Origin of the sequence: Streptomyces sp. 15-116A (genome assembly GCF_025290915.1) — a bacterium.
Taxonomy (GTDB): domain Bacteria; phylum Actinomycetota; class Actinomycetes; order Streptomycetales; family Streptomycetaceae; genus Streptomyces.
On sequence record NZ_JAOCQE010000001.1, the window covers coordinates 1 to 115,343 of the forward strand.

92 protein-coding genes and 16 pseudogenes (1 of these 108 running past the window's edge) are annotated in these 115,343 nt (G+C 68.2%); 43 read left to right on the forward strand and 65 right to left on the reverse strand.

Annotated features, from left to right (window positions below; translation table 11 throughout):
- A pseudogene (locus tag N4P33_RS00005) lies at positions 1–298 on the reverse strand (MFS transporter); the annotation flags it as partial.
- A 7-nt stretch (positions 299–305) separates the two neighbouring features.
- Positions 306–431, reverse strand: a pseudogene (locus N4P33_RS00010) (glyoxalase/bleomycin resistance/dioxygenase family protein); the annotation flags it as partial.
- Between the two features lie 53 nt (positions 432–484).
- Between N4P33_RS00010 and N4P33_RS00015 the strand changes: the two are divergent.
- The 3 genes and pseudogenes from N4P33_RS00015 (at position 485) to N4P33_RS00025 (ending at position 3,350) form a co-directional block, all read left to right on the forward strand.
- Positions 485–820, forward strand: coding sequence for a helix-turn-helix transcriptional regulator (locus N4P33_RS00015; protein ID WP_061441645.1), 336 nt, complete (start codon positions 485–487; stop codon positions 818–820).
- On the forward strand, positions 820–1,545 hold the full coding sequence (locus tag N4P33_RS00020; RefSeq protein WP_061441646.1) for a cation diffusion facilitator family transporter: 726 nt from the start codon (positions 820–822) through the stop codon (positions 1,543–1,545). The genes N4P33_RS00015 and N4P33_RS00020 overlap by 1 nt, the downstream gene beginning before the upstream one ends.
- 306 nt (positions 1,546–1,851) lie before the next feature.
- Positions 1,852–3,350 (forward strand): annotated as a pseudogene (locus N4P33_RS00025) (DHA2 family efflux MFS transporter permease subunit).
- A gap of 196 nt (positions 3,351–3,546) precedes the next feature.
- On the opposite strand, the gene N4P33_RS00030 reads toward N4P33_RS00025, so the two are convergent.
- The 5 genes from N4P33_RS00030 to N4P33_RS00050 form a co-directional block, all read right to left on the reverse strand.
- Positions 3,547–4,083: a DUF4240 domain-containing protein gene (locus tag N4P33_RS00030; protein WP_061446800.1), complete on the reverse strand. Its 537-nt coding sequence runs from the start codon at positions 4,081–4,083 to the stop codon at positions 3,547–3,549.
- A gap of 79 nt (positions 4,084–4,162) precedes the next feature.
- Positions 4,163–5,635: a hypothetical protein gene (locus tag N4P33_RS00035; RefSeq protein WP_260824138.1), complete on the reverse strand. Its 1,473-nt coding sequence runs from the start codon at positions 5,633–5,635 to the stop codon at positions 4,163–4,165.
- Positions 5,632–5,958, reverse strand: coding sequence for a helix-turn-helix transcriptional regulator (locus N4P33_RS00040; RefSeq protein ID WP_061441649.1), 327 nt, complete (start codon positions 5,956–5,958; stop codon positions 5,632–5,634). Before N4P33_RS00040 ends, N4P33_RS00035 begins: the two co-directional genes overlap by 4 nt.
- Positions 5,958–7,076 carry a site-specific integrase gene (locus N4P33_RS00045; protein ID WP_061441650.1) on the reverse strand — a complete coding sequence of 373 codons (1,119 nt, stop codon included), beginning with the start codon at positions 7,074–7,076 and terminating at the stop codon, positions 5,958–5,960. The genes N4P33_RS00040 and N4P33_RS00045 overlap by 1 nt, the downstream gene beginning before the upstream one ends.
- 307 nt (positions 7,077–7,383) lie before the next feature.
- Positions 7,384–7,707, reverse strand: coding sequence for a hypothetical protein (locus tag N4P33_RS00050; protein WP_228126030.1), 324 nt, complete (start codon positions 7,705–7,707; stop codon positions 7,384–7,386).
- A gap of 110 nt (positions 7,708–7,817) precedes the next feature.
- Between N4P33_RS00050 and N4P33_RS00055 the strand changes: the two genes are divergently transcribed.
- Entirely contained in the window at positions 7,818–8,135 is a 318-nt protein-coding gene (locus N4P33_RS00055; RefSeq protein ID WP_061446802.1) for a hypothetical protein, read from the forward strand.
- Here the strand turns inward: N4P33_RS00055 and N4P33_RS00060 are convergent.
- From N4P33_RS00060 to N4P33_RS00120, 13 genes and pseudogenes are all read right to left on the reverse strand, one after another.
- Complete coding sequence (locus N4P33_RS00060) at positions 8,051–8,590, reverse strand: methyltransferase (protein ID WP_309475073.1); 540 nt, start codon at positions 8,588–8,590, stop codon at positions 8,051–8,053. The genes N4P33_RS00055 and N4P33_RS00060 overlap by 85 nt on opposite strands.
- A gap of 27 nt (positions 8,591–8,617) precedes the next feature.
- The gene (locus tag N4P33_RS00065; protein WP_228126032.1) at positions 8,618–8,863 is read right to left on the reverse strand and encodes a hypothetical protein; all 246 of its coding nucleotides are present in this window, start codon (positions 8,861–8,863) and stop codon (positions 8,618–8,620) included.
- Positions 8,860–9,594, reverse strand: a complete 735-nt coding sequence (locus N4P33_RS00070; RefSeq protein ID WP_061441651.1) for a cation transporter — start codon at positions 9,592–9,594, stop codon at positions 8,860–8,862. Before N4P33_RS00070 ends, N4P33_RS00065 begins: the two co-directional genes overlap by 4 nt.
- Positions 9,594–9,928: pseudogene (locus N4P33_RS00075) on the reverse strand (ArsR/SmtB family transcription factor). The gene N4P33_RS00070 and the pseudogene N4P33_RS00075 overlap by 1 nt, the downstream one beginning before the upstream one ends.
- Before the next feature lie 100 nt (positions 9,929–10,028).
- On the reverse strand, positions 10,029–10,688 hold the full coding sequence (locus N4P33_RS00080) for an SCO family protein (RefSeq protein WP_061441652.1): 660 nt from the start codon (positions 10,686–10,688) through the stop codon (positions 10,029–10,031).
- Between the two features lie 7 nt (positions 10,689–10,695).
- A complete protein-coding gene (locus N4P33_RS00085; protein WP_228126033.1) occupies positions 10,696–11,085 on the reverse strand; it encodes a metalloregulator ArsR/SmtB family transcription factor in 390 nt (129 codons plus the stop codon).
- 45 nt (positions 11,086–11,130) lie between these two features.
- Positions 11,131–11,883: a cytochrome c biogenesis CcdA family protein gene (locus tag N4P33_RS00090; RefSeq protein ID WP_061441653.1), complete on the reverse strand. Its 753-nt coding sequence runs from the start codon at positions 11,881–11,883 to the stop codon at positions 11,131–11,133.
- Between the two features lie 5 nt (positions 11,884–11,888).
- A complete protein-coding gene (locus N4P33_RS00095; protein ID WP_107071648.1) occupies positions 11,889–12,494 on the reverse strand; it encodes a TlpA disulfide reductase family protein in 606 nt (201 codons plus the stop codon).
- Positions 12,495–12,542: 48 nt separating this feature from the next.
- The gene (locus N4P33_RS00100; protein ID WP_078884537.1) at positions 12,543–13,187 is read right to left on the reverse strand and encodes a vitamin K epoxide reductase family protein; all 645 of its coding nucleotides are present in this window, start codon (positions 13,185–13,187) and stop codon (positions 12,543–12,545) included.
- Positions 13,184–13,852: a thioredoxin domain-containing protein gene (locus N4P33_RS00105; protein WP_061441654.1), complete on the reverse strand. Its 669-nt coding sequence runs from the start codon at positions 13,850–13,852 to the stop codon at positions 13,184–13,186. Before N4P33_RS00105 ends, N4P33_RS00100 begins: the two co-directional genes overlap by 4 nt.
- A gap of 134 nt (positions 13,853–13,986) precedes the next feature.
- Positions 13,987–14,487 (reverse strand): signal peptidase II, encoded by a 501-nt coding sequence (locus N4P33_RS00110; protein WP_061441655.1) that lies wholly within the window; start codon positions 14,485–14,487, stop codon positions 13,987–13,989.
- The gene (locus tag N4P33_RS00115; RefSeq protein WP_061441656.1) at positions 14,484–15,197 is read right to left on the reverse strand and encodes a cation transporter; all 714 of its coding nucleotides are present in this window, start codon (positions 15,195–15,197) and stop codon (positions 14,484–14,486) included. Before N4P33_RS00115 ends, N4P33_RS00110 begins: the two co-directional genes overlap by 4 nt.
- The gene (locus tag N4P33_RS00120) at positions 15,194–15,571 is read right to left on the reverse strand and encodes a helix-turn-helix transcriptional regulator (RefSeq protein ID WP_061441657.1); all 378 of its coding nucleotides are present in this window, start codon (positions 15,569–15,571) and stop codon (positions 15,194–15,196) included. Before N4P33_RS00120 ends, N4P33_RS00115 begins: the two co-directional genes overlap by 4 nt.
- Before the next feature lie 227 nt (positions 15,572–15,798).
- On the opposite strand from N4P33_RS00120, the gene N4P33_RS00125 reads away from it, so the two are divergent.
- From N4P33_RS00125 to N4P33_RS00175, 11 genes are all read left to right on the forward strand, one after another.
- Positions 15,799–16,491 carry a response regulator transcription factor gene (locus N4P33_RS00125; RefSeq protein WP_061441658.1) on the forward strand — a complete coding sequence of 231 codons (693 nt, stop codon included), beginning with the start codon at positions 15,799–15,801 and terminating at the stop codon, positions 16,489–16,491.
- Positions 16,492–16,557: 66 nt separating this feature from the next.
- A complete protein-coding gene (locus tag N4P33_RS00130; RefSeq protein WP_147286339.1) occupies positions 16,558–17,952 on the forward strand; it encodes a HAMP domain-containing sensor histidine kinase in 1,395 nt (464 codons plus the stop codon).
- A 188-nt stretch (positions 17,953–18,140) separates the two neighbouring features.
- Positions 18,141–20,402, forward strand: a complete 2,262-nt coding sequence (locus N4P33_RS00135; protein WP_181849655.1) for an MMPL family transporter — start codon at positions 18,141–18,143, stop codon at positions 20,400–20,402.
- Between the two features lie 432 nt (positions 20,403–20,834).
- Positions 20,835–21,968, forward strand: a complete 1,134-nt coding sequence (locus N4P33_RS00140) for an acyl-CoA dehydrogenase family protein (protein WP_061441661.1) — start codon at positions 20,835–20,837, stop codon at positions 21,966–21,968.
- Positions 21,969–22,146: 178 nt separating this feature from the next.
- Positions 22,147–23,223: an SDR family oxidoreductase gene (locus N4P33_RS00145; protein ID WP_061441662.1), complete on the forward strand. Its 1,077-nt coding sequence runs from the start codon at positions 22,147–22,149 to the stop codon at positions 23,221–23,223.
- On the forward strand, positions 23,220–24,506 hold the full coding sequence (locus N4P33_RS00150) for an aspartate aminotransferase family protein (RefSeq protein WP_061441663.1): 1,287 nt from the start codon (positions 23,220–23,222) through the stop codon (positions 24,504–24,506). The genes N4P33_RS00145 and N4P33_RS00150 overlap by 4 nt, the downstream gene beginning before the upstream one ends.
- Before the next feature lies 1 nt (position 24,507).
- Positions 24,508–25,002, forward strand: a complete 495-nt coding sequence (locus N4P33_RS00155; protein WP_061441664.1) for a type II toxin-antitoxin system RatA family toxin — start codon at positions 24,508–24,510, stop codon at positions 25,000–25,002.
- Positions 24,999–25,529, forward strand: a complete 531-nt coding sequence (locus N4P33_RS00160; protein ID WP_199560844.1) for a flavin reductase family protein — start codon at positions 24,999–25,001, stop codon at positions 25,527–25,529. Before N4P33_RS00155 ends, N4P33_RS00160 begins: the two co-directional genes overlap by 4 nt.
- A gap of 30 nt (positions 25,530–25,559) precedes the next feature.
- A complete protein-coding gene (locus tag N4P33_RS00165) occupies positions 25,560–26,402 on the forward strand; it encodes an SDR family oxidoreductase (RefSeq protein ID WP_061441665.1) in 843 nt (280 codons plus the stop codon).
- Positions 26,399–27,058 carry a sterol desaturase family protein gene (locus N4P33_RS00170; RefSeq protein WP_061441666.1) on the forward strand — a complete coding sequence of 220 codons (660 nt, stop codon included), beginning with the start codon at positions 26,399–26,401 and terminating at the stop codon, positions 27,056–27,058. The genes N4P33_RS00165 and N4P33_RS00170 overlap by 4 nt, the downstream gene beginning before the upstream one ends.
- Before the next feature lie 193 nt (positions 27,059–27,251).
- On the forward strand, positions 27,252–28,472 hold the full coding sequence (locus tag N4P33_RS00175; protein WP_078884538.1) for a nitric oxide synthase oxygenase: 1,221 nt from the start codon (positions 27,252–27,254) through the stop codon (positions 28,470–28,472).
- A gap of 177 nt (positions 28,473–28,649) precedes the next feature.
- On the opposite strand, the gene N4P33_RS00180 is transcribed toward N4P33_RS00175, so the two are convergent.
- Both N4P33_RS00180 and N4P33_RS00185 read right to left on the reverse strand, forming a co-directional pair.
- Complete coding sequence (locus tag N4P33_RS00180; protein ID WP_153176674.1) at positions 28,650–28,817, reverse strand: hypothetical protein; 168 nt, start codon at positions 28,815–28,817, stop codon at positions 28,650–28,652.
- A gap of 320 nt (positions 28,818–29,137) precedes the next feature.
- Positions 29,138–29,374: pseudogene (locus N4P33_RS00185) on the reverse strand (TerD family protein); the annotation flags it as partial.
- Positions 29,375–29,518: 144 nt separating this feature from the next.
- Here N4P33_RS00185 and N4P33_RS00190 point away from each other — a divergent pair.
- From N4P33_RS00190 to N4P33_RS00205, 4 genes are all read left to right on the forward strand, one after another.
- A complete protein-coding gene (locus N4P33_RS00190; protein ID WP_061441667.1) occupies positions 29,519–30,238 on the forward strand; it encodes a hypothetical protein in 720 nt (239 codons plus the stop codon).
- The gene (locus tag N4P33_RS00195; protein WP_061441668.1) at positions 30,225–32,198 is read left to right on the forward strand and encodes a hypothetical protein; all 1,974 of its coding nucleotides are present in this window, start codon (positions 30,225–30,227) and stop codon (positions 32,196–32,198) included. Before N4P33_RS00190 ends, N4P33_RS00195 begins: the two co-directional genes overlap by 14 nt.
- Before the next feature lie 31 nt (positions 32,199–32,229).
- Complete coding sequence (locus N4P33_RS00200) at positions 32,230–34,302, forward strand: hypothetical protein (protein WP_260824139.1); 2,073 nt, start codon at positions 32,230–32,232, stop codon at positions 34,300–34,302.
- Positions 34,303–35,087: 785 nt separating this feature from the next.
- Complete coding sequence (locus N4P33_RS00205; protein WP_228126035.1) at positions 35,088–35,354, forward strand: hypothetical protein; 267 nt, start codon at positions 35,088–35,090, stop codon at positions 35,352–35,354.
- Positions 35,355–35,405: 51 nt separating this feature from the next.
- Here N4P33_RS00205 and N4P33_RS00210 read toward each other — a convergent pair whose 3' ends face one another.
- From N4P33_RS00210 to N4P33_RS00230, 5 genes are all read right to left on the reverse strand, one after another.
- A complete protein-coding gene (locus tag N4P33_RS00210; RefSeq protein ID WP_181849656.1) occupies positions 35,406–36,377 on the reverse strand; it encodes an arsenic resistance protein in 972 nt (323 codons plus the stop codon).
- A 137-nt stretch (positions 36,378–36,514) separates the two neighbouring features.
- The gene (locus N4P33_RS00215) at positions 36,515–36,826 is read right to left on the reverse strand and encodes a hypothetical protein (RefSeq protein ID WP_260824140.1); all 312 of its coding nucleotides are present in this window, start codon (positions 36,824–36,826) and stop codon (positions 36,515–36,517) included.
- Entirely contained in the window at positions 36,823–38,217 is a 1,395-nt protein-coding gene (locus N4P33_RS35470) for a heavy metal-responsive transcriptional regulator (protein WP_308291874.1), read from the reverse strand. The genes N4P33_RS00215 and N4P33_RS35470 overlap by 4 nt, the downstream gene beginning before the upstream one ends.
- A gap of 318 nt (positions 38,218–38,535) precedes the next feature.
- On the reverse strand, positions 38,536–39,783 hold the full coding sequence (locus N4P33_RS00225) for an MFS transporter (protein ID WP_061441672.1): 1,248 nt from the start codon (positions 39,781–39,783) through the stop codon (positions 38,536–38,538).
- Positions 39,780–40,919 (reverse strand): PLP-dependent cysteine synthase family protein, encoded by a 1,140-nt coding sequence (locus tag N4P33_RS00230; RefSeq protein WP_114532860.1) that lies wholly within the window; start codon positions 40,917–40,919, stop codon positions 39,780–39,782. The genes N4P33_RS00225 and N4P33_RS00230 overlap by 4 nt, the downstream gene beginning before the upstream one ends.
- A gap of 984 nt (positions 40,920–41,903) precedes the next feature.
- On the opposite strand from N4P33_RS00230, the gene N4P33_RS00235 reads away from it, so the two are divergent.
- Complete coding sequence (locus N4P33_RS00235; RefSeq protein ID WP_061441674.1) at positions 41,904–42,338, forward strand: hypothetical protein; 435 nt, start codon at positions 41,904–41,906, stop codon at positions 42,336–42,338.
- Between the two features lie 192 nt (positions 42,339–42,530).
- On the opposite strand, the gene N4P33_RS00240 is transcribed toward N4P33_RS00235, so the two are convergent.
- The 7 genes from N4P33_RS00240 to N4P33_RS00270 all read right to left on the reverse strand — a co-directional run bounded on the left by N4P33_RS00240 (position 42,531) and on the right by N4P33_RS00270 (position 49,150).
- Positions 42,531–43,271, reverse strand: a complete 741-nt coding sequence (locus N4P33_RS00240; RefSeq protein ID WP_061441675.1) for a DUF1775 domain-containing protein — start codon at positions 43,269–43,271, stop codon at positions 42,531–42,533.
- Positions 43,272–44,035: 764 nt separating this feature from the next.
- Positions 44,036–44,500, reverse strand: a complete 465-nt coding sequence (locus N4P33_RS00245; RefSeq protein WP_061446809.1) for a DUF3093 domain-containing protein — start codon at positions 44,498–44,500, stop codon at positions 44,036–44,038.
- A gap of 32 nt (positions 44,501–44,532) precedes the next feature.
- On the reverse strand, positions 44,533–45,057 hold the full coding sequence (locus N4P33_RS00250) for a carbonic anhydrase (protein WP_061441676.1): 525 nt from the start codon (positions 45,055–45,057) through the stop codon (positions 44,533–44,535).
- Between the two features lie 22 nt (positions 45,058–45,079).
- Complete coding sequence (locus N4P33_RS00255; protein ID WP_061441677.1) at positions 45,080–45,751, reverse strand: thioredoxin domain-containing protein; 672 nt, start codon at positions 45,749–45,751, stop codon at positions 45,080–45,082.
- The gene (locus N4P33_RS00260; RefSeq protein ID WP_136236442.1) at positions 45,748–47,790 is read right to left on the reverse strand and encodes a cytochrome c oxidase assembly protein; all 2,043 of its coding nucleotides are present in this window, start codon (positions 47,788–47,790) and stop codon (positions 45,748–45,750) included. The genes N4P33_RS00255 and N4P33_RS00260 overlap by 4 nt, the downstream gene beginning before the upstream one ends.
- A complete protein-coding gene (locus N4P33_RS00265; RefSeq protein WP_061441679.1) occupies positions 47,780–48,385 on the reverse strand; it encodes a copper resistance CopC family protein in 606 nt (201 codons plus the stop codon). The genes N4P33_RS00260 and N4P33_RS00265 overlap by 11 nt, the downstream gene beginning before the upstream one ends.
- Positions 48,386–48,472: 87 nt before the next feature.
- Positions 48,473–49,150, reverse strand: coding sequence for a hypothetical protein (locus N4P33_RS00270; protein ID WP_061441680.1), 678 nt, complete (start codon positions 49,148–49,150; stop codon positions 48,473–48,475).
- A 274-nt stretch (positions 49,151–49,424) separates the two neighbouring features.
- On the opposite strand from N4P33_RS00270, the gene N4P33_RS00275 reads away from it, so the two are divergent.
- Entirely contained in the window at positions 49,425–50,336 is a 912-nt protein-coding gene (locus N4P33_RS00275; protein WP_061441681.1) for a cation diffusion facilitator family transporter, read from the forward strand.
- 100 nt (positions 50,337–50,436) lie between these two features.
- Here N4P33_RS00275 and N4P33_RS00280 read toward each other — a convergent pair whose 3' ends face one another.
- Both N4P33_RS00280 and N4P33_RS00285 read right to left on the reverse strand, forming a co-directional pair.
- The gene (locus tag N4P33_RS00280; RefSeq protein WP_107071650.1) at positions 50,437–51,075 is read right to left on the reverse strand and encodes a DUF305 domain-containing protein; all 639 of its coding nucleotides are present in this window, start codon (positions 51,073–51,075) and stop codon (positions 50,437–50,439) included.
- Entirely contained in the window at positions 51,072–51,719 is a 648-nt protein-coding gene (locus tag N4P33_RS00285) for a DUF3105 domain-containing protein (protein WP_061441683.1), read from the reverse strand. The genes N4P33_RS00280 and N4P33_RS00285 overlap by 4 nt, the downstream gene beginning before the upstream one ends.
- Before the next feature lie 672 nt (positions 51,720–52,391).
- Between N4P33_RS00285 and N4P33_RS00290 the strand changes: the two genes are divergently transcribed.
- The 3 genes from N4P33_RS00290 to N4P33_RS00300 are packed head-to-tail and all read left to right on the forward strand — an operon-like array spanning position 52,392 to position 54,096.
- Positions 52,392–52,727, forward strand: a complete 336-nt coding sequence (locus tag N4P33_RS00290) for a helix-turn-helix transcriptional regulator (RefSeq protein WP_061441684.1) — start codon at positions 52,392–52,394, stop codon at positions 52,725–52,727.
- On the forward strand, positions 52,727–53,485 hold the full coding sequence (locus tag N4P33_RS00295) for a cation transporter (RefSeq protein WP_061441685.1): 759 nt from the start codon (positions 52,727–52,729) through the stop codon (positions 53,483–53,485). The genes N4P33_RS00290 and N4P33_RS00295 overlap by 1 nt, the downstream gene beginning before the upstream one ends.
- The gene (locus N4P33_RS00300) at positions 53,482–54,096 is read left to right on the forward strand and encodes an isoprenylcysteine carboxylmethyltransferase family protein (protein WP_061441686.1); all 615 of its coding nucleotides are present in this window, start codon (positions 53,482–53,484) and stop codon (positions 54,094–54,096) included. Before N4P33_RS00295 ends, N4P33_RS00300 begins: the two co-directional genes overlap by 4 nt.
- Before the next feature lie 41 nt (positions 54,097–54,137).
- Here the strand turns inward: N4P33_RS00300 and N4P33_RS00305 are convergent, their stop codons facing one another.
- The 3 genes from N4P33_RS00305 to N4P33_RS00315 are packed head-to-tail and all read right to left on the reverse strand — an operon-like array spanning position 54,138 to position 57,197.
- A complete protein-coding gene (locus N4P33_RS00305) occupies positions 54,138–55,346 on the reverse strand; it encodes an MFS transporter (protein ID WP_260824141.1) in 1,209 nt (402 codons plus the stop codon).
- Positions 55,347–55,353: 7 nt separating this feature from the next.
- On the reverse strand, positions 55,354–55,791 hold the full coding sequence (locus N4P33_RS00310) for an ArsI/CadI family heavy metal resistance metalloenzyme (RefSeq protein ID WP_061441688.1): 438 nt from the start codon (positions 55,789–55,791) through the stop codon (positions 55,354–55,356).
- A 29-nt stretch (positions 55,792–55,820) separates the two neighbouring features.
- Positions 55,821–57,197 carry an NAD(P)-binding domain-containing protein gene (locus tag N4P33_RS00315; protein ID WP_181849372.1) on the reverse strand — a complete coding sequence of 459 codons (1,377 nt, stop codon included), beginning with the start codon at positions 57,195–57,197 and terminating at the stop codon, positions 55,821–55,823.
- A 128-nt stretch (positions 57,198–57,325) separates the two neighbouring features.
- Between N4P33_RS00315 and N4P33_RS00320 the strand changes: the two genes are divergently transcribed.
- Both N4P33_RS00320 and N4P33_RS00325 read left to right on the forward strand, forming a co-directional pair.
- Positions 57,326–58,381 (forward strand): NAD(P)/FAD-dependent oxidoreductase, encoded by a 1,056-nt coding sequence (locus N4P33_RS00320; protein ID WP_061441689.1) that lies wholly within the window; start codon positions 57,326–57,328, stop codon positions 58,379–58,381.
- A 39-nt stretch (positions 58,382–58,420) separates the two neighbouring features.
- Positions 58,421–58,792, forward strand: coding sequence for a helix-turn-helix transcriptional regulator (locus N4P33_RS00325; protein WP_061441690.1), 372 nt, complete (start codon positions 58,421–58,423; stop codon positions 58,790–58,792).
- Positions 58,793–58,802: 10 nt separating this feature from the next.
- Here N4P33_RS00325 and N4P33_RS00330 read toward each other — a convergent pair whose 3' ends face one another.
- Genes N4P33_RS00330 through N4P33_RS00340 form a run of 4 tightly spaced genes read right to left on the reverse strand, consistent with a single transcriptional unit; the run spans position 58,803 to position 61,481 of the window.
- On the reverse strand, positions 58,803–59,867 hold the full coding sequence (locus N4P33_RS00330) for an ArsO family NAD(P)H-dependent flavin-containing monooxygenase (protein ID WP_061441691.1): 1,065 nt from the start codon (positions 59,865–59,867) through the stop codon (positions 58,803–58,805).
- Positions 59,864–60,067: a DUF2180 family protein gene (locus N4P33_RS35610; RefSeq protein ID WP_078884541.1), complete on the reverse strand. Its 204-nt coding sequence runs from the start codon at positions 60,065–60,067 to the stop codon at positions 59,864–59,866. Before N4P33_RS35610 ends, N4P33_RS00330 begins: the two co-directional genes overlap by 4 nt.
- Complete coding sequence (gene arsB / locus N4P33_RS00335; protein WP_061441692.1) at positions 60,067–61,176, reverse strand: ACR3 family arsenite efflux transporter; 1,110 nt, start codon at positions 61,174–61,176, stop codon at positions 60,067–60,069. Before arsB ends, N4P33_RS35610 begins: the two co-directional genes overlap by 1 nt.
- On the reverse strand, positions 61,173–61,481 hold the full coding sequence (locus N4P33_RS00340; RefSeq protein WP_061441693.1) for a helix-turn-helix transcriptional regulator: 309 nt from the start codon (positions 61,479–61,481) through the stop codon (positions 61,173–61,175). Before N4P33_RS00340 ends, arsB begins: the two co-directional genes overlap by 4 nt.
- A 92-nt stretch (positions 61,482–61,573) precedes the next feature.
- Between N4P33_RS00340 and N4P33_RS00345 the strand changes: the two genes are divergently transcribed.
- The 6 genes from N4P33_RS00345 (at position 61,574) to N4P33_RS00370 (ending at position 68,076) form a co-directional block, all read left to right on the forward strand.
- On the forward strand, positions 61,574–61,987 hold the full coding sequence (locus N4P33_RS00345; protein ID WP_061441694.1) for an arsenate reductase ArsC: 414 nt from the start codon (positions 61,574–61,576) through the stop codon (positions 61,985–61,987).
- Positions 61,984–62,964, forward strand: coding sequence for a thioredoxin-disulfide reductase (gene trxB, locus N4P33_RS00350; RefSeq protein WP_061441695.1), 981 nt, complete (start codon positions 61,984–61,986; stop codon positions 62,962–62,964). The genes N4P33_RS00345 and trxB overlap by 4 nt, the downstream gene beginning before the upstream one ends.
- A gap of 35 nt (positions 62,965–62,999) precedes the next feature.
- Complete coding sequence (gene trxA / locus N4P33_RS00355; protein ID WP_061441696.1) at positions 63,000–63,323, forward strand: thioredoxin; 324 nt, start codon at positions 63,000–63,002, stop codon at positions 63,321–63,323.
- A gap of 443 nt (positions 63,324–63,766) precedes the next feature.
- The gene (locus N4P33_RS00360; protein WP_061441697.1) at positions 63,767–64,750 is read left to right on the forward strand and encodes an AAA family ATPase; all 984 of its coding nucleotides are present in this window, start codon (positions 63,767–63,769) and stop codon (positions 64,748–64,750) included.
- Positions 64,743–67,391: a S8 family peptidase gene (locus N4P33_RS00365; RefSeq protein ID WP_078884542.1), complete on the forward strand. Its 2,649-nt coding sequence runs from the start codon at positions 64,743–64,745 to the stop codon at positions 67,389–67,391. The genes N4P33_RS00360 and N4P33_RS00365 overlap by 8 nt, the downstream gene beginning before the upstream one ends.
- A gap of 409 nt (positions 67,392–67,800) precedes the next feature.
- The gene (locus N4P33_RS00370; RefSeq protein ID WP_078884543.1) at positions 67,801–68,076 is read left to right on the forward strand and encodes a helix-turn-helix domain-containing protein; all 276 of its coding nucleotides are present in this window, start codon (positions 67,801–67,803) and stop codon (positions 68,074–68,076) included.
- A 170-nt stretch (positions 68,077–68,246) separates the two neighbouring features.
- Here the strand turns inward: N4P33_RS00370 and N4P33_RS35615 are convergent.
- The 3 genes and pseudogenes from N4P33_RS35615 to N4P33_RS00380 form a co-directional block, all read right to left on the reverse strand.
- Positions 68,247–68,363, reverse strand: a pseudogene (locus tag N4P33_RS35615) (3-oxoadipate enol-lactone hydrolase); the annotation flags it as partial.
- Positions 68,342–69,631 carry a tyrosine recombinase XerC gene (xerC, locus tag N4P33_RS00375; RefSeq protein WP_260824164.1) on the reverse strand — a complete coding sequence of 430 codons (1,290 nt, stop codon included), beginning with the start codon at positions 69,629–69,631 and terminating at the stop codon, positions 68,342–68,344. The gene xerC and the pseudogene N4P33_RS35615, both read right to left, overlap by 22 nt.
- A 100-nt stretch (positions 69,632–69,731) precedes the next feature.
- Positions 69,732–69,887, reverse strand: a pseudogene (locus tag N4P33_RS00380) (DNA-binding response regulator); the annotation flags it as partial.
- Here N4P33_RS00380 and N4P33_RS00385 point away from each other — a divergent pair.
- Positions 69,888–70,064 (forward strand): annotated as a pseudogene (locus N4P33_RS00385) (response regulator transcription factor); the annotation flags it as partial.
- A 13-nt stretch (positions 70,065–70,077) separates the two neighbouring features.
- On the opposite strand, the gene N4P33_RS35475 reads toward N4P33_RS00385, so the two are convergent.
- The 4 genes and pseudogenes from N4P33_RS35475 to N4P33_RS00400 all read right to left on the reverse strand — a co-directional run bounded on the left by N4P33_RS35475 (position 70,078) and on the right by N4P33_RS00400 (position 75,451).
- Positions 70,078–70,761 (reverse strand): transposase, encoded by a 684-nt coding sequence (locus N4P33_RS35475; protein ID WP_313904420.1) that lies wholly within the window; start codon positions 70,759–70,761, stop codon positions 70,078–70,080.
- 70 nt (positions 70,762–70,831) lie between these two features.
- Positions 70,832–71,308 (reverse strand): annotated as a pseudogene (locus tag N4P33_RS35480) (transposase); the annotation flags it as partial.
- Positions 71,309–71,723: 415 nt separating this feature from the next.
- Complete coding sequence (locus tag N4P33_RS00395) at positions 71,724–74,969, reverse strand: hypothetical protein (RefSeq protein WP_260824142.1); 3,246 nt, start codon at positions 74,967–74,969, stop codon at positions 71,724–71,726.
- 158 nt (positions 74,970–75,127) lie between these two features.
- The gene (locus N4P33_RS00400; RefSeq protein ID WP_260824143.1) at positions 75,128–75,451 is read right to left on the reverse strand and encodes a hypothetical protein; all 324 of its coding nucleotides are present in this window, start codon (positions 75,449–75,451) and stop codon (positions 75,128–75,130) included.
- A 159-nt stretch (positions 75,452–75,610) separates the two neighbouring features.
- Here N4P33_RS00400 and N4P33_RS00405 point away from each other — a divergent pair, with 159 nt between their 5' ends.
- Entirely contained in the window at positions 75,611–76,090 is a 480-nt protein-coding gene (locus N4P33_RS00405; RefSeq protein WP_260824144.1) for a helix-turn-helix domain-containing protein, read from the forward strand.
- Here the strand turns inward: N4P33_RS00405 and N4P33_RS00410 are convergent.
- Together N4P33_RS00410 and N4P33_RS00415 are read right to left on the reverse strand one after the other, a co-directional pair.
- Entirely contained in the window at positions 76,007–78,721 is a 2,715-nt protein-coding gene (locus N4P33_RS00410) for a hypothetical protein (RefSeq protein WP_260824145.1), read from the reverse strand. The genes N4P33_RS00405 and N4P33_RS00410 overlap by 84 nt on opposite strands.
- A gap of 492 nt (positions 78,722–79,213) precedes the next feature.
- Entirely contained in the window at positions 79,214–82,129 is a 2,916-nt protein-coding gene (locus tag N4P33_RS00415) for an NACHT domain-containing NTPase (protein WP_260824146.1), read from the reverse strand.
- 267 nt (positions 82,130–82,396) lie between these two features.
- Here N4P33_RS00415 and N4P33_RS00420 point away from each other — a divergent pair.
- A pseudogene (locus N4P33_RS00420) lies at positions 82,397–82,744 on the forward strand (transposase family protein); the annotation flags it as partial.
- 241 nt (positions 82,745–82,985) lie between these two features.
- Positions 82,986–83,294 (forward strand): annotated as a pseudogene (locus N4P33_RS00425) (transposase); the annotation flags it as partial.
- A 389-nt stretch (positions 83,295–83,683) separates the two neighbouring features.
- Here N4P33_RS00425 and N4P33_RS00430 read toward each other — a convergent pair.
- Together N4P33_RS00430 and N4P33_RS00440 are read right to left on the reverse strand one after the other, a co-directional pair.
- The gene (locus N4P33_RS00430; protein ID WP_260824147.1) at positions 83,684–85,597 is read right to left on the reverse strand and encodes a PQQ-binding-like beta-propeller repeat protein; all 1,914 of its coding nucleotides are present in this window, start codon (positions 85,595–85,597) and stop codon (positions 83,684–83,686) included.
- Positions 85,598–86,297: 700 nt separating this feature from the next.
- A pseudogene (locus N4P33_RS00440) lies at positions 86,298–86,846 on the reverse strand (hypothetical protein).
- Between the two features lie 93 nt (positions 86,847–86,939).
- Here N4P33_RS00440 and N4P33_RS00445 point away from each other — a divergent pair.
- A pseudogene (locus tag N4P33_RS00445) lies at positions 86,940–87,710 on the forward strand (transposase).
- 502 nt (positions 87,711–88,212) lie between these two features.
- Here N4P33_RS00445 and N4P33_RS00450 read toward each other — a convergent pair.
- The 5 genes and pseudogenes from N4P33_RS00450 to N4P33_RS35490 all read right to left on the reverse strand — a co-directional run bounded on the left by N4P33_RS00450 (position 88,213) and on the right by N4P33_RS35490 (position 92,084).
- On the reverse strand, positions 88,213–89,112 hold the full coding sequence (locus N4P33_RS00450; RefSeq protein WP_260824148.1) for a hypothetical protein: 900 nt from the start codon (positions 89,110–89,112) through the stop codon (positions 88,213–88,215).
- Positions 89,113–89,479: 367 nt separating this feature from the next.
- On the reverse strand, positions 89,480–90,307 hold the full coding sequence (locus tag N4P33_RS00455; RefSeq protein WP_260824149.1) for a hypothetical protein: 828 nt from the start codon (positions 90,305–90,307) through the stop codon (positions 89,480–89,482).
- Between the two features lie 99 nt (positions 90,308–90,406).
- Positions 90,407–91,084 (reverse strand): annotated as a pseudogene (locus N4P33_RS35620) (hypothetical protein); the annotation flags it as partial.
- The gene (locus tag N4P33_RS35485) at positions 91,012–91,497 is read right to left on the reverse strand and encodes a transposase (RefSeq protein WP_313904421.1); all 486 of its coding nucleotides are present in this window, start codon (positions 91,495–91,497) and stop codon (positions 91,012–91,014) included. The gene N4P33_RS35485 and the pseudogene N4P33_RS35620, both read right to left, overlap by 73 nt.
- Positions 91,476–92,084 carry a transposase gene (locus N4P33_RS35490; RefSeq protein WP_313904422.1) on the reverse strand — a complete coding sequence of 203 codons (609 nt, stop codon included), beginning with the start codon at positions 92,082–92,084 and terminating at the stop codon, positions 91,476–91,478. Before N4P33_RS35490 ends, N4P33_RS35485 begins: the two co-directional genes overlap by 22 nt.
- A gap of 500 nt (positions 92,085–92,584) precedes the next feature.
- Between N4P33_RS35490 and N4P33_RS00465 the strand changes: the two genes are divergently transcribed.
- The 4 genes from N4P33_RS00465 (at position 92,585) to N4P33_RS00480 (ending at position 106,649) form a co-directional block, all read left to right on the forward strand.
- On the forward strand, positions 92,585–97,588 hold the full coding sequence (locus N4P33_RS00465) for an ATP-binding protein (RefSeq protein WP_260824150.1): 5,004 nt from the start codon (positions 92,585–92,587) through the stop codon (positions 97,586–97,588).
- A 527-nt stretch (positions 97,589–98,115) separates the two neighbouring features.
- Positions 98,116–101,292: a hypothetical protein gene (locus N4P33_RS00470; RefSeq protein ID WP_260824151.1), complete on the forward strand. Its 3,177-nt coding sequence runs from the start codon at positions 98,116–98,118 to the stop codon at positions 101,290–101,292.
- Positions 101,293–101,433: 141 nt separating this feature from the next.
- Positions 101,434–101,805: a hypothetical protein gene (locus N4P33_RS00475; protein ID WP_260824152.1), complete on the forward strand. Its 372-nt coding sequence runs from the start codon at positions 101,434–101,436 to the stop codon at positions 101,803–101,805.
- A 521-nt stretch (positions 101,806–102,326) separates the two neighbouring features.
- Positions 102,327–106,649: an NACHT domain-containing protein gene (locus N4P33_RS00480; RefSeq protein WP_260824153.1), complete on the forward strand. Its 4,323-nt coding sequence runs from the start codon at positions 102,327–102,329 to the stop codon at positions 106,647–106,649.
- Between the two features lie 343 nt (positions 106,650–106,992).
- Here the strand turns inward: N4P33_RS00480 and N4P33_RS00485 are convergent.
- The 6 genes and pseudogenes from N4P33_RS00485 to N4P33_RS00505 form a co-directional block, all read right to left on the reverse strand.
- Positions 106,993–107,091: pseudogene (locus N4P33_RS00485) on the reverse strand (3-oxoadipate enol-lactone hydrolase); the annotation flags it as partial.
- A gap of 32 nt (positions 107,092–107,123) precedes the next feature.
- A complete protein-coding gene (locus N4P33_RS35495) occupies positions 107,124–107,396 on the reverse strand; it encodes a transposase (RefSeq protein ID WP_313904423.1) in 273 nt (90 codons plus the stop codon).
- Positions 107,397–107,418: 22 nt separating this feature from the next.
- Positions 107,419–108,129: pseudogene (locus N4P33_RS35625) on the reverse strand (transposase); the annotation flags it as partial.
- Between the two features lie 922 nt (positions 108,130–109,051).
- Entirely contained in the window at positions 109,052–110,230 is a 1,179-nt protein-coding gene (locus N4P33_RS00495) for a serine hydrolase (RefSeq protein WP_260824154.1), read from the reverse strand.
- A 140-nt stretch (positions 110,231–110,370) separates the two neighbouring features.
- Complete coding sequence (locus N4P33_RS00500; RefSeq protein ID WP_260824155.1) at positions 110,371–112,095, reverse strand: aldehyde dehydrogenase family protein; 1,725 nt, start codon at positions 112,093–112,095, stop codon at positions 110,371–110,373.
- A 26-nt stretch (positions 112,096–112,121) separates the two neighbouring features.
- A complete protein-coding gene (locus N4P33_RS00505) occupies positions 112,122–113,486 on the reverse strand; it encodes a flavin monoamine oxidase family protein (protein ID WP_313904424.1) in 1,365 nt (454 codons plus the stop codon).
- Positions 113,487–113,547: 61 nt separating this feature from the next.
- Here N4P33_RS00505 and N4P33_RS00510 point away from each other — a divergent pair, with 61 nt between their 5' ends.
- Both N4P33_RS00510 and N4P33_RS00515 read left to right on the forward strand, forming a co-directional pair.
- Positions 113,548–114,156, forward strand: coding sequence for a TetR/AcrR family transcriptional regulator (locus N4P33_RS00510; protein ID WP_260824156.1), 609 nt, complete (start codon positions 113,548–113,550; stop codon positions 114,154–114,156).
- A 1,045-nt stretch (positions 114,157–115,201) separates the two neighbouring features.
- On the forward strand, positions 115,202–115,343 hold the beginning of the coding sequence (locus tag N4P33_RS00515) for a TetR/AcrR family transcriptional regulator (RefSeq protein ID WP_260824157.1). It continues 482 nt past the right edge of the window; 142 of the gene's 624 nt are visible here — the first part of the coding sequence; its start codon is at positions 115,202–115,204; the stop codon falls past the right edge of the window.

Consider the following 115,343-nt stretch of genomic DNA (forward strand, 5'->3'; position numbering starts at 1 on the left):
GCGGTGACGCCGAGAATCGAGCCCACGGTCATGACCGTACGGGGACCACGGCGGTCGAGGATGCGGCCGACGGGTATGCCTGCGAGTGCAGAAACGATCAGTGCGGCTGAGAAGGCACCGGTGGTGGCGGTGGCCGACCAGCCGGTGTCGGCGGTGATCCGCGGGTTCAGGACGGGGAAGGCGTAGTAGACGATTCCCCAGCTGGTGTCTGGGTGGCGCACAGGGCGGGCAGGGCGGCGCGAGGCCGTGACCGGTCCCCTGTTCCGGTCACGGCCTCACTGGTGGGCAGGTGGGTCATCGGCGGATCAGCAGCATCCGGCGGCGTCAGGGCCGGCGCTCTGCTTGGTCAGGGTGTCGGCGTCTCCCTTGACCACGTAGACCTCCCAGGGCTCCTGGCCGGGGCCGTGGACCCAGACCTTGTCCTGCAAGGCACCCCATCTGTTCAGGCTTTCTTGAATTCAGGTTCCTGTGTATTGTCAGTGGCGTGCTGAATCTCGCCCAAGACATCAAGGTGCTGGCACGGTTCGGCCGTGCCCTGGCTGACCCGATCCGCTGCCGGCTGCTGCTCGCCCTGCGATCGGCTCCTGCTTACCCGTCCGACCTGGCGGATGCACTGGGTATTTCCCGGACCCGGCTTTCGAATCACCTGGCGTGTCTGCGCGATTGCGGGCTGGTCGTGGCGCTGCCCGAGGGCCGCCGCACGCGGTACGAGCTCGCCGACCCCCGCCTGGGGCATGCGCTGGACGACCTGCGCAGCGCTGTGGTGGCTGTCGCTGAGGATGGCTCGTGCCCGGATGCCGCAGAGAAGGGCTGCTGCTGATGGCGGCGGAGATCTCTCTCGGTCCGGCTCCGGCCCGCCGGGACGCCCTGGCACGGCGCATACGGTTCCTGGTCGCAGCGACGATCGCGTACAACGTGATCGAGGCGATCGTCGCCATCACAGCGGGATCGATCGCATCGTCCTCCGCTCTGGTCGGCTTCGGCCTGGACTCGGTGATCGAGGTGTCGTCGGCTGCCGCGGTCGCCTGGCAGTTTTCCGCTCGTGAGCACGACGTGCGCGAGGCACGGGAGAGGAGGGCACTGCGGATCATCGCAGTGTCGTTCTTCGCCCTGGCCGCCTTCGTATCGGTGGACGCGATCCGGTCCCTGGTCGGCAGCAGGGAAGCCGAGTCGTCACTGACCGGTATCGTGCTGGCCGCCGTGTCCCTGGCCGTCATGCCGTTCCTGTCCGCCGCACAGCGCCGAGCCGGCCGGGAACTCGGGTCGGCGTCGGCTGTCGCGGACTCCAAGCAGACGCTGCTGTGCACCTATCTGTCGGCGGTCCTGCTGGTGGGCCTGGTAGCCAACGCAGCGTTCGGCTGGCCCTGGGCGGACCCGATAGCGGCTCTGGTGATCGCGGGGGTCGCTGTCAAGGAAGGGCGGGAGGCGTGGCGAGGGGACGGTTGCTGTGCCCCGGACGGGCTGAGCACACTCAAGGCGGGCACTGACCCCGCCGAGCGGGCGGATACCTGCGGCTGCGCCCCGGGGTGCACCTGCTGCAACTGACCTGCTGTCCGATGGCTGGAGCACCCTGCCGTCGTACAACTTCACAAGGGGGAAGCGACTATCGGCCCCCTGAGCGCACGCACCAGCTCAGGGGGCTTGCTTCAGTGCGCCCAGAGCGCCGCGGGCCACCACGGTCCCTACCGATCAGTGGCAGTACGGCCGGACCGGCATCCGGCACCCATTCGACTTCTGTTTGCGCCCTGCTGAGGAGCATCCATGGCAATGCCCGGCATCACCGCAACTGATCCATCAGCACCGTTGGCACGCAGACGCTGGCTCGCGCTGGCCGCACCCGTCTTCGGTCTGATGATCGTCGGTCTGGACGCGACGATCCTCACGGTCGCGCTGCCGACACTGGCTACTGATCTCGAAGCGACGACCACCGAGTTGCAGTGGTTCACCGACGGATACACCCTTCCCTTCGCCGGTCTGCTCCTGCCGCTCGGCGTCCTGGGCGACCGGATCGGCCGACGCCTGGTGCTGATCGGTGGCCTGCTGCTGTTCGGCGTGGGCTCGGCGATGGTCATGGCGGTCGACAGCCCCGACGGGCTGATCGTCGCCCGTGTGGTCATGGGGGCGGGTGCCGCCGCCATCACCCCGCTGGCCCTCGGAATGGTTCCGTTGATGTCCCTCCCGAGGAGCGGTCGAAGGCGATGGCGATCGCCACCGGCGGGTTCGCCCTGGGCCTTCCGCTCGGTCCACTGGCCGGCGGATGGCTGCTGAGCAACTTCTGGTGGGGGTCGATCTTCCTCATCAGCATCCCGGTCGTGGTTCTGGCCGTCATCTGGATCATGCTGTTCGTCCCGGAGTCCCGTGACCCGCACGCGAAGCGTCTCGACCTCATCGGTGCTGCTCTGTCGCTCGTGGGTGTCTCGGCGTTCGTGTACGGCGTCATCGAGATCCCGAACGCCGGCTGGAGCGACCCCACGGTCCTGGTGACCATGGTGGGCGGCCTGGCTCTGCTGGGGTTGCTGCTGGTGTGGCTGCGCCGAGCTTCCAATCCACTGGTGGATCTCAGGTTCTTCCGCAACGCCCGCTTCACCTGGTCCAGCGTCGCGATCTCCTCAGTGATGCTCATCTTGTTCGGCGTGCTGTTCGTGGTACCGCAGTTCCTGCAGCAGGTGCAGGGCAAGGACGCCATGAACACCGGCCTGCACCTGCTGCCGATGATCGGCGCCCTGGTCATCGCTGCCGGCGTCGGCGGCCGACTGGTGGGCAAGATCGGGGCCAAGGTGATCGTCACTGCCGGCATGGTGCTGTGGATGGCCGGGCTGGGACTGCTGTCCACAGTGGATCCCGACACCGACTTCATGGTCACCGGGACGGCACTGGCCATCATGGGTCTGGCCCTGGGCTTCACCATGCCCACCACGTTGGACGCGATCCTCGGTTCCCTGCCGACCGACCAGGTGGGTGCCGGATCCGCGCTCGCCAACAGCATGCGGCAAATCGGTGCTTCGGTGGGTGTCGCCGTACTGGGGAGCGCGTTGAACTCCGCCTACCGCAACGGGGTCGACGATGACATTTCAGCCAGCCTGCCGCAGCAGGCACAGGAGGCGGTCAGGGACAACGTGGCCGGTGCACTCCAGGTCGCGGAGAAGCTCCCGGCCGCGCCCGCCGGCTCTCTCGCGGACTCCGCACGGGACGCCTTCGTGGCTGGCATGTCGACCGTGTCGCTAATCTGTGCCGGCCTCGCCGCCGTCACGGCGGTGGTGGTGGCCGTCCTGCTCCCGGCTCGCGACAGACAACCACTGGCGGCCGACGAGGCTGAAGAAGGGGCACAGGCCAAGATCGCCAGCCTGTAGAACTCCTGGCCCGGCCCGTGTCGGGAAGGCCAGGCCGGGCGCGGTAGCCGGCCTCGGGACTGGTAGGCCCACATGTTGAGGTGTCGCGTATGCGTCAGCCGAGACGTGCTCATGGGCTGATGAAGTGACAGGCAGTGACGCTCCGGGAGCTCGCTCTCCGCTGTTTGACTTTCTCTTGTGACTTGAGAGCTTCCGCTTACTCCAGATGGAGAGCTGCCAAGCGGGGCAGTCGACGAGTCATCTCGTCGTGGTCATCGAAATCGAAGTTCCAGGTGGGGTCCAGCTCCCGGTAGCGGATGGTGGGTGAGCTCGGGGGGAGCTGATCACCGGTCGCCGAGATGTGTGCGTTCCAGGCGATGCCCAGCATGTCCTCACCCTCCAGGTCGACGCCGTTGGCTGCGGAGGATTGAACGATGGGCAGTTCTGCCAGGGCATCGGGGTCAGCGACTACGCGCTCGAAGGTTTCACGGCCCTGCGCGATCAGCCAGCCGCGGAAGTAGTCGAAGCCGTCGTCTGAGCACCCACCGTTGACGATGTAAGCAGCGGCCCACAGAGGATTGGTGTAGGAGTCAACCATCAGGTCCCACAGAGCCTGCTCAGCTGCGACGATCTCCTCGACCGGTCGGAAGGCCAGCAGCGAGGTCGCCTCGCGAGCGACCGCTTCGCCGTCGTTCGGGTTGGATGCCTGATCGCGGGCTGCCTCGATGAGCTGCCAGAACTGCTGCTTGTTCATGGAGGCAGAGCATGCCACCCGGTACTGACATCGGGCCGAGGGGCGAGCTTGGCCCATCAGAGCAGCCACGTCGCTCCTGTCAGCGTGTGTGGTCGCCGGGTGCATATCGGCTCCAGGTTCCTCCGGCTTCGGTGACCAGGCGGGTGGCGGTCTTGTCGTGGTAGCCGAGTGCCTTCGCGATGACGGGTGCCGGGGCTTGGAGGACGAGCTGGCGGATCGCGGAGGTCCTGCCTCGTTGCGGCGGGACGCCGATCTTTCGGAGGTGGTCTTGGAGGCTGACTGGGTTCATAGGCTGCCCGGGCTGACGGCCGGGGAAGAGCCACTGCGAGCTCCTGCTGCTGGCGTAGGGCAGATGTTGCCGGGACTGCATGTAGGCCCGCATAAGGTCGGCGACAGGTTCGGGCAGCGGGGACGGCGGGTCTCCCAGTCGGACGGTGCCGATGGCCTCGTCGTCGGTGATGTCGTCGATGGTGAGGCGGACGATACGGCTGACGGGCTGCGCGTAGAGGAGAACGAGCGCGGCGGCGACCCGGGCCCGCAGGGACAGGGAATCGTCGTTGAGGACCCGGCGGAGGATCGCGAGCCGGCGGTGCTGGTGCAACGGTTCCGGGTCCTGGGTGATGACCGCGGGCGGGAGCGTGAGGCGGGGCATCCTGCCGGTCTTGATGCACCACCGCAGGAATGACTGCGAGGGGCGGCGGGTGGCCAGGCTTTCGGTGTGCCAGGCGTCGATGTCGGCCTGCTGGCACTGCCCGATTACGCGTCCTCGGTCGGCGAGCCATCCGAGGAAGGCGCCGGCCTGGGTAACTTCTTGCTTGGTGTGGTTGGTCTGGGATCGTCCCAGCGGCCCCTTCTCCGCCTTCGTCCGCAGGCGCCGCATCTGGTGCCAGGTGGCGAAGTGGCGGAGAAGCTGACGGTGACCGGGATCCTCGATGGTGGCGAGCCGTTCGGTCAGCCAGCGCTGGTAGAGCAGGAGCTGCCGGTCGACTCGCGGGAGGACGGCACTGTCCATCAGCAGGTCACGCAGGTGAGTGACGGTCCGCCAGGGGGTTTCCTGGTGCAGCCCGTCATGGGAGAGCGGGATGCTGCCGGTGGCCAGGCCCCGCAGGAGGCGGACAACGTTGGGGTTGCGCAGCCAGATGAGCCGGCTCTTGGGCCGGTCCATCTCCAGCAGGACCTTGACCAGCGGCAGGAACGCCGGGGCGACGCGGCCGGTGCCGTCGTCGAGGAGGCGGGCGAGCGTGTCGGCGAGGGTGCAGTGTTCGCAGAGGCGTCCGCCAAGCAGCAGCCCCTCGGAGCCGCAGCGATCGCAGAAGAAGTCGCGGACGATGCCCGCGCAGTCGCGGCAGACCGGTGCGCCGTCGGTGTCCCGACCGGGCAGCAGCCGGTCGGTGTCGCAGGAGGGGCAGCGGCCACGGACTCGCATCGCGCGGTCGTAACAGGTCCGGCAGATCGGACCGTCCGACCACTCGGCGGACTTCGAGGCGCGGCGGCCGCAGCGTGCGCAGTCGCGGATCATCCACCGCTCGTACTCCTCGGGCGTCACCGTCACCCCTCGGGCGTCAGCCGGACCCGTGTGGGTCGGCGGGCAGCCAGGTTGATCGGCGCCTCTTCGCCAGCGGCGCGGCGAACCGGAAGGTTTTGGGCCGAGGTGGCGATCAGGTCGGTGGGCGTGCAGTCGAGGATGTCACAGAGGGTGGCCAGCACCGGCAGGGACAGCCGTTCCGGGGTCCCGGAGACCAGGCGGTGGACCTGTGAGGAGGACAGGGTGATGCCGCGTTCGGTCAGGTGCGGCATGAGCTCAGCGACGGTGAACATGCCGCGGGCGGCCATCAGCTCACGCAGGCGCCACCGGTAGCTGATCTGGCGTGGCATCAGGAGGTCCTTCCCGGCCGCAGAGCAGCCTCGATGGTGGCGTCCAGGACGCGCCGCAGGGAGCGGGTGCGGAAGTCGGAGGAGACGCAGGTGTAGATCGCGGTGGTGGAGGCATGGTCGTGCCCGACCTGCTGCTGGACGAACAGCGGGTCATGGCCGTCCTCGATCAGATGCGTGATGTAGGACCTGCGCAGTGAGTGGAACTCCAGCGCGGGGTCCAAGCCGACGGCGTCCCGGTAGGCCGCGAATCGGGAGTCCAGACGCTGGACCCCGACCCGCGGCCCACGCTCGGACGGCCAGAGGGCCCGACTTGGCGAATGCCGCATCCCGGGCCGCACCTCACTGATCCATTCCTCGATCGTGCCGGGTGTCCACTGCCAGACGGTCAGCACGCTGCGGCGCTTCGGAGGCGACCCCTTCTTGGCCTTGCCGTAGCGGACCAGCAGGGTGCCGTACTCGCCGAACTCCCGGCCCTCCGGATTGCGTCCGAAGTCGGTGAGGTCGAGCATCCGGGTCTCGTTGCGTCGCAGACCGTAGGCGTACGCGACCTTGAACAGGGCGGCGTCCCGGAAGGCCGGCAGCCAGCCCTTGCGGCCCTTGCCGCGAACACGCAGGACCTCCTCGTCGGCGTGGTCGAAGAACGCTTCCAGCTCGGGCCGGGTGAAGGCACGTCGTTCCGGCTCGCCCTCGGCTTCGTCGGCGTGCGTCGCGGCGTTCCAGTCGTAGACCACCTGGACTGGGTGGGTACCGAAGTGCCGCAGGCACTCGTCGCTCCAGCCGTAGGCTGGGTTGGTCAGGAAGTCGCAGAACTGGCGCACGGAACCCTGGTAGTTGCGCAGGGTAGACCGGACGCATCCGTGCACGGCCCGCAGATCAGCCGACCATTCGTCGACGTGCTGCGGCGTCCACTGCCACGGCATCGCGTCGGCATGCCGGACGAAGGCGCGGACCGTACGTTCCTGGTCATCGACGTACCCCGGCGAGAGGTTCCGGGCGAGCTGCTGGTTGCGCCAGCCTTTGATCATCGCCTCGAAGACCTGCTCGTCCGGTCGCAGCAACGGCAGGCCGTCGATCAGGTGCAGCCGAGCAGAGCCTGGAACGTGACCGTCCCCACCCATCCGCCATCACTCTCCGTCCATCGCATCTGACGCGAGAATTTCGCATCAGATGCGACTCGGGGGCGTCTTCGCAGTTCAATCGCTCGATGGAGTGAGACATGCAGTTGTCTGCCGACAAGACCGCTACCGTGGCTCCGAGGCCAACGGCCCTGCTGGGACCGCATCTGTGCAGTGTCCGGCCAGCATTCAGGGCGAGTGTCGCCTATTCGCATCCGATGCAATTGGCGTCGGTAGGAACAACGGAACAGCCATTGGCGCCAAGCACTTGATCTTGGCGGTCCGCCGTTCCTTGGGTGGGTGGTGATGGTCAGCGGGCGGATTCTGGCTGGTCCGCCGCACGCGGGCCAGGGAGTTCGCTGGCCTGGAGGACGGCGAAGTCGGCGTGGGCCTGCTCGATGGCTTCGGGGTACGCCTCGCGCTTGGCGTGTTCGGCGAGTGCCCAGTAGATGCTCGCGACGGAGGGGTTCTGTCCCTTGCGTTTGCCGATGGGGGTGATCAGGTCGGGCTGGATCTGCTCGACGGACTCCCCGCCCGCGCGGCGCCGGAGCACGGTGTGGAGCATGTCGTCGGTGATGGCCAGGGACCGGCCGCCGTGCTTGCCCTTGCGGGCGGCGATGTCGAGCCCCTCCAAGGTGGACTCGCGGATGTTCTCCCGTTCGCGGCAAAGAATGCGAACAGCAGCTTGCCCGGGCCGGTGGGGTCGTAGATGCCGGGCAGGTGGCGGTGCGCGATCCTGGAGGCATGGAGATCGAGGTTCTGGTCGTGCCTGACTGCCCGAACGAGAAGGTGGCCGCCGACCGGCTGCGGCAGGCGCTGGATGAGGTCGGGCTGCGCGAGGTGGGGTTTACCGTGCGGGTGGTCGCTGACCAGGCGGAGGCGGAGCGGATTGCCTTCACCGGTTCGCCGACCATCTGGATCGGGGGATGCGACCCGTTCGCCCAGGCGGGCCGGGAGCCGGGGCTGGCGTGCCGGGTCTACCGGACGCCGGACGGCCTGGCTGGCGCTCCGGGGCTCGACGAACTGCGGCAGGCGCTGAGGGCTGCCGCAGCTTCTGGCTGATCCGCTCCGTCTGGGTGGGCGCGGGCTCCGGGAGGGCGTTGCGGTACAGAAAGTGCCGCTGAGATAGATCTTGCTCGACCGGGGCACTGCCGAGCGCGCGGGCGGTTAGTTGCATCAGTCCGGTTGGGCGGTGAGGCTGCCGCTTCTGGGGAGGAAGCGTCCGGTGCGGGCGGTGTAGGCCGATACGCGGGGCCATGCATGGCCTTGAGGTAGGGCTCCTCGACGACGCGGACCTGGAGCTGGATGGCGGTGATCAGGCAGGCCAGGGCGAGGAGGGAGACCCAGTTCGGGACCATCAGGGCCAGGCCGAGCGCGGTGATGGCCATGGCGGTGAAGACGGGGTTGCGGGCGTGCGCGAAGAGGCCGCCGGTGACCAGCGTCGTGCGTTCGTCCGTGTTCACGCCCACGCGCCAGGAGGCGCCCATGCTCGTCTGCGCGGTCAGGGTGGCCGCCATTCCTGCCAGTGTGATCACCAGTCCGGATCACTGCACGGCGGCGTGGCCGGCGGTGGGCAGTCCGGTGAGCGCGGCCACGGGAGCGGCGGTGCCGCCGAGCAGGGCGGTCACAAACAGCACGCCGGCCCACCAGGAGGCTTCGTCCGGGCGACCGGAGATGCCGCGGAAGCCCGCGTCGCCGGTGCGGCGGCGCTGCACGGCAGCGCGGACGCCGAAGGCGAAACCCGCCCACCCCAGGTAGAGGGCGAGTGCCGTCCAGACCCAGCCGCTCACCGCTTCGCCTCGGGTGCGGGCGCGCAGCAGGCGCATCCCGGACTGCAGATGCCGCACGCGTCCGCCTCGACGTCCAAAGAGGCGGTGGCAGCGGCGTTCGGGGCGCAGCAGCCCTTGCCCTGCCAGGCGTCGCGGCCTTCCTTGACGGCGATCGCGGCGATGACGAGGGCGGCGATGGGGTCGGCCCAGGACCAGCCGAGGGTCGCGTTGAGGACCAGGCCGACCAGGAGCACCGCGGACAGGTAGGTGCACAGCAGGGTCTGCTTGGAGTCGGCGACCGCGGACGCGGAGCCGAGTTCGCGGCCGGCCTTGCGCTGGGCGTACGAGAGGAACGGCATGATCGCCAACGACAGAGCGGCGATGATGATGCCCGGGGTCGAGGAGTCCGCCTCGCCGGTGCCGGTGAGCGCGCGGACGGCGTCGAAGGTGACGTACGCAGCGAGCGCGAAGAAGGAGACGGCGATGATCCGCAGGGTACGCTGCTCGCGCGCTTCACGGACGGCGTGGTCGGAGGCGGAGAACTGCCAGGCGACGGCGGCGGAGGAGGAGACCTCGATGATCGAGTCGAGGCCGAAGCCGATCAGGGCGGTGGAGGAGGCGATCGTGCCGGCGGTGAGGGCGACGACCGCCTCGATCACGTTGTAGGTGATGGTCGCGGCGACCAGCAGCCGTATCCGCTTGGCGAGCACTTCGCGGCGGGCCGGGGACGGCCCGAGGGATATCGCGGTCATCAGCAGTAGCCCTTCTCGTCGGCGTCTACGCAGGTGCAGTCGGTCTCGACGGCCACCACGGCGGTGCGCAGGTCGTCCAGGGCATGGCCGAGGCGTTCGGCGGCGAGCCCGTAGCGGGTACGGCGCCCGTCCGGGACGGTGACGACCAGGCCGCAGTCCCACAGACAGGCCAGATGGTTCGACAGCCGCGTACGCGAGATCCCGAGGGTGTCGGCGAGGTCGGCGGGATAGGCGAGGGCTCGCGCAGGGCGAGCAGGATGCGGCAGCGGATCGGGGCGGCGAGCGCGCGGCCGAAGCGGGCCAGCACCTCGATGTCGGAAGCAACAGTCAGCACACCGACGATACAAGAGATCCTGAATTCAAGGAAACCTGTATCGCCGTGGTCGTCGGTACGGCTCACCGCCAGGGGTGGCCGGCGGGTACGCGTGGCCGGGCTAGGCGTTCTTGACCAGCAGCGGCAGATCGTGGGCGAAGTCGTCGACCGTCGTGCCGCTCGTGTACACGACCCGGCCCTTGTCGTCGCCGGGGGTGAAGGCGATGACCTGGGTACCGTGGTCGGAGGTGACGGTGCCGTCGTGGTGCTTTGTGGGGTCCTCGACCGAGATGCCGACGCTGAGCGCGGCCTTCTTGACCTTGGCCAGGTCGCCGGACAGGCCGGTGAAGTTCGGCCCGAAGGACTTCAGCCACTTCCCCAGACTTTCGGGGGTGTCGCGCTCGGGGTCGGTGGTGACGAAGACGACCTCGACGCTGTCGCGCACGCTCTGAGGCTGCCCTGCCAGGGCGGTGGAGATGTCGCCCATGGTGGTGGGGCACACGTCGGGGCAGTTGGTGTAGCCGAAAAAGACCAGGGTGGCCTTGCCGGCGGTCTGCTTGCGCAGGTCGTAGGGCTTGCCGGTGGTGTCGGTCAGCACCAGGTCGGGCTTGGCGAAGCCGGGGTCGACGGCGGTGCCGCGGTAGGGGGAGTCGCTCTTGGCGGAGATCGCGGTGGGCTTGTCGGCGGCTTCGTGGTGGGCGCCGGAGGTGCCGCAGCCGGCCAGGAGGGCCGCGGCGGTGAGCGCGGTGGCGGACAGGCGGAGGGCGCGGGCGTGGTGCATGGCGGTGTCAGGTCCGATTCGTGGCGGGGCTGGCGGTCGGGGCGGGATCGAGAACGGCGTGGGTCAGGGCGCGGCCGCGGTCGGTGAGCGTGTACATCACCAGCCGTCCCTGGCGGCGTGAGGCGGCAAGGCCCGCCTGGCGCAGCTGGCGCAGGTGGTGGGAGACGAGGTTCTGGGCCTGGCCGATGACCCAGGCCAGGTCGCACACGCACAGCTCGCCGGCCTCGGCCAGGGCGGCGGCCACCTTCAGGCGGGTGGGGTCGGCCAGGGCCTTGGCGGCCGCGGCGGCCGTCTCCAGGCCGGGCAGGGGTGGCATGCGGCTGCGAATGGCCTCGGCCACCGGCAGGTCCAGGCACAGCAGGTCACAGGAGTCGTCCTGCTCCTCGCTCACGTTCACGTCTCAGTCCTTCATTCGGTCGTTTCAGTGCCGCGGCGGGCGGGGTCAGATGCCGACGGTGAAGCCGGCAGTCCAGGACTGCATCTGGCTGATCATCTGGCTCCAGACGCCGGTGACCATCAGCAGGCCGGTGGCGATCATCATGCCTCCGCCGACGCGCATCACCCACTGGTAGTGGGCCTTGACCCAGGCGAAGAACCCCATGGCCTTGCGGAAGGCGAGCCCTGCGGCCAGGAACGGGATGCCCAGCCCCGCGCAGTACGCCACGGTCAGCGCCGCGCCGCGAGAGGCGCTGGCCTCGCTGAAGGCGAGGGCCTGCACGGCGGCCAGGGTGGGGCCGATGCACGGCGTCCAGCCCAGCCCGAACAGCACGCCCAGCAGGGGTGCACCGGCCAGCCCGGCGGCCGGCCGGTGGTGCAGCCGCCACTCCCGGCGGATCCCCGGCAGCGCGCCCATGAACGACAGGCCCATCACGATGGTCACCGCGCCCAGCACGCGGATGAGGATGTCCTGGTGTTCCAGCAGCGTGTTGCCGGCGTAGCCGAACGCGGCGCCGAACGAGACGAACACAGCCGTGAACCCCGCCAGGAACAGCACGGTCCCGGCCACGATCCGGCCGCGGCGGGCGTCGGCCAAGTCGGCGCCGGTGATCCCGGTGACGTACGAAAGGTAGCCGGGCACCAGGGGCAGCACGCACGGGGAGAAAAAGGACACCAGCCCGGCGAGGGCGGCGATGGGGATGGCCAGCAGCACCGAGCCGCCCAGCACAGTGCCCTCCAGGTCCACGGCCAGCAGCATTCCGGTCACCCTTCCTTCACGACCGGGTCGATCAGGGAACGCAGTTCCGCCTCGGACAGCGCCTTCAGCGCCCGGGCGGCGATACGGCCCTCGCGGTCGATCACCAGCGTGGTGGGGATCGACGACGGCGGCAGGGTGCCCTTGAACTTCAGCAGCTGCCGCCCGTCAGGGTCGAACAGGCTGGGATAGGTGACGTTGAACGTCTCCTCGAAGCTCCGGGCCGCCTCGCGGGTGGCGTCGCGGGTGTTGATCCCCAGGAACACCACGCCCTGATCGCGCAGGTCGGCGTAGACCTCCTGCAGGTGCGGCGCCTCGGCCCGGCAGGGCGCGCACCACGAGCCCCACACGTTGATCACCACGATCTTGCCGCGGAAGTCCGACAGGGCGAGACCTTCACCGGTGAGGGTCTCGCCGCTGATGTCGGATGCCGCCTTGCGTTCGGCCGGGTCCAGGTGGGTCAGCTGCTGGTCAGCGGATGATGCCGCTGATTCAGAGGCAGGGTCGCCCTGGCCGCAGCCGGAGGCGGCGAAGGCGACGGCCAGGGCGGTGCCGACGAGGGCGGCCCGCCGGGATATCCGGGGACCGCTCGATGTGGTCGAGAACGGGGGCATCACAAATCCTTCGACAGTGCACACCAGAGACAGAACGGGGCCTGGGGGTCAGAGCAGGCTGGTCCAGTAGAGCCAGAACCGCTGAAGGATCAGCACGGCGATGATCAGGTACCAGGCGGTGAGGACCACACCGTGGTAGTCGGCTACCGCGCTCGCCCCACGGCGCACCGCTGCGGGCACGGGCAGGTGCTCGCGGGTGACGGCGTGCAGGGTGGTGTACCAGAAGAGAGGGATCATCACCGTCCACACGGCCATGCAGTACGGGCACAACGCGCCGATCCGGTACAGACTCTGGAAGATCAGCCAGTGGACGAACACCACACCGAACACGACCCCGGTTTGAAGGCCCCACCACATCCAGCGCGGCCAGACCGCCCCGGTCCACAGCACCACCCCCAGCGCCGTGACAACGGCGAAGCCGGCGATGCCCAGCAACGGGTTGGGGAAGCCGAACACCTCCGCCTGCGGCGTGCTCATCACCGACCCGCAGCTGAGAACCGGGTTGATGCTGCAGGAAGGGCTGTAGGAGGGGTCCTTCAGCAGAGCGATCTTCTCGACCGTCAGCGTGAACGCGGCCAGCAGGCCGATCGCGCCGGCGATCGTGAGGACCAGGGCTACCAGACGCTGCCCCACCGGCACCGTCGGCTGCACGCCCAGGGCCGGGGATGCGGTGGATGTCGTGATGGCGGTCACTTGGCCAGTTCCGCCTCGATGGCGGCCCTGAAGTCCGCCTCCGACTGGATCTGCGGCCTGTGGTCGTTGATGAAGAACGTCGGCGTGCCCTGCACCCCGAGCGCGAGACCGTCCTGACGGTCCTTGTCCACCCGCTTCGCGGTGGCCGGGTCCTTCCAGTCCGCCTCGAACTTCTTCATGTCCAGCCCCAGCTCCTTCGCGAAACCGCGGAAGGTCTCCTCGTGTGAGACCTGCTGGTCACCCCAGCTCTCCTGGGTCTCGTACATCTTCTGGTACATCGCCTCCAGCTTGCCCTGCTTGGAGGCGGCCTCCACCGCGCGGGCGGCCAGCTCGGCGTTCTTGTGGGTGGGGATCGGGAAGTACCGCATCACGAACGTCACCCGGCCCTCGTACTCCTTGCGCAGCCTCTCCACGACGGGGAAGGCGGCCCGGCACGACTCGCACTCCAGGTCCAGGAACTCCACGACCGTGACCTTGCCGTCCTTCGCGGTCGACAGCCGGTGGCTGTCGGGGCGGACCAGCACGGAGGCATCGGCCACCTTGCCCTCGCCGCTGTCCGACGCCTGCGCAGGCGCATCCGGCATGCGGTTGGCCGCCAGCAGGGCAGCAACGATCGCCGCGACGATGGCGACCAGCGCCAGGGAGATCTTCAGGTTCTTCGTCATGAGCCTTCAACCAAGGAGGCGGGCAGGAACACGGACACGCACGCCTCCCCCTCCGACACGCACACACGGCCGACGACGCATCGACACACTAACGGACGTTGATATGTCGATCGGCGCCGCCCTCGGCCGTGCCGCTACTGCTCGGCGGACACGGGCCGCTCGTCGCGCCAGGAGAGGGCGACGATCAGCAGGCCGCCGCAGACGATGAAGATGTCGGCGAGGTTGAAGGTGGGCCACCAGCCGGTGTGCAGGTAGTCGGTAACCTGCCCGTCCAGGCCCCGGTCGATGAGGTTGGCGCAGGCGCCGCCGAGGATCGCGGCGAGCGCGATGCCCCACGGCCGGCGGGCGGCCGGTGCGGTGCGCCACAGCGCGACGGCCACGGCGGTGGTGATCAACGCGGTGACGGCGATGACGATCCAGGCGGGGGCGTCGGCGGCGAAGGAGAACGCGACGCCGGGGTTGAAGGCGAGCTCCAGGTCGAGCGGGCCGCCCTCGACCGGGGTGCCCGGCAGGGCACGCTCGGCCCACGCCTTGAGGCCCAGGTCCACGACGGCGAGGACAGCGGCCAGGGCCAGCAGCCCCATCCGGCGCCTGAGAGCGCCGGACCGGGCCGCGGCCGTAGTGGGTGCGGTCACTTGCAGCCGTCCGAGCAGGAGCCGCCGGCCGCGGAGGCGGGCTTGCCGTCGTCTTCGTCATCGCAGCCGTCGTCGCAGACCAGTTCACCCTCCCAGGCTTCCTTGCCCTCCATGATCGCGAAGGCGGCGATGACGAATCCGGCGACCGGGTCGAGCCAGGTCCAGCCAAACGCGGCGAACGCGAGCAGGCCGGCGAAGGTGGACACGCTCAGCCAGGCGCACAACTTGGTCTCGGCGGCGTCCGCGACGACCAGGCGGGAGTTCATCTCCAGGCCGGCCTTCCGCTTGGCGCGCGCCAGCCACGGCATGATCACGATGGACAGGCCGGTCAGGACGATGCCGACCAGCGAGGTGTCGGGCTTCGCGCCGCCGACCAGGTCGCGGATGCCTTCGACGGTGACGTAGGCGGCGAGCGCGAAGAACGTGAGCGCGATGAATTTCAGCGCCCGGCGTTCCTTGGCCTCGTCCGGCTCACCGCCCTTGATCTCCGCCAGCAGCCGCACCAGGACCACCACGGCGGCGGCGACCTCGATACCGGAGTCGATGCCGAAGCCGATCAGCGACACCGCACTGGCGACCGCGCCGGCGGAGATGGCGATGATGCCCTCGATGACGTTGTAGCCGATGGTGAACTTGGCGTAACCGACCGCGCGGTGAGCGGCCGGGCTGGCCACATCCGGGACGGTCGCGGCGGCGGGGGAGGCGCTCATCGGGTGGACTCCTCGGTGGCAGAGGGGATGCCGTAGGTGGGGCAAAGGTCGACTGCCTCGCCGGTGGCGGCGAGCAACTGCTCGGCGGCGGCCAGCAGGTCCAACAGTTCCGGGCGTGCCAGAGAGTGCAGCGATGCGCGTCCGACGGGACGGGATACGACCAGCCCGCACTCTCGCAGGCAGGACAGGTGGGCCGAGACGGTGGACTGTGCGAGCCCCACGCAGGTGACGAGGTCGGTGACGCGCGCCTCTCCCTCGGCCAGCCGCCGCAGGATGGCCAGGCGGGCCGGATCGCCGAGTGACCGGAAGAGAGCCACTGCCGCTGTTGGCGCGGCGCAGGGATCCGCCGCCAGGGATGTCTCCGTCTGTTTCATCAGTCACTCTCCGTTATCGCAATGGCCGTCGCCGTCTCGAAACGCTGGCGAGGGGCGCTATTCATCGTCTGGAGCCGATGATAGCGTGCGAAGTCGATGCGGAAGGTTCCGCTCGATGACCTTTACGGTTACCGATCGGTTTCATCCATCTGTTCCGATTACATCGTTAGCATCCGATGTTGGAGCGGTCGTCAGGGGGACGACTTCGCTGCAATGGGGGTGCAGAGATGCAGGTGCTCGTGGTGGAGGACGACACGCGGATCGCCGAGGCGCTGACGGAGGCACTGCAGCGGTTCGGGCATGACGTCGACTGGGTCGGCAGCGGTGCCGAGGCACTCAAGGCGGCACCGTCCACCGAGTTCGTCCTGCTGGACCTGGGGCTGCCGGACCTGGACGGGCAGGAGGTGTGCCGGCGCGTACGGGAGGCGTCGGCCGTGCCGATCATCGCGGTGACGGCCCGGTCCGAGGAACTCGACCGGGTCCTGGTGCTTCAGGCCGGCGCCGACGACTACCTGGTCAAGCCTTACAGCATGCGTGAGTTGCTGGCGCGGATGGAGGCGGTCGCCCGGCGGGTGCACGCGCCCGCCGCTGTGCAGGCGTCTGGTGGGGGGAATGCAGGTGAGCTCTGCGCGTTCGGGCCGTTGCTCGTGGACATGCGCACCCGTCAGGTGCAGATGGACGGGGAACTGGTGCAGCTGACGCGCCGTGAGTTCGATCTGCTGGCTGCTCTTCTCGCGGACGCCGGTGCGGTGCGCGGCAGGGAGGAGCTGATCAGCGAGGTGTGGGATCCGAACTGGCACGGCTCCACCCGCACGCTCGACGTCCACGTCGGCTCGCTGAGGACCAAGCTCGGCGGCCGCGAGTGGATCCAGTCGGTGCGGGGTGTGGGCTTTCGTCTGGTCGTGCCCGACCAGCGCTGACCAGGCACCGATGTGGCAGGACGATGAAGGGGGAATGCTGGCGTGCGGCGTCACCTGGTGGCCGCGTTGGTCGCCTTACCAGTCGCGGTGGTCACCGTCCTGGGGCTGCCACTGGCTCTGCAGCGCAGCGACGAGGCGCTGCGGGAACTCGCACACGCGCGGGCGACCGAAGCCCGACAGCTGTCGTCCGCGGCGGTGCAGGCGCTCTCACATGGTGAACGGGAGGTGCTGCGGCAGCGGATCGCTGACTACCAGGACCGTACGGGCGGCCGCGCACACGTCTTCAACGCCCGGGGGCGGTCGGTGGACGGGGCATTGTGCCTGCTGTCACCTGACGAACTCGCGCAGCAGAACGTGGTGCGGGCGGCGTTGCAGGGGCAGTTCACCGACTCCTCCGACCGGCGGGTCGCCAAGGCCGCCGAGGAGCTGATCGTGGCGGTGCCGGTCATCCATGGGGGCATGCTGGTCGGCGTCGTGGTGGTGTGTTCAGCCCTGGACGATCTGCAGCTGAAGCAGTGGACGATCTGGGCCGTGGTCGCTGTGATCGCAGCCCTGGCCCTGGCGGCGAGCGGCTTTCTGGCGGAGCCGCTGGCCCGATGGATTCTGCGGCCCGTGCGCTATCTGGAGGCGGCAGCCCGCCGGTTCGCCGCCGGGGACCACGATGCCCGGGTGCCGGTCCATCTGGGCCCGCCGGACCTGCGGGTGCTCGCGGAGACCTTCAACCACCTGGCCGAGCAGGTGCAGCACCAGGTCACCGTGCAGAAGTCGTTCGTCTCGGACGCCTCGCACCAGCTCAGGTCCCCGCTGGTGGCGCTGCGGCTGCGCCTAGAGAACCTGGAGCCTCATATCGCGCCGGACGGAAGCCGGGGTCTGGAGCAGGCACTGGGCGAGGTGGACCGGATGACCGGCATCCTCAACGCACTGCTGCTCCTGGCCCGGGCGGAGTCCGGTGCCCAGGCCGTCGAGTGTGTGGATGTGCGGGCGGTCGCCGAAGAACGGGTGGCGTCCTGGCGGCTGGTGGCCGAGCCCAGGAACATCACCGTGACCATCGACGGCGAGGGGGACCTTGTGGCATCGGCCGTCGCCGGCACGGTCGACCAGGTCCTGGATGTGTTCCTCGACAACGCCCTGCGCATGGCTCCGCCCGGGTCAACAGTCCAGGTGCGCCTGGTCGAGGACACGGCGATGGTGGCGGTGCAGTGCATCGATGCCGGCCCCGGTATGCGTCCTGACGAGCGGGCCCGTGCCTGCGACCGCTTCTGGCGCGGGGCCAGGGCCGCCGGAGAGGGATCCGGCCTGGGACTGGCCATCGCTGCCAGTCTCGCCCGGGCGAACAACGGTCACGTCCTGCTCCAGGAGGGTCCTGGCGGGGGGCTGCACGCCGAGTTGCGCCTGCCGGCACGGGGACCCGCACGAGCCGAGCGCCGCCCCGGCGCCCTCCTGCAAAAGAGCCGGGGGTGATCTCGGCACCACTTCTGCATGTCTCTTGCATCTGCACTGCCGGACTGCTGCAGCAGGCGTTCTTACGCTGACGCCCGGCACTGCCCTGCACGGTGCGCCTACCCGGGGCCCACGTTTTCCGGCCCCCTATTTCCTTTCCTGCGCGCCCCACCGGGCCGCTCCCTTTGTCTCACCTCCAAGGAGGAGGCGTGGGTTCCCAGCCCTCTGTCCGCAGCCAGACGCCGTCGACAACCGCACCGCCGGTTGTCCCGAAGGGATTGGCCGCGCTGGGCCGCTGGCTGGCACGGCGCCGGCTGCTGGTCCTGCTGGTCGCTTTGGCAGCGCTGGTCGTTGCTGTTCCGTTCGGCTCCGATGTGGAAAGCCGCCTGTCGGAAGGCGGCATCACCGTTCCGGCTTCGGAGTCGGCCCGCGCCGACGAACTGCTCAATACCCGCTTCGAAGGCGGCTCCCCGCACCTGGTGTTCATCGCCGCCGCCGATACCAGCATCGACGGCCCGGAGGTCAGCAGGGAGGGGGCCGCGCTGACCGAGCGCCTGGCCGGGGAGCGGGGTGTGGTGCAGGCGGCGTCCTACTGGACTCTGGACAAGGCGCCCACGCTCCGCTCGAAAGACGGCCGCACCGGACTGGTCATGGTGCGGCTGGCCGGTGACGAGGACGAGGTCCGCAAGACCGCGGCCAGGATCGTGCCCGAGGTGGTGGGCGAACAGGGCCCGCTGAAGATGACCGCAACCGGCGTCACCGCTGTCCGTATGGAGATCGAGAAGCGCAGCGAGGAAGACCTCACCAAGGCCGAGCTGCTGTCCGGCCCGCTGGTACTGATCATCCTGCTGCTCGTGTTCGGCAGTGTCGTCGCCGCGAGCACTCCCCTCGCGGTCGGCATTCTCGCCGTGATCGGCTCGTTCGTCATCCTGCGGCTGCTCGACATGGTCGTGCAGGTGTCGGTGTTCTCCGTCAACATCACCACCGCGCTGGGCCTGGGTCTGGCCATCGACTACAGCCTCTTCATCGTCACCCGATACCGCGAGGAACTCGCCCATGGCCGCACCGTTCACGAGGCGATCGGCGAATCCGTACGCACCGCCGGACGGACCGTGTTGTTCTCCGCCCTGACGGTCGCCCTGTCCCTGTCGGCCATGCTCGTCTTCCCCATGTACCACCTGCGGTCCTTCGCCTACTCCGGGATCGCCGTGGTGATCCTCGCCGCGCTCGGCTCCGTCATCGTGTTGCCCGCGCTGCTGGCCGTACTGGGCCACCGCATCGACGCCCTCAACGTCCGGCGCCTCTTCCGCCGCAACGCCAAGACGGCCGCGGCCCGTACCGACACGGCAGGGTTCTGGCACAAACTGGCCATGGCCGTCATGCGCCGGCCGCTGCCGTTCGCGCTGACGATCGCAGCCGTCCTCGTGGCGCTCGGCCTGCCGTTCATGCGGGCCGAGTTCGGCGACAGCGACGACCGGGTGCTGCCCGCCAGCTCGCCCGCCTACCAGGGCGCCCAGGTGTTGCGCGAGGAGTTCGACAACCGGGAGGGCTCCCCGCTGAACGTGGTGCTGCCCGACATCGACCCGGCGTCGTCGTCCGCCAAGGTGGCCGACTACGCCAAGCAGCTGTCCACCGTGCCCGGCATCACCCGGGTCGACGCTGTGACCGGCTCCTACAGCGAAGGCGCCCAGACCGCTCCGCCCGGCCCGGCCTCCGAGCGGTTCAAGGCCGACCAGGGCACCTGGCTGTCGGTGGTCTCCGACACCGAGCCCTATTCCGAGCGAGGCATGGACCTCGTTAAGACGGTGCGCGCGCAGCCCGCACCGGACACCGTGCTCGTCGGCGGACAGGCCGCGCTGCTGGTGGACTCCAAGGCCACTCTCGCGGACAAGCTGCCCTGGGCGCTCGGCATCATCGCGCTGTCCACCATGGTGCTGCTGTTCCTGTTCACCGGCAGCCTCCTCATCCCGCTCAAGGCCATCGTGCTGAACCTGCTCAGCCTCACCGCGACGTTCGGTGCGATGGTGTACGTCTTCCAGGACGGGCACCTGCGCTGGCTGGTCGGCGACTTCACCGTCACCGGCATGCTCGACATCGACACCCCGATCCTGATGTTCTGCGTCGCCTTCGGCCTGTCCATGGACTACGAGGTCTTCCTCCTGTCGAGAATCAAGGAGGAGTACCACCGCACCGGCGACAACGTCTCCGCCGTCGCCTGGGGCCTGGAGCGCACCGGCCGGCTGGTCACCGCAGCCGCCGCCCTGGTCGCCACCGTCCTGCTCGCCTTCGCCACCTCCTCGCTGACCCCGCTCAAGCTCCTCGGCGTCGGCCTGGCGCTCGCCGTGATCGTCGACGCCACCCTGGTGCGCGGCATCCTCGTCCCGGCGTTCATGCGCCTGGCCGGCCGCGCGAACTGGTGGGCGCCGCGGCCGCTCGCCCGTCTGCATCAAAAGATCGGCCTCGACGACTGAGAGACAACTCGGCGGGGGTGGAGGGCACAACGTCTTCCACCCCCGCCCTCGTCTTGGCGGGCCGCACCGCTCCCGTCACGCCCCGCTCCACAACGCCCCGTGATCACCCATCAGCCACGTGAGGCGGGCTCTCTCACACGGGCACGAGTCGCGCACTGGCCGTGAGCACCGGCAAATGCCCCGGGACTGACCCGCCAGGCGCCGCGCGGGACGGGTGCAGGCTTGGCGGCCGCAAGCGTCACCTGCCGTGCAGAACCACACCAAAGAGATCATGTCGAACTCATGAGCGGAACCTGGGGGTCCGTTGCAGAGGTGCTGCATCTGCGGCTCATAACGTGGGCTGTGCCGCTGGGGCGTTCGACCGAGAACAGTTCGCATGACGTCGCGAGCGGCCAGATACGTGTTGAGCTACCAGGTGGGGGGACCCGGTCCATGCGGTTTCTGCAGCGTGAACGTACCGTCGTCGAGGAAGTGCTGCCCGGTCTCGACCAGCGTCTGACCGCGCTGCCGCTGGCCAAGCTCGAGGCCGCCGACAGCCCTGGTGTCAAGCTGTTTTGTGACGCCGGCGGCCCCGGACTGCTGGTGCCCGCCGAGCACGGCGGCCGCGGTGCGGACCTGCTGACCGCTCTGCGGGTGCAGCGGGCGATCGGCTCCCGCTCTCCCTCCCTGGCCGTGGCGACCACCATGCACCATTTCTCCGCGGCCTCCCTGGTCGAGGCGGCGGCCACCAGCAGCGGAATGGAATGGATGCTGCTGGCCGCCATCGCCAAGGACAATCTGCTCCTCGCCTCCGGCTTCGCCGAGGGACGCACCGGCCAGGGCATCCTCAACCCCTCTCTGACCGCCCGCACCGACGGCGACAAGGTGTTCCTGAGCGGGTCGAAGAAGCCGTGCAGCCTCGCCCGCTCCATGAATCTGCTCACCGCGTCCCTGCCCCTGCCCGGCCCGGACGGTCACGATCAGCTGGCCATCGCCCTGATCCCCGCTGACGCTCCCGGGGTGTCCGTCAAACCGTTCTGGGGCAGCCCGATCCTGGCCGGAGCCGAAAGCGACGAGGTGGTTCTGGACGACGTCGAGGTGCCGGCCGAGCTGCTGGTACGTACGGACGTCACCGCCGACGGCCGCCTGGACCAGCTGCAGACCGTCGGGTTCGTGTGGTTCGAAGGGCTCATGACGGCCAGCTACCTCGGAGCCGCCTCCGCCCTGGTCGAGCGTGTCCTCGGCGACACCCGCGCGAGCGCGGCTGTCGCCGCCGAGGCGGTGACCTGCGTCGAGTCCGTCGCCCTCGCCCTGGAGGGGCTCGCCGCAGACGCGACAACGGCCGGCGTCACCCAGGACACGCTGTCACGGTCCCTGATGTGCCGGTACGCCGCCCAGGACGCGATCAACCGGGTGCTGTCGCTGAGCGTGGAGGCACTGGGCGGTATGGCGTTCATCGGCTCGGGGGACGTCGCCTACCTGAACTCCGCCTGCCGGGCGCTGGCCTTCCACCCCCCATCCCGCTCCCGCATGGCCGCCCCGCTGACCGAGTACTTCACCGGCGACGCCCCGCTGCGCATCCCCTAGGCGTCCGGACACCCCTGCACTACGAGCGGCCTCTCGTGCCGCGTCCTGGCCTTCACCCGCTCACGGTCCCCGGCCGCCGGCTTCCCGGTGCCGCGACCGCTTCGGCCATGCCCTCGAACGGCTGCCGCCTGCCCTCGACTCCTGTACGCCCGCTGACCTGTCCGTGAGGTGCTCGACCGTGCCCAGTCATCCCACCGTTCTTCTCACCGGCGCGTCCGGTGTCGTGGGCAGCGCGCTGCTGCCCCAGCTGTCCGACTGCCACACCATCGCCCTGACCCACCGCACTGCGGCGGCCGGCGCCGACGAGCAGCTGGCCGGTGACCTGACCGTCCCCCGGCTCGGCCTGGACGCCGGCGCCTACCGGCGTCTGGCCACACGCGTGGACGTGATCGTTCACTGCGCCGCCGTCACCGGCTTCTCCAGCGGCCCCGAGGCCACCCACGCGCTCAACGAGGCCGGCACCCGGCAGATCGTGCAGCTGGCCGCCGACGCGGACGCCGTGCTGCACCACGTGTCCACGGCGTTCGTGGACCGGACCGACCTGACCCGGGCGCAGCTCGGTCAGGACCACGGGGATGCCACCGCGCGGCCGGAGGACTACCTGGACTCCAAGCGTGCCGGCGAGGACGTCGTGCGGTCGTCGGGCGTCCCCGCAGTGATCATCCGCCCGTCGGTGGTGATCGGGGACGCGGTCACCGGAGCGATCTCCGCGTTCCAGGGCATGCACGGTATCATCCACGGCCTGCTGCGCGGCCTGCTCCCGCTGGTTCCGGTGCCCGCCGAATCGCCGATCGACTTCATACCGCAGGACGTGGTCGCCGCCACCATCGCCGCTCTGATCCGCCAGGGGCGGCGGGACGGCGACATCTGGGTCACCGCGGGCACCAGTGCGCTGAGCACCCAGCGCACCCTTGAGGTCATCGGCGACACCGCGGACGAGCTCGGCCTTGCCGCGGCGCGGCCGCGCATGGTCGGCCCCGAGATGGTCGACCGTCTCATCCGTCCGGTGTTCATCGCGAACCTGCACCCCAGGGCGCGTCGCCGGTTCGACGACATGCTCGCCATGACGGCGCTGTTCGCTCACGGTCACGTCTTTCCCACCAGCCTGGGCCAGCTCCCCGGTATCCCGGCGGCCCCCAGCGGAAGCGAACTCGAAGACGCGTTGCGGGCATCGGTCGCCTACATGGCCCGCACCAAGGGCATGGTCCGCCGAGTGGCGGAGCCGGTGCTCGCAGGTGAGCAGGTGCCGGCATGAGCGAGCTGACACTTACCGCCACCGGCACTGCCGATGCGTCGGCCGGCGAGGTGCTGGGCATCTACCGCCGCCACCTGAGCAAGGGACGGGCGCGACTGGCGTCCCTGACCGGCGCCGCCATGGAGGTCGCCTCCGAGGGCAGCCGCGTGTGGGACGCGGATGCCAAGGAGTACCTGGACTGCGGCGGCTACGGGGTCTTCCTCCTCGGCCACCGCCACCCCCGGGTGGTGGAGGCCGTCATCGAGCAGATTCACCGCCACCCGATGGCCACCCGGCTGCTCCTGGAGCCGGCCGCAGCGAGGGCAGCGGCCGCGCTCGCCGCCGTCACACCCCCCGGCCTGGAGCGGGTTCACTTCGTCAACTCCGGCGCCGAGGCCACCGAGACCGCGATCAAACTGGCCCGCGCCCACGGCAAGCACCGGCTGATCTCCGCAACCGGCGGCTACCACGGCAAAACCACCGGCGCGCTCGCCGTCACGGCCAAGCCCTTCTACCAGGACCCGTTCCGGCCGCTCCTGCCGGCCGAGCACGTCCCCTACGGCGACGCCGAGGCCCTGGAGCGGACGCTCGCCGACGGGGAGCCTGCCTGCGTCATCCTCGAACCCATGCAGGGCGAGGGCGGCGCGGTCCTGCCCCCGCCCGGCTACCTCACGCAGGTGCAGCGGCTGTGCGCCGAGCACGGGGCGATGTTCGTCCTGGACGAGATCCAGACCGGTCTGGGCCGCCTGGGAACCTGGTGGGGCGCCGATACGGAAGGGCTGCGGCCGGATGTGCTGCTGGTCGGCAAGAACCTCAGCGGCGGTGTGATCCCGGTCGCCGCCGCGGTCGCCACCGCGCAGGCGTACGCGCCGTTCGACAAGGACCCCTTCCTGCACACCTCCACCTTCGCCGCCTCCCCGGTGGCGATGGCGGCCGCTGCGGCCGCCGTCACCGCGATCCGCGACGAGAACCTGGTGGAGCGGGCCCACGCCCTGGGCGAAGACCTGCTGGAGCGCATCCAGTCGGCCCTGGCCCCCCTGCACGGCAACGCGGTGGTGGACATCCGCGGCCGCGGCCTGCTCCTGGGCATCGAGATGCGCGACGAAGGCACCGCCGGAGAACTCGTCCTGCACCTGCTGGAGGAGGGGCTGCTGGTCAACCACTCCCTCAACGCCCACCGGGTCGTGCGCCTGACCCCGCCGGCAGTGCTCACCCCGTCCGACCTGGACTGGATCACCCGCGCCTTCACCTCCGCAGCCACCGCACTGGCCCGCACCACCGCTTCCACGAAGGGGACACGCTGACATGCCCGAGGTGACCCTCGACGCCCTCATACCCGACACGACCGCCCCGGCCGTCTTCGAGCGGCTGCGGGACTTCGCCGCCTACCCGAAGTACACCGACGCCGTCCGCGAGGTGACCGTCACCGACACCGGTGGCGACACCCTGGACTCGGACTGGTCGGTGAACTTCCGCAACGGCATCCTGTGCTGGTCCGAACGCGACCGCATCGACGCCGCCAACCTGACCATCGAATTCACCCAGACCGACGGCGACTTCGACCAGTTCGACGGCACGTGGACCGTGCACAGCCACGACGACAACGCGGTCAGCGTACGGTTCACCGCCCGCTTCGACCTCGGCATGCCCAGCCTCGCCGCCATCATCGACCCGATCGCCTGCCAGGCCCTGACCGAGGCCATCAGCCTCATCCTGCGCGGCCTGCTCGGCGAGCACATCACCCTCACCACACCCGAGGCCGAACCCGTCGGCGCCTCAGCGGCAGCGGACGCACCGTGACCGGCGCCCTCAGTACCGCCGCCCTCCCTCCCCAGACCACCGCATCGCCGGTGACGGAGCGGGGGTTCAAGGACGTCCTCGCACACTTGCCCTCCGGCGTCACCGTGCTGACCACCAGCGGACCCGACGGCGCGGGCGCGGCGGGCATGACGGCGAGCGCCGTGTGCTCCCTGTCCCTCGATCCACCGATGATCCTGGCCTGCGCGGCCAACCACAGCCGCACACTGGCCCGAATCCGCACCACCGGGGTGCTGGCCGTCAACGTGCTGCGGGAGGACCAGGTCCCTCTCGCACGGCGGTTCGCCGACCCGCACCTCGACCAGGACGCCCGCTTCGCGGCCACCGCCCACCGCCTGGAGGACGGCCTGCCCGTCCTCCACGACGCGCTGGCCTGGCTGACCTGCACCGTTCAGGCCGCCCATCCCGGCGGCGACCACACCATCCTCACCGCCGAAGTCCGCCGGCTCGGCCTGGGCGGCGGGCACCCGCTGCTCTGGCACAACCGCACCTTCCGCATCCTCGCCTGACCGACCGCGACTCTTCTGGAGGCTTCCGCCGTGCCCAGGGACATCAGTAACAAGACCGTCGCCATCACCGGCGGCAGCCGCGGCATCGGCCGTGCCACCGCCGAGCAGTTCATCGCCGCCGGCGCCACAGTGGCCATCGGCGCCCGCAACCACGACTACGCCGCCAAGGTCGCCGCCGACATCGGCGCCCGCGCCTACCCGCTGGACGTCACCGACCCCGTCAGCGTCCAGGCGTTCTGGAACGCGGCCGAGGCCGACCTCGGCGCGATCGACATCTTCGTCAACAACGCCGGCGAGATGATCGTCGGCCCCTTCGAGAAGGAGTCCGCCGAGGACACCGCCCACCAGCTCGGCGTCAACCTCCTCGGCACCCTCAACGGCATGAAGACCGCCATCGGCCCGATGCGCCGACGCGGGCACGGCCACATCATCAACATGGTCTCCGCCGTCGGCATGATCGGCCTGCCCGGCTGCGCCACCTACTCCGCCGCCAAGCACGGCGTCGTCGGCCTGTCCGAGGGCGTACGCGCCGAGCTGCGCGGTTCCGGCGTGGACCTGTCCATCATCCTGCCCATCCCCGCCCAGACGGAGCTGACCTCCGGCGTCGGCAAGGGCCGGTTCGTGCCGCTGCTCACCCCCGACGACATCGCCAAATCCGTGCTGCGCACCGCCCGCCGCCCCGTCTACAACCGATACGTGCCCGGCTGGACCAACCCCGTCACCCGCTCCCTGTTCCTGCTGCCGCAGCCGTGGCGGGACGCGATGGGCCGCTTCCTCAAGGCCGACCAGCTGCTGCGCACCACCGACTACCAGGCCCGCATCGCCTACGAGACACGGGTGAAGGCCCCCACCGCGGAAGGAGCCGGGGCGTGACCTCCCAAACACCCGCCCGCCCCAGTAACTACAAGGGCGCCGTCCGGCGCGGCAACGCACCCGCCGTCGTCGGCTGGCGCTGGCTGGACCACCTCATCCACGTCCACCCGGTCACCACCGTCGCCCTGTTCACCCCGGTGATCGCCGCCTGCGTCTGGTACTCCCTCGGCGAGACCGACGGCTGGGCGCTCCTCGGATGGGCGGCCGCGGGCTACGTGACGTGGACACTGTCGGAGTACTGGGGCCACCGCATCGTGCTGCACTACGAGCCCGAAAAGGGCTTCGGCGCGCGCCTGCACTACATCCTGCACGGCATTCACCACGACTACCCCACCGACCCGCGCCGCTCCATCCTCAGCCCACTGCTGAGCATCCCGATGGTCGCCGGAACGATCTACCTGGCCTCCGGGCTCGGCTCACTGCCGCTAACCTTCGGCGCCGGCTACACCTTCGGCTACCTCACCTACGACCTGTTCCACCTCTACCTGCACCTCGCCACCCCCAAGAGCCGGCTCATGCGGCACCTGCGCTCGCTCCACATGCGCCACCACTTCCGCGACGACACCAAGGGCTTCGGCATCTCCGCCCCCTACTGGGACGAGCTGTTCGGAACCTCCATCGCCCGCCAGCCCCGGTCAAACGACCTGGCCACCTGAGCCCACCCCACACCGCCGGTCCAACGACACGGCCCCCTGACCGGCGCGGGCACCCTCGCGACGAACGGCTAACCCCCGAAGTCGTCGATGCCTCCGCGCGGGTGCCCGCGCCCACCGTCGCGCCACAGTTGACCCGGCACCAGCCCGCCGCCATGGACCACTGCCGGAGCCGAACGCCACCCGCGAGGAACCCATGAACTCCGAAACGCTTCTGGCTCGCATCTACACCCTCGACCCGCCCGCCGAAACCGCACTGCCGGCCCCTCGCCCCGCACCGGCCGGTCAGCCCCACCCCGCCGAAGCGGACGGGGACGAAGCGGAGGAGTTCGTACGCCTCCACCACGAAGAGCACCCCGACCAGCCCCTCCCGCTCACCACACGGCTGCAGCAGATACGCACACAGATCAACGAGACCGGCACCTACACCCACACCACCGACGAACTCGTCTTCGGAGCCCGTGTCGCCTGGCGCAACTCCAGCCGGTGCATCGGCCGCCTGTACTGGAAGAGCCTGCGCGTCCTGGACCGCCGCCAGGCCACCACCGCCGAAGACATCCACCAGCACCTGTGCGACCACCTGCGCCAGGCCACCAACGGCGGCCGCATCCGCCCCGTCATCTCCATCTTCGCCCCCGACACACCTGAGAGCCGGGCCCCCCGGGTGTGGAACGACCAGCTCATCCGCTACGCCGGCCACCGACAGGACAACGGCCACATCGTCGGCGACCCGACCTACGCCGACTTCACCGACACCGTCAAGCGCCTGGGCTGGCAGGCCCCCGGCGGCCCCTGGGACGTGCTGCCCTGGGTCATCGAAACCGCCCAGGACAAGCCCCAGCTGTTCGACGTCCCCCCGGACCTCGTCCTGGAAGTCCATCTCACCCACCCCGACCACCCCGACTTCGCCGACCTCGGGCTGCGCTGGCACGCCGTACCGGCGATCTCCAACATGCGGCTGCGCATCGGCGGCATCAACTACCCCCTCGCACCCTTCAACGGCTGGTACATGGGCACCGAGATCGGCGCCCGCAACCTCGTCGACACCGACCGTTACAACCTGCTGCCCGTCATCGCCGAACACCTCGGCCTCGACACCAGCAGCGACACCACCCTGTGGCGCGACCGCGCCCTGGTCGAACTCAACGTCGCCGTCCTGCACTCCTTCTCCCGGGCCGGCGTCAAGATCAGCGACCACCACACCGAGTCCCGGCACTTCATGACCCACCTCGCCAAAGAAGAGAAGCAGGGCCGCGCCGTACCCGCCGACTGGAGCTGGATCGTGCCCCCCGTCTCCGGCGGCATCACCCCGGTCTTCCACCGCTACTACGACCAGGCCGACCAGCGCCCCAACTTCTACCTCGACGACGACGCCAAGGCCCGCGGTAAGGGCGGATGCCCCTTCGGCCACGGCTGAGCAGCGCGGTGGACCACACCCACCAGTTCCGTCGCGGATACGCGGACGCCTCGGCCCGGAGGCGGCCCGTGAGCAGGCCGTGCGGCTCACCGCGTCGACGGGCAGGCGAAGGACTTCTTCCAGCCGGCCGGCAGTGGTCAGGCGGACTTCCACAGTCATGGTCACTCTCCTGCCGGCCTAGACATGGGTACGGCGGCGCGGGGTGTCACGGAAGCGGCAGCGTTGCTGCTCGCACATCCGCGGCACCCAGCACATCTGCCACGTCAGCTCGACGCGGCCGATGTCGGCGATGGTCTGCTTAGTGCTCCAGCCCTTCGCGACGCCGTCCAGCGCCTGCCGGTACATCTGGGTGATCTTGGCGTTCTGGCGGATGATCGGGCTCTCCCGCGGGCGCAGTCCGACGCCCTGTCCAGGAATCCACCCAGATCCACCGGGGCGCCCTCGGCCGCGGGTGCGCTCTGCTAGCCGGCGCGGCAGCAGAGGCCGGAGCCGGGCTGGTCGGGCAGTCGGCAGTGATGGCAGTCGGCCCCGTCCAGGGCACAGAACGCGGCGATCGAGACCGGTGGCGTGAGGGACGACGATCCGCCGCACCCCGTATGTCTCCTCCAGCCGTAGCGCATAGGCGGCCGTGCTCACCCCGAGGGGGGGCGCCGGCGACGAGCGGGACGGCAGTTCGTTTGCAGGCGGCCCTCTAGGCAGAGCTGGTCGGCCATGCGAGCCCAGCGCAGGGCGGGGTCGGATCCCTGCTTGTCGCGTCGGATGGAAAGGACCTGCTGACCAAGTCCACCGCCGAGTCCGAGACAGACCTGAAGAATGAGACGTCCCCGGCTCTCAACCACTTCCAGGACGCGGACGTCGCCCTGGCACAGTGCCACGTCGTCGATTCCGTTACGGACCGGGACGGCCATCGGCGCACCGTAGATGATGTCCGCAGCGAGCAGTTGTTGGTCGGCCTCGAGTAGCAGCCTTGGTTTCGGGCCTGAAGGCAGATAACTGTTGGGTTCAGAACAGGGACGATTGCGGTCACTCGTGGCTAATCTTGCCTGGTGGATCAAGAGTTACGGAGAGCTGTCCCCGAAGCACCGGTCACCAGCCGAGAGCAGGATGCGGTGCGCATCCTACTGCTCATCGATGGCGCATGCGAGCCAGCCAACGATGCAGAGCGGGCTGATCCCGGTCTCGTGGACGCCGTGGGTGTTGTCCGAACGCAGGTGCGGTTGCAGAAGTTGGACTTCTGGCTGCGCAATCCCGACTACCTCGCTGATGAACTGCTGACGGAGTACGAGCAGAGCGGGGAGGAGCCGCTGCTGTCGCTGGCCGCGTCAATCCTGAGTTCTGAGGAACCCGAAGTACGACGATATCCGATGCTGCGTCACCACTTCGGAGCTTACGAGCCGCTGGACAATGCGCTGGCCGTACTGCGCAGCGCCGGTCTGGTGGCTCGGCGCCGCCGGGGCACGGTCGACCGGGTACGCCAGCACGACTACTTTCTGCTGGAGGCCGGTCGGACGATCGCCCGTGAAGTGATCCAGCAGGCTCCCGTATTCAGCTACTACGTCGAGCGCGTTCAGCTCGTCGTCGCACTGGCCGACGGCCTGGGGGGAAGCCAGCTGAAGCGGCGGCAGTATCTGCAGCGCGAGTATGCCGAGGCAGCCCGGGGCGAGCGGATTGGCTCGGTCAGCACCCGGGCGCGGGAGCGCCTGGCGCGACTGCGTACGCAGAGGGGACAGGACGGGATTCGGGTGGGGGACCATGGACAGGGATGACGTGCTGCTGGAGACGCGGATAGCTGAGCGGGCAGCCGTGAGCGTTGAGGATGTACGCGATGCGTTCGCCGCCCACGGCGTTCCCCTGGTGACACCGCCGGCCCGGTCCCGCACTCTGCGGCTGCACCGGCTGCGCATCGCCGGGCAGCGGACGGGATCGGTCTATCCCGGTCCCTTCGATACATCGCTGCGGTTTTCCGAGGGACTGACCGGACTGGTGGCGTCCAATCTACGGGGCAAGACCTCGGTGCTGGAGCTTGTGACGTGGTGCCTGCGGGGTTCGCCGAGGGACCTGATGGCCGAAGCGCATTGGTTGCGCGAGGTGGATCTGGACGTCGAGATAGCCGGGCAGGCGGTGGGGATCCGGCTGGATCTGGCCGAGGAGGAGATCACTTCAGCGGTCGTCCTGGCCGGTCCCGCCATCGAGGCCCTGGAGTTGGTGCGCGCTCCGGACGCCGACCACGAGATCATCCCCCTTCTGCGGGCGTTAAGCTCGGCAAGCTTCGCGGAGCAGATGCAGGCGCTGATGATGGACCGCCTGGATCTGCATCCGCTGGTGAACAGCTACAAGCAGACCGGTACGCAGACCCACGGTTGGCCGGTCTACTTCGGGGCGGTCTACCTGCCTGCGGGGCGGGACAAGGCGCTGCTGGGTGAGCACACGATGAGCGGGCTGCCCGGCCGTCTGTTGCAGGTGTTCTTGGATCTGCCCTCCGCAGCCGCGCTCACGCGCGTGAAGACTGCGGCCGATGTGCTCGCGGCCAGACACAAAGCCGCACAGGCGGCGGATACGGAGGCGCGGGGCAAGCGGGACGAGGAGCGCCATCGAATCGCCAAGAACCTGGAGCGGGCCCAGGAGCGCCTGTCCGCCATAGCCGACACTGAGGGCGGCTGGGAGGAGTCACTGCCCGAGGTGGCTTCCCACGTGGTGCAGTTGGCGCGTGCTGTCGCGGACACGCACGAGACGTGGGATGAGCTGATGCAGGCGCACCGACGGGCCCGGGCCCAGCGCCAGCATGACGCGAAGCTCGCCAATGATGTCATCGAGAGTGCCACTGCCCGCCAGCTCTTCCACGGGCTGGATCCCACGGCGTGTCCGCGCTGCGATCAGGTGATCGCAGCCGATCGCAGGCGCCAGGAGCGCGAGGCTCAGTCTTGTGCGGTGTGCTCACGGCCCGTGACGGGTGACGATAACCTTCCCGAAGAGGTCATCGCCGAGGCCAGGCAGCGGCTGCGGGACAGCACCGCCGCGGAGAAGATGGCCAAGGACGCACTGGAGGCGGCAGAGGTCGAGCTGGACCGGCTGTCGGGCGAGCTCACCTGGGCTCAGGCCCGGCTGCGACGTGCGGAATCCGCAGTGCAGGCGCCGGCCCGCCTCATCGCACGCGAAGAGGTGCTGCGGCTGGAGGGCGCGCTCAGCGTCTTCCCGGAGCTGCCCGCTTTGGTCATCGACGCAGACGAGACAAAGGCCCTGAAGGTCTTCCGTGCAGCGGCCAAGGTTTTGGAGAAGGACCACGAGGTGGCAGCCCAGGCGCTCTTTGCCGATCTGAACCGGGAGATCGCTCAGCTCGGCCGACGATTCGGCATCGACGCACTGGAATCGGTGAAGATCGACCGTGCCGCCCATCTGGACATCACCAAGGGCGGCGGGCGCACCAAACCCTTCGGCGCCCAGAGCCCCGGCGAGCGACTGCGGCTGCGAATCGCGGTGGTCATCGCTTTGCTGCGGGTGGGCGCCGCGCACGCCGTTTCGACGCACCCGGGCCTGTTGCTGATCGACAGCCCGAAAGCGGAGGAGGTCCAGGACCTCGACATCCGCAGGTTGCTGGGAGAGCTGGCCCAATTGGCTTCGGAGAACCATCTGCAGGTGTTGATCACTACCAGGGACTTCGACCTGGTGCACGACGTACTGCCCGCCGAGAACATCATCGAAGCCCGCGACGGCAAACCACTGTGGTGAAGGCTTCACACTGGCGGAAGGGGGATGGAGCATGACACTGCTCGCCGAGCGCCTCAGCGCCCTGGCCACCGCCGGGCACGCCTTCATCACATTTGAGGACCTCGGCCTGCCGGCCGAGACGCTGCACGAGCAGGTGCGAACCGTCGCGGCCGGCCCGCTGGCCCCGCTCCTGGCCGAGGCCGTTGCCCACGCCTGCGATGCTGCGGACGCGGCCTGGACTCAGGCCGCTGCCGCCTTTCCCACTGGGCTCGCACAGCAGAGCAGCGTCCTGGCCCTCACCTCGTCGCTGGAGACTTTGCTTGGCAGCACCGCCGCCGTCAAGGCGCTGGCGAAGCCCCTCAACGGGGCACTTCTGGATGGTCTTGCCGAGCAGGTCGACCGCGGTCCACTGCTGGCTGCTGCACGGCTGGAAGGCGCGGTCAGGCTCGCCGCCTGCGAAGCGGTCCGCCCCTACCAGGTATGGGAGGTTCTGGAAGAACTGCCCGTGCAGGGGCCGGAAGACTTCCTGGAGCGTCTCCCGCGCATCCTGGGCGTTGTCCTGGACTGCTGGGCGCAGCAGGAAGCCCGCGTCTCGGCCGCAGCGCGCGGACTGCTGCAGCATCTGTCCGTCGACGAGGTGGCCGATGTCGACGCGCTGTTCGAACTGGGGTGTGACCGCTTACGCACCGCGCTGTCCGCCACCGACCTGACTGAGGTCAGCAGGCAGGTCGTGGAAGCCCGCTCGCTGTTCGCAGCAGCCGAGGCCGCCGAGGAAGCCCGCGATGACGCTGCCGCCTACCTGGCCGCGTGCGATGCCCTCCTGGGTTTCACCGCGCACGACACCGCCCGGATTACACAGGCCGCCGACCGTATCGAACAGGCACTGGAGCGTCGCCGGGCATGGCTGCACGGCACGCACCAGCCTGCTTGGCTCCAGCCGCGGCAGTCGGCCGAAGTCGCTTGGTCCCACCTTCTAGTCCAGTTGAAGGCTGCGGCGGAACTCTTCGCCGCCGAAGTATGGATGGACTCCTGGCACGCCGTGGACGCAGTCCTCACCGCCTACCGCGCCGCCCGCACCATCCAACCGCTTGGAGAGGGAAGTGACGCCCCCGGTCTGGCCGTCCTGGTGGAGCCCGCTGTCGAGGATGGCTTCCTGCGCAAGGAAGCGTTCCTCAGCGCACTGAGGCATGCCGCTGCGCGGCCGCAGGACTTCCCCGGTTGCCACTTCGACACCGACGCCGCGACCGCTGTCCTCGCCCGGCTCGACGCCCGGGAAGCCCGTAGCCCATCCGTCGGTGACTCAAGCGACGCAGACGACGAGGACTCAGACGCCCGAGCCGCGGACGAACGCTTGCACCGCATCGCGCCTACCGTGGCTCGCCGACTCCCGGCGAAGGAGGCTCTGCACCTGGCTGGGCTGTCTGACACCACTCTTGCGGCCGTCGAGGGCATTGCCTACGACAGTGACCTCGCACGCCTCAAAGCCGACGACCCGGTCATCATGCCCTTGCTCGACGGTTTCCTGACACTCCTGTCCCAGCATGAGCAGTTCGCCGGACAAGTCCGGCAGACGTTCAGCGCTCTGCTCACCCAAACCCTGCTGTTCCTCAAATCCCGTACCGATCTGGAACGCACGCACACCTTCGGCGCTGGAAAGCGAGACGACCCGCCCTACGACTACCGTCGCAAACCGGAAAAGGGCCAGCGGGACGCCAACGAAGGGGACCTGCAACGCGACTTCCACCAATGGCTGCTCACCGGCCCCTTGCACAACGTCGTTCAGGTAGAGACGAACAATGTCGGCATGGGACGCGCCGACGTCATGGTCCATTTCGGCCCCCTGCGCTATCTCACTGAGATGAAGCAAGACAGCGACAGCAACAGCCGCACCCACATCGAAGGTAGATACCTCACTCAGGAAGCCGAATACACCAACACCAACGCACCCTTCGGCCAGCTCCTCGTCCTGGACCTCACGCCGAAGACCACCAGCAGCGGAACGCTGCGCATCAATGAACTGGCGTGGCTGGCCACCCACCGTCCCCGCGACGCCACCATCGACCGTTGCATACTGGCCGGCATCGTCACTGGTAACCGCATCACCCCCTCCGCCTACTCCCGCTAGACCAGCCATGGGCTTGCCTTGAATCTGCACCCCCACCCAGGAGACCGGCAAAGCGGTGGGCGCGCCACAGAGGGAGCGTCCTTCCCATCGCTGCGAGTACTCGCTGACTTCGGCTGCCGCCAGAGGGGCCCTCTACGAAGAGCGAGGCAACATAGCCCCGAATCGCCGGTTAGCCAAACCGGCAATGACGCGGAGTATTGACGGTTGCCCCCGCTCACCTGTGCGTGCGACGTCCGTAGGCCCGGGTTGATTTCCCACCCATTTGTGACCGGCGACGACAGACGGCCTCCTGACCCGCTCAGGAGACCAGCCGTCCGTCGCCGTGATCACCCTGACCGGCCTGGACCCGAGTCGCCTACCCACCTGGAGGAGCTCTACGAGAGCCTCCGCACCCAAGAGGGCGTCTCCCTGGAATGGATCATCGCCCCGACGGGCCGAAGGCTGACCCGGACCTCATACCCCGGGGTATCACGAAGGACCGTCGGGTCACCGCGGTTGCCCGCCCAGGGGCCCGGCCCTGCCCCTGCCCGCAACACCACGTTGAACTACGTCAGCGCCCCGCGCGTCGCGTTCGTCAACGATGACGACCGAAACCCGCCTTTCTCGCTGGCCATACGCAACGAGCACGCCATCACCACCGGTCTGCGCTGGGTCGCAGGTCGGTCGGCCGGCTGGGATCCCGTCTCCGGGAGTCTGAGGACCTGAATGTGCCCGACTCCCGTCGGACGTCACGCGCCGGGAGCCGTCTGGACGCATCGGGCGGACCCCGAGGACAGGGCCACTGCATGTTGCTGACCGACACACGCCTCGCCCAGGCCGTCGACCACGGTGGTCTTCACAAGGCGTTCCTGATGGGTGTCTGCGCGCGAGCGGCCGGCGAACTGCTCAGCGACGTCGTGTATCACCGAAGGGTCCACGAAGGGCAGTGGACGGCCGACGACACCTACCGTGACCAGGTCGAGTTCGATGCGCGCCGACACGCGTGGTTGAAGGGGTGGGCGGAGCGCGAGCTTCAGGCCGAGGCGCCGCTCCTCGGTTCGGCGGGTCGGTAGGTCGAGATCCCGGGACAGCAGTCCGGGATGCCTGCTGCTGCGGGCGGTTCGTCAGCGTGCGGCGGGCTCGGCTGCAACGGGCTCGCGGGCGGGGACGAGACGGGGAACGAGGCGGACGTAGGCGACCATGCCGAGGACTTCGACGAGGGTCTGTGTGACTACGACGACCGCGGCGGCCTCCAATCCGGCGGGCAGCGCGAGGGCCAGGGGGAGAACGACGAGGGAGTTGCGGGTCGCGCCGGTGAACACGATCGCCCGTCCGCCGGGGGCGTCGAGTCGGAAGAGTCGAGCGACGGCCTTCCCGGCGAACGCCATGACGACGAGGAACGCGGCGTAGAAGGGGATGACGGCGGCGACGTCGGTGAGGCTGTCGCCGAGCTTGGGAACCTGGGAGGCGACCACGGTGATCAGGGTCGCGGCCATCAGCGGCACCATCGTCGTGGTCGCCGCGTCGGAGACCTTCTGGCCGACCGGGCGGCGTGCGGCCCACGCCTGCAGCGTCCAGGCCAGCACGAGGGGGACGACGATCAGGACCAGGAAGGCTTCGACGAACGGGCCAATCTCGACGATGTCGGCCAGGTCGGAGCCCATGAACAGGTACAGGAAGCCGGGCAGCAGCAGCATCTGCGTGACCAGGAGGAGCGGGGTGGCAGCGAGCAGGCGGCGACTGGAGCCTCCGGCAAGGCCGGAGAAGACGATCACGTAGTCGACGCACGGGCACAACAGCACCAGCAGGACCCCGACGCGTACGGCCTGGTCGGCGGGCAGGAACGTGAACAACGCCGCGACGATGAGCGGCACCACCACGAAGTTCACCACCAGGGCGGCGGACAGGAACCGGCCGTCGCGCAGCGAGCGCAGCAGTTCGGCGGCCGGGACCTGGAGGAAGGTGACGACCAGCAGCGCGCCGAGGACCGGGTTGATCGCGTGTTCCAGGCCGGGGCCCGCGGCCGGGGCCAGCCAGCCGAGCAGTCCTCCGGCGGCCATCGCCGCGAGGTAGATCGCGACCTGGTGGTGTTCCATCCGCTCGACCAGGCCCTGCGGTCCCTGCTGCGACACTCTGACTGCTCCCTTGAAACTCGTACCGGCCGCCGGTGGCGGCCACTGGCTCATCCTCACAGGTCACGCCGTCGGCCCGGCCACCGGCCAGGGGCCTTACGTCAGCGCGGCGCCGCGCTGACCCTCGGCGGGGCCCCGACGGTGGGCATGCCCAGGTCGGCCGGCGCCGGGGTGGTGCGGCAGGCATCCCGCTTCCGGCGCCGCCGTACGACGGCGAAACCCACGGCCGCCGCTACTGCCAGCACAGCAAGCACTGGCATCCACAGGGCGCCGATCACGGAGGTGACGCCGATGCCGCCGAGCACGGCCAGCAGGGGGCCCGCGCAGCAGACCGCACAGGCGGCGACGGCCGCTGCCCCCGTACCGAGGACGCCCCAGGGGCCGGACGAGCGGGAGGACGGCGTGGTGGTCATGCGGGGACTCCGAACAGGTCGGCCAGCATCGCGGCGGCGCTCTCGGGCGCGCGCACGTCCAGCTGGAGGGCGGCGGGGGTCAGGTGCAGGGTGAAGTCGAAGAACGCACAGCAGTCCTGCTCGGCCGCGGCCAACGCCGCGATTTGTCCGGCGAGGTCGGCGTCCGGTGGGAAGGACAGTCGCACCCCGTCCTCGATGTCCTCGCGCTGTTCGGTCTTCGCGACCAGGGTCCGCCACTGCTCGGTGCGCTCGCCCAGCTCGGCGCCGCCCAGCGTGCAGGCCACCGGGGCATCCCGCCACGCCTCGTCTGCCGGTCCGGGTGCGGGGCGGGTGGGTGAGAGGGTCACCGGCACGGGCCCGGCCGCCGGGGCCGTGGTCGTGGTGCAGCCGCAGTCCGGTCCGCATGCGCCCTCCGGTGCCGGCCCGGACAGGGCGGTATGGACGTCTGCCAGGCGGGCGGAGAAGGCCCGCAGCTCGGCGACCCTGCCGTCGGTGTCCTGGATCCGGCTCGCGATCAGTGGCAGCATCCGGGCCCGTACCGAGGCGCAAACTCCTTCTTCCCGGACGTCCAACAGGTCGCGGATCTCCTCCAGGGCCAGGCCCAGGAGCTTGGCCGAGGAGATGAAGGACAGCCGCTCCACCGCGTCCTCCCCGTAGATGCGGTAACCCGAAGGAGTCCGCTCGGCCGGCAGCAGCCCGGCGTCCTCGTAGAAGCGCAGCGTGGTGGCGGGAACACCGCAGCGTTCCGCCAGCTGCGAGATCCGGTAGGTCCTCATGCCCTCGACGGTAAACCTTCGACCCGACTTGAAGGTCAAGCCGTCCGGTCCCCCGTCTGCTCGGACAGCAGGGGTGGCTCGGTGCCGCGACGGGTCAGCTGCAGGAGCCGAACGGGGCCGAGGTCTACGTGGGCAGCCGCCGCACGGTGCCGCCTTCGAGCTGTCGGCGTAGCCGCTCCAGATCTCCCCGGCCCACGACACGTCGCCCAGGCCGAGATAGGCGATGCCGACAGGCACGATGCCGCAGTAGGCGGCGAACAGGAGTCGGTGCGCGGCCAGGGTGATAGGCGTCGGATACAGGGCGTCCTTGAGCTGCCGCACATGCACCGCCGCCAACTTGTTCGCCGGTGAGCACCCCGCCGGCAGGCCGAACTCCTCGGCGCCTTCCCGTACCAAGAGCCAGGCGACGTTCTCCCGGGACAGTCCACCGTCGGCCGGGTGGCAGTCGGCGGCAGCCAGGTTCCTCGCCTCCCGGTGCACTGACCATGCCTGAGCCACCACCGATCGCAGCGCATCCAGCAACCGCTGCCACTCGCCCTCGGTGCAGGGCTGGATCGGGGTGGACTTCGGGACGTCCGCACGCGGCTCCGCCTTCATCGCCCCGGCACCTCTCATCCTGGCGGCTCCTCGAAGCCTGAACACGCGTGCCGAAGCAGGCGCCCTCGCCCGCCGTTGCCCCTCCTGGCGCAGCGCACCGGCGGAAGCCGCCGAGGCTTCCGCCGGTGTGGTGTGGGGAGGGATCGTCCAGACCGACAATGCCCCTGGAGGGCTGCGAATGGCTGGCCACGCGGTCACCTTCCAGGCCCACCCGTATACCCCGCCCAATACAGAGCGTGAGTATTTGTGCCGACCAGCACAGCTCCTGCCTCACTCACGCGAGAAGCCTCTTCGCCGATACTCGTCGGCCATCGGATCGCGCTTCGCGCCGTCGTCTCAGGCCACTACTGCTGGCTGCCTGGCGATAAGGCGCCCCGTTCTGGCCAAGGCTGCGACTGCTGCAGCGCAGACCAGCCCCGTAGCTGTCAGAGTCACCCAGGTCAGCCACAGGGCGTCATGCCGCTGGGCGAAGTCCCAGAGCGCGCCGGTGACCAGGTTTCCGATGGTGATGCCGAGCCCCGACACCGTGTTGTAGAGGCCGTAGTGGGTGGCCACCAGACGCTCGCCCGAGAGATTGACGATGGTGTCCATCTCGAACGGATAGACCACCGCGGATCCGACCGCGAGCAACACCACCGCCAGAACCAAGGACGCGAGCACAGCCGTGGAGGAGTCTCCCGGGGCTAGAGCCAGCGGAAGAAAGGCCAACCCCATGGCCGACAGTCCGCGCACCAGCGCCTCGCTGGGCTGCCATCGGTTCTTCGCCCAGCCGGTAAGACGCAGTTGCCCAATGACCGCGACCGCTGCCGAGACGACGAAGAGGCCGCTCGTGACCTGCGTGCCGTGTGTGCCTAGGGCGTCGGCCGCCGCCAGCGGCAGGGCCAGGTAGACCTGGAAGGTCAGCACGTACGAGCCGATCATCGCGGTGGCGAAGAGCAGGAACGGGCGGTTGGTCACGACCGTTCGCCACTGCTCGAGCACGCCGTTCTGGTCACTGGTCGTCGGGCTGGCGTGGCGGGGAGGCAGCGCGCGCCATTGCAGCACGCTCAGCGCTGTGAAGATTGCTGCTGCTGTCGTGCAGACGAGGCGGAAGTCGGTGGCCAGCAGGGCGAGTCCGGCAATCGGTCCGAGGAGCATGCCCGCCTGGTAGTAGACGTTGAAGGTCGCGAAGGCGTCCACGCGCCTCTCTCCGGCTTCGGCGGCGAGGTAGGCGCGGACGGCTGGGTTGAACAGGGCGCCGGCGAAGCCGGTGGCGGCTGAGGCGGCGATGAGGGCGGGCAGGTTGTCGACCCAGCCGAGCAGACCGAAGCCGACCGTTCGAAGCAGGCAGCCTGCCAGGATCGGGGCCTTGTAGCCATAGCGGTCAGCGAAGGTACCGCCGATCAGGAACATGCCCTGCTGGGAGAAGTTGCGCACGCCTAGTACGAGCCCCACCGCCCAGGCGGCCAGGCCGAGTCCGCCGGAGAGGTGGGCAGCGAGATACGGCATGAGCATGTAGAAGGCGAGGTTGATGGCGAACTGGTTCGCCATCAACAGACGTACCGCGGACGGGAAGGATTGAGTCTGACGCCAGAGGTGCTTCATCCGGTGACTCCTGCGACCTTCTGATCCGTGCCGGTGACGAGCGGGTCGATGACCGTGGTGCAGCGGGTCCAGCGGTCCACAACGCGGTCGCCCGGACGTGCGAGTTCGTCAGGAGCGCCGGTGGGCGGGTGCCCCAGAAGGCGGTGGTCGCGGCAGTACGTATCGTTGAAGATGGTTCCTACGTAGCGTTGCGGGCCGTCGGGAAAGACAGCCACGATGCGTTCCTCGGCGGGCAAGCTTCGGGCCAGCCACCGGGCGACCAGTGCCACGGCACCGACGCTCCATCCGCCGGTGGCGTAGTGGTCGCGGGCCAGGCGTCGGGCAGCCCACGCGGCCTCGGGGGCGGCCACCCAGTGCACTTCGTCGAAGAGGTCGTAGGCGACGTTGCGGGGGTAGATGCTGCTGCCCAGTCCGCGCATCAGGCGGTGCGCGGCCGGCTGGCCGAAGATCGTGGAGCCCGTGGTGTCCACGCCGACAACCCGGAGCTGGGGGAAGAAGGCACGCAGCACTGAGGCGATGCCGGCGGAGTGGCCACCGGTGCCGACGGAGACGACCAGGGTGTCGATCCGGCCGAGCTGGGCGACGAGTTCATGCGCGAGACCCGAGTACGCCGCGACGTTGTCGGGGTTGTGGTACTGGTCGGGACACCAGGCGTCCGGATGAGTGGCGAGCAGCTCCTCGACACGGTCGCGGCGGGCCTGCTGCCAGCCGCCGACGGGATGCGGTACGTCGACGAGGTCGACGGTGGCACCGTACGCCGTGAGCAGGCCGGTCATCAGCGGTTCCATGCCGAGGTCGGTGACCACGGTGACCGGATGGCCGAAGGTGGCGCCGGCCAGGGCCAGACCCAGGCCGAGGGTGCCCGAGGTGGACTCCACGATCCGCGCCCCGGGGAGCAAGGCACCGCGTTCTCGGGCCGCTCGCACCATGTGAAGAGCGGTTCGGTCCTTGATGCCGCCGGGATTGTGACCTTCGAGCTTGGCCCAGAAGCCGCGTCCAGCAGCGGCGAACGGCTCACCGATCCACAGAACGGGCGTGTCACCAACGAGCCCGGCGGGGGTGTGCATCGGGCGTTTGGCGACAGCCAGCAGCTGGGCCGGGCAAGCGGGAAGGGCAGTTGGAGCGAGGGATTTCATGGCGTGCTTCTCCTGTCACCGGCCCTGTAGTTCGGCAGCCGGTGTACGTGGGGGAAAGAGGCGAAACTGATCCGTTGCCGTCCCTCTACACGTCGAGGGAACGGCAGAAGCGTCGATCAGGTCCGGCACACGCCAAGGACGGCCAGTCTGCGGCCCGCCACGGAATCACGCGCACCTTGGAACGGTGGCGCGGAATTCGGCGAATCAGGGTGCGGCTGTGCTGGTACGTAGTCTGCGGGCTGCGCATGGTGTACCGCGGGGACGGCCAGTTCGATGCCACGCGAAGGCTGTGCCACCGTCGTCTCGTTCGCATCCCAGCAGTGCGTGGGGTGTTGATTGGCAGGCTCGGTTTGCAGGTACGTGGGGTCCTGCTGCTCCGCCGTTGTCGCGCGGCTGGCGGTGGCAGCCAGCGGTGTGTCGACGCGTGTCGCTGCGGAGAACGCCGGGCCGTGGGAACAGATCAAGACGTGCACGAGCGCAGTGAGCACCAGGAGAACCACCGCTCCGACCAGTGAGTCGGAGCGGGAGCGCTTCAACGCCGCACCCGTCACCATGGACACTGAAGGTAGTGCACTGACTACATAAAGTTCTCATCAGTGATGGCGGACCACACGCCGCGCGTCTCACCAGTTTCACGCCAATCGCCCAGCCAGCAGCGGAGGGCGCCGAAGCCGACAGCGTTCGGTGCACCAGCGGCTGCCGCTGTCGTCATCACCGAATCGGGTGACGAACACGTCCGTTCAGCTCTCCCGTGTACCAGTCCCGAGTACGGCTCTCCGCCGTACGACTCGGCAGTTCAGCCGTCGCCCTATCGGTCTCGGACGAAGCCGCCCGCGACTGAACGCAGCGGTGCCATTCACACGTACTCCTTGCAGACCACGTCTGCCCCTCGTCCCCGGGCGGGCGCGACTGATCCAGGGAGACGCCTTGCTACGGCAGCTACCATCCGCACCCGTAACCCGTCCCCTCCCCGCCGCTCGTGGGATGCCGCGGGCCGCGGTGATCGGAATCCTTGCGCTGATGCCGCTGGTCGGTGCCTGCAGCGGGGGCGAGGACGACCCTGCATCGCAGGGCAAGCAAGCGGTCGCAGCCGCCCCTGCGGCCGGTGTCGTGGCACCGGCGAAGGTCGAGATGATCGCCGGTCTCACCGGCTGCAAGGCCAACATCCGCGTCGAAGCGGAGCAGTTGCGCGAGGGGTTGTGTCACACCAAGCAGGGTGACTACCTCATCACCACGTTCCCCGAGGACAGGTACCAGCAAGCGTGGCTCAGCACGGCCAGCATGTACGGGGGCAAGTACCTCGTCGGCAAGCGCTGGGTCGTCGCTGCCAAGCCGAAGGCGCTCGAACGGTTCCGGGAAAAGCTCGGCGGGACCATCCGGCAGTTACGGGGTGTGGGTCCGACCCCGAAGGCGTCGTAGCAGCCCTGTTCCCGCACTCGAGGTATACCTAGGCGCCTCGTTCGAACCGGCGGCGTGTCCCGCAGATGGCCCCGAACGTGCAGGCGGTGATGCGTCCTCCGGACGCATCACCTACCCAGCTCTTCGTGACCACTGCCACCGGGGAAGACGGCTCGTCAGGCTGCTGCTACGCCCCGCCCCAGTGGCCACCAGTCAGCTCTGGCTGCCGGGGGTCCGGCGCCTCATGAGCCACCAGGCCCCTCCGCCGAGAACGGCCAAGGCCACGACGATGCCGCCAATGACGAGGCCCGTCGAGCTGTCCTCGTCCTTCTCGTCAGCGGCGGTCTCGGTGGTGTCCGCGGACGCCGTGGGAGACGACGGCGTCGTGGTGGACGGTGTGGGGCTGGGGGTCTCGGGAGCCCTGGGACTCGGGCTGATCGGCGTAGCGCCCGGGGCGGCCGCCTTCAGTTCGAGGACGGGAGCGGGCTGCTCCGACTCCTCGCCTCCCTTGGACAACTCGATCCAGCGGGAGATCTTGCCGTCGCTGTAGGTCTCGATCGTCTTGAAGGCGAGGCTCTCGGCATCCGGCAGCTGGCGGACCTTGATCTGGTACTCGGCATCGACGCCCATCTTCAAGGTGGGGCCGCCGAGGGTGTAGCCGTCGTCGCCGGCCTTCAGCTTCCAGCCCTTGGGCGCTTCGCCCAGTGTCACGTCACCGGGGGCGATGCCATCGGGCAGAACGACACGCAGCTGGGTGAAACCGGCCGAGTCGGATTCGGCTTCGGAGACAAAGGTGAGCGTGACGTTCTCGGCGAGCGCCTGCGGGTTGTCCGCCTCGACCTCCGAGTGCGCGGCGGCGGTTCCGGTCAGGGCGAGGGCAGCCGTCAGGGTGAAGGCGCTGACCACACCGAGCCGACGAGTGACGCGGCCGAAGCCGTGAGGGGATGAAGACACGGGTGAACTCCTTGCTGGTGAGTCCGGGTCGGCCGAGGCCGGGCCCGGAGAGAGGACGAGAAGAGACGTGCTCTCTCCTCGGAGGTCCTCTCCGCACCAGTGCGTGTGCCAGGATCCGGGCCCACACCCTCCCCGGGTTGAGGAACCGGCCGACGAGCCGCGGCAAGGGCAGCTGCTCAGCTTGGGAGCCACCGGTCAGGTACGACACCAGGCCGGCCGGGAAGATCACCGCGACGGCCGCGGCTCTCATGATCCGGCCGGCGGACAGGGCGGCGACAACCGCCCTGTCGGCCCGCTGTAGAAGCCAGGCCGCCACCAGCGCCGCGCATGTATGAGCCGTGGTCATGACGACCCCGGCGTGGTGCCAGGCATGCCCGTCTCCTGTGGTCACTCCGGCGGCGCCGGCGTGAGCGGTGTGGACGGCCGCTGCTCGAACGCTGCCGTCTTCCGCGGCCAACGCGGTGTGCAGCACGGCCTGTGCCGCAAGGGTGCAGCTCATGACCGTCGTCAGAACCATCGGACGACGGGCGAAGGGCCACACGAGCACGAACTGAGCGGCCGCGAGAGCGGTCATCAGACGCCACGGGACCGGGCCTTCGACCACCGCGTGATGACCGAGAGCCGCGAGCAGGCTGCCGACGAGTGCGAACAGCCCAGCGCGGACGGACGCCTCCGTGCGACCCGTCCACAGGTCCGCGGCGTCGCGACTCGTCACCCGATCACCCGGCACAGCCGCCGATACTCCTCCCTTCCGCGTGCTCGTGTCAGGCGGATCCGCGGATCGCCTCAGCCAGCAGCTCGGGTGCTCGGGTGGAGATGTAGACGTACGGGGTGGGGTCCTCCGGGTCGACCACCTCGACCCGGACGGCGGTGGTGATGTAGCCGCGCAGGGCCATGAAGGCCCGTAGGTCCGCCTTGTACGTCCGCCACGCCCTTGCCTCCTCGCCGACGAGGACCTCGGGCTCGCCCAGCGCGTTCAGGGGAATGCGGGCGTCTCCGACAACGAGTAGGTCGGTGGTGACCCTGACCCGCAGGGAGCCCTGCGAGCTGACGTAGGCGCCGGCCAGGCCGGCGCCCGCGGTCCAGGCGATGAGGGCGGCGATCAGGCCGAAGGGCATGAAGACCAGAGCCATGGAGAAGCCGAACAGGGCGGCGATGACCCACCAGGTCTTGGGAGCGGTGAGGCGTTCGTCGTAGGTGAGGTTCTTGCTGGCGGTCACTGCGGTCACCTTGTCGTATACGTCGGGCGCTGTGGGCCTGTTCACAGCGGGAGGAACACGCTCGTGCGGGCGTCGTACTGGGAGGTGGAGCCGGTGTCGACCTCGTAGTACCAGGCATGCAGGCGCAGGGAGCGATCGGCGAGCCGCGGTGTGACACAGGGGTAGTCGCTCAGCTGGTCCAGCTGTGTCAGCGTGTGCCAGTGGCCGGCGGCTGCGATCGCGGACGGTTCGTCGTCACCCGCCACCGCGTCGTCGACGGCCTCGCAACGCGAGTGGCCGCACACGATGATGTCGGTGACCTTCAGGTCACGCACGGCGTGTTCGACGGTCCGTGTCTCGGCGGTGTGCTTCCAGGGGTCGTACGGCGGGATCAGGCCGCCCTGGTTGCGCAGTTCGTAGAGGTCGCCCGGTCGACTGGCGGTGAGCAGGGCCGGGACGAGCCGGGCGTCCGAGCAAGTGATGAACATCGCGCGGGGCCTGCGCACTTGCGCGTGCTCTGTGAGGTCCAGGCTGTGAGCGGCCGCGCGGGCCCGGAACACGCGAGCCTGATCGATCAGGTACTCCATGAGCTGCGGCCTCCCTCCCTGATCAGTCGGACAGTCGCTCATCGATGAGGGCCTTGAACTGCTCGTAGGAGGCGGGGTTGGGGATCTTGCGGCCGTCGAGGAAGAAGGTGGGCGTGCCCTGGACTCCCAGTCCGAGGCCGTCGCGCTGGTCGGCCTGGACACGTGCCGCGGTCTTCGGGTCGGCCAGGTCCGCGTCGAACTTCTTCATGTCGAGGCCGAGTTCCTCGGCGTAACCGCGGAAGACGTCCTCCTTCGACTCCTGGGCCTCGCCCCATTCCTTCTGGGTGGTGAAGAGCTTGGTGTACATCTCCTCGAACTTGCCCTGCCGAGCTGCCGCTTCCACGGTGCGGGCGGAGAGTTCGCCGTTGCGGTGGCCGGGCATCGGGAAGTAGCGGGCGACGAAGGTGACCCGGTCTCCATACTCCTCACGGAGCTTCTCGACGACCGGGAAGTAGGCGCCGCACGCCTCGCACTCGAAGTCCAGGAACTCCACGAGGGTCAGTTCGCTGTTGGCCGGGTCGGTGAGCCGGTGGCTGGATTCCCGTACCGGCATGGCCTCGGCGGCCGGCTGGACGTCCAGGCCGCCGTTTCCGCGCCGGTTGTCGGGAGAGAGCAGCAGGTAGGAGCCGATCGCGGCGGCGAAGCCCGCCACGAGCACGGCGGCGACGATCAGGTGCTTGGTCAGCCTCTTCATGTTTCCTTCTTCGCGGTCTCGGGTGCGGCCGTGCGCCGGTCACGGGCGTGGAGGCCAGCCAGGTAGGCGTTGTAGGCGGCGAGGGGGTCGTTGCCGTCGCCGCGTTCGATCTGGCGGTCCACGCGGCGGGCTTCGCGCAGGTCCGCCCGGATCCACTGGATCGCCAGGATGATCGTGGTGATCAGAACGGGGATGTCACCGGTGGCCCAGGCGATGGCACCGGCGTCGTACTGGTCGTCCATCGGCTCCTCGACCCAGGGCCGGTCGAGCAGGGACCACCAGCCCTCTCCGATCAGGGCGCTGGAGCTCATCAGCGAGATGCTGAACCAGGAGTGGAACGGCATCGTGAGGATCAGCACGAACAGGCGGCCCAGGTGGGGCGGGCGGCGCGGCCCGGGGTCGACGCCGATGATCACCCAGAAGAAGAGCAGGCCGACCGCGAGGAAGTGCACCATCATGAACAGGTGTCCGAGGTGGCTGCCCATCAGCGTCTCGAAGAGCGAGGTGTAGTAGACGACGAAGGCGCTGCCGATGAACAGCAGGCTCGCCACCACCGGGTTCGAAAGGAGCCGCACGTAGCGGCTGTGCAGCAGCTTGAGCAGCATCTCGCGGGGCCCGTCCGGCTCCCCCTTGGGCGCGGCAGGAAAGGCGCGGAGGGCAAGGGTGGCGGGGGCGCCCAGCACGAGCAGGATGGGCACGGTCATCGCAAGGATCATGTGCTGGCCCATGTGCACGCTGAACAGCACCTTGCCGTACACCGCCAGGCCGCTCATCGTCGTCAGCACGGTGACCGCCAGGCCCAGCAGCCAGGAGATCGTCCGTCCGACGGGCCATCGGTCGCCGCGGGCGCGCAGCTTGCGCACACCGTTCAGGTACAGCAGCGCGGCAGCTGCCGTGCCGAAGGCGAACAGCGGGTCGAAGTGCCATTGGGTGAACAATGGCGTCCAGGGGAAGTCGCCAAGTTCGGGCGGCATGGGAAAGCCCAGCAGTTCCTCGGTCGGGGAGACCGAGGTGTCGGGGCCGGGTGCCGGGGTGCGCGACAGGCCGACGGCGAGTCCCATCGCCGCCGCCATGAGCAGCAGTTCACCGATCGCGAGCTGGACAAACGCTCGCCGTCTGCCGGTTCGCAGCGTCGGCAGGGTGCGGCGGCGGTGCCACCAGCCGATGCCGCCCAGCGCGGCGAGGGCCACCGTCTTGGCGATGACCATCAGCCCGTACGCGCTGGTGAAGAGGGTCTCCGGGGAAGGCAGCCGGACCACGGCGTTGACGATTCCGGAGGCCGCGACCGCGAGCAGGGCCCAGGCGGCGAGCGGGCTGAAGCGGCGGGCCGCGTCCGCCGCCTCCTCCTCGCGCCTGGCGGCCACGACCAGGACGAAGAGGAGTCCGCCGACCCAGACCGCGATGCCCAGCAGGTGCAGGGCCAGGCTGGTGACCGCGGCGTCGTGATTGCCGGAGGCCGCCGAGTGCCCGCTGAACGCCGGCGGCAGCAGCCCCGCCAGGGCCACGACGAACGCCAGACGGGCCCAGCGAGCCGTCGTGACTCCCACGCAGAAGGTCGCGGTCGCCGCCCCTGCACCGATCATGAGCGCGTACGAGCGTCCCTGCGCGTCCGTGGCGACGAAGTCCGCCAGCATCGCTGCGGACAGGACATTGCCGACCGGTTGCGCGAAGAGGTCGGCCAGTGTGAACACCATGGCCAGGGCCGCCGCGACAGTCCACGACGCGGCCGCCGCACCGGCCCACGTCAGGTAGCGGAGCTGGGTCGCCGTGAGTCTGCGGCCACCTGGCAGAAGCACGACCACAAGCAGCAGCGCGCCCACGGTGGCCACCGCTCCGACGTCCGTGAGGGTCCGTGCCACCGGCAGCCCCCATACGGTGACCGTGCCCGCATCCGGCAGACCGGGGACCGAGGTGCTTGCTCCTCCCCCGGCCTGCACCATGGCCAGGGCCACAGCGACCGCGCAGACCGTCGCACCGGCCAGCACGAGGGGAAGCCGGGACAGGCGCCGTACCCCGCCCGGCTTTGCCTCAGTCGCCACGGCCGGCCCGCCGCCGACGGCGTACCGCGAAGACGGTTGCACCGGCAGCCACCGCCAGGGCGCCCCCAGTGGCCAGGACAGGCGCGCTCACGCCGGAGGACGCGGGCTCGGCGGTCTGCGCCGACGCGGAAGCCGTCGGCGCCGCGGCACCCGAGGACGGTGCAGGTCCCCCCGTCGCCGGTGCCGAGGGCTGCGCAGTGTCAGTCGGTTTGACGGTGAAGGTGTACGAACCGGAGACCGGGTGGCCGTCGGCGGACACCACGCGGTAGCCCACGGTGTAGCCGCCGGCAGGCGCGTCCGTCCGCAGGGCGAGCGTCACGGTCTTGCCGTCGACCTGTGGGTTGCCGGTGGCGACGGACGAGCCGTCGGCGCCGGTCACGGCTACCTTGGCGTACTTCTCGGTCATTTCGTCGGTGAACGTGAGCGTGGCGCGGGGCGGCAGCCCGGCCAGCACGGCATTCGCTGCAGGGCTGCCGCTCTCCAGTTCCGTGTGGGCAGCGGCCTGCGGAGCCGTGACCGCCAGGGCCGCGAGGGCGGCCGGTACGACGAGGACGCGTGCCGCCGCGCGCGCGGCACGCCGGTTGATGACAGGCATGATGTGGGACTTTCTGTCGTCCCCCGGCGAGGCGAACCGCCGGGACAGGAGGAGCCGGCCCGCCGGGCGGTCCCCGTGTCACACCCGTCAGGGCAGGACCAGGCCGCCGATCAGCATCGGCCGGAAGGAAGCGAAGGGGGCACACTGGCCCGAAGGCGGCGCACGACCCTCCCCACGTCGGGCCAGGACGACAGACCGCAAGGGTGACGTGCTCACACAGGCGGCGACCTGCGGCCCCGAGCCGTGCACACGGCCGAGTACGGTCCAGACGAACAGCAGCAGCCTGCGAACGACGGCCACCAGCGACTTGCTCTGCCACAGCAGCCGCTCGGTGACCCCGAGCAGGCGGGCGGCGATGATCACGGTGACCAGATGTCCGGCCATCAGCACACCTGTCGGCGGCCCGCCATCGGCACCGTGCTCGACCAGGGCGGACAACCCGAGTGGCGCCTCCTGCCGTCCCGTCCCCGTCATCGCCTGGCAGGCACCCGGCAATGAGTAGGCAAGGTGCGAGGCAATCTGTGCGGCCAGCAGGACGCCGATCACCTGGGCGTCGGTGAGTCGGCGCCGCGTCAACAGGACCGCGCCGGGCACCGCCACCACAGCGACCGCCGCGGCGATGACCCACCGTGGCGCGTGGCACTGGTTCAGTGCGTGTCCGGCCAGCGGCAGCAGGACACACAGCACGGCCAGCGCCCCGGCCCGCAGGCCGCGCAGCGCACCGGACGCCGGGGAGGCGGAGCCGGTGGCGGAGAGCGGTCGCATAGGCGGGCCTTCGGAGAACGAGTCGTTCGGTCAGTGGGCGCCGGGACGGCAGCGCCCGGCGCGTCATCAATTGTCGCTGGAAGCGTACTCACCCTCGCTGAGCCGCCTCGCCTCCGGGTCGTCCCTGTCTCCGCATCATGCACGATCTCCACGTTTCCGCAGGTCAGCGTGTTGCTATCGGAGATGACAACGGTCACCGATGCAGCCTTTGCCCCTTTGGTCCAGCCTGTGCTTCCCTGCGGGTGACAGCGCCGGAACGGGAGGGGAAACGATCATGGGCGGGCACAGTCACAACCATGGGGTGGGCGAGCACGCGGCGGGACGGCACCGATGGCGACTCGCCGTGTCCTTCGGGCTGGTCGGTTCGTACTTCGTCGTCGAACTGGCCTACGGGCTGCTGTCGGGTTCGCTGGCGCTGTTGTCGGACGCCGGGCATATGGCAGCGGACGTGGTGGCGCTGGGGGCGGCACTGGTCGCCACGCGCATAGCCCCCCGGCCCGACACCACCGGCCGCCGCACCTACGGCTCCTACCGGGCGGAGGTGTTCGCCTCCCTACTGTCCGTGCTGCTCATGTCCGGCGTCTCGGTGTACGTGGTCGTCGAAGCCGTGGGCCGCATCGGAGCCTCAGCCGAAATCGCCCCCGGTCCCATGCTGGTCGTGGGCGGCATCGGTCTAGCCGTCAACCTTGTGGCGCTGTTTCTTCTGCGCTCCGGCGCGTCCGAGAGCCTGAACGTCAAGGGTGCCTACCTGGAGGTCGTGGCCGACACCGCCGGATCAGTCGGCGTGATCCTGGCGGGCTGGCTGGTCGCCGCGACCGGCCAGCCGCTGTGGGACACCCTGGTCGCCCTCGCCATCGGCGGCTTCGTCGCCGTGCGCGCCGTAGCACTGGGCCGCGAGGTCTTCGCCGTGCTCGGGCAGCACGCCCCGGCGGGTGTGGACCCGGCGACCGTGGCCGACGACCTGGCGGCCGTCAACGGCGTCAAGGACGTCCACGACCTGCACCTATGGACACTCACCTCCGGCATGCACGTGGCCACCGCCCACCTGGTGACCGCCGACCCCGCCGAGGGGCACGCGGTCCTGGACCAGGCCCGCGACCTGCTGCGCGACCGTCACGGCGTCGCCCACGCGACACTCCAGGTCGAGCCGGTCGATCACACGGGATGCGAAAAGGTCGGCTGGTAGGTCCAGCCCCGGGGCGCCTGACCCGCTTCCGCGTCTTCACCCGCTTCCGGCAACTCGCCGGCGTGATGCCCGGCCAGGGCCGTCCCTAGCCGGGCATCACTCAGGCCCCTGCTGTCGCACCCCGCTGGGCGAGCATGTCGGCCATCAGGTCGATCTCGGCCTGCTGCCCATCGACCATGGTTCGGGCCAGCCGTACGAGTGTGCCGTCGTCGGCCATTCTCACCGCACCTCGGGCCATGTCGACACCGCCCCGATGATGGGCGGTCATCAGCCGCAGGTACAGCACCTCGGCATCCTCACCCTCAGCCTCGCGCAACTGATCCAGCTGCGTGTTCGTGGCCATGCCGGGCATGAGCGAGCCATCCTTCGCCTCGTGCATCGAGCCGTGCCCCATCCAGGCCATCGGCGCGTCGGCGGACGACTTGTTCAGCCCCCATGTCTCCAGCCGGCCGAGCAGCATGCCCCGCTGGTTGGCCTGGGTGTTGATGATGTCGTAGGCGAGCCTGCGCACGTCCTCGTCGTCGGTGCGGTCGCGGACGATGAACGACATCTCCACGGCTTGCTGATGGTGGACCGCCATGTCCCGCGCGAAGCCGGCCTCGACGGAACGCTCGCCCGGTGAGGCGGCGTTGGCCGTGCCCTCCGTCGTGCGCCACCACACGGCGAGACCGACGAGGACGGCCACGAGCATGGCGACGACGACTGCAACGGGCAGGCGGCGGGTAGCCGCGCCGGTCATGCGGAGGTCCCTCCCGTGCAAGCCGCACCCGGCTCGGGGGTCTGCACGCCCTGCACATACTTGTCAAGGAACTTCCCCACACGCGGGTCGTCCGCGGAGTCGACGCTCAGTTGCTTGCCCCAGGCCGACAGCATTATCGGCGAGGACTGGTCGGCGTAGGGACTCATCAGCGTGTAGGGAGTCTTCGCGACGCGGTCCTTGAGCGTCTTCACGTCCTTGTCCCCGGCCTTGTCGTTGTACGTGACCCAGACCGCGCCGTGCTCCAGGGAATGCACGGCGTTCGTCTCACCGATCTCCTTGTCGTAGACGTCGCCGTTGCAGTTCATCCAGGCTTGGTTGTGGTCACCGCCGACGGCCGGAGACATCTTGTAGTCGACCGGGGTGGTGACGTGGTTGCGGCCCAGGTCCTTGAAACTCTTCTCGCCCGCCACCGGCTTGGCGGCGGCCGCCGCTTCCGCCTCGTCCCGCTTGTTCGTCCGGTCGATGAAGTACCAGCTCGCGCCTACCACTCCGACCACGACAAGCGCGCTGCAGGTCCAGGTGATGATGCGGTTGCGCCGCTCTCGCGCCGCCTCGGCGCGGCGCATCTCCTCCAACTTCGCGCGACGGGTGGCGCGCTGTTCCTTGGCTCGGGAAGATCCCATGGCATGTCCTTGTCCTCACCGCGGACACAGGGAGCGGTGATGCGATTCAGGCAGTGAATATGACCTGCACACCCGGAGAGCCGGGGGCAGAGAGGCCGACAGGCACGGCGCCGACGGGGGCCGCGCGGTGGGCTTCCTAGGTCAGCTGAATCTGCAATTGGTGGAGACCCGGGGCTAGGACCAGGACCTCCGGTGCTGCGCGAGCCGGCGGTGAGTCCGACGTGAAGGCAGGGCCGGCGATGGCCGTCACTCGATGAGACGGAGCGGGCAAGGAAGAAGTAGGGCCCGTCACGGCCTCGGCGGCCGGGCGGCAGTGGGCGTCATCGGGCGCGTGTTCCCGGTCAGGACAATCATGGTCGGCGATCGTCCGTGCCGCAGCGGGGGAACCGTCTACGCCGACGAGAGCAGAGACTGCGGACGCCCGGGGGGCCGGGCCGTCGGTGTGCGCGCACACCGGCAGGACCCACGCCAGAACAGCGAACAGAGCGCCCCAGCGCAGCAGTCGAAGCGGGGCCACTCGGCTGGCCGCGCCTCGGAAGTCCCCATGCCGGTTACTCACGGCCCGATCGTAGCCAAGGCACGCGGCCCTCGGGGAGCAGGAGATCGAGAACGATTCAGAGACGGCTACAGTTCAGGCTTTCCTGAATCCACAGTCTTCTGTATCGTCAAAACATGCTGTCCATCGCCACCGACATCGACGCCCTGGCACGCTTCGGCCGCGCGCTCGCCGACCCGATCCGCTGTCGCATCCTGCTCGCCCTGAGCAAAGCGCCCGCCCATCCGGCCGACTTGGCCGAGCAACTGGAGATCTCGCGCACCCGGCTCTCAAACCACCTCGCGTGCCTGCGCGACTGCGGCATCGTCGTCGCCGTGCCCGAAGGCCGACGGGTGCGCTACGAACTGGCCGACCCGCGCCTCGGCCATGCCCTGGACGACCTGCGCGGCGCGGTCCTGGCCGTCGAGGCCGACCGCACCTGCCTGGAGGCCGACCAGAAGGGCTGCTGCTGATGGCCACGGCAATATCCCTCGGGCCGGCTCCCGAGCGCCGTGCCCGCCTGACCCGACGAGTACGGCTATTGGTCAGCGCCACCATCGTCTACAACGTCATTGAGGCGATCGTCGCGATCACTGCGGGCAGCCTTGCCTCCTCGACGGCCCTGATCGGCTTCGGGCTTGACTCCGTCGTCGAGGTCTCCTCCGCCGCGGCCGTCGCCTGGCAATTCTCCGCCGCCGACCACACCGTGCGCGAGGCACGCGAGAAGACCGCGCTGCGCATCATCGCCGTCTCCTTCTTCGCGCTCGCCGCCTATGTCACCGTTGATTCCGTTCGAGCCCTCACCGGCACGGGTGAGGCCGAGCATTCCACGCCCGGTATCGTGCTCGCCGCTCTCTCGCTGATCATCATGCCGTTCCTCTCCAGCGCCCAGCGCCGCGCCGGACGCGAACTGGGGCCGGCCTCAGCCGTCGCCGACTCGAAGCAGACTCTGCTGTGCACGTATCTCTCGGGCGTTCTGCTGACCGGGTTGCTCGCCAACTCCCTGCTCGGATGGTCCTGGGCGGACCCGATCGCGGCTCTCGTCATCGCCGCCGTAGCGGTCAAGGAAGGCCGGGAGGCGTGGCGTGGAGACGACTGCTGCGCGGTTCCGGCCGGCGCTCTTCCAAAGGCGGGTCCTGACGGGGCTGCCATACGCACGACGCCTGATGGGTGCGGCTGCGGTCCGGGCTACGCCTGCTGCGGAACTCAGGAGGAGGCGAGCGGCGGATGACCGGTTGGGCGTGGGCGGCACTCGGCCTGTACCTGGTATGGCTGGTGGCGGCGTTCGGCGTCCGCTCGCTGGTTCAGCGCCGCCTGACGGGCGACACCGGTTTCCGCGGCCTGTCCGGAAGTGCTGGATCAGCGGCCTGGTGGGCGGGGGTGCTCTTCGTGGTCGCGCTGCTCGGCGCCGTCGCCGCACCCCTTGCGGCCCTTGCCGGCCTGCCGGGTGTCGTCGAGGACGCTTCGGTGGTGTACGGCGTCGGCACGGCGATCACCATCGTCGGCATCCTGGGCACCCTGGTCGCGCAGAGGGCGATGGGTACTTCGTGGCGCGTCGGCGTGGACGCCGACGAGCGCACCGAACTCGTCACAAACGGGGCCTTCGCGTACGTGCGCAATCCCATCTTCACCGCGATGGCCTTCACCGGCCTCGGACTGACCCTCATGGTGCCCAACGCTGTCGCGCTGATCGCGCTTGCGGCACTGGCCGTTGCTGTCGAACTGCAGGTGCGGGTCGTCGAGGAGCCCTACCTCCGCCGCACCCACGGCGACGCCTACGTCTCCTACGCACGGCGGAGCGGGCGCTTCGTTCCGAAGGTCGGACTCATCAACCCGAAGTGAACGAGCAACTCCGTGCAGAGCGCCCCCGTCCCAAGCACCGATCAGCGCCTGCTGGAAACCGCCGCCAACAGGCCGGCACCCAGTGATACTCCCGCCAGGACCCAGAAGAGGGCGGGATACCCGCCGAGGGCTGCCGCGAGGGCGGCGCCGGCGAAGGGGGCGAGGGCGCCGGCGATCGTGACCGGTGCGGCGAGGAGGCCGGACAGCGTGCCGTTGTGGGTGGCGCCCCAGCGTTCGGTGATGGCGGTGGCCTGGAGCAGCGTGAGGTTTCCCCTGACCATGCCGGCGATGACGGACAGTAGGACCAGGAGCGGGTATGGGCCAGGGGTCATCGCGAGGGACTCGGTGGTTGCGCCGCCGGCCACGATCAGGGCGACCGTGCGTGTGGTGACCGAGGTGCGGCGCACCAGGGCGGAGTAGTGAGCACGGCCGAGCGTCTGGCCTGCGCCGCCCAGCCCGAGGGCCCACGCGGCTGCCGTGGGACTCATGCCTCGCTCGGTCAGCAGTGGGACGAGTGCGATGACGACGGCGAACGTGGCGAAGCCGTTGAGAGTGAGCGCGGCTGCCAGCGTCAGGAACGGGCGGCTGCGAGCGACCGTTTTGCTGTCGCCGGCGTGTTGCTTGGTGTGGGTGGGCAGGGGCGGCCATGGGGCACGCAGCGCCAGGGCGTGTGCGGGGACGGTGACGAGCGCGAGGATCAGGGCGAGGAGTGCGTAGGTGTGTCGCCAGCTGAGGTGCTCGGCCAGCGCGGCCGTGAGAGGTGCGAAGACCGTCGAGGCCAGGCCGCCGGCCAATGTGACCACGGTGAGCGCGCGGACTCGGTCCTCGCCCCACCAGCGGGTGACTGCGGCGAAGGCGGGCTGGTAGAAGGTCGCTGCCATGGCCAGGCCCGCCAGCAGCCAGGCAGCCGTGAATACGGCCAGGTTGGGGGCGTAGGCGAGGGCGAGCACGGCGGTGACGCCGAGAATCGAGCCCACGGTCATGACCGTACGGGGACCACGGCGGTCGAGGATGCGGCCGACGGGTATGCCTGCGAGTGCAGAAACGATCAGTGCGGCTGAGAAGGCACCGGTGGTGGTGGTGGCCGACCAGCCGGTGTCGGCGGTGATCCGCGGGTTCAGGACGGGGAAGGCGTAGTAGACGATTCCCCAGCTGGTGATCTGGGTGGCGCACAGGGCGGGCAGGGCGGCGCGAGGCCGTGACCGGTCCCCTGTTCCGGTCACGGCCTCACTGGTGGGCAGGTGGGTCATCGGCGGATCAGCAGCATCCGGCGGCGTCAGCCGCTTCCTCGGCGTCGGCAGGGCCAGCGCTCTGCTTGGTCAGGGTGTCGGCGTCGCCCTTGACCACGTAGACCTCCCAGGGCTCCTGGCCGGGGCCGTGGACCCAGACCTTGTCCTGCAGGGCGTAGCAGCAGGCCGTGTCGCTCTCCTCGGCCGTCACCAGCCCCGCTGCGCTCAGCCGGGTGGTGGCCGCGTGGACGGCTTGCGTGCTGCCGACCTCGACACCGAGGTGGTCCATGCGGGTCGCCGCGTCCGCCTCGCCTTCGATCAGGACGAGCTTGAGCGGGGGCTCGGTGATGGCGAAGTTGGCGTAGCCGTCGCGGAGTTTGGCGGGCTCGACACCGAAGAGTTTCGTGTAGAAGGCGACGGACGCGGAGAGATCCGGTACTCGTAGGGCGAGTTGCACGCGGGACATGGTGAACCTCCTGGGGACGGGTCGGTGTGTCAGCAGCCGCCGGAGGCGGCCGGGGCACCGACACCGATCTGCAGGGTGGCGGGGGCGGCGCAGCAACCTCCGCCTTCGCCGCTCTGCTCGGCTTCCCGCTCGTCGAACAGGCCAGCGCCGCCGCATACGCCGGTCTCCGGCAGGGTCAGCTCGACGCGTTCAGCGGCCTCGTGGTCTCCGGCGAGGGCGGCCGTAATGGAGCGGACCTGCTCGTAGCCGGTCATGGCGAGGAAGGTTGGGGCGCGGCCGTAGGACTTCATGCCGACCAGGTAGACGTCCTGCTCCGGGTGGGAGAGCTCCTTGACGCCGTGCGGGTAGACGGTGCCGCAGGAGTGGACGTTCGGGTCGATCAGCGGGGCGAGTGCGGTCGGGGCCTGGAGGCGCTCGTCGAGGCCGAGACGGAGCTCGGAGACGAAGGAGAGGTCGGGGCGGAAGCCGGTCAGGACGATGACCTCGTCGACCGGGTCCAGACGGCGGCCGTCCTCGGCGACCAGGACCAGCCGGTCGCCGTCCCGTTCGACCGCTTCCGTACGGAAACCGGTGACGGCGCTCGCGTGCCCCTTCTCCACCGCCGCCTTGGCACGCAGGCCGAGTGCGCCGCGGGCCGGGAGCTGGTCGGCCTCGCCGCCGCCGTACGTGGCCTCGCCGATGCCCCGGCGCAGGATCCAGACCGCGTGCGTGTCCGCCTCTTCCCCGGCCAGGTCGGCGAGCAAGGCGAGGGCGGTGAAGGCGGAGGCACCGGAGCCGACGACCGCCGTGCGCTTGCCGGCGTAGCGGCCTCGGACGGCCGGGTCCGTCAGGTCGGGGACGCGGTAGGTGATGTGCTCGGCCGTCTTCTTCTCGCCGAGGGCGGGGATGCCGTTTGCGCCCATCGGGCTGGGCACGGACCAGGTGCCGGAGGCGTCGATGACGGCGCGGGCGGTGATCCGCTCCTCGCCGCCGTCCGCCGTCTCAATGTGCACGGTGAAGGGCTGCTCCTCGCGGCCGGAGTCGACGATCCGGTCGCGGCCGGCGCGGGCCACGCCCGTGACGGTGGCTCCGTAGCGGACCTTGTCGCCGAGGACGTCGGCGAGCGGCTGGAGGTAGCGCTCGGCCCAGTCGCCGCCGGTCGGGTACGTCGCCCCTTCGGGGCGGACCCAGCCGGTCGGGGCGAGCAGCTTCTCGGCGGCCGGGTCGGTGACCTCGGCCCAGGTCGAGAACAGGCGGACGTGCGCCCACTCGCGCACGGCGGTGGCAGCGGAGTGGCCGGCCTCCAGCACCAGGGGCTCGATGCCGCGCTCGACGAGGTGCGCGGCTGCGGCCAGGCCGACGGGGCCGGCGCCGATGACCACGACGGGCTGCTGGTGGTCGGTGGTGGACACGCTGGTGTTGGACACGGCGACGACACTCCCTTTTGCTTCGACATCTGTCGATCCCTTGCGAGATCAGCATGACACCTGATTCGATGGACGTCAACATAGACATTCATCGAAACCGCAGATCTGAGTAACCCGAGGGAGTAGGCATGGAACACGTCGACGTGGTGGTCATCGGTGGAGGTCAGTCCGGACTGGCCGCCGCGCACGCCCTGCGCGAGCAGGGTCTGGCACCGGTGATCCTGGAGGTGTCCGAGCAGCCGGCGGGGTCGTGGCCGCGCTACTACGACAGCCTCACCCTCTTCTCCCCCGCGGCCCGCAGCTCCCTGCCGGGTCTGCCGTTCGGCGGCGACCCGGACCGTTACCCGCACCGGGACGAGGTCGTCGCCTACCTGCTGCGTTACGCCGAACGCCTGGACGCCGACGTCCGCACCGGCACGCGCGTGCAGGAGGTGAGCATGAGCGACGGAGCCTTCAGCCTCACCCTGGAAACCGGCGACCGTATGACGGCCCGGGGTGTCGTGGCCGCCTCCGGAACCTTCGGCCGGCCTCACCGTCCTGCTCTCCCTGGGCTGGACGACTTCACGGGCACCGTGCTACACACCGCCGAGTACAGGAGGCCAGAGCCACTAGCCGGGCAGCGGGTGGTGGTCGTCGGGGCCGGCAACTCGGCGACGCAGATCGCCGCCGAGCTGGCCGCACACGCCCGGGTGACGCTCGCGGCCCGGCATCCGGTGCGGTTCGCCCGGCAGCGCCCGCTGGGCCGGGACCTGCACTGGTGGCTGCAGCGGACAGGGCTCGACACCCTGCCGGTGGGCAGGTTCCTGCGCACGCCGCCGACACAGTTGGTGATCGACGACGGCCGCTACCGTGCCGCGGTCGCAGCCGGCGCCCCCGACCTGCGCCCGGTGTTCAGCGCGATCGACGGCACGAAGGCGACATGGACCGACGGCGCCACCGAGGAGATCGACACGATCGTCCTGGCCACCGGCTATCGACCCGACCTCGGCTATCTGCGCCCGCTCGGCGCCCTCGACGCCGACGGCCACCCGCGCCACCGGGAGGGGCTGTCGACCACCCATCCCGGACTGGCGTACGTCGGCCTGGAATGGCAGCGCAGCCTCTCCTCGAACACCCTGCGCGGGGTCGGCAGGGACGCCGCCCGGGTCGTCCGGCGCCTCATCGCCCACCTCGGCGCCCGCTGACTCTGGCCGCTCTAGTTCGACGTGTGTCAACATAGACGTATGTCGAACGTCAGGGCACTGCCGCTTCTGGACCGATCCGAGGCCCCCGCCGCCGCGGTGGTGCCGTGCTGCCCGCCACTGAGCGAGCGCCCCTTCACCGCCGAGGAGGCCGAGCGGACCGCCCGCATGTTCAAGGCCCTCGGCGACCCGGTGCGGCTGCGGCTGTTCTCGGCCGTCGCCTCCCACGAGGGCGGCGAGGCGTGCGTGTGCGACATCTCCGACGTCGGCGTCTCCCAGCCGACCGTCTCCCACCACCTGAAGAAGCTCAAGGAAGCCGGCCTGCTCACGTCCGAGCGGCGCGGCACCTGGGTCTACTACCGGGTCGAGCCGTCGGTGCTGGCGGCGATGGGACAGCTGCTGGCCGTTCGGTAGCGCACGCGGATCACCTTTCGCTGTCGAGAAGCCCGGCGATTTCCCGCGCCGCGTCGCGGGCCGGCCGTCCGACGCCGATGAGCGTGGCGGAGGCGGGGCCCGTCCAGTCTCCGTATCCGAGGAGGTGCAGCCGCGGGTCCGCCACTGCGCGCGTGCCCTGGGTGGGGATGTGGCCGCGCGGGCCGCGCAGGCCGAGGGGGGACAGGTGTGAGAGGGCAGGTCGGAAGCCGGTGCACCAGATCACCGCGTCGGCGGGCGCGCGCGTGCCGTCGGCCCAGGCGACGCCATCGCGGTCGAGGCGGGTGAACATGGGCGACGCTTTGAGCCGCCCGGCGTCACGGGCCTCGCGCACGGGCGGTACGGCGACGATGTCCCCCAGCGAGGCGACGCCGCCGGTGTCAGTGCGGCCCTCGTCGAGGGCGCGGCGTCGGGCGGTGGCCGCGTCGAACAGGGCGCGGCCGTCGATGTCGTCGGCGAGGTACCGGGGCGGACGCTGGGTCACCCAGGTCAGTTCGGTGTCGTGGACGAGGTCGGCGGCGATCTGCGCGCCGGAGTTGCCGCCCCCGACGACGATCACGCGTTGGCCCGCGAAGTCCTGCGGTCCGCGGTAGGAGACGGTGTGCAGCTGCCTGCCCCCGAAGTCCCCGCGGCCGGGGACGGCGGGGAGGAAGGGACGCCACCACGTACCGGTCGCGCTGATCACCGCACGGGCGTGCCACGCGCCGGACTCGGTCTCCACTCGCAGCAGCCGTCCGTCCTCGTGCACGCCGATCACCCGGACCGGTCGCTGCACGGGGAGGTCGTACCGCTTCTCGTAGTCGCTCAGGTAGTCCACCACGTGCCCGGCCTCCGGGTACTCCTGACCCGGCTGCGGTGGCATGAGGCACCCCGGGAGCGAGGAGAAGGCGGCCGGGGAGAACAGGTGGAGCGAGTCCCAGGTGTGCTGCCAGGCACCGCCCGGGGTGGCCTGGGCGTCGAGGACGACGAAGTCCAGGCCCTGGCGGCGCAGGTGGTAGCCGGCGGCGAGCCCTGCCTGGCCGCCGCCGATCACCACTACGTCGGTGTGCTGTGTCATGCCGCCTGTGCCGCCGCACACGTGGTGCACCGGATGGTGCGCGCCGCCGTGACCTCAGCGGGTCGTCCGAGGAGGGGTCCTCCCCGCACGCCGCGCGGGGTGACGCGCGTGTGCTCGTGGCAGACGGCGGCTCCGCAGCCGTGGCAGACGCCGACGGCCGTGCTGGTCGTTCCCTGTGCGCGGCAGTCCAGGCAGTGCATCAGTGGCCCCTGCCCTCAGTGGTCAGAGCGGACGGGGCGAACTTCTTGCGCCAGGCCAGGGACACGTAGACGAGGCCGATCAGTACGGGCACCTCGATGAGCGGTCCCACGACGCCGGAGAGGGCCTGGCCGGAGGTGACGCCGAAGGTGGCGATGGCGACGGCGATGGCCAGCTCGAAATTGTTGCCCGCGGCGGTGAAGGCGAGGGTGGCCGTGCGGTCGTAGGCGAGACCGATCGCCTTGCCCAGCAGGAAGGTCCCGGCCCACATCACGGCGAAGTACACCAGCAGCGGCAGCGCGATGCGGGCGACGTCGAAGGGCTGCGAGGTGATGGTCCTGCCCTGCAGGGCGAAGAGGATGACGATCGTGAACAGCAGGCCGTAGAGCGCCCACGGGCCGATCTTCGGCAGGAACTTGGACTCGTACTTCTCTCGGCCGAGCTTCTTCTCGCCGATGCGGCGGGTGAGGAACCCGGCGAGCAGTGGGACGCCGAGGAAGATGACGACGTTGAGGGCGATCTTCCACATGGAGATGTCCAGGTGCTCGCCGTCGCCGAGGCCCAGCCAGCCGGGCAGCAGGTCGAGGTAGAACCAGCCGAGCAGGCCGAACGCCAGGACCTGGAAGACCGAGTTCAGCGCGACGAGTACGGCCGCGGCCTCACGGTCGCCGCAGGCGAGGTCGTTCCAGATGATGACCATCGCGATGCAGCGGGCGAGCCCGACGATGATCAGGCCGGTGCGGTACTCGGGCAGGTCCGGCAGGAAGATCCACGCGAGCGCGAACATCACCGCCGGTCCGACGATCCAGTTGATCACCAGCGACGAGGCCATGAGCCTGCGGTCGCCTGTGACGGCGTCGAGCTTGTCGTAACGGACCTTGGCCAGGACCGGATACATCATGATCAGCAGGCCGATGGCGATCGGCAGGGAGATGCCGCCGATCTCGACCTTGGCGAGGGCGTCGTTCAGGCCCGGGATGGCTCGGCCCAGGCCGAGGCCGACGGCCATGGCGATGAGGATCCAGACGGCGAGGAAGCGGTCGAGCGTCGACAGCTTCGCGACGACGGAGGACTCCTCGGTGGTCGTCGCGGGCGCTTCGGTGCGGGTCACGGACAGGCCCTCTTGTTCTCGGCGGCGGTGCGGGCGGACTCGGCCAGGTCGGCGAACTGGCCGGCGAGCGAGGCGATGACGTCCGGGCGGACCTTGTAGTACGTGTAACGGCCGCACGGCTCCGTCTCGACGACACCGGCCTCGCGCAGCACTCTCAAGTGGTTGGAGAGGTTGGTCTGCCGGGCACCCGTCTCCTCCACGAGGTGGGTGGTGCACAGCGTCTCTTTGGCGAGCAGGGTCACGATCTGCAACCTGAGCGGGTCCGCCAGAACCCGGATCAGGTCAGTGTCGACTGACGTCATCATGTACTGATACTCTCACATCAGTGGTGGCTGACACCACCGGGTGCTGACGTCATGTGCGCCTGATGTCGTCGCGAGACAAGAGAGACCTCCTGATGTCCGACAAGCCCTCCGTGCTGTTCGTCTGTGTCCACAACGCTGGCCGCTCGCAGATGGCCGCCGCGTGGCTGACCCACCTGGCCGGGGACCGCGTCGAGGTCCGTTCCGCCGGCTCCAACCCGGGCGAGAACGTCAACCCCGCCGCCGTGGAAGCGATGCGCGAGGTCGGCATCGACATCTCCGCCGAGGTGCCCAAGATGCTGACCGTGGACGCGGTCAAGGAGTCCGACGTCTGTATCACCATGGGCTGCGGCGACACCTGCCCGGTCTTCCCCGGCAAGCGGTACCTGGACTGGCAGCTGGAGGACCCGGCGGGCCAGGGCGTCGAGGCCGTCCGCCCCATCCGCGACGAGATCAAGGTGCTGGTCGAGGGCCTGATCAAGGAGATCGCCCCGGAGCCGCAGGCATGAGCACCACCGCGGACATACGCAACGTCATCATCATCGGGTCGGGGCCGGCGGGTTACACCGCCGCGCTCTACACCGCCCGCGCCAGTCTGAACCCCCTCGTCTTCGGCGGCGCGATCTTCGTCGGCGGCTCGCTCACGACCACGACCGAGGTCGAGAACTTCCCCGGCTTTCCCGACGGGGTCCAGGGTCCCGAGCTCATGGAGAACATGCGGGCCCAGGCCGAGAGGTTCGGCGCCGAGATGATCGACGACGACATCGTCGCCGTCGACCTGACCGGTGACATCAAGACCGTCACCGACACCGCCGGTACCGTCCACCGCGCGAAGACGGTGATCGTCGCCACGGGTTCCGGCTACCGCAAGCTCGGCCCGCCCAAGGAGGACGAGCTGTCCGGGCGGGGTGTGTCCTGGTGCGCGACCTGCGACGGCTTCTTCTTCCGGGACCGGGACATCGTGGTCGTCGGCGGCGGCGACACCGCCATGGAGGAGGCCACCTTCCTCACCCGCTTCGCCCGGTCGGTGACCGTCGTGCACCGGCGCTCCACTCTGCGTGCCTCCCAGGTCATGCAGAACCGCGCTTTCTCCGACGACAAGATCTCCTTCGCCTTCGACAGCGAGGTCGCCGCGCTCCACGAGGAGAACGGCATGCTGGCCGGCATGACGCTGCGCGACACCCTGACCGGCGAGACGCGTGAGCTGGCCGCGACCGGCCTGTTCATCGCCATCGGCCACGACCCGCGCACCGAGCTCTTCAAGGGCCAGCTGGACCTCGACTCCGAGGGGTACCTGAAGGTCGAGTCGCCCTCGACGCGCACGAACGTCCCGGGCGTCTTCGGCGCCGGCGACGTCGTCGACCACACCTACCGCCAGGCCATCACTGCGGCCGGCTCCGGCTGCGCCGCGGCGCTCGACGCCGAGCGGTATCTCGCGGCCCTGTCCGACGCGCCCGTGCCCGCCGAGGTCGTCGCGGTCGCCTGACGGCAGCCCGTTCCACCCCGTACGAGGAGACCCACATGGCCCTCAAGAACGTCACCGACGACTCCTTCGACCAGGACGTCCTCCAGAGCGACAAGCCCGTGCTCGTCGATTTCTGGGCAGCCTGGTGCGGCCCGTGCCGCCAGCTCGCCCCCTCCCTGGAGGCGATCGCGGCCGAGCACGGCGACGCGATCGAGATCGTGAAGCTCAACATCGACGAGAACCCGGACACCGCCGCCAAGTACGGCGTGATGTCCATCCCGACGATGAACGTCTACAAGGGCGGCGAAGTCGTCCAGACGATCGTCGGCGCCAAGCCGAAGGCCGCGCTGGAGCGTGAGCTGGCCGACCACCTTGGCTGAACGGCGAAGGCAAGGAGTCTGCCTCGTCGAGGACCAGCCCCGTGCGACGCACGGCGGCTCTGACTCGCCCGGTACGGCGGCTGCATCCGGTCGAGACCTACGGCGGCACGGAAGAAGCGGCGCCCAGTAGGCACAGCCGCCGGGTCGAGGACCGCGCGCACCTTGTTCAGACCGTCGTAGTTTCACCGAGTTTATTCACCGGCTACCGGATGAAGGCGACACCGTTTTCTCGGTCGGGAAGCTCCACGTCGGTCATGATCTTCAGGTAGTGGCCCGCGGCCGCTTGTCGGACTCGGCGTCTTTCTGGGCTCTCAGACAACCGGCCGATCCCGGCAGCAACCGGTCCGCCCGGGCCGTACGATGCAGACGCTGGTGCTTCCACCGGCTCCTGGGTACAGATCCAGCGGTCCTCATTGACAGCGGCAGGGAAGGGTGACAGGCGTATGGCAGCGAACGCCGACCACCTGAAGGCCCTGGTGCGCGCGCACGCCTCAGCGGACGACGATCTTTTCTACAGCGTCGCCTTGCAGGTGGCGGCAAAGTCGGCGCGCCAGGGCCAGGGGAAGTTCGCTGTGGAGCTGAGGGAACTCGTCGAGGCCGCCCGAACAAAGCAGAGCAGAACTGGTGGCCGCGCTGCCACTCCAGTAGTGCAGCCCCGGGGCGAGCTGTCGAGTCTACTGACCGCGGGCTATCCCGACATCCAGCTCGACGACATGACCCTTGACTCGGAACTACGCGCATCGCTGGACCGGGTGCTGCACGAACAGCGGCAACGCGCCCGTCTGGAGCGTTTCGGTTTCACCCCCGTGCACCGGATCCTGCTGTCCGGCCCCCCAGGAACCGGCAAGAGCATGACCGCCGCCGCCCTAGCCGGTGAGCTGAAGCTGCCGTTGTTCACCATCCGTCTAGACGGGTTGATCAGCCGGTTCATGGGTGAGACTGCGGCCAAGCTCCGCCTGGTCTTCGACGCCGTCGCCCAGACGAGAGCGGTATACCTCTTCGATGAGTTCGACGCTCTGGGGGCGGAGCGGGCCGCGGGCAACGACGTCGGTGAAGCCCGGAGAATCCTGAACTCGTTCCTGCTGTTCCTGGACGAAGCCCCCTCGGAAAGCCTGGTCGTGGCGGGTACCAATCATCACCAGCTTCTGGACCGGGCGCTGTTCCGCCGCTTCGACATGATCGCCACCTATGGTCCGCCTACCGCCGAAGAAGCCGTGCAGGTGATACAGCGACGGCTAGCCGGAATGGACACAGGGACAGTACGGTGGGACGCCGTGACAGACAGTGCATGCGGGTTGAGCCATGCGGAGCTGGTCAAAGCGGCAGAAGCCGCCGCCAAGCGGGCCATCCTGACCGACCGGGACGTGGTGGACGAACAGCTGCTGCTGGCAGCGCTGGCCGAGCGGCACGCGTCCCACCATGCCTGAGCCCACCCCTCCCGCGAGAGCGACGCCGCACCTGGTGGTGCCCTGGCGGGCCACGACGCTGACACCGCGCTCCGAGCCTGCTGGCGGGGGCGGGCCGAGCTTGGTCCGGCGCGAAGACCGCCATGGGCATGTCGCTGCGCTGGTGGGCGGCCTGGAGACGGCCGAACGGGAGTCGGCACAGCTCGCCCAGGAGATACCCGCCGCCTTCCAGCCGGACGGTTTTGCGGTGCGGATCGAGGCGGCCCCTGACCACCTTCTGGTGCTGGAGCGTCTGGACGGCTCGGGCCTGACCCTTATGAGCAGCCACCCGCAGACAGACGACGGTCCGCAGGATGCTGTGGTGTGGATCCCCTTCCACAAGGTCGCCTCGTTCACGCAGCGGATCAATGCCTTCACCGAAGACACCGACGCAGGTAACCCCAAGCAGGCCCCGCTGGTGGCCAACATGGAGCAGATCCGCCGAGCGCTGCTGGAGCACCTCTGGCAGGAGCGGCAGGGCCTGCCACCTTTGGACGAGGAGCGATGGTGGGAGCTGTGGTTCGATCCACGGATCTCGCCGACGGATCCGGTCACCGCCTTGAAAGCGCTGGCCGCCGAGCGACAGTGGCGCATCAGCGAACGGGCGATCCATGTGGGCGAGCGTCTCGTCGCGCATGTCGCGACGACCGGCGAAGAGCTAACGGTGCTGCTGGCTACGAACGCCTGTCCTGCCGAGATCCGCAGGCCGACCTTCGCCGAGGGCCTGTACGCCGTCGACCGCGCGTTTCGCGTGGACCTCGTCGAAGAGCTCGCCGAGCGCATACAGCCGGCGGATCCACAGGCCCCAGCGGTGTGCATCCTGGACACGGGCATAGCCCAGGAGCACGCGCTACTCAAGCCCGCGCTGCACGAGCGCGCCTACACAGTACTGCCGGGCAGTACGCCGGCCGATCGCACCGGGCACGGTACACAGATGGCCGGACTCGCTCTCTTCGGTGACTTCGCTGCCGCACTTGAGTCAAACGGCCCGGTAGTTCTCGGCCACGGCCTGGAGTCCGTGAAGATTCTTGACGACAACCACACACCGGCCACGTCCCCACGGACCTGCGCCGAGACCACCGCGAACGCAGTAGCGACCGCCGAGATCGGCAACGGGGGTCCCATTCCGTCCGGCCGGGTCTTCTCCATGGCTGTCACCCGGCAGTCCGGCCACGGTGAGAACGGCGTCGACGGAACGGCGACCTTGTGGTCGGCCACCCTGGACGCTCTAGCGGCTGGTACGGACGTAAACGTGCGGGACGACCGCATCGAACTCATCGGAGCGCCGGAGCCGGACGCATCACGGCTGATCATCGTCAGCGCCGGCAACATTCGCGGCGCCGTGCCCCAGCAAATGCGCACCGAGGAGGGGGCACTCGACCCTCTGCTGCTCTCCGACCTGTCGCGCATCGAGGAACCCGCCCAGGCACACAACGTTCTCACCGTCGGCGCCTGCACGCACCTGGACGCCGTCCCCAACATCCCCGTATTCCGCGGGTACCGACCGCTGGTCGCCCCAGGCAGCCTTTCACCGTTCAGCCGGACCTCGGTGGCACTCACCAACGCAGCTGTCACCAAGCCCGACATCGTCCTGGAGGGTGGCAACTTGCTCGTCGCCCCGGACGACAGCTACCTGGATGAGCATGAACTGGTAAGCGTGGCGACCACCCACCACGATCCCGCGAGGCAGTTGGCCTGGACGAACGCCACGAGCGCCGCCACCGCTCAGGCGGCTGCACTGGCCGCAACGGCGATGAGCGCCTACCCCGGACTGCGGCCGGAAGCGGTCCGCGCGCTCCTGGTACACGAAGCCCAGTGGACCCCGGCCATGGTCGAGCAGGGCCTGTTCAAGAGGACCGGAACCCCCAAACTGGCCAAGGGCGAGATCATGCGGCAGGTGATCCGCCGCTACGGCTGGGGTGTGCCCACCGCCGAGCGCATCCGCAGCAGCGCCGCCAACGCCGTCACGATGATCGTTCAAGACGCCCTGGTGCCCCTCAAACGACTCAAGGGCGGGCAGGTCCGACTGGCCGAACTCAAGCTCCATGAGCTGCCGTGGCCGCTTGAACAGTTGCGTGAACTGGCCGACACACCCGTGGACCTGCGCGTGACCCTCGCGTACATGATCGAACCCAACCCCGGCCGGCGCGGCATGCTCGGCCGCTACAGCTACGCCTCACACGGCCTTCGCTTCGCCATCAAGGGCCCCACCGAGTCCAGTGACGCCTTCCAACGCAGACTGGCCGAACATGCCGAACACGAGAGCGACGGACTCGGCAACCCGAAGGCATTCGAGTCTGACATACGCTGGCTGGTCGGCCCCCGGTTCCGCAACCTCGGCTCCCTGCATGCGGATATCTGGCGCGGAACAGCCACCGAACTCGCCGACTGTGGCGCCCTCGCGGTCTATCCCGTCGGCGGTTGGTGGAAGGCAAACAAACGGAGCGACCGGATCGGCCTGCCCGTCAGCTACGCCCTTCTGATCTCACTGCGCACCCCAGAGGTCACCACAGACCTGTACACCCCTATTGCTACTCAGCTCGGCGTGCCCATCGAGGTCGCCCCGGCCATCCAAACTGAAACCACCGACGGCATCCCAATTCAGATGGAGTTCGGTTGGTGAGTCATCCGGGCTGGCCTGTGAGTCCGACAGCAGGCGCGAACTTGTCGTAGCAGACCGTCCGAGTTCCACCGCTAATACCGCCGAGCCGCAGCCTGGCACGAGTCGCGAGCTCCGACCCGGCCGCCGAGGCGCTGGAAACAGGCGTGTTCGCGTTGCATCCCGACCGACTGATGCCGTCCGTCGCAGTGCTGAGGAGTATCGCGATGTCCTGAACGCTGGCCGCTCCGCCCAGCGTTGTGCTTCACACCATTAGACGGGGCCTCTATTGGGATGCGGGGCAACATAGCTCCGAATCGCCGGTTAGCCAAACCGGCAATGGCGCGGATTCTTGGTGGTAGCCGCGACCACCCGCGGCGGGGGCCCTCCGTACACACGGACGACACCCGCCGCCAAGACCGAAGAAGCTGGAATGCCCACGGAGATCGACGGGACACTGAGTCCTCGCTACAGCCCTACCTACATCAGCGCCACCTGGGACGGAACGGGAAGCGTGGAGGATGCATCAAGGGCGCTAGGATTCTCACGAGCAAAGGGCTACGAGCTGGTCCGCAGCGGACGCTTTCCGTGCCGCGTGCTACGCATCGGCCGTAAGACGCGCGTCGTCACGGCGTCCCTGCTCCGTGTGCTCGAGAGCGGAAATCCGGAGTACAACGACGCCCGCAGCGGGTGCCACCCGACGCACTAGACAAGTCACGACGAGGTCCCGCCGGATCCCCGGTGGGGCCTCGTCGTCTCACGTCGCTGTCACGCGTCTGTCACCAACTACACCGACGTCTTCGGACCGCAAGGCCCTGACCTGCTGTTACGCACACACCGTGGACTGACGTGGACGCCCACGGACAGTCTCTACAACCTGTGCCATGTAGCACCGAGGGACGGCCCCATGACCAGGACCGGGGCCTGTTCCGGCCCGTCAAAGCGGTATTGCATGCTGTCGACGTTCTTCTCACTCACCCGTTCACGCTCCCACATCTCACATTCTCTTCGTGAACGGGGGCGGACCCACTCGCCAGACCTCCCCACGTCTCCGCCGCCGGCCGCAGATCCTCCACATCCGGCTTCACGTACCAGCGCTTCGTGGTCCGGGCGTCGGCGTGGCCGGCCCACCGGGCGAGAAGGTGGTCCGGGACCCCGTGGTTCGCCAGGTACGTCAGGCAGCTCGCACGGGCGTCGTACAGACGAACCCGGCGCAGCCCGCTGCGGTCCATGACCTTGTAGGCCCGCTCACGCAGCTGGCGTCCGTTGAGCGCCCTGCCCCGGGCGTCTACGAGAACGTAGCCGCTGCATTCGTACCCGTGCCCGGCCACCGTCTTCTCGTCTGCCTGAGCATCCCGGAACGCGGTCAAGGCAGCCGCAACCGGAGCCGGCAGAGGAAGTTTCCGCTCACCAGCGGGTGACTTGGTGGTCTTCTCCACCACGATGTCGTTCCCCATGACCGTCCGGGTGTTGGTGATGGACACGGTGGCTTCGTCCAGGTCGATGTCCGTCCAGCGCATGCCACAGATCTCCGCCGGCCGAAGGCCCATCAGAGCGAGAAGGAACGGTGCCTGCAGGCGGTCGCCTGCGATCGCACGGACAAAGGCGTGTACTTCCGCGACGCTCCACGGCGGCACTGCCGCCCTGGCCCTGCGCTCTGCCTTGCGTGCCTTACGGGGAACGGTCACCTCGCGAGCGACGTTGACCCGGACCAGGCCCCGTGTCACTGCCCGGTCAAGCGCCTCCTTCAGCCGGGCCAGCGACATCTCGACCGAGGTCGCCCCCAGGCCGGTGCCCGGCTTCCCTCCCCGCCCACGCCCCTCCTGGAGCGCCCATCGCATCCATGCCTCGACGTGGTCCTCGGTGAGGTCCTGGAGCCTGATGTGCCCGAGCCTTCCGCGGACCCGGGCCAGGGTCATGGTGTAGCTGTAGGCAGTGCTCTCTTCCAGATCCTCCGCCTTCATGGCCAGCCACTGATCGAGCCACTCGCCCACCGTGACCTGACTGAACGGCGCCTGCTCCGCCTCGTAGCGACGATGCACGATGCTCGCGTACTCCGCCTTCGCCTCCCTCAACGTGCCGAAGGTACGCGTCAGCTGCTTACGCTTCCCGGTGACGGGATCGGGCCCTGCGTCGACCACGAACCGGTACCGGACCTTCCCCTTGGCATTGGGGGCAAGCTTCTTGATCGGATAAGACAGGACTACTCGCTTTCCTTGGAGTGTGGGAGCCCCAGCGCAGCCTTCTGTGTTCATGTCGAACACCAAGCCCGGGGGCTGACGAGCTCCTCCAAGGATTGCCGTGATCGCCGGTTTGGCCAACCGGCGATCACGGTCTATGTTTCGCTCGTCGCCAACCGGGGCCGGCCATGATCTCGCGTTCGCGTTCGGTGAGTAGGGTGAGGCGTTCCGGCGCGGTGAGGGGCATGTGGTCGGCCGGGGTGGCCAGGAAGCGGGTGATCAGGGAACGGGTGGCCGTGGGTGAGAGCAGGGAGTCGCCCGCGGCCACGGTGCGGATGCCGCACTCGCTGCACTGGGCAGATCGAACCACGAGATCGCCGACCAGCTGCTCCTCAGCCCCCTAACCGTGCGCAGCCACGTCTCCCGCGCGATGACCAAACTCCACGCACGCGATCGGGCGCAGTTGGTCGTGCTCGCCTACCAGAGCGGCCTCGTCCGGCCGGCCCCCGACAGCTGACACACGAACGCCCCTACAACGCAGGGGTGTGGGAAACCGGTCTGACCAGGTGGAAGACCTCGCGGGCGGCATACCGCTTGAGGCATCGGATGATCTCGCGTCGAGTCTTGCCCTCCTGGGTGCGGCGTTCGTAGTACGCCCGGGTTCGCGGGTCGTGGCGCAGACGGGTGAACACGATGCGGTGCAGGGCAGCGTTCGCCTGGCGGTCGCCGCCGTAGTTGAGCCGACGCGTGCACCGCCGGCCAGAGGAGTACTCGATGGGGCTGACTCCGCAAAGGGCAGCAAAGGACGCTTCGGTGTTCAGTCGCTCGGGGTTGTCTCCCATGGTGATCAGGAGAGTGACGGCGCTGTCCGGGCCAATGCCCACCGGTTCGAGCAGCTGTGGGGCGTGGTGTTCGACGAGCCGGGTCAGGCGTTGGTTCAGCTCGTCGATCTGTCCGGTGAGCTGTTCGATGCGTTCGGCGAGCATGCGTAATGTCATGTGGGTGGCCTGGGCAACCGCGTCCTCGTCTCCCCCACCATCGGGTGGGTTGAGGGTCGCGCAGGTGCGGAACAGCTCGGCATCGCCCAAGCTTGACAACCGCTCCCGCAGGGCGGGGTCGGCGATGACCAGGACGGCCTTGAGCTGGTTGATCGCCTGGGTGCGGGCCTTGACCGCGGAGTCCTTGGCAAGTTTGTAGATCCGGGCGGCGTGCACAGGTCCGTCGCCGGATGGCCTGGGCCCGGGCGCGACCGCTGAGCACGACCCGTCCGGCGGCCTGCGCATCGAGCGGGTCCGACTTGCCGAGCAACCGGCGGGCCGACCGGTCGGGCCGGTTCACTTCGAACACCTCGACGTGCTGAGCCAGCAGGTAGCGGGACAGGCCCGCGCCGAAAGTGCCCGTGCCCTCCACGCCGGCCCGGCGCACCGTCCCCCGCTTGATGGCCCAGACAAGCAGTTGCCGGTAGCCGGCCGCCGTCGCCGGCAAGGACTCGGTGCCTAAGATCTTCCCGAGCGAGGAGATAACGGCGGCGACGTGTACCTCGCCGTGCGTGTCCACGCCCAGGACGACCTCGCGCCGAGCCGGCGGATCCGTCCTTGAGGAGGTGCTGCGCTGTCTGGTCGTCATGGTGGTTCGCCTCCCGCTATGTGAGGTGCAGGGTGATGGCACCGGGCTGCTCGGGCGGTCTGAACTGTGATGGCGCCTGATCGTCGGCAAGGCCCCCCATGGGGACACGCCCTGTGGCTCGGTGGCAGGCAACATCCCTCAACGGCAGTCGACAGGTCCGTGACTGGACACTTCGGTCAAAAATCTCACGAGTCAGACCCCCACCCGGGACGGCACCGCACAACCGTCCCATCGATCCCGATACAGCGGTATGACTTGATCACTGGCGAATGACTTCGGCCGAACCGACGCTCAACTTGACTGAGCACGCCGACAAGGCGTTGGCTTTCGTCCACTTCTGACCGGTATTTCATGGCCGGCACCGCCCAGATCAGCACCGGCTACAACGGGCTTCTTGCACCTGATCTTCACCGAGCTGCTGGTCCATCGGCACAGGGGGACTTGGTTATGCCAGCGCAAGCGGAGCCAGCAACTTCCACTGCCGGTCAGTGAGTTTATGACGGAGTACCCCCACCATGTATCACTACCCGATGATCTTTGAAGGCGGACCCTAGCCTTCCGCTGGCACGAGGTCCGCCAGGAGGGGCAGGTGCTCCGGCACCACACCGGTGATCTCCTCAGTCACCTGTTCCCATGGGCCCCAGCACAGTGCCTCGACCAGCACGAGGCGTCCCTGGGGGCAGGGGCCGAGCGACTGGGCGATCGCTGCGAGCGCCTTGGCGCGGTGCTCGGGCGCGGTGAGGGCATCGGCCAGGGCGCGGGCCGCCGCGCGGGCACCCACCTGGCAGAGCGTCTTGACGACGGCCGGCGTGGACGCCTCGCGCAGGACAGGAGTGCTGATCTCCTCCAGCAGCGCGGCGGCGCGGGTGACGTCTCCCGTGGCTGCGGCGCCCGCCGCGAGGTAGCCGAGGGCGCGCTCGTCTGCTTGCCTGTTGGTGATCAGCTCTGCTGCGGCCAGATCACCGGCGTCCACGAGCCTTTTCACGACACCGGTGAGGATCTCGTCGACCGCGTCCTTCGGCAGGCTGCCCTCCAGCCTGAGCACCGCGTCGATATCGCCCGCCGCGAGGAGGGCACCGGCGGCGGCGTACGTGTCCCAGCGTCGGCGGGAGGGGCTGTGGGCGGTTCCTGCCAGGCTCAGGATCTCCTGAGCCAGCTCTACTGCTCCGTCCGGATTCCCGGTGCGGCCGAATGCCTCGGCCACTCGTCGCAGGCCCTCGGCGCGCTCGGCAGGATCTGCCAGGGTCCGGCTTTCGTGGAGTACGCGGCGCAGAAGCTCGTCCCTCTCCGTCGGGCGACCCGTGTGGTGCAGGCCCTCGGCTACCTCCGCGAGGTCGAGGACGCGTGCGTAACCGTCGGACGCGGCGGCGGCCTGTTCGGCGCGGTGTATGAGGCGGGCTGCGTCGTCCCGCTGCCCGGACTGGCCAACTGCGACGGCCAGCTTGATGAGGGTGGTTACCCCGAGCCTTCGATCCCTTTGCGCCAAGTTCGTCGCCCGCTCGACCACGGCGTGGGCACGTTCCTTCTGGCCCGCCCGCAGCAGGAAGTCGGCGGTGTCGGCCGAAAGCGCCACCCGCCATTGGAGGTAGGGCACCTCGTCGGTGGCCTCGCGGGCGTCCCGGGCCAGGCGCAGCGTTTGCACCGCGTCACGGAACCCCGCCGCCGTCCTGCCAGCGGCGTTGAGGACGCGCGCCCGGTAGACGGGTTCCGTGATCCGCTCAGTCAGCTCCAGAGCTCGGTCGAGGTCACCGGCTTCCGCGGCCGCGATGCCGATCTCGACCAGGCTCTCCTCCGGATTGTTCAGGAAACGGCTGCCCAAGTCGATCGCCTGTTGGTGGTGCCCAGTCGCTTCCAGGCCCGCAGCAACCTCGGGGTAGACCCAGCTCACGCCGTCGGGGTCGTTGACGTCCGCTGCCAGCTGGGCCGACGTCACGGCGAACTCGGCGGCCTGCGCGGCGAGCCCCGGTGCCGTGGACATCCCCCGGGCGAACAGGGCGAGGTACTGCGCCCGCCGGACCGTGTCGCCGGAGTCGGCCGAACTGGCCACGACACGCTCCGCCAGCGCCAGGGCTCGGCCATGCTCGCCGAGCCAGGAGAGCGCGGCGGCCAGTGAGGCGCCCAGGGCGCTCCGGGAGACGGTGTTGGGCACTGCCATGACCGCGTCGACGGCTTCCAGCGCCCAAGGAACCGCATCGGCTGCCCGGATCCCGGCCGTCTCCTGAGCCGCCGCGGCGCTCCTCGCCACCGTGGACAGTGCCCCGATGCCAGCGACCAGAGCTTCTGCCCTGAGCTCCGGGTCGGTGATACGGCGGGCCGTCCGCAGGGCCTCGGCGGTCCGGCCGGAGTCCGCCAGGCCCTTGGCGATCGCCGCCAGGAAGCGGTCCCGGGCTTCGGTGCTGTCCGCTCCGTCGAGCAGGGCGGCCGCCTGATCCAGGCGTGCGGCGGCGGCCATGGCGCCGGCGATGGCGCTCAGGGCTGCCACCCGGTCCCACGCGTCGCGCTGCGACTCGGCCAGATGAACGGCGCGCACGGGGTGCCCGCACCGGGCCCACAGGGCGATCAGGTCGGAGGAGAGAGGCGCCGTCCGATCGTGCAGCCCGTCCCGCGCGGCGGCCAGTCGCAGGGCCACGGACACGTCCTGATCGCCGCGGCGCACGCCGTCCGCCAGCACCAGATCGAACGCGGCTAACACCGCGCTGAGCGCCTCCAGAGCCGCCCCGGACGCCTGCCACAGCCGTTCCTGCCACCGGGTATCGCAGGCCAGCGCCACCAGCCCAGATGTGTCCCCCTGTTCGTGCAGCAGTTGGGCGTAGCCGCGCAGCAGGTACTCGGGGGTTTCCTCCGGCCACCCCGCGCGCCGGTAGGAGTCCGCCCACCGGTGCAGACGGCTGCGGTGGGTCGCCAGCTCCTGGTCCGTGAACAGTTCCGCCGCGCCGCGCCGGATCTCTTCATGTGCGAAGAGAAAGAGGTGCGGACCGGCGGATGTCCAGTGCCCAGAGCGCCGGCGGAAGCTGCGGCCGTTCACCGCGGACAGCTCGCGCTCGACCAGCCGCGCCGGGCTCCCGGTCAGCTCAGCGAAGTCGTGGGCGCTCAGCCCGCCTCCTGCCGCGACGGTCAGAGCGGCCAGGTCCCAGCCCAGTCCAGCGCCGTCTCGCAGTCGCACCAGATCCCGCTCGGCGTCCCGGCGCGCCGCGCGGGCGTGCGGGGAGGGCTCCAGACGGTGGTCGATCCGCGTGCTGCGCAGGGGGTGGTCTGCGGGCACGTCCCCCGGTATCGGCGGATGCGGACGGCCGGCGACGAGGATTCGCATGCCGTGCGGGGGGACGCGTGGCAGCAGCGCCGCGATGCTGTGGCCGTCGGGACCAGCGGTCACGCCGCGGTCCTCGTCCAGCCCGTCCACCACGAGCACGAGCCGTCGGCCGCGCGCCGCGCACCCTTGTGCGGCGCGGTGCAGCGCGAGCAGCATCAGCTCGTCTCGCGTGGCGGGGGTGGTCAGCGGTTCTGCCTCGCCCAGCATGGCGTACACCTGCCGCTGGACGACCTCGCAGAAGGCCGCGGCGTCGTTCTGCCCGGCCATGCGGGAGGTGATGAAGAACGACACGACATCGACGCCGGGTGGAGGGTGCATGACGAAGTGCGCCAGCAGGGCGGACTTCCCCGCCCACGCCGGGGCCACCCAGCGCCAGTAGCCGGCGCCGGGATGGTCTACGGGGACATCGTGCGCGCTGAAGCGGGCCAGCTGGGCGAGTTCGCTCTCACGCCCCCGGAAGTCGGCGGCGGCGAGGGCCTGTTCCACCTTAAGGAGATACCCTGAGACAGCGGCGCGTCCCGCAAACACCTGCACGGAGCTGTCGATCATCACGCCGCTGTTGGCGAAGGCTCCGGCTCCCTCGGCGGAGGATCCACCCGACTTGCGCACCGCAGCACGTCTGAGGAAGAACATCGGATGCGCCGCTACTCCTGCCGCCGGTAACCGGTGTTCGCACTGCCGCCGTCCGCCCGCGCGTCACCGGTCTCCTCGACGGAGACCTCACCGGCTGGTGTGGAGGCGACAGCACCCGTGTTGGCATCCCCGCCACCGGTGGCCGTGGCACGCCCGGTTCTGGACACCTGTACGGACGTGCTCCCGGTCGGGGCCAGTAGCGCGCAGACGCCGACTCCCAGGGCGGCCATGCCGACCACCGCGGAGACGACCCCGGCCACCTGGTTCGCCCGGTTCCAGCTCAGCAGCGACAGCGCACCGGCGAAGACCGCGAGGGCCAGCACCGTCGTGACCAAGACGGCGCGCCGACCACCGCGGACAGGCACCCCCTCCACCCCCTCACGTCCCGTCGAGGCGGAACCGCACCGAGCCCGGTACGGGCCCCCGCCGCATGCCAAGTCCCACCATACGGCCAGACCCGAGTCGCCGTGGAGGAATGCCTTGAATGCACAACGATGCAGGTCAGAGGCAGGTACTGGCACATCTCTGCAGCTCAGCGCCATCAGGTAGACAACTTCAAAAGATCTCATCTGTCACCGAGCCGTGTCGCCACCACCCTGACCACCCTCGCCACCCGCACCGACAGTCCATCGGCCGGGCACTTGCCACCCGCAGATCGCCCTCACCCCGAACGGCTCGCCGCACTCGTCGGCACCTCCCGCAAGACCTGCACCAAGGTGCTGCACGAGTTCACCGACCGCAGCCTGCTCCGCCTGGCCCGCGGCCGCATCACCGCCCTCGACCAGGCCGCCTGCACGACGCCGCCGGATGACCGCCGCTTCCGGGCCGTGGCCCCACCGTTTGGGCAGGCGTGCCTGCAGCGTTCGAACGCGGCGCTGCGGACAGATGCGTCATGCGTCATCGTCGTGCAAGGGGCAGTTTCTGCTGCCCGTCCACGGCTCGTGGCCGACGGTGACTGGTCCCAGGGGCAGTGACCACGCCTTGCGGACACTGTCGATTAGCGGGCGGGCACTGAAGGGAGAGACACCGAGTTCCTGACGCGCTTCCGCCAGCCGTTCCGGAGCGCCGTCCGGCCCTTGGCCGGCTGCCTGCCGGGTACGGCGTTCAAGGCCCTCGGAGCTGAAGATGTCAATGAGAGTAAGGGAGAAGTAGGCGTACGCGGATGCCTCCTCGATCAAAAGTCGAGCATCGTCTCCCAGTTCGTGCTGGGCGACGGGGCCGGTGTGGTCGGCGGTGCCGTAGAAGGCGAACTTCTCCAGGGTGATGCGCAGTTCTCTCTCCACACAGACGCAGGGTTCACGCAGGTATCCGCCGAGGGTGCGGAAGACATGCAGGATGCCGCTGGTGTCACGGGTCCACTGGTGCTTGCTCAAGAGGATGCGGAAACCTGCGAGCGTTTCTGCCAGCTCGTCGAGGATGAGGTGGCGGGATATGTACCTCAGTTCCAACGACTGAGTCATCTCCTGCATCTCCCGGATCTGGAGCCCGTAGCGCAGGAGATCTCGCGGTATGCCGCCGGACAGGACATGAGCAAGCAGTATGTAGGGCTCGGTCAGGGAACCGCTGCGTTGGGTAAGGAGGGCCCGGGAGTCTTTCAGGGTGCTCGGCTGCACATGGATGATGTCGTCCAGGGAGCTGTCCGTGGCATCACGGTGCGGCAGGCCCCGGCGGACGAAGGCGGCGCCCACGTCCTCTGCCACCGATATCAGGTAGTAGACGTGTGGGACTCCCAGAATGGCCTTGATCTCGCTGAGAAACGCCAGCGCGTGTGCGGATGAGCCGAGGCGGTCGACTTCGTCGATGGCGATCACGACGATCCTGCCCTTCGACTTCTGCTCAATCGCGATCCGCCCGAGCAAGTCGCGGAAGTCCTCCACCAGCTCCGGGAAGCTGGGCGGGACGGTGGAGACGGACGTGGTGTGCGAGCTGCCCACGGTCAGAACCTGTGAGACGCCGGTGGACAGCGCATTCGTGGACATCTGGATCGTCTGGAGGCGGTACAGATGGTCGCGGCATCTGGTCACCAGCTCAGGTTCCGCAGGCCGCGGGCGCCAGCCACCCGCCCTGGCCAAGAGGACTCCGCCGATCATGCCCGCGAGCCGGAGCGGGTTCTCGGGATCGGCCAGAATCGAGTAGGTCTGAGCGTTGCGGATGAGGTATAGCAGGAGAGCGATCGCGGCGGCGGCGGCCAAGGGCCCGAAGATCATGTTCGGTGAAACGCGCCACGTTCCCACCACAAGGGTGCTACCCGAGTCGCGCCACTTCAGGCAGTAGGCCCAGGCGAGCATCAGGAACAGGGTGCTCAGGATGGTGCCGAAGCTCAAGTGCCGTACCTGTTGCTGCACCTGACGGTCAAGCACAATGCTCCCGAGTGACACTAGCGCCAGTCCCACACCGATGGGGGTGCTCCCGAAATGCCACAAGGCGCCCACGAGACGAGGCAGCCATGCCGTCCGCCGCGCCTTCCACCACGCGACGCCCGCGACGACGGCCAGAACGCTGCCAGCAACCGAATGACGTTTCCAGAGCTCCAGCACCTGGGCCTGGATCAGGTCCTTCTGAGTGCCCGCCTGATTGGCCAGCAAGTCGGCGTACTGCGCATACAGTGAACGAGCGGACTCCGACAGTCCGAGAGCCACAAGTGCTGTGGCCGGAACGGCGAAGAATCCCCAGCGTGTCAGACGCGCTCCCGCCGAGGTGACACGACGCAACCGACGACGCACGTTTGATAGCCGCGTGAACTCCGGGACGTCGTAGCCCTCGTCGCGGACGTACTCCTGACACAGCCGCACGGACAGCGAGAGCAGGAAGTCGTGCGGGGCGTAGGTGGCCGGCGCCTGAGCGAGCACCCCGAAATCCGCGTCCTTGACGCACTGCTCCAGCAACTTGGTCTTGCCCGTGCCTCGTGGCCCACACACGGCGATGGTGCCGTAGTCGATGTGTGCGAGCTTGCGCCGCAGTTGCCGTGTGACCTCATTCTCGACGAAGTAGCCCGGCGCCCGCAGCGCCCGCAACCCCTCGTACTCCCCCGGAATGAAAAGCGAGTCGGGGTCCTCGCCGAGCGACTGGCGCACCACCTGAGCGACCAGCGGCTGGGTGACCTTCTCAAGAGCCTCGCCCCAACGCACGGCAGACATCCCCAGTTCGACGCGCTGCGCCAGCCACGCCCCCTTCCACGCCGCGGCGACGAACGCCTGCCGTACGTTGAACCACACCGCGGTGCCACGCCAGAACAGAACGAACAGCGCCGCCCCCGCCGCCGCAACGGCCCCGACCAACGCCACCGGCCCACCGATGGCCAGCACCACTACGCTCGGACACACGATCAGCAGGCAGGTCGCCCACCAGTTCCACTCTGTCTCACGCGCGGCTGCCCGGTGCTTGTCCTGAATCTCCGCCAGGTCGGTGAGCGCCTTGTCGAAGGCGTCCTTCCGTGCGCCGCCGCACTGACTGACCGAAAAGGTCTCGTACGGCCCCGACCTCATCTGTTCCAGAACGGCTTCCCGGCTCGCACCACTGCGCTTGCCGAGCAGTCGCGCCGTCTCCGGAGCATCGACAGCGGTGAGCACGCAGCGCAGGTAAATCAGGGACTGGTCGGGCTCCATAAAGTCCGTGATCTTCGCCCACCACAGATCCAGCCACGTTCGTAGCGGAAGCATCGTCGCCTTTCCCCAAGTGCCAGAACTCGCGGATGTTAAGCCGCAGACGGTCCCCACGGGAGGGGCACTCAACGGTCAGGCCCCGGAGAGCACCCGGCTACGGAACTGTTCATGGACGCCTGGCTGCCGCGCTGGCCGTCTGGCCCTGCCTCTCCGCACCCACGGACCAGGCCCTCACCGCCGTCCAGCAAGAATGTGAAGAGTCCAAACCTCATCCCGAAATATTCAATAAGCACTGCCCCTATCGTGTAGCTGACTCAAAACGCTTCACGCCGGAGCACCCCCGCAGGCCCGCGGTGGACCTTTCCGCCGCACCCATGCCATGTCCGATCGCAGCCGACCGCCGGCACGCTTCGCCGAGTGGCTCGCCAAGTACGAACCCACTGTTGACCGCACCTTGATGGGTGCTGAACCTCTTCCCGTCCAGCTCATGGGCGATCAGCCGAACCCGGCCACTTTGACCTCGCCTGGAGGGAGCAATAAAGGGTGAGCGAGCAAGTCGAGAAGCTGCGTGAAAGTCATGGAAATCTGCCAGGATGTGACATCCTGGGTGTTGACTACACTGATGCACGCCTCGATAACTTGCTGGTCTCCTATGACGGCGAGCACCCCTTCACTATCCAGTGGGATCGAAGGCTCAACGACAGGAATAGTAATATCCTCGACTCGGACCTGATGAACGGGGTGTCTTTCAAGCGCTGCAAGGAAACGTCGGGCAGGGCCAAGCTCCACCAGGTCCTCTGACAATAGGTGGTCTCGCACATATTCGGCGAGATCAGATTTTTTGACCACATTGAAATCGAGAGGAGGGAGATTGGGAACCATCCCTGAGAGGTACGCACTGGACAGAACTATTGAGGCCGAGCGTTCCTCGGCTCTCAGGTTGGCAATAGCCGCAGCAAGCAGTCGGCTAGCCCATGAACTGCCGGGACCCGTGGCCTGGGACATACAGCTAAGGACTCCAAGGGCAGTCAGCAATCGGGCGTCGCGTGCACTCAGCGCATCTCGTATCGCGTGCTCAATTCGGATACGGGCTTGCTCATGAAGCTGTGCTGCCGAAGCAAAACTATGTGCAGCGTGTTGCAGAATACTGATCCGCGGAGGCCGTCCGATTAGCGTAGTTGCATAGTCGACTAGCAAATTATGAAAGCGCGGGTGATGGCGACTGAAATCGTCGTCCAAGAGATCGAGCGCGAGCTGCGCTCCAGGAAGTAGAAGCAGCGTCACTGCATCCCTGGAGTCAAACGAACGTAGCGCGTTGACGAGGTCTCCGCGCAGGTGCGGACGGTGCGTAAAGATACCTGCAGCGGCCAACAGCCAGGTGTTGCGCCACGAGTAGCTAGCAGCAAGAGATTCGAGTCGCGGGACAATTTCGCCTTCAGGTCCGGAGATTAGCGCTCGGGCAGCCATATATTCCTGAAGGCTGCGTACCTCAAAGCCGATGAAACCCGCATTCGGAGCAACGAGCAAGACAAGTCGTTCGGTTGCCGCTTCCAGCAGCTTGTCAGCCAGGATCTCTGCAGCATCCTGGTCCTCGATTTCCTGAAGTAGTCGCTGTTGGATATCTTCTCGAAGTTCGCCATCTTCGATCACCGCATCCAACTCCTGCGACTTGGCTGCGCTAATCTGTAGCGACAGCCCCACATGCTGGTGCAGCCAATTGATCTGGAGCCTATTGTCTGCAAGGAGCTGTCCGGTTGGGCCCGGCTTATCCACCTCTCGGGCGTAAATGGTGTTGTAGTAGGCGTCAAAAAGCTCGTAGCGGTTCTGCGGCAGTCGGGCGCGCCGCTCGACTAGCAGAGACATGATCGTCACTTGCAGCGGCGAGCGCATTAGGTGAGCAGTACCATCCTCGGATAGCGCTGCTCTGACTCGTTCCAATACAGTGTCACGCATGTCAAGATCATCACCGTGGCGCGCGATGGCGAGCCTTTCGGCGTACTGCAGCGCGTCGCTGTCCGCCATGGGCACCAAAGTAAGCGTCTCGTAATCGCCAGAGTAAAACTCGCCTTTATAACCCTGCGGGCGCGTTGTTGCAATCACGAGGATATCGGCATCGATCTGTCGGGCTTCAAGAAGGAAATCAGATATGCGGGACATCACTTCCTCGCGCGTGCGGCGGGAAGCTACCTCATCAAGTCCGTCCAAGATCAACAAACACGGCCATGTCCGCAACCAGCGCTTGATGTGGCTACCCGTAACAGGCACGGAACTTCGGTGGCCCACCCGGTCGGCCAGAAAGCACATGAGACTGACGTCCTCGCCGCCAAGTAGGGCGTTGGCGTACTGGTTGAGGGCAATGCGAATGGGCCACCGGCGACCCTGGGGCGGGTGCAGCCCGATTTCTGCAAACTCACGACGGAGGGAATGCAGAACTGTGCGAGCCTCAGTTGTGAGCAGGTGTTCTCCTTCTTCATCAAGAAGAGCAACGCGATAAATCTGACAGATCAGCTGCCCGAGCGTACTTTTTCCCTGTCCAGGACCGCCAATTAAGACGACGTTGCGCGCTTCACTCAAAGCGAATCGCGACGGGCGTAGAACCGTATCGCCACGTTCGAGAATATACGCGGCTACACGGGTAGAGTATGACTTTGGCCCGTCTTGATAAATCAGAGCCCGTTCCGTTTCCGGCCGAGTATCACGCTCTCCAAAGGTGGCGCGAAGATCGACCACTACCGGACCGAGTTTAATTTTTTGATTGTCTGCCTGCGATCCGGCCTGACCTAGGCGTACCCACTGATCAGAAAGGAGTTCCCTGCCGGCATGTGCACGGATCAATTCGGCGGTGTCGGAATCCGCGTCGGGGACCGTGGTGAGCAAGCGTGAAAGAACATCACCCGGGGTGATGAAATGCGCGAAGGCCCGACGGACACCTTCGTAGATGTCTAGAAACCGGCAAATCTCGTCTCCATGCCATAGGGCCCAGCCTTTCAGGGGGATTCTTGACTTGTTGACGTAGGAGGCTATAAGTCGATCAACACGAGCGATTCCACCGGTCTCAGGGACGGGCGAGAGAGACACATTAGTCGTAAAGATCAAATACTCTGGCAAGCGACCGCGCTTGGAGTATGCGTAAAGCCACGCTTTGAATTCCGCCTCAATCTGACGCTCAAGCCATTCGGCACCAGAGCTACCACCTTTAGGGCGTTGCATAAATTTGGCTTGTATCACCCCATAGCCATCCCAAGACTGGTGCTCGTTGGGGTAAGGAATCTGACCGGTGAACGTCGCCTCTCGACCGCCGTCTTTGCCATCCCCGAAGACCGAAACACCGGGGCCAAGCACGCACTTGGCCAGTGTCTGAGACAGGTGCTCGAACTCTCGCCACCCTAGACGCGTCAGGTCATAGTCCATCGGGTCATCTTGGCACGCCGAGTCCTCAGCCGGGTCGCAGCAGCGAGCTTTTCCCATCATCCATCTGGGCTGGCCAAAATGCAGGGGGCAGACGGCTTGGAGAGGTCGTCCTGTGCGTGACGCCGCGGGAGCACTCGGACGCCGTACCACTGAGCTCTTCCAGAGTGGCCACTGATCGGGTGACCGGCCGGCGTCCCGCAACGCACGAAGCCCCCGTGCCGTCGAGAGAGGTGTTCGACGTCTCAACTCATCAGCGCAGGAAGCTCGTTGGTTCCCAGTCCTGCCTCACTCGTCTTGCCTCATGCCCTGGTCGAGCGGGTAACCATGCTCATCGTCACCCGTGAGGGTGACCGCCGCTGCAAGCTCCGCCCGTCCCAGCGCGCGATGGTGGCACTGGTGCACCTGCGTGAGCACATCACCCTGGCAAAGATCGCCGCCTGGTTCGGAATCAGCGAATCCACCGCCCACGCCTACACCACCGCGGTCATCCACCTGCTCGCCGAACGCGAACCGGGCCTGCTGAAAGTCCTGCGCGAGGCCGACCCCGACTTCGTGCCGCTGGACGGCACCCTCGCCGAGTGCGACCGGGTCGGCGACTCACGCGAGGACTACTCCCCCTGTGAGGATGGTGGCCGTGTCGCTCCGGCCACGGCTTGACTCGTACTCTCACTGGCCGCTTGTGCCTTGTGTTTGATCTGTCAGCCCGGCCGGAGCGACACGTACCGGTACCGGGCCGACGGAGCGTGTCCCGATAGGGGCCTTGTCCTCGAAGTCACCGTCACAGTTCTGACCGCTTCACCGACCGGCGCTGACTATCGGTACGTCGTCGAACAGGAGCACTGTGACCACCCTCGGCATGCCTGCTGCCTTTCCTGCCGTTCACGCTGTCGAGGCCGCGGCTAGGCCGCGCGAAGAGGCGCTCGGCGTCGATACCCACAAGGACGTGCACGTCGCCGCCGTCGTTGACCACCTTGGCAGGCTGCTGAGCAGCGGGGAGTTCCCGGCCACGGCGGCCGGCTACCGCCATCTTCTCCATTGGGCACGCCCATGCGGAACAGTGCTGCGGGCTGGCGTGGAGTGCACTGGCTCCTATGGGGCGGGCCTGGCCCGCTACCTCGCGACCCGACAGATTCCGGTCGTGGAGGTTAACCAGCCCGACCGGTCCACCCGGCGCCGCCGCGGCAAGACCGACACCGCCGACGCTGAAGCCACCGCCCGGATGTCGGCGAGCGCCGTTCGGTCGGGAACACGCAACCGCCCGGGATGGCGACGGCGCCGCTCGGGAGCGGGCGGCAGCAACGGGGCCGCCCGCTCCCACGGGTCGTCAGGAACAAGATCAGCGCGCACCAGGGACACCTTGCCGACCAAGATCGTCGAGCACAAGACTCGCGACTGAACTCATTCTGAAACGATCAGTTAACCAGGTTGAAGACCTCTCGGGCGGCATATCGCTTGAGGCATCGGATGATCTCATGCCGGGTCCCGCCCTCCCGGGTGCGGCGCCGCACCAGCTCAGATCGGGGATGCGGTTGTTTGGCGACGGCGGGTGAGTCCTCACCGCAGTTCCCACGCTTGCAGCCAACCGCCGCTGGTGGAGACGAACATCATGCGCTCCTGAACGGCGGGTTGCCCACGGCCTTCTTCGCTCCATCGCACTGGCAGCTGGGCCGCAGTCCGGTGGGTGCGCGGATCCCACGCGTGCAGGACCCCAGTACGGTCACTGGCCCAGATGCGATCACCCGCCATGAACGGCCTGGTGGTGAAGGCGCCGCCTGCGCTCTTGCGCCACAACTCTCGGCCGGAGAGGGGATCGAGAACTACTAGCCGCCCGGGGTCGAATGCGGCGATGTAGACGGCGTCGTCGGCGACCAAGGGGGCCGTACTGATGCGTCGGGCGACCTGAGTGTCCCACAGCAGGTGCCCACTTTGCGCGTCCCAGGCCAGCGCCCGGCCGCACCGCGTAGTCAGATGAACTGTCGTGCCTGCGTGCACCGGGGCGGCTGCCGCTTCACCCGTAAGTTCTTGGTGCCATCGAAGCGTTCCACTGGCGCGGTCGAGGGCGACGAGCTGCCGCTCGCCATCCGGCGTGTCGAGAAAGGCCATGAGAACTCGATCGCCGGCACTCCAGTGCGCGACGGCGCACGAGCCGCTCGACCAGCTCCACACCGTATGCCCGCTCAACGCATCGAATGCAGCAAAGACCTGCTGCCCGCATGCGGGTGCCGATGGGGTATTCATGAGCGCGAACACCATGCTGCCATGGGCCTGGGGCGCAGCAGTGACGTGGTGTTTCCCAGCGCCGGACCAGAGCACCGCCTTTGAGGCGACGTTGTAGGCACTCAGCCCGGTCATGGGGTGCGCAGCAAATAGCAACCCGTTCGATGCCGTGGCCAGGCCGTCCTGCATGCGCAGGCGCAGCGGCGCACTGCGTTGGCCGGAACGCAGATCCCATGCCCGGGCATGGCCCAGTGGGTCCGAGGCGAAGCACGCTCCGCCTGCGATCACCGGGCTGTGTCCGCCGCCGGTCTTCTTGCCCCAGCGCTGGCGGCCAGAGTCTGCATCGAAGGCAAGTGTCCAGCAGCCGTCGACGACCACGACGGTGTCATCATGCACCTGGGGCTGGTGTGCTGCCCCAGACAACAGACGAGTCTTCCACCGCAACCTGGGGCGTGCACAACGTCGGCTCGGCCGTGGCGTTCGGGCTGCCGCAGGGGCTAGGTCAGCATCAGCGAGGGAAGGCAGGTGCGCTGGGGCGAAACAGCCAAGTCCCTGAAGGTCAGCGTGCAACCGCGAGATATCGACCACGGCGCCGCTTGGAGCGTAGACACCCACTCGCTCCGCGAGATGGGCGAACAGGGTGTGCGCCGCGTCATTGCCGCGCTGTGGCGTCACGGCCCGCAGTCGTTCGACGCTGTACGTCCGGTCCGTACAGTCGGCGCCTTCCAGGCGCATCTCGATCAAATGCAGGGCCGACAGCAGCCGCCAGGTCTCCCGTGACGCCTGTGTCGACGGCTCGGAGATCAGAGAAGCAACGATGGCTTCTACCTGGGTCAGCCGGTTGCGAACCGCTGCCTGCACACCGCCCGGACGGCGCAGCCGATCCTGGAACTCCGTCCAACTGCCCGCCGCAGCGGCCGCCTCGGCGAGCGCTTTGAGCTGCTGGGCAGGAATACAAGAGGGCACCACGGCCAAGGCGAGTTTCCAGCGGCCGCTGTCCACCAACGTCCGCTTGGCACGCGCGACGTGCAGGAAGTCGCCGATGAGCTTGACAGAGTCCGCCTCGCTCGGCACCAGCTTCGGCTGCCGGCGCACCCCAATAGACACGGCAACTTCCGTTTTGTTCGGTGCTGTCCCAACAACAACGATGTCGTCCACACGGCTGACGGAGCGCGCCTGGAATCGGATCCGGACCGGTGTCACGGCGTCCCCCAGGCCGGGCACCGGGGTTCCCGTCAGCAGATGCGACAACAGCACCGCTCCGTAGCGGTGTTCCAGGACTGTCCCCCCCTCCGCCGGTGGAGTAGGGGCCCGCGCCGACTGGCTCCGGCGATCCATCTTCCTTCGCCCCGGCGCGCTGGACGGGCATTGCGGCCTGGTTGCCATTATGACGACCGTGGGACACAGCCCTCCCTGACGTGATCGGCGCCCGGCGCACCGGTGCCTGGCCCGGTTGGGGGTGGTGGCTCGGCACGCGCGAACACAGCGGGTGCGTGAAGCCACAAGATGGTCGTGCCGCTGGTGCACTACCCCACCGGGATAACGCGCCACTAGCCGCTCGGTTACCGAGCTCTCCGGGCCGACCGCGATGATCCACCCAAGAACTCCTGCCGAAACGGACCCGGCCCGCGTCGGCCCGATCCTCGCACTGCCTACTGCGACCATGCACCGTATCCTCACCCGGCACGGACGGAACCAGCTCGCCGGGCAGGTCATCTGCCGCCGTTGACGCGTCCGATCCGGCGAACTGGTCCACGTCGACGTCAAGAAGCCCGGACACAAGGGCTCAGGTCAACCTGGACCATCGTTCGCATGTCCGGCGGCCCAGCCCGCGTGATCCCTGTGCTTTTCCAGCAGTAGACGCAGCACTTCCGGCGCACGTGTCCCTAGGGGCTGTCCCGCAATGATCTTGGCTCTGAGTACGGAGCAGCCTGAAGAGCCGGTGAGGTGCTCAGGTGGTTCGTGAGGTGTTCAGGGACCGGGCGTAGTCGGCGAGTGTGCGGAAGTCGTTCTCCCGTAGGCCGATCCGCGGGTTGACGTGGTGGAGGAGCCCGGGGCCTTGATGGTGGGCGGTCACGTACGTCTGATCCAGCTCGCTCTACTCGTCGTCCACCCAGGCGAAAGGACGGCCGCCTGCGTAGTCCACCAGCGGTCCGGTCTTCCAGTGGACTCCATCACGGCGTTCCTGGAGCAGGACGTCGCCGAAGTCCACGAAGGGAAATTCCGGAAGGCCGAGGACCGGTGCGATCCACCGGTTGGCGTCGTCCATCCATGTGGTGGCCCAGTACAGTTCGAAGCCGAGCTGGAGCAGGGTTCGTCCGTGCTCTGGGTTGAGCCAGACACGCAGGGGGCGTCGTCGGGAGGAGGGGCCCCTGTCGTCCTCATGGGCATCGTTTCGGGGGACTCTGAGTGTGGTGTAGCCGTCGGGGCGCCTCTCCGGCTTGGCCGCGTAGGGGTTGAGCGGCCCGTCCACGTCGAGGAACAGCAGTGGTCGGTTCACGGTTTCCCCCGGTCTTGCGCCCTGTGGACTGCCCCGATCAGCGTAACTGTGGGATTGTCTCGTCGTTGGGCCGGTCTGAGTGATGATCATGATGTGGCGAGGGTGATCACGGCATCGGAGCCGTCCTGGATAGCCCTGTTCGCGGGGCTGAGCCCACGCAGTTTCGGCAAGCTGCTGACCACGCTGCGGCGCGATGGAGCAGACGTGGTCCACCGAGGCCGGCCATGGAGTCTGCCGCTGGAGGACCGGGTGTTGCTGGTCACGACCTACTGGCGCACCAATCTGACGTTGCGGCAGCTCGCTCCGCTGTTCGGCGTCTCGAAGTCGACGGCCGGCCGAGTCATCAACCACCTCGGACCCCTACTCGCACTCCAGCCCCGCAAGCGGTTCGCCAAGGACACCGTGCTCATCGTGGACGGCACCCTGGTCCCCACCCGCGACCACACCATCGCCGAGCGGTCGAAGAACTACCGGTACTCCACCAACCACCAGGTCGTCATCGATGCCGACACCCGGCTGGTCGTCGTGGTCGGCCGGCCGCTCGCCGGGAACCGCAACGACTGCAAGGCATGGGAGGAGTCCGGCGCCAAGGACGCCGTCGGCAACACGGTCACGATCGCCGACGGCGGCTACCCGGGCACCGGACTGGTCATCCCGCACCGCCGCAAGCGCGACCAGGGCGGCCTCCCGGACTGGAAAGAGGAACACAACAAGTCCCACAAGCAGGTCCGAGCCCGCGTCGAGCACGTCTTCGCCCGCATGAAGACCTGGTAGATCCTCCGCGACTGCCGCCTCAAAGGCGACGGCGTCCACCACGCCATGCTCGGCATCGCCCGGATGCACAACCTCGTTCTCGCTGGTTAGGCAAGCGGGCCGCACCGCGGCCACCATACCCGAGGCGACTTCAAGATCTTTGCGGGACAGCCCTTAGCGGGCGCGTCTACCGCTGCCCGAGGTGCGCGGCCTCGGGCAGCCGGCTTCAGTCCCGGCCTTGCCTCGCAGCGCTTGATGACGCTGCAGAGCCACCACCCGGAGCCATTCCCTCAGCTCATCCTGGTCTGCGCCACGAGTCTGGTTGGCATGGCAATTAGGGCAGGGGGCAATCATGGCGCTCAGGTAGTCGCGTCCACCTGCCGCATAGTTGTCGATGTGGTCGACTTTGAGGAGCGGTTCTCCCGTCGTCGTGCGATACGGCAGATCCGGCAGAAGACAGTCCGGATTCTCACAACGGCCTTCGCTGTGCTGAGAACTGCCCGTCTCGCGCCGTCGTCCTGTTCGCGGCACTCTGGCCTTGACCGCGGAGTCCTTGGCCTCGGTCGTCACAACCCGATGCTGGACACCCTCCCCCACATACGGAACTACTCGTCTAGGCCAGGACGTCGACGCGCCCCGAGCATGCCCGCTGAATGGCCTCCAGGTCCGCCCGCGCAGGGCCGGCTCTTCCGCCGTGGACGGCTGTCCGCACCTTCGCCTCGATCTCAGCCACCACCTCGTCAGTGAGGAACGGCAGGCCGACGCTGCGGTAGCCGGTGTCCACGGGCGTGGACAGTCCGAGCTTGACGGCGTCCCAAGCCCGCAGCGCCGCTTTCTGCTCGTCGGCGTGGCCGCCGCCCGCCTGCCGCTCGCCGCGCAGCCGCCGGATCCAGGGCTTCGCCGTGCTCGTCGTGCTGCGGCTGCGTGCCTGGTCGAGCTCGTCGAGGTCTCTCAGCAGGGTCTGCGTGTCGGCGTGGATCTGCGTGCACAGCTTCCGCGCCCGGGCGAATGTCTTGTGGGTGACCACCGCGGCGGCCACCACGAGCGTCAGGCCAGTGGAAATCAGAGGCACCGGGTGCGTGGCGACGAACCGTGCCCCCAGGAAGGCCACCACGGCGAAGATGCCGGTCACGTTCGCCAGCGCCCGGAAGACAGCCGCTCGCTGGATACGGCTCGCGAGCCGCTCCAGGGCGTGGTCCTTCGGCTCGGCGATCCGAGACAGGATCGTCAGCGCGATGTAGATCAGTGCCAGCGAGAGCGCGGCCTGCCGGTAGTTGACCGGCTGCGCCGTGCCGTCGAAGACCTTGACCAGACTGACGATCGGGCCGGGGACCGCGAAGCTCCCGACGATGAACAGGATCACGAAGATTTTGAGGATGCCCTCACGGAGATGGTTTGCCTTCAGGTAGCGGTTCAGAGCTGGCATCCCGGAAAGTGCCACGACCCATCCGCTAATGAAGAGGAACTTACCCAGCCCCCGCTGGTCGTCCCGGAAGAGCAGGTCGCCGTACATGATGCTCGCGAACCCGATGGGAAGCAGGGCGAGTTGCCTGTAGGTGCGCACGGTGCGGACCGTTGTCATGGGCCCACTGTGTGAGACCGCACCGGTCGGCCGTGCTGATTTGAGGTAGGCCAGAGGGTTCCGGCGCCGTACGACGGTTGGTGTTCGCTTACCTGCCCGCGCCGCGCTCGGATTGCGCCTGCCGTCAGCCGCTGCTCGGAGACACGCCTGCCCCGACCCGCCCGCGGGTGGGCTTTCGCAGGCCCAGTGACCGGCTGGGGAGTGATTGGCCGACGATTTATTACCCAGCCCATTGATTGTTCCGAGCCGAACGGCGGTGATCGAACCCGAGGGACCCCGCTGACACTAGTACAGCTCGTCACGACTGCCGATCAGGTAGGAACTCTTGCCCGGATTGCTGCCCACTGTTCTCCACAGAGTCGCTGGTCGGGCCACCCGCCGAAAGCCGCGACTTTCCGTGCAACCAGTTCCACACGGTCTTGGAGTCTGTGCCCAGCCGTGCGGCTAGCGACACGGTGGACGGCCGCTGCTTTGTGGGCATGTTCCAGTAAGTCTCGCGCAGTTCGCGCACCCGGGCGTCTGAGATCTTCACCATGCGGTGAGCTTCGCCGCGTGCATGGTTTGTTCGTGCCTCCGCCTCAGGCTCCAGTTCGCCGGTGGGGCCACCTGCTTCTTGGCGGCCGGCTCCGCGCAACCAACGATGAATGGTCCCCCAGTACACGCCATGCCGCTGGGCAAGGACTTCGAGCTTAGGCCGCTTCCCATGAGGAGCGTTCCAGTACTCCTCCCGTAACGCCCTGACCTCCCGGTTGGACACCTTGGTCGCGAAGTGGTCGTCTCCCCGTTCGTACTTGCCCTCCGCCAGACGATCATGCATGTTCTGCTTCTGTGTCCCCACCTTGAGATGGTGCGGGTTACAGCAGCCCGGATTACTGCCTCCCGGACACAGATGCCGGACAACAAGATCGCTGCCAAGACTCGCCAGGGTCAGACCATGGTGCAGGACATAGGCGACCCGGGCAGCCTGTGTGTGACGACCTTCCCAATACACGAAGCCGTATCCGAAGTCATGCCGGCTCGCGGCCATCCAGGGCCAGCAAGCCGTGTCGCCGCCGCTGCGGTCGATCTTCCGCCAGAACTCCGCCTCGAGTGCCTTTCGTGCCAGCTCTTTCAGGTCGCCGCTCATCACCCTCCACCCGCCGGGGGGTGGTGGAGTCAAAGTTCGCACCGGGTGCGGGCCAGGCCGGTTCCGATGAAGGCGGAAGCGGTCCGTCATGTTGTCGCGCTGCGAGCCAACCGTCAGGTGTGCCGGATTGCAGCAGCGGGGGTTGGCGCATAGATGCCGGACGAGCCTGTGTGCGGGAAGGTTCGAGGCCAGGCCATGAGCCAGCACATACGCAACTCGATGGGCACTGACGGTACCGATCAGGGTCCGTCCGGCGTAGTACTGGCCATAGCCGTCGATATTGAGCGGGCCGAGGAAGGGCCAGCATTCAGCTTCGCCCGGTGACGTGTCCACTGATGTCCAGAATTGCGCCTCCCGCAAGGCTCTGCGCTCTGGTGCTTCTGCGCTGCCGCGGTAGGTGCGCGGTCGTGGTAGCGGCAGAGGCGTAGGCCGGGAAAGGTGACGGTAGCTCCGGCCCCCGACGATGCCGTCGATCACCGCGCGGGATACACCCAGTTCCTCTGCAGCCTCCGCCCTTGTGACGTGGCCGCCAGCGATGGACTGAAGTACCCACTGGGCTTGTTGGTCGCTCAAGGAGCGCTGGTTGCGTGGCACATCCGGACGGTACAAGGGGGCACTGACAACGCACGCCAGGAATACATGGGCTGCTGCCCCGACGAGTGCAATCGCAAAGTAGGCGCACCCTGGAAGCGTCACAGACGCCCCTATAACGCGGGGGCGCGGGAAACCGGTCTGACCAGGTTGAAGACCTCGCGGGCGGCATATCGCTTGAGGCATCGGATGATCTCACGGCAGGTCTTGCCCTCCTGGGTGCGGCGTTCGTAGTACGCCCGGGTGCGCGGGTCGTGGCGCAGGCGGGTGAACACGATGCGGTGCAGGGCAGCGTTCGCCTGACGGTCGCCGCCGTAGTTGAGCCGACGCGTGCACCGCCGGCCAGAGGAGTACTCGATGGGGCTGACTCCGCAAAGGGCAGCAAAGGACGCCTCAGTGTTCAGTCGCTCGGGATTGTCCCCCATGGTGATCAGGAGAGTGGCGGCACTGTCCGGGCCGATGCCCACCGGTACGAGCAGTTGCGGCGCGTAGCGTTCGACGAGCCGGGGCAGGCGTTGGTTCAGCTCGTTGATCTGTCCGCTGAGCTGTTCGATGCGTTCGGCGAGCATGCGTAATGTCATGTGGGTGGCCTGGGCCACACCGCGTCCTCGTCTCCCCCACCATCGGGTGGGCTGAGAGTCGCGCAGGTGCGGAACAGCTCGGCATTGCCCAAGCCCGACAGCCGTTCCCGCAGGGCGGGGTCGGCGATGACCAGGACGGCCTTGAGCTGGTTGATCGCCTGGGTGCGGGCCTTGACCGCGGAGTCCTTGGCGAGTTTGTAGATCCGGGCGCTGTGCACGGGTCCGTCGCCGGATTTGGCCTGGGCCCGGGCGCGACCACTGAGCACGGCTCGCGCTGCGGCCTGCGCATCGAGCGGGTCCGACTTACCGAGCAACCGGCGGGCCGACCGATCGGGCCGGTTCACCAGGTAGCGGCACAGGCCCGCGCCGAAGGTGCCGGTGCCCTCCACGCCGGCCCGGCGCACCGTCCCCCGCTTGCGGGCCCACACGAGCAGCTGCCGATAGCCGGCCGCCGTGGCCGGAAACGACTCGTTGCCCAGGACCTTCCCCAGCGGGGAGGTCACGGCGGCGACATGCGTCTCGCCGTGCGTGTCCACGCCCAGTACGACCTCTCTCCGCACGGGCGGGTCCGTGTTCGAGGAGGTGCTGCGCTGTCTGGTCGTCATGGTGGTTCGCCTCCCGGGTGGTGACGTGCTGGGCGGATCGCACCGGCCCGCATGGGCGGTCTGAACCGTGATGGCGCCTGAACTCGGCAAGGCCCCTATTGGGGACACGCCCTGTGGCTCGGTGGCAGGCAGCATCCCGCGACGACAGTCGACAGGTCTGTGACTGGACACTTCGGTCATAGATCTCATGAGTCAGACCTCCGCCTGGGACGGCACTGCACAACCGTCCCATCGATCCCAGTACAGCGGCATGACTCGATCACTGCCGGATGACTTCGACCGAACCGATGCTCAACATGACTGAGCGCGCTGACAAGGCGTTGACTACCGTCCACTCCTGACCGTCATGGCCGGCAGCGCTCGGGTCAGCACCGGCTACAACGGAATTCCTACGCCTGATCCGGTCCATCGACCCAGGAAAACTTGGTGTGTCAGCGCAGCCCTCTACGCTGGGATCCGACACGCGCATAGTGGGGCGGCGGGACGGTCAGAGGACGGCAGTGGCATCGAACGACAGCAGGGCACACAGCTGGCAGAGCATCCGGGAGTGGGACGGCAGCCAGCATCGCGCGTTCGAGGAGCTCTGCTTCCAGCTCCGGACGCCGGCGCCTCCGGGCTGGGAGACGATCAAGACTGCTGCTCCGGACGGCGGCGTCGAATGGTATGACCAGGCGCCCGACGGCAGTGCTGCGCACGGATACCAGGTCAAGTTCGTCCACAACATCGACGATCTCATCCCTCAGGCGAAGAAGAGCGCCAAGACGGTCGGCGAGAACGTCGCGAACCGGAAGATTGTCCGGCTTGAGTTCCTCGCTCCCTTCGACCTCTCCGACCCCACCCCTGTCACCCCGCGCGGGAAGGCGCGTACCGGTGCGAGGGAGCGGTGGAACAGCAACGTCGCCCAGTGGAAGAAGGACCTGCCCGGCCTTGCCGACGTGGACATCCGCTACGTCGGTGGCGGCGAGCTGCTGGAGCGGCTGACCCGCCCTGGAAATGAGGGACGTCAGTGGTTCTTCTTCGAACGACGGGCGCTGGGCAGCGAGTGGTTCAGGGAACAGGTCACGCTTGCTGAGCGTCTGGCCGAGGCACGGTACACACCCGAGCATCATGTGACGTTGCCCCTTGCGCACGTGGCGGATGCGTGCGCCCTGCCGCAGAAGTTCTTGAGGCAGGGCGTCCAGCGATCCCGGGATCTGCAGGCCGCTGTGGTAACACTCCTTTCCGAGATGACACGCTGGTACGACAGCTATCCCGCGCCAGCCAGCAGCCCCGACCATCAGGCGCTGGCGCGGTGGGTGCACGCGTGGACGCCCGCGTTGCGGGAAGGCGCCCACACCTTGGTCCACGACCTGTCCGCTGCATCCGCAACGTCCGGTTTCCCCGCCGAGCAGAGTTCTGCTGTGGTGGAGGACATGCTGGAGCGGCTGGGTGAGTTCAAGGACCTGGCTGACCGGTTCGCCGAGGAAGAGTCCAAAAGCGACGACGCCACACGTGCGGCCGGACGGGGCGTAAACGCTCCGGTGACCGCAGTGCAAAGCGTGCAATGGGTGTGCGAGCGCGCTCTGGCTCGTGCCTTCGACGCCTGCGAGCGCCTGGACGGCTTGTTGCGGAGTTCCGCTGCCCAGGCAGCGGAGAAGAAGACCTGGCTGCTCGTGGGGGAGGCAGGGCAGGGTAAGACGCATTTGCTGGTCGACGCCGCGCGACGGGCCGTGGACGAGGGCCGTCCGGCGCTGGTGGTGTTCGGGCAGGAGCTCACCGGGCACAACACGCTGAGTGAGATCGCGCAGAAGCGTGGCCTGGGGCCGCTTGCCGAGCGGGACCTCCTGCAGGCGATGGACGCCGCTGGCGCGGCCAGCGGCTGCCGCTTCCTGTTGATCATCGATGCGCTCAATGACTCCGACGACGCCGGGAACTGGAAGAGCGAACTGCTCGCGCTGCAGGTGCATCTGGCCGGGTACCGGCACATCGCTTTGTTGGTGTCCTGCCGCTCAACCTTCAAGCCGATCGTCGTGCCTGATCGTTTCGATGTGCCAGCCTCCGCGCACCCCGGCTTTGCAGGACGGGAGATGGAAGGGTTGGAGAGCTACCTGCGGGGTGTGGCGGCGGTTCTTCCCAACACTCCCCTGCTGGCCTCGGTCTTCACCAACCCTTTGTTCGTAAAGCTGTACGCAGACAGTCTGAGCAAGAGCCTGGAGCGTGGCGGCACGGGCGGCCATCCGCGTGACCGAAGCGCGGTGTTCGACGCCTATGTCGACCACCGTGCGGAGACCATCTGCTCCCGGCTCGGACTCGATCCCCTGGAGCGGCCCGTACACCGTGCGGTGGACGCCCTGGCGTCGCGCATGGCCGCCGCACGGCGTTCCGTGCTGCCGCGTGAGGAAGCCCGCGCTCTTGTCGACGCGTACGCTCCGGCGGCCACGGTGTGGCCGGACACGATGCTCGGGCAGCTCCTCGCCCAGGGCCTGGTGTCCAACGAGCGGACCTACAAGGCCGACCAGGCAACCGGTATCGGTTTCCCCTACCAGGCGTTCGGTGACGACCGCGTTGTACGGTCGGTCTTCGCTGCCCACCAGGACGAGATCGACGTGCTGTGCGAGGGACGCCCACTGGCCGCCGATTCCGCGCTGCAGAGCTGGCTGGAGCAGGCTGCTCCGAACTACCAGGAAGCAGCGTCGATTCTCCTGCCCGAGCAAACCGGGTCGGAACTCATCGACCTGCTGGCCGCTTCTCCCACATCTGCGGAGGCCACAGCTGGCCCCGGCAGTCGCGCGGACGTACGAGGCTACCGGCTGGCCCGCAGCTTTCTGGAAACGCTTCCGCTGCGCAGCACACGCAGCGTCAACGAACGCACCATCCAACTTCTCAACGAGACCGCCGCACGTCACGGACGCAATTCCGACGTGTTGGAGGTTGCGGTAGCGGTCACCGCCGAGCCGGGGCATCTGCTGAACGCCGACCGTCTCCACCGGGTGCTGCTGCGAAAACAGCGGCCCGAGCGCGACGCGTGGTGGGGCGTCGCGACCTACTCCTTGCTGTGGGACGTCACGGCACTGCACCGGCTGCTGCGCTGGGCCGAGCAGTACCCCACCCCGCGCCATCTCCACCCTGCATCCCTCACGGCCCGGCCTCGGCTCGGGGACCGAACCCGCCGACCGGTGCAGACGGCCGGAGCCGACCACGAGGAAGTCGTCCGGCTGGCCGCCACGACACTGGTGTGGACCCTCACGTCCTCCAACCGGTTCCTGCGCGACCGGGCCACCAAGGCCCTGGTGCAGCTGCTCCTGGGGCACGGAGACGTTCTCGTCTCCCTCCTGGACAGATTCCTCCACGAGGACGCGGAGAAGATCGACGATCCCTACCTCTTCGAGCGTCTGGCGTGGGTCGGCTACGGAGTCCTGGCCCGTCGCGGCGAGGACGACGGCCAGCACGACCTCCTCGGTACAGTCGCCCGGCGGCTCCTCACGTACTCCTACGGTGCCGTTGATTCGCCCGCGCACGCTTCACGGAACGCGCTGCTGTGCGAAGCGGCTACACGCGTTATCACCTTGGCGCACCGTGCTGGAGCCGTTACCAGCGAGGAAGCAGACGCGGTCAGGCATCCGCACGCCTGTCCTCAGATTGGGCAGGCTCCTGCGGAGGAGGACCTCGACGGGCTCTTCCCATGGGGGGAGCAGAAGGAGTTGTTGTGGGGTTCGCTCCGCTCGTCCCTTTCACCGCTGGGAGACTTTGCGGACTCCCAGGTTCGGCCAGCCGTGCGCCATTTCAGTTTGCTGCCGCTGTCGACCGACTATCCCCGTCGGCCGGCGTGGCAGCGCGCCGACGATCCTGTCGTAGTCGACCCCGCCCGTATCCCGGCCTTCGCGCAAAGCCTTCCGGAGTCCGTCCGGCCCGCCTTGAGCACACCGGCTGCCGTTGAACAACTCCTCACTGGGAGGAAGGCGAGGGACATCCTCGACGCGGACCAGTACGCGCTGCTGCGGGCCTGCCGAGTGCCCCCGGCCGACGACGAACGCCTCGCCGCTGCCCACGTCGACGCCGAGTGGGCCGCACGCTGGGTCCTCGCCCGCGTCGCTGACCTGGGCTGGACGCCTGAACTCTTCGCCGGATTCGACAACATGCGTTCCCGCCACTCTGGCTCCCGCCAGTCACACAAGGGCGAACGGATCGGCAAGAAGTACCAGTGGATGGCACTCCACGAGCTCGTGGAACGCCTGGCGAACCACCGGCACCCCCACCGGCGGACCGAGCACGACACCGCCGAATACCAGGGGGCGGCACGACTGTCGCTGCTCGATATCGACCCCTCCCTTCCTCCGGCCCGACACCCCTTCTCCGACACCGACGACGACAACAGTCCAGACGAAGCCGACCACGCCACCTTCGCGACCGCCGACCCCGCACATCCGCTGGCACCACCTGTCCCCGACCTGCCCGACGACGAGGGCGTCGACGAATGGATCAGCCGTCCGGACAACCTGCCCGACCTCGACGAACTGGGCATCCGCACCGACAGCCAGGACAGGCAGTGGATCGTCCTCTACGAACAGGCCATGGACGACCACGACGGCCGAGGATGGAACGTCACCCGCGGCCAGGCAGAGCAATGGCACCGCATCCACAGCTGGCTCGTGCCCGCCCCCCAACTCACCAGCCTGCTGACGTGGCTTGAAGGACGTTCGCTCACGAACCGGCTGATGCCCGAAGGGCACGATCGCCACAGCCTTCTCCTGGCCGACTTCCCCACCATCCCCAGTCCCTGGACCGATCCGGAACCCGACTCCTGGCATGTGAGTACCTTTCAGTACGACGAACCCGATCACGGTGAGGACGACTCCCCTGTCCCAGAGGACGACGATCTCTCCACTCCGGAGCCAACCCCTAGACCGCCGGCATCGGAGGAGAGCGTCGCCATCGCCATCTGGCGGGAGCGCAGGGAAAAGCGCCGGGAAGAGCTGCTCCTGGAGCTCGCAGACCAGTGGGCGGACGGTCCGATGGAAGATGACGAGGACGACTGGCTGGAGCGCACCCTCGCCGCACAGCCGCAGGGCCGGATGGTGTTCGCCACAGACCCCGATGGGGAACCCGTCACCGCTATTCCGACTGACCAGACCTACAACTGGAATGGACAGAGCCTGGACTGCTCCCTCGACGCATCCGTCTCCGTGACGCTGCTCAGTGACCCACTCCTGAGAGACAGCAGGCTGCGGCGCGACCCGGACCGCCCCTTCTGGTACGACACCGACGGGCAACTGCAGGTGCAGTACCTGACATGGGACCGCCCGAGCGGCAGGGCCTACAGTCTCCTCGCGTCCAGAGAGTGGCTCGAGCACCACCTCGAGCGCAGCGGCCACTGCCTGGTCCAGGGCATGACCGGTGAACGGCAGCCCGTGACCGCCGAGCACCCGCGTGTCTGGAGAGAGTTCAGCCAGAGCGCCGGCCGCACGGCCGAAGGACAATGCAACCCTGGGACCATCGTCACCGAAGTCAAGAGAAGCATCCGGTAGCAGGCCGTCGCCGGACTTGGCCCGGGCCCGGGCACGACCGCGGAGTACGGCCGGCGCGGCGACCCGTGCGTCGAGCGGGTCCGGCTTTCCCAGCAGACGGCGAGCCGTCTGGCTGAGCGGCTTTCCACAACCGTAGAACGCACACGGTGCGTAGCATGTGGGTTGTGAATCTTCCGGCTCGTGTGCGGCAGGCTCTCAACGAATCTGTCCATCCAGCAGAGTTCGAACGGTGCGCTTGTGCCCTGTTGCAGTCCCGGTATCCGGGGTTGTCGGCGGTCGAGGGCGGTCATGACTTCGGCCGTGACGCAGACATCTACTTTCCTTCCGACAGCAATCCTCAGGCGCGGGGGCGCCTTATGGTCACTACTGGTGATCCGATCGCCAACGTGCGCAACGGCCTGAATCGGATGCAGGAGGAGGGCTTGCAGGTCGACCTGGTTGTTGTAGCCAGCTCGCGCCCCGTCGACGCTCGCACCCGGAGGGCTCTGGACAAACTGTGCTCGGACCGAGGGCTACCTCCAGCCCACGTGTACGCCCAGGAGTGGTTCGTTCACCAGTTGGTGCGTGATGCGGCATGGCGGCGGAGTCTGTTGGGTATCGAGGGCCGACTCGGCGCCTTGCTCGACGAGCCTTTGGAGGCACCTCTGGTGGCGAGCCCACCGCCTCTGGTGGGCAGAGCGAGCGAGGTTGTAGCCCTGTCGGCTGCGGTGGATGCCTGCCAGGATGTGGTGCTCGTTGGAGTTCCGGGGGTGGGCAAAACTCGGCTCACCGGTCAGCTCGGAGATCAGGTGGTCTACGTAGAGCCCGCTTCGCTGGCTCACCTTCATGACGACCTGCTTCTGGTGCTGCCGAGAGCAGTGGTCGTGGACGATGCTCATGCTCATCCTGATGCGGTGCGTGTCCTGCGACACACCCGTCGACAGACCGGTCTTTTGTTTTCCGCAGTGGTAACGACCTGGCCGGATCGGCTCGCTGAGGTGGTTGGCTGGCTGCCCGGGGCGCTGGTCATCAACGTGGGCCCTCTCGAACGGACGGAGATGAACACGCTGGTCACCTCGGCGGGTGTCACCGGTCATCGGTCCCGGGCTGCAGTACTCGACCAAGCGGACGGGCGGCCGGGGTGGGCGGTGACGCTGTGCGAGCTGCTGGCCAGTGGGCAGGGCGGGGACGTCTTCAGCGGCAGAGCGCACGTAGCGCACGTCGAGCGGTACCTGAGTGAGGCAACAACATCACACACGGTGCTGGATGCGCTGGCCTGTGTGGCCGCCCTGGGTGGCGTATCGCCGGAAATGCTGTACGCCCTCGCGCCCCTGGTCGGAGTGGCTCCCGCTGAGTTGTCTGGCATGGTGGAGGGTCTTGCACACAATGGCCTGGTGGAGTCGGTGGAAGACGTTTGGCGTCTGCAGCCGGCCCTGTGCGCGCCGCTGGTAGCGCGCTGGTTCTTCACCAGTCCGGTGCGGCGGCCGTGGGCCACGCTGGTCGATGCCTTCCCCGACCACGCGCTTAACCTTGCCTCCGCGGTGATGTCCGCAGCCGAGGTATCCCCTTCCTCGCAGGCACGGGCTCAAGCAGAGAAGTGGATCCACTCGCTCTCGGCGCCCACGTCTTGGGACGTCGGCACCTTCGCCGTCGTGGCGCAGTATGCCCGATTGGACACCCGGGCGGCCCAGTTCGCGGTGAACGGGGCTCTGGCCGTGCTGGCCACTCCTCGCGAACCCGAAGAGCTGTATGGGATGCTCGTTGACCCTCTCGGTGATGCAGCTACCCGCCAACTCATTCAGAGCGCACGTCAGTTCTTGCTGCCGGAAGCGATCGGAGGACTGCTGGCCCTGGCGGTGGGAGACAGGCGGCGTCGGAACTCCACTCCGGATCACCCGCTGCGCGTGCTCAGCGATCTGGCCGGCGTGATCGACCCCGACTTCGGTACGTCCCTTGAGATCCGCGCCCGTCTGCTGCGGGCGGTGCTCGACTGGATGCGCCGCCATCGCGCCTCGGGCGAGCAATGGAGCGTGGCCACCGAGGCCCTGGCGGGCATTTTCAGCGTCGAGGTATCAGGGAACTGGCCGGATCCAGGGGCACCGAACAAAGTCACACTCGCCCACGGCGTGGACGCCGCAGAGAATCTCTCGAAGCTACTCGGTCTATGGGAGCAGGCAGTCCCGCTTCTGACCTGCGATACGGAAAGCGAGGACAGCGTCCCCTGTCCGCCCGTCGCGCTGGTCGCCCTGCTCGACATGGCGCTGGGATGGGTCCGGCTCGGCTTGGGCATCGCCCCCCGTGGCCAGCCTCCCTCCGCCGAGCAGATGCGGTGGGGGGTCGAGGGAGGACGCCGCATTCTTGCTTCACTCCACTCGTTGCTGCAAAACAGCCCGGGAGCAGCGATGCGCGCTCACCGCGAACTCGCCCGGATCCGGGGCCGGGCTCAAACAGCTGGCCAGAAGCTGCCGACATTCGACGTCGACTCCGATCTTCAGTCCTTCTGTGAATGGGGAAGCGTCGAATTCACCCATGACTACGAGGCAGCCACCGAGCAAGTGTTCACTCAAGCGCAGACACTCGCGAAGAAGCTGACTACTCTGGGGCCTCGAGCCGGAGTGGCCCGATTCAGCGAACTGGCCGAGCAGGCACAGGTCGTCGGTGACTACACCGGCCATCTGACAGCCATCCGCATGGCCGAGCTGATGAACGACCCGGCTGCCTGGTACCAGGCAGCCGCCGAATCAGGTGAGACCCTGTTGTTGGGAACTGCCCTGACGCAATGGCTCACCACGGCTCCTGACACCGTGCCGCCGTCCGTGTTGCTCGCGGCCCTCGACGATGCGGCCTCCCGACCCACTGTCATCAGCGCCGTCGTCGCGCGCAGCGTGGTGGATCAGACGGGAGAGCTGGTGATCGACTCGATGCGGGCCGAGGACGCGGCACTGCTCGAGACGCTGATTCGCCACGAGCCGGACGATGTCATGCAACGCCTGCTCGTCCACACCGTCCCTGCCATCGCCGCGAGCGCAGCGATCAGTTTTTCGGTCGGAGCACCACACGGCCCCACCCTGCCGACAGAATGGCAGACATCATGGCGCCGCGCGATAAAAAACCTGCGCATCGATCACCTACCCCCGCACAACCAGTGGCGAGCGGGCAGAGTCCTCACGCACCTCGCGGAGCATGACGCCGACACCTTCGAATCATGGTTCCACGAGCGGCTGAAGGACATGACCGCCCAGGGCTGGTACGCCTCGCCGCTCCCGCACGACAGCGATCACATCCTCGCTTACCTCCCACGTCCGCACCGGCTACGTCTGGCCATCCACTGCATGGGCCTGCCCCGCGTCGGCCACAGCGCCCTCATCCATCTCGTCGGCTCGGACACCAAGCTGGCCCAGCACCTGCTCGACCAACATGCCGTAAGCCCTGACAAGCTGGTCGACGCCCTCTTCGGGCAGCGCAACACGGCCGTAGAACAGATCGGTCCCCTCCTGTTGGAGCGGGGAGCGAGCGCTGACAGGATCGCGGCGGTTGTCGCCTGGTGCGACTCCTGGTCAGGGGATCGCTCGCGGATGCACTCTCAGCTTCTGGACTACTTCACCGCTCTTGCCGACCGAGAACCTGCGCTGCGCGCGGTCGCCGCAGCGGGCCGCGCACAACAAAAGGAGCTACTTGACCAGGCTGAAGAGCGCGAACGTGCCACACGAGTCCGCGGGCGATGACCACAGATGCCTCTGGTGAGCGGTCAACGCCACTGGAGTAACCGGATAAACGCAACCGCCGTCCTCACCACATGAAAGCCAATCCAACACAGTCTGATGCACGGCGCACACTCGAGGCGGCAAAGAAGGGATGAGCAAACTTTGGAAACGGAAAGCCGCGCGATGCTGATCGCCGCAGTCTCGGAGATGGCCGTACTGCGTGCACTTCAACTCGCAGGGAATCGGATCATCGGAGCGCGTGGGCGCTCCGTCCGTGTACCCATGAAGTCGGTTGAACCGTGGTCGATTCACGTGCACCTGCGGGTTGAAGAGCAGGAACTCGACGCCTTCCTCAAGGACGCCTGGCAGATTCCCATCGCAGTCGGCCTCCCCGACGACCTCCTCGATGCACTCGACCTACACACCCGCACCCTGCTGACAGCCGGCATCGAGTTCAACCGCGACGATCTACGGCGCACCCTGTGTCGACTTCCCCAGCAGCCCGCCCTGCCATGGGAGTCCGTCGGTTCGTAATGCGTACCAGCAGCGAGGAAGCGCACACTCCTCGCGCAGGTCGGGCGGCATGTCGCTTGAGGCATCGGATGACCTCACGCCGGGTCTCGCCTTCTGGGTCGGCGTTCGTAATACGCCTGGCTGCGGGCATCGAAGCGCAGCTAGGTGAACACGATGCGGTGCAGCAGTCCCGACACGTCATCACTCACGACAGCTACACTGCCAGACCCACCCGATACCGCCCCGACCACCTTGACCAAAGACATAGGGGCCCCCACCGCGTTGCCCCCGGTCGGCAGGCTGTGACTCACCTGCTCTGAGCTGCGTGGGTGGCGACTGCACTCGGCGTTCGCTGCGTGCAGGCGGCTCAGGCGGCTGTTGGTCCGCCAGAGTCAGGCGCGGGTTGCTGGATGAGCGGAGTGCCAGGCGTAGCCCTGCGGCGGTAGGTTCGGTGTCCTTGGCTGAAGGGGTGCCGTATGCGACTGGACAGATTCTGCGTCCCTGTGGGAGAGGACCTCCCTGTCGACTCCCATGGGTTCCTCATGGACACGTCGAGCTGGTATCGCCAGCCTCCGTCGGTTGTGCCGCTGATTGACGCCTGTTCCGCTTCTGCGGTGCTGCTCGGGGAAGCTGGCATCGGCAAGTCATCCGCGCTGAATACCGTTCTCGAGGCAACCCCGACGAGCCGGGGCTGGGATGCACAAGTGCGGGTTGATCTCGGCCAGGTCCGGTCCTGGGAGGACCTGACTCGCAAGGCTGATGCGGTACTCAGCCGACTTGGCCCTAGAGGACATACGCCCGCTGCCAGCTCGGCCGATGCCGAGGCAGGGCATGCGCATCTTCTCGTCCTGGACGGCGTTGATGAATGCCGCGCCACCGGCAAAGAAATTGCTGGCTGGTTTACCGACTTGGCCGCCACCTATGACTGCCGTCGGCTACAAGTACTGATCGCTTGCCGCAGCATGGCCTACACCGACGTCCTGAGCCAGGCAGTGATCGCCGCGTTCGATATCGACGAAGCCCGCACCTACACACTGGCACCTCTCCGCCGAAGCGACTTGGTCGCAGCCGCCTCCGCCAAGGGCGTGGATCCCAAGCTCTTTCTCGAAGCTGTGACCGACGCCGGCGCCCAAGCCCTCGCGCGTACCCCTTTGACTCTGGACCTGTTGCTCGACACGTTTCTGGAACACAGCACACTGCCTGCCAGCCGCGCCAGCCTCTACTCGTTCGCCCTCCCGCATGCCGTCATGCACCAAGGCCATGACCGTGCCCCTGACGACCTTGCTGGAAGCCGGTCCCAGAGGTTCGCCACCGCAGCCCGCCTCGCCTGTTACTGCGTGCTCACCGGCGCCGAGGGCATCACCACAAGGCGCCGTACCGAGCCCGGCCAGGCTCTGCTGGCCATCGACACCTTCCTCGGCACACGAGAGGGCACCCCCGGTGACACGTTCACGATCGAGCGCCCCATCGTTGAGGGGGTCCTGAACAGCTCGCTGTTCAGCAACCGCGGCCCTGCAGCCGCTGGTCCTGCTCACGCCTCCATCGCCTCCTACCTCACCGCTCAATACCTCACCGACCACCAAGTCCCCCGCGAACAACTGCAGGGACTTCTCGTCCACCGGGGGGAGGTCGGCGAGCCTGGCATTCCCACAGACCTTCATGAACTGGCTGCCTGGCTCATCTCCCTGCGTCCAGACCTCGGCCCTTGGCTGATCGAGGTCGACCCGCAGGCCATAGCCTCCTACAGCTCTTACATCGAGGACCCGCACTGCGCCGAACTCATCGTCGATGGCTTGCTGCGCCAAGCCCGACAGGACACGACTGGCGACGGCCTGCCCTGGTGGCATATGGCGCCCCTGCGACACCCCGGCCTTGCCGGCCAGTTGGAGCAGGCTCTTCACGAAGCCGTAAACCGCGCGCCCCACATCACACACGAACTCGAACTCATCCTCAACCTGATCGCCGAGAACGAGGTCGGGGAACTTTTGCAGGCAGTAGCTTCCATTGCCTGTGATGCCCAGCATCCTCACCGGCTGCGCCGCCTGGCTGCCCAATGTGCTGGCATGCTGGACCAGACAGAGGCTGCTCCACTGCTCAGGCCCATCCTCGCCGAACTAGCTCAACAGCCCGAGCACGATCCCGCCGACGGCTTGCGCGGCGCTGTCCTTCAGACATGCCAGCCCTGGCTCACCCTCGATGAACTCCTCGCAGCCCTGACACCGCCACGAACCGATCCCAGCCTTTACACCTCTTTCTGCCGCCGTCTGCCTGCTTCTCTCTCGGAGGACCAGATCGCGCCATTTCTGGGCTGGGCCGGATCGCATCTCATGAATCCCAACTCCTTGTGGGCCGGCTGGTCCGACGAAGCAGCCATGGTCCAGGGCCTCCTCGACCGCGCACTGAGCGGGCCGGAAGCCGAGGCGCGTGTTCCCATTGTGGCTGTGTGGCTGCGTATCTACCTGCAGACGTACCCACAGTTGTCCGTTCCCGCGCCGCTGTGCGCACCGTTGGACGACCCTGACAACCAGCACGCTCGCCATCTGCGCCGCACGCTCACTCGACACCTCATCGACGTCGCCCAAGACGCAGAGGATGCCTTCCAGCTGGCCGAGGGATGGGACCCGCATTCCACACGGACCGTCCGCTCGCGTTTTGAGACATCCGTCGGCCCTGAACGAGAACAGCGCACCAGCCTGCTCGACGCCACAGATCTCGCCTGGCTCGTAAAATTCGAACAGAGCCTCAGCGACGAAAAGGCGCCGCATGCCTGGCCCATGCTGCAGCACGTGTGGTCCATGGCCAGGACGACAGACGCCGGGCAGGACACGGCATGGTCCACTCAAGGCACCAGAGTCTGGTCACAGGTGTTCGCTCAAGACCTTGAGGCCATTCCCATCGACGGCCCTCGCGCTGACCAGCTCAGGGCCCAGGCGGCAAGACGTCAGTCGCGAACGAAGCCATGGCAGGGCCGCGACGAGTACATCACCACCACCCGCGAGTTTCTCGCACAGGCGGAGTCGGGCGACCACGACAGCTTCGTGTCCCTGTGCTGGAACCTGCAATGCGATCCGGACACAGGCAGGTTCGCGGCCACCGAGTTGCTCACCGATCTGCTGTCTCTTCCCGGTACCGTCATCCTCGCCGACGGCTATGAACACCGCTTGCTGGCCGTAGCACGCAGGTTCGTCACGAACGGCCTGCCCACCGACAGCAGCTGGATCGGCACCAACAGCCTTCCCGCCCGTCCATGGGCAGCAATCTTTGCCTTCACAGCACTCCTCAACGACGACGGCGAGATACTGGCCACGCTGCCCTCAGGCCAATGGCAAGCCTGGGCACCGACACTCCTAGCCTTCCCCCTCACCAGCACTGCGGCCCGCCACGTCGGCCCGCGCGGCCAGCTGCTGGAAATGGCCCTCCTCCACGCCGCGCTGCAACTCGAGACCACCTACGACACGCTGGTCCGGGCGTTGTACGAGGCGGAAGAGACCTCGCCTGTCCTCGACCTGGCCTCCTACATCTGGACACCGGAGCTGGAGACCAGGTTGCTGCAGACACTCACTGACCTCACCGCGCAAGCTCACGAAAAGGCTCCCGCCATCGGCCCTGGCGGCCACGATGTCCTCGCTCGTGTCCTCACCATCCTTCTACGTCAAGGCAGCCCCCGTGTCTGCCACCAAGTACGGGACCGATTCGGTGCGCCGCTGAGCGAGCCCAACCCAGCACGCGACGAGCGTCTGGACGCCGCTTATCTGCGTGTCTTCCTGTTGGAGACACCCACAGAAATCTGGCCGACAGCAGAGCACCGTCTTCGTACCGACGGCACCGCGCTCGTAGCCGTTTCCGGCGCCTTTTCCCGCTCTCACAGCACTCAGGCGTGGCTCTTCAAACTGTCCGAACCGGCACTGGCCGAAATCGCCCGCATCCTCCTGGGCCGCTTCCCCTCGACGGACTCGGCTGGCTCGTCCCCGCCGGGTGCGACTGCTGCGCAGACGCACATTGATGTCGTACTCGACCACCTCGCCTCGCGGGGCACCGGTGAGGCCATCCGTCTCCTACGAGAGTTGGCGGCCGATTGGCCCAAGACCAGCATTATCCGAGCGGCGGCACAGAAAGCCGTGCAAGCGCACCGGGAAGGTTCCTGGGTCCGCCCCACCCCCGACGAACTCAGTCAGCTGATCCACGACCCACGTCGACGACTTGTCAGGGACGGAACGGATCTGATGGACGTCGTCATCGCTCTCCTGAACAAAATGCAGGAAGACCTGGCCCAAGGGACTCTCCCCGCGGCAATTCTGTGGAACGAAACCGAGCTGGAAACCCTGCCGAACGGCCAGAGCGGAAAGCAACGGCTGCGATTTCCCAAAGACGAGAACCTGGTGTCCGACTACCTCGCTTACGCCTTACGACGAGACCTCGTCGAAGGCGGCATTCTCATCAACCGCGAAGTGCAGGTGTACCGCAACATCAAGGGTGCAGGTGACCGCATCGACCTGCTCCTGCAGGCGCCCACCGCTGCGGCGACTCACTCCTCACCACAGCGGCAGGAAGAGTCCGTGGCCCAGGTCGCTATCGAAGTAAAGGGCAACTGGCACGACAAGATCAAAACCGCCATGCAAACCCAGCTCGCCGACGACTACCTCGCCGCGCTGGGCACTCGCAACGGCATCTACCTGATCGCCTTCTTCCCCACCGACCAGTGGACGGCGAAGGAACGCAAGCGGCCAGCTGCAAGGCAGACACCTGCCGGCCTGAAGGAGACCTACGATGCCCAGGCCGCTCGGCTCAACGAGAGTAGGAACCTGAACGTCCGAGCGTTCGTCCTCGACTGCACCATCCGCAGCTCAGCACAACGGAACACCTGACGAAACCGGCTTCTTAGGCGCATAGGCGAGTGCAATCGCAAAGTAGGCGCACCCCCAAACGCGTCACACGGGACAGGCCGCATGAGGAACCGACCACACGCGCCCGACAGCGCAGCCGCCCTCACGACGAAGCCGCACCGGAGAGCTCCGGTGCGGCTTCGTCGTCTCACGGCTCCGTGCACAGGCCCCACCAGGATGGTCCTCGGCGGGGCCTCGCCGTATCACCCATCTATCACACAGTCATCACCAACTGAGCAGCCGCTCCCGGACCAGGACACCCTGACCTGCGGTTTCATGCCCGCGCTGGACTGGCTTAGACACCCCTGGACGGTCCCTCCAACCTGTGCCAGGTGGTGCCCAGGGAGGGACCCAAGATCAGGACGGGAGCCTCTTCTGGCCCGTCAAAGCGGTATTGCAAGGTGTTCGACGGTGTCTCACTCACGCGTCAGACCCTCTCATGTCTCACAGACGCCCCTATAACGCGGGGGTGCGGGACACCGGTCTGACCAGGTTAAAGACCTCGCCGGCTGCGTATCGCTTGAGGCATCGGATGATTTCACGTCGGGTCTTGCCCTCCTGGGTTCGGCGTTCGTAGTACGCCTGGGTGCGCGGGTCGTGGCGCAGGCGGGAGAAGACGATGCGGTGCAGGGCGGCGTTGGCCTGGCGGTCGCCGCCGTAGTTGAAGCGGCGTGTGCGCCGCCGCCCCGACGAGTACTCGATGGGGGCTGACTCCGCAAAGGGCAGCAAAGGACGCCTCGCTGTTCAGTCGCTCGAGGTTGTCTCCCACGGTGATCAGGAGGCTGACGGCGCTGTCCGGACCGATACCCACCGGTTCGAGTAGCTGTGGGGCATGGTGCTCGACGAGCTGGGTCAAGCGTTGGTTCAACTCGTCGATCTGCCCGGTGAGCTGTCCGATGCGCTCGGCGAGCATGCGTAACGTCATAGGGGTGGCCAGGTCCACTCCGTCCTCGTCTCCCCCACCGTCGGGTGGGCCGAGGCGCGCGCAGGTGCGGAACAGCTCGGCGTTGCCGAGGCTCGACATGCGTTCCCGCAGGGCGGGGTCGGCGATGACCAGGACGGCCTTGAGCTGATTGATCGCCTGGGTGCGGGCCTTGACCGCGGAGTCCTTGGCGAGCTTGAAGATCCGGGCGGCGTGCACCGGACCGTCGCCGGACTTGGCCCGGGCCCGGGCGCGACCGCTGAGCACGGCTCGCGCGGCAGCCTGCGCATCGAGCGGATCCGACTTCCCCAGCAGCCGGCGGGCCGACCGGCCGGGCCGGTTCACCTCGTACACCTCGACGTGCTGGGCCAGCAGGTAGCGGGACAGGCCCGCACCGAAGGTGCCGGTGCCCTCCACTCCGACGGCGCACCGTCCCCCGCTTGCGGGCCCACACCAGCAGCCGCCGGTAGCCGGCCGCCATCGCCGGAAAAGACTCGGTGCCCAAGATCTTCCCCAGCGGGGAGACCACGGCCGCGACATGGATTTCACCGTGTGTGTCCACGCCCAGCACGACCTCGCGCCGAACGGGAGGATCCGTACTGGATGAGGTGGTGCGCTCTCTGGTCGTCATGGTGGTTCGCCTCCCGCGTCGTGACGTACTGAGTAGCCGACACTGGCCCGGGCAGTCTGAACTGTGATGGCGCCTGATCATCGGCAAGGCACCTATAGGGATACGCCCTATGGCTCGGTGACAGCAGGCACCATCCCGCGACGACAGTCGACAGGCCCGTGACTAGACACTTCGGTCAAAGATCTCAAGAGTCAGCCCCCGTCCGGGACGGCACCTCGCAACCGCGGCATCGTTCCCCGTATGACGGCACGTTCCGATCACTGCCGGCTGGCTTCGTCCGAACTGGCCCTCAGCCTGGCAAGGACAGACGGACAAGGCGTTGGCTCGCCACCCACTCGTGATCGGCGATGACGGTTAGCCCCGTGACCGTCGGCGTACAGGTGCGCCGCCAAGGGATCGGTGGCGATCTACATAGTTGCCGACCGGCACAGCGGCGCGAGGGCGCCTGGACAGGGCCCTGCCACGTCAACTCGATGGCAACCCCGGGCGATAGGTGGCTCCCCCAGCATCGATGAGCTAGGGGGCACAAGCCTCACCATGATCCGCCTCGTCTGGTTGAAGGACGGCACTCAGCTCCGGCCTGCCGGGTCCTATCCAGGGCCGTTCGAGGAGGAGATGAACGTTTCCCGCTGCCCCGTGAAGCCGAAGGGCCGGGCGGGGCTGTGGCCCGTCCGGCCAGGGCTCGTTCGACTGGGAAACGGACTGACGAAGCGGCTATGTGGGGTTGGCCCCCCGATACCTGGACCGCCGCGATGGCCGCGCCGCGCGAGTGCCTCCGTGCGAGTACCACGTCGTGGACCCGGCCGCATCACCAGCGGGTGCGGACAGAATCTAGAGTGCGGCGATGATGGTCTCCACCGCCGCGAAGGCGTCCTGGAGGTAGTCCTCTTGGACCTGCACCGGCCATGACGAGAGCTGCGCGACGACTGCTTCGTTGTCGAAGTCGATGTAGAGCATCTGGCCATGGATGCCCAGGCACAGCAGGACCCGGCGTTCGGCGTACGGCACCCAGAACTGATTGCGGTACATCCCGCCAGGGAACAGTCCCATGCTGCTGGGGTCGTCCGCGAACGCCTGCCGGGAGTCGGGTCCGCCGGTGAGGCAGTCCTCGATCCAGTGAGCAGGCACCAGACCGATGCGGTTCTGCCGGCCTCCGTCGCGCCGGACGAGTTCGCCGAAGCGGGCGGTGTCGCGCAGAGTGGCGGCCAGCCCGCCGTCGAAGAACACGGTTCCGCTGCGGTCGACGGCTGCGTCCATGTCCTGCTCCGCCAGCCGGGACCACAGCCGTCGGGACAGCAACTCGGGCATCCGCTCCCCGGCGGCGCGTTCACACACCCATCCGAGGACGTCCGTCTCGCACGATCGGTACGTGAACGGACCCCCGTGCGCGCGCTCGCGCTCGGCCCGCAGCAGCCGTAGGTACTCGTACAGGCTCGCGGGTGCCCGGTCGTCCTCGCGCGGTGCCCAGCCGACCGCCTGGTCGATCTGGCTCACATCGGAGCCGGGGGTGAGGTAATCCTCGGAGAACCGGATCCCCGATCGCATATCGAGGATGTCGCGGACCGTCGCCCCGGAGTAGCCCGAACCGGCCAGTTCCGGTACGTAAGCGGTGATCAGCTCGTCGACGTCGAGGTGGCCGTCGGCCACCAGGCCGGCAGCGATCACACCGATGATCGACTTGCTGACCGAGTACAGCATGTGCGGGCGGTCGGGGGTGAGGTCGCCGGGGTATGACTCGTGCCGCACCGTGCCGCGGTGCACCACGATCAGGCCGTCGATACACGTACGTGCCACGATGTCGGCGACCGTCGTGGTCCCTGCGGAGGGTGAGGTGACCGGGAGGTCGAGGGTCAGCTGCTCGCCGTCGGGGAGCGGGATCGGGTGGGGTCCGGCGGCGACCCGAGCGGTCGGTACCACCTCGCGCATCCTGCCGGCGGTGTATCGGTTGTGCGGGCCCTGCTGCCAGGTCGCCAGTGAGATAGGCGCGGGCACGTGAGGTGTCAGGGGCATGGAAGAACCTCTTCTTTCTGTGGCGGTGGTCGGTGGTGGGCTGTGACGACGGACGGCTCTTGGATCGGTGAGGTGAGTGGTTAGCGTGACGGGCACTCGGGGGGGGTGCGGCATCGGCCGCAGTGCCCGTGGCAGCGGCGTCAGCCGCGCAGGGCCCAGGTGATCAGGGCAGGGAGGTCCTGCCATCGGGGGTTGGCGGCGAACTTGGTGAGGAGTCGGCCGGTGCGGGCGGCCGTGGCGTTGGTGACGAACCACGGCGGCTTCGGGGAGATGGACGACTCGCCGTGCAGTACGGATCGTGGGGCGGGCCTGAACGGGCCCGTGACGACGGTGCGTTCGGTGTGGTCCAGGAGCAGGGCGTTGTGGACGATGCCGATGCCGCTCTGCACGTTGTCCAGGGTGTGGCCGGGGAAGGCACCCCATGCGGCGCGCGGGGTCGCGTAGCCGACGCCGGTCCAGGCGTTGACGGCGATGGTGCCGTAGCGCAGGTCGGCGATCGCGTCGCGCATGCGTCGGCCGAGCTCCTTGATGGTGTCGGGGTGGGCGATGAGGTTGGCTCCGAGGGTGCCGTGGAGCCGGTCGTTGGCCGCGGCGACCGCGGCGGCGAGGAACTGGGCGCCACTTCCGGGTAGTTCGGCGACGCCGAGGACCGGACCGAAGTACTCCGTCGTGAAGGCTGATTCGTTGTCATCGGCGAGGTCGAGACCGGTGAGGAGGGTGCGTTCCGGAGTGCCGCCGGGCTTCTCCGCTCCGGGGTGGAGGTCCCGGGCGGTCTGGACGCGGGCCTCGCAGCCGGGGTACCAGGCCGGGCGGGCGGGTGCGGTCGAAAGTGCCCGGCGCAGGGCGGTGAGGAAGGCGTTCTTCTGCGGCCAGTCGGAGCTGAGGATGAGGATCTGGCCGGCGATGCAGTTGCAGCCGCTGTTGTGCAGACGCATGGTCGCCACGTGTTCGGCCTGGTAGCGCAGGTCCGCGTCGGACCATGAGCCGGGCAGGACGATGATCGGGGAGACACCGCCGAGTTCACTGGTGATCGGCTTCGTCAGCTTCGGTGTGCCCGAGGCCCTGGCGGCGTCCTCGTCCTCGCCGGTTCCCCAGACCACGGCGTCGTGGGTACTTTCGCTGCCGGTCATGTGGACGGCAGTGATCCCGGGGTGCGCGGTGAGTGCCGCGCCCACCTCGGGTCCGCCGGTGACGATCTCGACCAGGCCCCTGTCGGTGAGCGGCTTGAAGATCGCCCGGTAGACGTCGGCGAGCGGGTCGGTGGTGGGGTTGAGCTTGAGGACGGCGGTGCGGTTCTCGGCGTACAGCTGATACAGCACGTCCAGGGGCGGGATGGAGAAGATGTTGCCGGCTCCCAGGACCAGCGCCACTCCTTTGGTCTGCCGTGGTGTCCGCTGGGTGAGGCCGGCGGTGGCCCGTAGCTGGTCCGCGGTGACTCCGGGGGTCGTCCAGACCTCGGCCTGGAAGCCGCTCAGGAGCAGCTTGTCGTAGGTGTCGTACGGGAGGACCCGGACGGCGAGCCGACCGCCCGGGGCCCGGGTGATCCGGGTGTCGCCGAGGACGTCGGCTCCGTCGTCGAGGCGTCGCAGGGTCTCCTGGAGCGCCTGGAGGTAGGTGAGCACCGCGTATGGGCCGCTCATCCACTCCTCTCCGACGAGTGGGGAGGAGGGGTTGAGCCGCTTGATCCCGGCCGCGGTACGGACCCATTCGTCGGCCACGGCCGCGGTGGCCGCTGCCACGCCGAGGAGCAGCTCGCGCCGTTCGGCGAGGTGGGTGCGGGCCCAGGCGTGTTCGCCGGTGGCGAGTCGTGCGACGAGGGCATCGAGGTCGTGGTCGGTGCCGAGGGTGGCGGGGGCGGTGTTCATGGTGGGGCCTCGCTCACGTGTCGGGGTCAGGAGAGCTTGGGGAGGATCTCGTCGGCGACGCGGTGGCCGGATTCGGCGGCTCCGTCGATGTAGCCCGGCCAGCGGGTGGCGGTCTCGGTACCGGCCCAGTGCAGGGGGCCGACCGGACGGCGCAGCGCCGGGCCGAAGCGGGTGAGGGTGCCGGGCGAGGTGAAGGCTCCGTAACAGCCGCGGCTGTACTCCTCCTCCGCCCAGTCGCGTTCGATGTAGGCGATGGGGTTGCGGGCCTTGGGGCCGAAGTAGCCGACGAGGTCGTTGATCACCTGGGCACGGCGCTCGTCGGGGTCCATGCGTGAGACAGCGTCGGCGTGCCGGCCTTCGAGGAAACCGACGAGCACGCCGCACGAGCCGTCGTGTGGGGTGTTGTCGAAGACGGTGCCGAAGGGGCGGTGGGTGCTGTTCGCCTGACCGCTGAGGCCCGCGTGGCGCCAGAACGGCTCGTCGTAGGCGATGTTGACCTTGATGACCCGGCCCATCGGCATCCTCTGGACGAGCTGGTCGCGGTCACCGGGGAGGCCCGGAGTGAAGCGGATGCGGGCAGCGAGCGGCGGCGGCACTGCGACCACAGCCCGCCGGGCGCGGACGGTCAGACCGCTGCGCGTGGAGACGCGGACGCCCGAGGCCGCCGTGGGCTGCCAGTCGATGTCGGTGACGGGCGCTTCGAGGAGGACCCGGTCGCCGAGCTCCTCGGCCAGTTCGAGCGCGATGCGCTGCGTCCCGCCGACGACGCGGTCCTGCTGGGCCCCGCCGACGACGTTGATCAGCGGGTCGAGGCCGCCGGCGGCGCCGACGTAGAAGGCGGCCCAGAGCGCGGACATGTCCTCGGGCTCGGTGGAGAAGACCGCTTCGGTGATCAGACGGAAGAAGCTCCGGCCGCCTGGTGTGCGCGCGGTCCTGTGCAGCCAGGTGTCGAAGGTCTGCCGGTCCAGTTCCTCGGCCTGAGGCGCCCGCCAGGGATCGGTCGCGGCGACCTGGCGCGCGATCCGGTCCAGCCGGTACTGGGCCTGCCCGATGTCGGCGAGGACCAGAGGGTTCACCTTGGGGATCCGGCCCGTGTACTGGCAGCGGGTGGCGCCGAACTCCCAGATGTGCTCGCCGTCGCCGTACGTCGGGTAGGTCTGCAGGCCCAGCTCCCTGATCAGCTCCATGGCGTGGTGCTGGGTCGGCCCGACCCATTGCCCACCCACCTCGATGGGGGCGCCGCCGGGGAGCTCGCCATTGAGAAGCCGGCCACCGACGCGGTCGCGTGCCTCCAGGACAAGTACGTCCGTGCCGTCCCGTACGAGGTCACGGGCAGCCACCAGGCCCGCCACCCCGGCTCCGACGATCACGACGTCCACTGACTTCTCCATCACGGCCACCGTTCATACAGAGTGAATCTGAGATGCACAATGTATGTGATATCCATGGCGTATGGAAACAGTGCGCGAGAAATACGCGGAGAACACGCGCCGCGCCCTGCTCGACACAGGGCTGCGGCTCTTCACCGAGCGGGACTTCGCGAGCGTCTCCGCGGAGGAGCTGGTGCGTACCGCCGGGCTGACGCGAGGCGCGCTGTATCACCACTTCGAGGGCAAGCCCGGACTCTTCGAGGCCGTCTTCGAGGAGCTGGAACGGCAGGCCAGTGAGCGCATCCGGGCGGAGATCGCCGCCGTACCCGATCCGCGTGAGCGCGCCTACCGGGCGGTCGACGCGTTCCTCGACGTCTGCGCCGAACATGCCTACCGGCACATTGTGCTCCAGCAGGGGCCGATCGCCCTGGGTTGGCAGCGGTGGCGCGAACTGGACCAGCTCCACCTCGGCGGCCTGGTCCTCGACATCGTGGACGCCGCTCTCGCCGCTGGCCGCTTGCGGCCCCACCCGGCCAACCTGGTCGCGCGGGCGTTCTACGGAGCGCTCACCGAGCTGTCCATCACGATCACGGAGACCGATGAGCCGGAGCAGGCCCGCACTCAGGCGGCCGCTCTCGTCCGCGATCTCATCGGCGGGGTGGTGACCGACGGCGGCCCGCCGTCGCCATGACCGCCCCGGCCCCCGGCGTCACCCGCCGGAGGCGTTGCCGCCGCCCGCACTCAGGCCACTGCCTCACTCGCCCCCCTGGCCTGGGCCACCGCATCCTCGTCGCTCCCGTCGTCGCGCAGGCCGAGGCGTGCGCCGGTGGAACAGTTCGCGGTCGCCCGGGCTGGACAGCCGTTCGGGCAGCGCGGGGTCGGCTGGGACCAGAACGACCCTGAGCTGGTTGATCGCCTGGGTACGAGCCTTGACCGCGGAGTCTTTGGCGAATTTGAATACCCGGCGTACCGGACCGACGCCGGATTTCACCCCGGCCCGGGCTCGACCGCTGAGCACAGCTCGCAGGCGGCCTGCCCGTCGAGCGGGTCCGACTTCCCCAGCAGCCGGCGGGCCCCGCGGTTGGGCCGGTCCACTTCGAACACCTGGACGTGTTGAGCGAGCAGGCATTGGGACAGGCCCCCGCCAAGGGTGCCGGTGCCCTCCAACACCAGCCCGGCGCACCGTCCCCGCTTGCGAGCCCAGACGAGCAGCAGATGATAGCCGGCCGTCGTCGCCGGAAGGGACTCGGCGCCAGTATCTTCCCCAGCAGGGAGACCGCGGCGGCGACAAGGGCGCGCCGTGCGTCCACGCCCAGGACGACCTCTCTCTCCGCACAGGGGGATCGGTACTGGAGGAGGTGCTGCATTGCCCTCAACGCCCTATGGCTCGGTGGCAGCAGAAGCCATCCCGCAACCCACAGCCGCCCGGCGCACGACGACCTCGAACCCTCTTCTGGTCAGCAGCGGCCACAAGTCCTGTAGTTGCTGCGCGAGATCCTTGCCGGCCTTCAGCTTCTCCAGAAGTGGCCGCTCTACGCGGTCCTGGCCGCTGCTGTGCGAGTACCTGTGGGTCCACCCCTACTTGATGAGCGGCGGAATCGTGCCCAGGGGGCTGCGCCCGGCACGTGAAGCCTTCCACATCGCTGACCCGCCGGAGATGGGAAACCTTTCCTCTCATTCCAGGGGCGACTAGGTCAGCAGACCTAGTCATTGGACTGAGTCTCTATACTGAGCCTATGGCTCATGTTTCCGCGGCTGAGCGCCGCCCTCAGCTGATCAAGGCGGCCATCGACCTGATGAGCCGGGAGGGCGTCGCCGCCGGCAGCACACGCGCCATCGCCGCAGAGCTGGGCGTCGCGCAGGCCACGGTCCATTACA

Excerpts from the sequence above, each read along its gene's own strand:
- N4P33_RS00200 (WP_260824139.1), top strand. The coding sequence starts at position 32,230 with ATGACACTGCTCGCCGAGCGCCTCAGCGCCCTGGCCACCGCCGGGCAC.
- N4P33_RS00495 (WP_260824154.1), bottom strand. The coding sequence starts at position 110,230 with ATGCCCCTGACACCTCACGTGCCCGCGCCTATCTCACTGGCGACCTGG.
- N4P33_RS00290 (WP_061441684.1), top strand. The coding sequence starts at position 52,392 with ATGCTGTCCATCGCCACCGACATCGACGCCCTGGCACGCTTCGGCCGC.
- N4P33_RS00225 (WP_061441672.1), bottom strand. The coding sequence starts at position 39,783 with ATGAAGCACCTCTGGCGTCAGACTCAATCCTTCCCGTCCGCGGTACGT.
- N4P33_RS00210 (WP_181849656.1), bottom strand. The coding sequence starts at position 36,377 with ATGGAACACCACCAGGTCGCGATCTACCTCGCGGCGATGGCCGCCGGA.
- N4P33_RS00090 (WP_061441653.1), bottom strand. The coding sequence starts at position 11,883 with ATGCTGCTGGCCGTGGACCTGGAGGGCACTGTGCTGGGCGGCTCGGTG.
- N4P33_RS00360 (WP_061441697.1), top strand. The coding sequence starts at position 63,767 with ATGGCAGCGAACGCCGACCACCTGAAGGCCCTGGTGCGCGCGCACGCC.
- N4P33_RS35610 (WP_078884541.1), bottom strand. The coding sequence starts at position 60,067 with ATGCACTGCCTGGACTGCCGCGCACAGGGAACGACCAGCACGGCCGTC.
- N4P33_RS00500 (WP_260824155.1), bottom strand. The coding sequence starts at position 112,095 with ATGAACACCGCCCCCGCCACCCTCGGCACCGACCACGACCTCGATGCC.
- N4P33_RS00105 (WP_061441654.1), bottom strand. The coding sequence starts at position 13,852 with ATGACGAAGAACCTGAAGATCTCCCTGGCGCTGGTCGCCATCGTCGCG.
- N4P33_RS00280 (WP_107071650.1), bottom strand. The coding sequence starts at position 51,075 with ATGACCGGCGCGGCTACCCGCCGCCTGCCCGTTGCAGTCGTCGTCGCC.
- N4P33_RS00195 (WP_061441668.1), top strand. The coding sequence starts at position 30,225 with ATGGACAGGGATGACGTGCTGCTGGAGACGCGGATAGCTGAGCGGGCA.
- N4P33_RS00120 (WP_061441657.1), bottom strand. The coding sequence starts at position 15,571 with ATGAAACAGACGGAGACATCCCTGGCGGCGGATCCCTGCGCCGCGCCA.
- N4P33_RS00040 (WP_061441649.1), bottom strand. The coding sequence starts at position 5,958 with ATGCCACGCCAGATCAGCTACCGGTGGCGCCTGCGTGAGCTGATGGCC.
- N4P33_RS00295 (WP_061441685.1), top strand. The coding sequence starts at position 52,727 with ATGGCCACGGCAATATCCCTCGGGCCGGCTCCCGAGCGCCGTGCCCGC.
- N4P33_RS00330 (WP_061441691.1), bottom strand. The coding sequence starts at position 59,867 with ATGACACAGCACACCGACGTAGTGGTGATCGGCGGCGGCCAGGCAGGG.
- N4P33_RS35490 (WP_313904422.1), bottom strand. The coding sequence starts at position 92,084 with ATGACGACCAGACAGCGCAGCACCTCCTCGAACACGGACCCGCCCGTG.
- N4P33_RS00345 (WP_061441694.1), top strand. The coding sequence starts at position 61,574 with ATGTCCGACAAGCCCTCCGTGCTGTTCGTCTGTGTCCACAACGCTGGC.
- N4P33_RS00125 (WP_061441658.1), top strand. The coding sequence starts at position 15,799 with ATGCAGGTGCTCGTGGTGGAGGACGACACGCGGATCGCCGAGGCGCTG.
- N4P33_RS00095 (WP_107071648.1), bottom strand. The coding sequence starts at position 12,494 with ATGCCCCCGTTCTCGACCACATCGAGCGGTCCCCGGATATCCCGGCGG.
- N4P33_RS00255 (WP_061441677.1), bottom strand. The coding sequence starts at position 45,751 with ATGAAGAGGCTGACCAAGCACCTGATCGTCGCCGCCGTGCTCGTGGCG.
- N4P33_RS00505 (WP_313904424.1), bottom strand. The coding sequence starts at position 113,486 with ATGGAGAAGTCAGTGGACGTCGTGATCGTCGGAGCCGGGGTGGCGGGC.
- N4P33_RS00020 (WP_061441646.1), top strand. The coding sequence starts at position 820 with ATGGCGGCGGAGATCTCTCTCGGTCCGGCTCCGGCCCGCCGGGACGCC.
- N4P33_RS00480 (WP_260824153.1), top strand. The coding sequence starts at position 102,327 with ATGGACACGTCGAGCTGGTATCGCCAGCCTCCGTCGGTTGTGCCGCTG.
- N4P33_RS00455 (WP_260824149.1), bottom strand. The coding sequence starts at position 90,307 with ATGAGCGGCGACCTGAAAGAGCTGGCACGAAAGGCACTCGAGGCGGAG.
- N4P33_RS00115 (WP_061441656.1), bottom strand. The coding sequence starts at position 15,197 with ATGAGCGCCTCCCCCGCCGCCGCGACCGTCCCGGATGTGGCCAGCCCG.
- N4P33_RS00265 (WP_061441679.1), bottom strand. The coding sequence starts at position 48,385 with ATGCCTGTCATCAACCGGCGTGCCGCGCGCGCGGCGGCACGCGTCCTC.
- N4P33_RS00140 (WP_061441661.1), top strand. The coding sequence starts at position 20,835 with ATGCGGTTTCTGCAGCGTGAACGTACCGTCGTCGAGGAAGTGCTGCCC.
- N4P33_RS00060 (WP_309475073.1), bottom strand. The coding sequence starts at position 8,590 with ATGGCGGCCACCCTGACCGCGCAGACGAGCATGGGCGCCTCCTGGCGC.
- N4P33_RS00175 (WP_078884538.1), top strand. The coding sequence starts at position 27,252 with ATGAACTCCGAAACGCTTCTGGCTCGCATCTACACCCTCGACCCGCCC.
- N4P33_RS00270 (WP_061441680.1), bottom strand. The coding sequence starts at position 49,150 with ATGCGACCGCTCTCCGCCACCGGCTCCGCCTCCCCGGCGTCCGGTGCG.
- N4P33_RS00230 (WP_114532860.1), bottom strand. The coding sequence starts at position 40,919 with ATGAAATCCCTCGCTCCAACTGCCCTTCCCGCTTGCCCGGCCCAGCTG.
- trxA (WP_061441696.1), top strand. The coding sequence starts at position 63,000 with ATGGCCCTCAAGAACGTCACCGACGACTCCTTCGACCAGGACGTCCTC.
- N4P33_RS00080 (WP_061441652.1), bottom strand. The coding sequence starts at position 10,688 with ATGCACCACGCCCGCGCCCTCCGCCTGTCCGCCACCGCGCTCACCGCC.
- N4P33_RS00215 (WP_260824140.1), bottom strand. The coding sequence starts at position 36,826 with ATGACCACCACGCCGTCCTCCCGCTCGTCCGGCCCCTGGGGCGTCCTC.
- N4P33_RS00410 (WP_260824145.1), bottom strand. The coding sequence starts at position 78,721 with ATGGAGCCCGACCAGTCCCTGATTTACCTGCGCTGCGTGCTCACCGCT.
- N4P33_RS00030 (WP_061446800.1), bottom strand. The coding sequence starts at position 4,083 with ATGAACAAGCAGCAGTTCTGGCAGCTCATCGAGGCAGCCCGCGATCAG.
- N4P33_RS00235 (WP_061441674.1), top strand. The coding sequence starts at position 41,904 with ATGCCGCGGGCCGCGGTGATCGGAATCCTTGCGCTGATGCCGCTGGTC.
- N4P33_RS00415 (WP_260824146.1), bottom strand. The coding sequence starts at position 82,129 with ATGGACTATGACCTGACGCGTCTAGGGTGGCGAGAGTTCGAGCACCTG.
- N4P33_RS00310 (WP_061441688.1), bottom strand. The coding sequence starts at position 55,791 with ATGTCCCGCGTGCAACTCGCCCTACGAGTACCGGATCTCTCCGCGTCC.
- N4P33_RS00365 (WP_078884542.1), top strand. The coding sequence starts at position 64,743 with ATGCCTGAGCCCACCCCTCCCGCGAGAGCGACGCCGCACCTGGTGGTG.
- N4P33_RS35470 (WP_308291874.1), bottom strand. The coding sequence starts at position 38,217 with ATGAGAGGTGCCGGGGCGATGAAGGCGGAGCCGCGTGCGGACGTCCCG.
- N4P33_RS00300 (WP_061441686.1), top strand. The coding sequence starts at position 53,482 with ATGACCGGTTGGGCGTGGGCGGCACTCGGCCTGTACCTGGTATGGCTG.
- N4P33_RS00250 (WP_061441676.1), bottom strand. The coding sequence starts at position 45,057 with ATGGAGTACCTGATCGATCAGGCTCGCGTGTTCCGGGCCCGCGCGGCC.
- N4P33_RS00045 (WP_061441650.1), bottom strand. The coding sequence starts at position 7,076 with ATGGGTGGGGACGGTCACGTTCCAGGCTCTGCTCGGCTGCACCTGATC.
- trxB (WP_061441695.1), top strand. The coding sequence starts at position 61,984 with ATGAGCACCACCGCGGACATACGCAACGTCATCATCATCGGGTCGGGG.
- N4P33_RS00370 (WP_078884543.1), top strand. The coding sequence starts at position 67,801 with ATGCCCACGGAGATCGACGGGACACTGAGTCCTCGCTACAGCCCTACC.
- N4P33_RS00325 (WP_061441690.1), top strand. The coding sequence starts at position 58,421 with ATGTCGAACGTCAGGGCACTGCCGCTTCTGGACCGATCCGAGGCCCCC.
- N4P33_RS00275 (WP_061441681.1), top strand. The coding sequence starts at position 49,425 with ATGGGCGGGCACAGTCACAACCATGGGGTGGGCGAGCACGCGGCGGGA.
- N4P33_RS00155 (WP_061441664.1), top strand. The coding sequence starts at position 24,508 with ATGCCCGAGGTGACCCTCGACGCCCTCATACCCGACACGACCGCCCCG.
- N4P33_RS00055 (WP_061446802.1), top strand. The coding sequence starts at position 7,818 with ATGGAGATCGAGGTTCTGGTCGTGCCTGACTGCCCGAACGAGAAGGTG.
- N4P33_RS00450 (WP_260824148.1), bottom strand. The coding sequence starts at position 89,112 with ATGTACGGCGACCTGCTCTTCCGGGACGACCAGCGGGGGCTGGGTAAG.
- N4P33_RS00285 (WP_061441683.1), bottom strand. The coding sequence starts at position 51,719 with ATGGGATCTTCCCGAGCCAAGGAACAGCGCGCCACCCGTCGCGCGAAG.
- N4P33_RS00510 (WP_260824156.1), top strand. The coding sequence starts at position 113,548 with ATGGAAACAGTGCGCGAGAAATACGCGGAGAACACGCGCCGCGCCCTG.
- N4P33_RS00180 (WP_153176674.1), bottom strand. The coding sequence starts at position 28,817 with ATGTACCGGCAGGCGCTGGACGGCGTCGCGAAGGGCTGGAGCACTAAG.
- N4P33_RS00305 (WP_260824141.1), bottom strand. The coding sequence starts at position 55,346 with ATGACCCACCTGCCCACCAGTGAGGCCGTGACCGGAACAGGGGACCGG.
- N4P33_RS00205 (WP_228126035.1), top strand. The coding sequence starts at position 35,088 with ATGTTGCTGACCGACACACGCCTCGCCCAGGCCGTCGACCACGGTGGT.
- N4P33_RS00150 (WP_061441663.1), top strand. The coding sequence starts at position 23,220 with ATGAGCGAGCTGACACTTACCGCCACCGGCACTGCCGATGCGTCGGCC.
- N4P33_RS00405 (WP_260824144.1), top strand. The coding sequence starts at position 75,611 with ATGCAGGTCAGAGGCAGGTACTGGCACATCTCTGCAGCTCAGCGCCAT.
- N4P33_RS00320 (WP_061441689.1), top strand. The coding sequence starts at position 57,326 with ATGGAACACGTCGACGTGGTGGTCATCGGTGGAGGTCAGTCCGGACTG.
- N4P33_RS00070 (WP_061441651.1), bottom strand. The coding sequence starts at position 9,594 with ATGACCGCGATATCCCTCGGGCCGTCCCCGGCCCGCCGCGAAGTGCTC.
- N4P33_RS00340 (WP_061441693.1), bottom strand. The coding sequence starts at position 61,481 with ATGATGACGTCAGTCGACACTGACCTGATCCGGGTTCTGGCGGACCCG.